The sequence below is a fragment of the Pseudoxanthomonas sp. SE1 genome (genome assembly GCF_029542205.1).
Classification (GTDB): Bacteria; Pseudomonadota; Gammaproteobacteria; order Xanthomonadales; family Xanthomonadaceae; genus Pseudoxanthomonas_A.
This window is the reverse complement of the sequence record NZ_CP113783.1, coordinates 2,356,451-2,470,815: the sequence shown is the minus strand read 5'-3', so window position 1 is coordinate 2,470,815 and position 114,365 is coordinate 2,356,451. Positions and strand designations below refer to the sequence as shown.

Genomic DNA, 114,365 nt, shown 5'->3' with positions numbered 1-114,365 from the left:
GTTGCTGGCGCTCGCCCTGCTGATCGTGGTGATGGCACTGCTGCGCATCGCCCTGTACGGGGCGCCGGGTACGGGCAGCGCGCTGTACTGGTTGTATACGCTGACCACGATCGGCTTCGGCCTGGTGCTGGCGGGTTATCGGACGGACTTCGCGGTATCGGCCTGGCAGATGCGTCGCCGGCTGGTGCGGCAGGCGCATACCGATGAACTGACCGGCCTGCTCAATCGCAACGGTTGGAACGAGCACGCCGTGTCGGCGCACGCGCGTGCGGTGGTGGCAGGTGTCCCGGTGGTGGTCGCGGTACTGGACATCGATTACTTCAAGCGCATCAACGACCACCACGGCCATGACGGCGGTGATCTGGTGCTGCAGCGGCTGGGCGACATCATGCGTGCGCGGGTTGGCGCCCACGGATGCGCGGCGCGTATCGGCGGCGAGGAGTTCGCGGTGCTGCTGGAAGGTGAAGACGCACGGGCGGCGCGCGCGTTCGCCGAGCGGGTGCGAAGCGAGTTCGGCAAGGAGCAGGGCGGCGTCGTCGCCACGCTGTCCGCCGGCATCGCTGAACACCGGCCGGGCGAGTCCTTGCGTGACCAGATGCGTCGCGCGGACCAGGCGCTGTATGACGCCAAGCGCGAAGGGCGTGACCGCGTGCATGTGGCGGATGTTTCCTGAACGTCTTGATGTGATTCCAAATGTGACATCCCTGCGATAGCATCCTTGGATACCCGCGTGGCCGCGCGAAACGCGCTGCTCCGCTGCCGTCCACAGATGCCGGGGAATCATGAACGACGACGACAGCGCCCGGCGAAGTTGGGGCACATGGCGACTGCCGCTGCTGGGGCTGGCCGTCCTGCTGATCGTGGTTGGCCCCGTGCTGCTGCTGCAGCGGCTGTCACGGGCGAATCTCGACGCCGCCGATGCCGTGGCGCACACCCACCAGGTGGAAGCGGCGGTGATGGCGATGGTCGTCGAGGTTCGCGAGATCGAATCCTCCGGCATGATGATCGCGCTCGGCGCGGACCATCCGCTGGCCCGCGATCGCCTGGCCTCCGGCAGGAAGACGCTGCCCGACCGGTTCGCGACGCTGACCGAACTCACGGCCGACAACCCCGAGCAGCTCGTGCTCATCGGCCGCCTGCGCGAACTGGTCGAGGCGCGCATGGAGGTCATCGATCAACTCATGCAGGCCCCCGAAGCGTACCGGGGCTCCGTGGTGGCGCCCTTGGCGACGCGCTTCCCCATCCGTGGCCTGTTGACGCAGATCCTGGACAACGAACGGCAGTTGCTGGCCCAGCGCAACTACGACGCGCAGCGCCAGCGCCAGCGCGCGGAATGGTTGGCCCTCGTGGCCATGGGCGCGCAGTTGCTGCTGCTCGCCCTGGTGTTGCTGTCGCTGGGTCGCCAGGTCGCGCGCCGGCTGAATGCGGAGAAGCGGATCGCACAGGCCAGCGAGCGTGCGCTGGTCATGCTGGACACGGTGCGGGAACCCATCGTGCTGCTGGACGGCGACCAGCACATCAAGATGCACAACATCGCCTTCGGCGAGCTCTACGGCATGGGCAAGGGCGCAAAGGCGGGCAGTCTGGACGAACTGGGCACCGCCTGGCAGGACAAGGTGATGCGGCAGCGCCTGGATGACGTGCTTGCACGAGGACGCGAGTTGTGGGACTACGAACTGCAGCAGGACACCGTCGATGGTGTGCGCCGTACCGTACTGCTCAATGCACGCCGCATGCCGCTGCCGGGGGAAGACGAGCATGCCGTGCTGATGACGGTCAGCGACATCTCGCTGCAGAAGACCGCACAGCAGGAGATCGCCGCGCTGAACCGCCAGCTGGAAGGCAAGGTCGAGCAGGTGTCGGAAGTGAACCGCGAGCTGGAGGCCTTCAGCTATTCGGTATCGCACGATCTGCGCGCGCCGCTGCGGCACGTGGCCGGTTTCTCGGACAAGCTGGGCCGCCACCTGGGCGAGGACATCGACGACAAGAGCCGTCATTACCTGGACGTGATCGGCAATTCCGCGCGCCGCATGTCGCAACTGATCGATGACCTGCTGGTGTACTCGCGTCTGGGCCGGAGCGCGCTGCGGCTTCAGGCGGTGGACATGCAGTCGCTGGTAGCCGAAGCGCGCGCCATGCTGGATGCCAACGAGGCCAACGAAGGCCGCGCCGACCGGGTGGAATGGCGCATCGCGCCGCAGCCCATCGTGCTGGCCGACGAGAACATGATGCGGCAGGTATGGAGCAACCTGCTGGGCAACGCGCTGAAGTACAGCAGCCAGCGCGATCGTTCCATCGTCGAGGTGGGCCACCAGTTGCAGGGTGACGGCAGCCACCTGTTCAGCGTACGTGACAACGGCGCGGGTTTCGATATGGCGTATGCCGGCAAGCTGTTCGGCGTGTTCCAGCGCCTGCACAAGGCCAGCGACTTCCCTGGCACGGGCATCGGCTTGGCCAGCGTCCGGCGCGTTCTCGGCCGGCACGGTGGGCGCATCTGGGCCGAATCCGAGCCCGGCCAGGGCGCCACCTTCTATTTCACCCTTCCCGCGGCGCTCGACGCTCCGCTTTCCAGAGAGAGAGACGCATGAGCGCCATCCGCACCATCCTGTTGGCCGAAGACAGCCTGGCCGACGCCGAAATGGCGATCGACGCGCTGCGCGAGGCCAACCTCGCCAATCCCATCGTGCATGTCGAGGACGGCGTGGAAGCGCTGGATTACCTGTTGCGCCGTGGTGCGCATGCCCAGCGCGAAGATGGACTTCCTTCGGTGCTGTTGCTGGACATCAAGATGCCGCGCATGGATGGGCTGGAGGTGCTGAAGACCATCCGTGGCGACGAGAAGCTCAGACACCTGCCGGTGGTGATCCTGTCGTCCTCGCGCGAGGAAAGCGACCTGGCGCGCAGCTGGGACCTGGGAGTGAACGCTTACGTGGTCAAGCCGGTGGATATCGATCAGTTCTTCCAGGCGGTCAAGACGCTGGGCACGTTCTGGGCGGTCATCAACGAAACCCTGCCGCGGGACTGATCCGTGCCGAAATCGGGAACACCGCTGGGACCTGTCCGCATCCTGCTGGTCGAGGATTCCGAACTCGATGCCGAACTGCTGATCGAGCAGTTGCACGAGGCCGGGCTGGATGCCGATTTCGTGCGCGTGGACGCCGCCGACGACCTGCGCACGGCGCTGGCGGGTGCGCCGTTCGACCTGGTGCTTTCGGACATGGAACTGCCCGGTTTCTCCGGTTACGAGGCCCTGGAAATCCTGCGGACGCATGATCCCCGGCTGCCGTTCGTGTTCTTCTCGGGCACCATCGGTGAAGAAACCGCAGTCAAGGCATTGCAGGAAGGCGCCAGCGACTATGTGCTGAAGCACAACCCGGTGCGCCTGCCGGCCGCGGTGGCACGTGCCATCCGCGAGGCGCGCAGCGAGCGCGAACGCGAGCATGCCGAACGCGAGCTGATGCGCTCGCAGCGGCTCGACTGCCTGGCGATGCTGGCGGCGGGCCTGAGCCACGATCTGCGCAATATCCTGCAGCCGTTGTTGATCGTGCCCGACCTGCTGGCGACCTACAGCGACGATCCGAAGATCCTACGCCTGGGTTCGGTGATCTCGGAGAGCGGCAAGCGCGGACACGAGATGGCCGATTCGATGCTGTCGTTCGTGCGCGGTTCGCGCAAGGCCAGCGAGACCATCAGCGTGGCCGCGTTGTTCAGCGCGGTGCAACTGCTGCTGCAGGGCAGCCTGTCGCGGCAGGTCCGGCTGACGGTGGAGCAACCGTCCGAAGACCTGCTGATCGAAGGCAACTACACGGAGTTCCAGCAGTGCCTGATCAACCTGTGCCTGAACGGCATCCAGGCCATGGCCGAACGCGGCGGCCAGCTGACCCTGTCGGCGGTGCAGACGGTCGCCGACGATGGGCAGGACTACGTGGTGCTGCGTGTTTCCGATGAAGGCAGCGGCATGGACGAGGCTACCCGCCAGCAGCTGTTCACGCCGTTCTTCACCACCAAGGCCAGTGGCACGGGCCTGGGCCTGATGTCCTGCAAGCGCATCGTCGAATCCGTGCGCGGTCGCATCGAAGTGAACAGCGCGCCCGGGCAGGGCAGCGCATTCGAACTGCACCTTCCGGCTCCTGCTGTGGACGACTGGGCGGGCACGGAAGACGCGGCGTTCCGTGATGGCGAGGGTCGCCGCATCCTGTTGGTCGATGGCGATGCCACGCGCCTCTCACTGCTCGGCAACGCGCTGGCCAGCCAGGGCTACGATCCGATCATGGCGCCGGACGGTGCGAATGCGTTGCAGCAGATCGCGCGGAATGGTCTGCCGGAACTGGCGATCATCGACGACGACATCCTGTTGCTGTCCGCTGCCGACGTACTTGCAGTGCTGCAGGAAGCCGGCTTCGATGGTCCGGTGATCCGTCTGCGGGAGCCGGGCAGACCGCACGACGGCCACGACTGCGCCGCGACACTGACCAAGCCGGTGCAGGTCCAGGCGCTGTTCGAGGCGATCGAGCACGCCCTGGGTCTGCGCGCGTAAGCGTCCCTGCCTCATGCAGGGACGCTGTGCAGTCAGGCGTGGCCTGCGGCCGTGGCGACGGCCGGCTTCAGCCGCTGCCATACGGCGCGCATGATGGGTTGTGCGCGGTACCAGCCGATCGGCGTATCGGGGCAGTAGCGCTGCAGCCGGTCGCGCAGCGAGGGCGCGATGTCGTCGAAGTCCTGGCGATGGTGCAGCAGATAGGCGTCGTACCCGATCTTCAGGCATTGCTCCAGGTCGCCTACCGTGGCTCCGACCACCTGGAATGTGTCTTCGTTGAGGCGTGTCTTCCAGTAGGCGAGTTCAGCGTCGATGTCGACGATCTGGGCGGTGGCATGGGCATTGCGATGATGCAGGCTGGCCATTGGTGATCCCCGGTCGCGTGGTGGTGGCGACGTGGATTTTTTGTTCCGCCCGGTGATGCTTAAGTGAAATAAAGAACGTTTTAACCGGTGTTTAACCGCGCGCGGTCTTTTGCGTTCACCTTTGCATTCGCTGTGTGACGATGCGGGTGCCCGCTTTGTTCATCGCTTCTGCCAACAGGGCGCGTTCGTCCACGATGGTGGCCCGTGGCGGGGCGAACAGCGGAGCATCCTCTTCCAGGGGCGCATTGAGCCGCTCCCATACGCGCGTGATGACCGCGTGCGCCAACGGCCAGTCCAGCCGGACACCACGCACGATGCACGCCTCGTAGCGGGAGGGCAACGAAGGCAGCAGTTCTTCGAGCGATCGTCTGTGCGACAGCAGGTAGATGTCGTAGGCGAACTTCAGCGTGGGCACGTAATGGCGGAACGGCGTGCCCGGGCGGTGGAAGCTCTGGCGCGCGTAGGTTTCTTCCCAGAAGCGCAGTTCCGAGTGGATGTCGACGACGGCACAGGGCATCGCATCGTCTATCCACGCGGGTGCGGACGGATCAGGCAGGCAAGACATGAGGTCCCCTCCATGGCGCAAGACCATGGCCGAGCGTGGACCTTGTGGATGAAACGCGGCTTACCTGTACATGACAGCCGCTTGCGCGCCTCCGTCGCGACAGTCCCTGACTGCGCACGGCCCCTGTGGCAACGTGTCACCCCTTTCTCCCCCGAAGGAGATGCATGGCTCACGCCCTGCCGGATCTTGTCGTTATTGTGCCCCTGCGTTGTTGAAGACGGTGGGTCGTGCCATGGCCGGCCTACCGTTCGTCGTCACCTGCAACAAGGGGCTGATTCAATGCATGCGGGTCGCACCCGGCCCATGTTCGTCCAGCCAGCGCCATGTCTCGCGCAGCAGCGTACGTGCGACCGGCCAGTCGGGGCCGGCATCGCCACGCAGGCGTTCCCAGTGGTCCTCGAGTTCGAGTTCCGTATCCAGGTCGAGCTGTCCGGCATGATCCGCATGCGAGGCCGCCGCGAAGGCATAGGCACGGCACGCATCTTCCCAGGCGACATCCGGATGCAGGCGGCGGCGCCGGCCGTAGTCGTAGGCCGTGAATGCGGTGAAGGCATCGTCGGTCATGGCGCTCGAATGGCGGGGTGCCTGCCGAAGCGTGTCGAGTTGTTCGCGATAGAGGTGGCGGTTCATGGGGAGCTCCTGATCACGATGACGTGGTATCGCGGGAGGCGTTACCCACGGGTGAGAAATGCCTTCAGAGTCCGATCACAAAGCTGAGGCAGGGGCTGCCTGTCAGCAGGCAGTCAGTCTCAGGGATTGAGACGCGGCACGGTTCTGATGGCGCACACGCCGCCGAGAGTCCGCCATGCCCGCCCAGACATCCCTGATCCGCCGTCACGCCACCGATGCAGCGCTGCTGCCCGTGAACGCAGCCGATGGCCGTGCCCTGGCGGAGCGGCTCGCGGGCAAGTACCACGATCGCGTGACCGGGCAGTTCGTCATTCCGGGGCGTGAAGGGCGGTACGAGCCGCTGCCGGCGGATCTGCCCGTGGAATTGGCCGAGGCGCTGCGCGCGCGCGGCATCGGCCAGCTGTATTCGCACCAGGCCGAGGCATGGCGGCATGTGCAGGCGGGTGGACATCTGGCCGTCGTGACGCCGACGGCATCGGGAAAATCGCTGTGCTACACGCTGCCGGTGGTGGCGTCGGCGCTGGCGAAGCGGGGCAAGGCGCTGTACCTGTTCCCCACCAAGGCACTGGCGCAGGACCAGGTCGCGGAGCTGCTGGACCTGAGCAGGGCCGGTGACCTCGGCCTGAAAGCCTTCACCTTCGATGGCGACACGCCCGGCGATGCGCGGCAGGCGATCCGCCTGCACGGCGACATCGTGGTCAGCAATCCGGACATGCTGCACCAGGCCATCCTGCCGCACCACACCAAGTGGGCGCAGTTCTTCGAGAACCTGCGCTACGTGGTGATCGACGAGGTGCATACATACCGCGGCGTGTTCGGCAGCCACGTGGCCAACGTGCTGCGCCGGCTGAAGCGTGTATGCGCGTTCTACGGTGCAACGCCGCAGTTCATCGTCTGCTCGGCCACCATCGGCAACCCGCAGGCGCACGCGGAGGCGTTGCTGGAGCTGCCGGTACATGCGATCACCGACTCCGGCGCGCCGACCGGCGAGAAGCACGTGCTGTTGTGGAATCCGCCGGTGGTCAATCCCGACCTGGGCCTGCGTGCGTCGGCGCGCTCGCAGAGCAACCGCATCGCGCGGCTGGCGATCAAGGCGGGGTTGAAGACGCTGGTGTTCGCGCAGTCACGCACGATGGTCGAGGTGCTGACCAAATACCTGAAGGATGTGTTCGACAGCGACCCGCGCCTGCCGGCGCGCATCCGCGCCTACCGCGGTGGCTACCTGCCGACCGAGCGGCGCGAGGCAGAGCGCGCGATGCGCGATGGACGCGTGGACGGCATTGTCTCCACCTCCGCGCTGGAACTGGGCGTGGACATCGGCAGCCTGGATGCGGTGGTGTTGAACGGCTATCCCGGTTCCATCGCCGCGACGTGGCAGCGCTTCGGGCGGGCGGGGCGTCGGCAGCAGGCATCGCTGGGCATCCTGGTGGCCAGTTCGCAGCCGCTGGACCAGTACGTGGTGCGGCATCCGGAGTTCTTCGCCGACAGCCCACCGGAACACGCGCGCATCGCACCCGACCAGCCGATGATCCTGCTGGACCACGTGCGCTGTGCTGCTTTCGAACTGCCATTCCTCGCCGGCGAGCCGTTCGGGCCGGTGGATCCGTCCCCGTTCCTGCAACTGCTTGACGAAGACAGCGTGGTGCATCGCGAAGGCGACCGTTACGAGTGGATCGCCGACAGCTATCCGGCCAATGCGGTCAGCCTGCGCTCGGTGGCGGATGGCAACTTCGTGGTCGTCGACCGTACCGACGGGCGCCAGGTGATCATCGCGGAGGTCGATTTCAGCGCCGCGCCGCTGACGTTGTACGAAGGCGCGATCCACATGATCCAGTCCACCCCGTACCAGGTGGAGCGGCTGGACTGGGAAGGGCGCAAGGCCTACGTCACCCGCACCCACGTGGACTACTACACCGATGCCATCGACTACACGAAACTGAAAGTGTTGGAACGCTTCGACGGCTGCATCGCGGGGCAGGGCACCTGCCACCACGGCGAGGTACACGTGGTGCGGCGCGTGGCCGGCTACAAGAAGATCCGCTACTACACGCACGAGAACATCGGCTACGGACCGGTGAACCTGCCGGACCAGGAGATGCACACCACCAGCCTGTGGTGGCAGCTGCCGCCGGCGCTGCTGGAATCGGCCTTCGAATCAAGGCAGGACGCGCTGGATGGCTTCCTCGGCGCAGCGTACGCGCTGCATATCGCGGCCACCGTCGCCGTAATGGCCGAAGGCCGCGACCTGCAGAAGGCGGTGGGCGACGGTGATGGTGCGTGGTTCGCATTGCCGGATACGCAGGGCCGCGGCCAGCTGCGCGGAACAGACAGCCAGGTGCTGTCGCCGGTATCGGGTGAGCGCTTCGTGCCGACCGCCTATCTCTACGACAACTATCCCGGCGGCATCGGCCTGAGCGAGCCATTGTGGCGACGCCAGCGCGAACTGGTGCAGCGCGCGGTGCAACTGGTGTCCGCGTGCGACTGCAAGGCCGGCTGTCCTGCCTGCGTCGGTCCGGTGCTGGCGAACGACGAAGACGCCGGGACCACGCCGCGCGCGCTGGCGGTACGCGTGCTGCACCTGCTGGACGCCGCATGAGCGTCAGCCTCGAAAAACTGCAGCGGCTGCGACGCCAGGCAGGGCACGGCAGCGCCATGTCGCCATCCGTGCCGCTGCCGCCGGAGCATGATCCCTTGCCAGCGCTGCGGCGCATGCTGGGGACCCGTGAACGCGCGCGTCCCGCCGTGACGACGCGTAGCTGCGATCGTGCGTTGCCGGGCGACGAGGTCGCACCTGGATTGCTGCAGTTGGAGCAGGTGCTGCCGTTCGACGAGGCGCCGTCCCATGTCGACGGCAGCTTCGCGCGGGTCGGCAACTTGCCCACGCAGGGCATGCTGTTCTTCGATACCGAGACCACCGGCCTGTCCGGTGGCACCGGCACGCGCGCCTTCATGGTGGGCGCATCGGATTTCGTGCCCGGCGGCCTGCGCGTGCGCCAGCTGCTGATCACCCACCTGTCGGCGGAGCCGGCGATGCTGCGGGCATTCGCTGGCTGGCTGTCGGAAGACATGCGGCTGATCAGCTACAACGGACGCTGCTACGACGCCCCCTTGCTGACCACGCGCTACCGCCTGGCGCGGCAGGGCACGCCGCTGGCCGGCATCGAGCACCTCGACCTGCTGTTCCCCACGCGCCGACGTTATCGCGGCGTCTGGGAGAACTGCCGGCTGGCCACCATCGAGCGCAACGCGCTGGGCATCGTGCGCGAGGACGACCTGCCGGGATCGGAAGCGCCGGGTGCATGGCTGCAGTATCTGCGTGGCGGTGACGCAGGTTTGCTCAGGCGCGTGCTGCTGCACAACTTCCAGGACGTGGTGACGCTGGCCCGGCTGCTGATGCATCTCGCGCAACCGGATGCGGGGACAGCGGCCGCGGGGCCAGCGTTCACCTGCGCCCCGTCTTGACCGCCCGCGGCGCCGGACGGATGCTGGACGGGTCGGAGCGCCGACGATGACGCACTGCCTGTCCGCCCTGCCGCAGGAGCCGTCCCATGCACCGTCCCGTCGTCCTCTGCCTGCTGCTCGCAGGCACTTCGTTCACCGTCGCTGCACAGGGCCGCTTGCCGGCCGTCGATCGCTTCTACATCGGGGCCGGTCGCTACTGGGCCGACCACGACCTGGACACGCGCTGGGATGCCAGCGATGGCTCCAGGGGCACGCACGTCAATTTCCAGCGCGACCTGGGCTTCATCGACCGCCAGGACGCGCTGGCCTGGAACATCGGCGGCAGCTTTGGCAAGGAACGGCGGCACAAACTCGATGCCTTCGGCTACGACTACGACGATGACACCAGGCGTCTGCTGGACCGCACGCTGCTGATCGGCGACAACGCGTATCCGGTGGATGCGGCCTTCGCCGGTCGCCTGGACCTGAAGGTCACCGGCCTTTCCTACACATGGTTCTTCCATGAGGACGGGATCCGCGCGGCGGGGGTGGGGTTGGGGGCCATGCGCTATGACATCGCCGCCGACCTGGATGCCGCCGCCACGGTGGCTGGCGTCCCGGTGGCGTACGCGAACGATCTGTCCGAGGACGAATGGGCGCCCATGCTGCGCGCGGCGTACGCGCATGTGCTGTCGGCGCGTTGGCGCTGGGGCGCATCGCTGGCCTATACGCGGAAGAACGGCGGCAACGTCACCGGCGAGGCGCTGGATGCGCAGGTGGAACTGGAATACTTCCCCTGGGAGCATTTCGGCTTCTCGCTGCGCTACAACTACAACGACGTGGACCTCGATTTCGGGCGCACGCGCTTCGATGGCAACATCAACCTCAACAACCGCGGGCCGCAGTTGCTGGGCACGTTCCGCTTCTGAGTCGCGGCGCTGTCGGGGATCCACCGACAGTGGAATGTGAAGGACTGCGCATTCCCCGCATCGCGATTCAAGAACTCCCGGCCGCGGCCGACATCCTTGCTAGATTTCATCCGGGCCGCGCCTCCTCAAGCAGGGGCGCGCTTTGAAGCTTGCAAGAACGATCCAAGGGGAAGTGCTTTGCGCATTCTGTATGTTGGCGACACCGCCTGCCTGCCTGACGACCTGGCCGACTACATCGGCGACATGGGGGACGAATGGACCGTGGAGGTCGTCGCCGACGGCAAGTCGGCGATGTACACCGTCGCCAATGGTCCCGTGGACGTGGTGATGGTGGGCCCGGCGCTCGCCGACCTGCCACCCGCCACGCTGCTCGGCCAGATCCGCACGCTGCGCCCGGAGACGATCCGCATCGCGTTGCTGGAAGGCGCCGCGGAGAGCCTGGCCGCGCCGATCAAGCTGATCGGCGTGGCACACCGCTTCCTGCCGCTGCCTCTGTCATCCGAGACGGTGCTGGAAGCGATCCACAGCCTGGAAGAACTGCGCGACCTGCTCGACAGTCCGCGCCTGCGTCGCGCCATCGGCCGGGTCGAACACCTGCCGTCGCCGCCGCACCTGTACTTCGCACTGACGCGTGCGCTGGAAGAGGATGAAGGCACCGCCAACGACATCGCCAAGCTGGTGGCCGGCGATCCCGCCATCGCCGCCAAGGTGCTGCAGCTGTGCAACTCGGCCTATTTCTCCAACGGCCGTTCCATCACCGACCTGCGCGCTGCCGTCACGCGACTGGGCCTGGGCACGCTGCGCGACCTGGTGCTGGCCAGTGAGGTGTTCTCGATGAAGACCGCTTCCAACGTCGACCGCAGCGTCCTGCAGCAACGCGCATTGCTGGCCTCGCGGCTGGCGGCGAAGATCCTGCCGCGTACCAGCTCCGAACTGGGCGCGACGGCGGCGTTGCTGGCCGACATCGGCCTGCTGCTGCCGGGTGTGCGTGACGAGCGCGATACGCCGGCTGCCGAGGACGACGACCGCCCCGGCCATACCGAAGCCGGCGCCTATCTGCTGGGCCTGTGGGGCCTGCCGATGCCGATCGTGGAGGCGGTGGCCTTCCATCGCCAGCCGCAGCGTTCCAGCCTGCGCAGTTTCTGGGTGCCGGGCGCCGTGCACGTGGCTGGCGCGCTGGCCAGCAACGAACCCGTGGACGAGGGCTACCTGAAGTCGCTGGGTGTACTGGATCAGTTGCCCAACTGGCGGCAGATGGCCGAGACCATGGTCGAGCGAGCCGAAGAACAGGCGGCCTGACGCTTCATCCGATGCCACGTGCGCGCCTGCGCACGACATGACCGCCTGCGATTCCATGCCTCTGTCACGTGGAACGCGGCCGCTCGGGAAGTCTTGGCGGTCATTCCAGCGCAAGCTGGAATCCATTGCCGGCCAGTGATGTCCGTTCTTCCCGTACATCAGGGAAGGCAACGGCCAGATGGGTCCCAGCCTTCGCTGGGACGACGGTGTCGAGACATGTCCGAAATCGGCGCCTCACTGCTCTGCCGTCATTCCAGCGAAGGCGGGAATCCATTGCCCGCCAGTGATGTCCGTTCTTCCCGTACATCAGGGAAGGCAACGGCAAGATGGGTCCCAGCCTTCGCTGGGACGACGGTGTCGAGACGTGTCCGAGATAGGTGCGTCACCGTTCTGCCGTCATTCCAGCGCAAGCTGGAATCCATTGCCCGCCAGTGATGTCCATTCTTCCCGCACGTCAGGGAAGGCAACGGCCAGATGGGTCCCAGCTTTCGCTGGGACGACGGTATCGAGATGTGTCCGAGATAGGTGCGTCACCGCTCTGCCGTCATTCCAGCGCAAGCTGGAATCCATTGCCGGCCAGTGATGTCCATTCTTCCCGTACGTCAGGGAAGGCAACGGCAGGATGGGTCCCAGCTTTCGCTGGGACGACGGTGAGTGCGTCGCCGTCAGCGGCCGTACGCGGGAGAGGGCTCCTGCACCTTGCCCGGAGCCTTTGCGATGATCCGTGGGCGTAGCCACGCGGCGAATTCCGCTTCGCCGAGGCTGCCTTCGGACAAGCCGAGGTACTGCGGATAGAGCTCGTGGTCTTCGGCCGACAGCGCGCCGCCATTGAGCACGATGAAGACTTCGCATGCCACGGCCGCCATGCGCTTGTTGCCGTCCACGAAAGGATGGTTGCGCGCCAGGCCGAAGGCGGTGGCGGCCGCCAGATCGGCCAGGTCCGGCGCAGGCTGCCCGTAGGCGTGCAGCTGTCTGGGACGCGCGAGCGCCGATTCCAGCAACCCCTCGTCGCGGATGCCCGTCGCGCCACCATGCTCGGCCAACTGGCGGTCATGGATGGCCAGGGCCAAGGCCCGGCTGATCCAGACGATCATGGGCGCCGCGTCACTGGGCCAGCTTGTTGAGCAGGGTGCGGCGACGACGCATGACCTGCTCGGCAACCTCCATCTGCTCGGCCAGGGTGGGGTCGTAGACGGTCAGGCGGATGCCGTCGGGCGTCTCGAGCGCGTGGAGTTCATCGCCTTTGTCCAGGCGGAGGCGCGACAGGAGCTCCTTGGGCAGGATGACACCGGCAGAGTTGCCGACTGTGGTGATCTTGAGCTTCATGGTCGCCTCCTTGGCGTTATAACCGTGGTTATATTGAAGCGTGTGGGGCTTGGAGGCAAGCCGCACGTCTTTCTCGCCATGTGAGACCTTAGGGTGTACAAATGTACACCCATGAACCCAGTCGATCTTCCTCCCCAACGTGCCGCCGTCCTGGCCTTCCTGCGCCGGGAACTGGCGGCCGGGCGCGCGCCGAGCCTGGCGGACATCGCCTCCGCGTTCGGCTTCGCCTCCCGCAATGCCGCGCAGAAGCATGTGCAGGCGCTGGTGGCCGACGGCCTGCTGGAACAGGCCCCCGGCCAGAAGCGTGGCCTGCGCCTGCCCGGCGGCATGGCCGACCTGCTGCCGCTGCCGGTGCTGGGCCGGGTGGCTGCCGGCCAGCCGATCGGGGCCGACATCGGCCTGGATGAGCAACTGTGGCTGGATCGCCGGCTGTTCTCGCCGCAGCCGGATTACCTGCTGAAGGTGCAGGGCGATTCGATGATCGACGACGGCATCGTCGACGGCGACCTGGTCGGCGTGCATCGCACGCCCGACGCGCGCGACGGGCAGACCGTCGTGGCCCGCATCGACGGCGAACTGACCATCAAGCGCCTGCAGCGCGAACGCAAGCGCATCCGCCTGCTGCCACGCAATCCCGCGCATGCGCCCATCGACGTGCAGCCCGGGCAGGACTTCGCCATCGAAGGCGTGTACTGCGGCCTGGTCCGGCGCGGCTGACATGGGCGCCGTCGTCGCCCTCGACACGCTGCTGGCCGCACGCACGCTGTGGCATGCCGGGCGCAGCGCGGCCATCGCCGCCGATGGCGAGCCCACCGGCCACGCCGCGCTCGACACGCTGCTGCCGCAGGGCGGCTGGCCGCGCCGCGCGTTGACCGAACTGCTGCTGCCCGCCGACGGCGTGGGCGAACTGGCGCTGCTGCTGCCCACGCTGGCACGGATGACGCAGGCGGGTAGCACCGTCGCGTTGATCGCACCGCCATACATCCCGTATGCCCCCGCCTGGCAGGCCGCGGGCGTGGACCTGGCGTCGCTGGAAATCATCGAAGCTGCGCCGCGCGATGCGCTGTGGGCGTTCGAACAATGCCTGCGCAGCGGCGCCTGTGCCGCCGTGCTCGGTTGGCCGGTGCATGCCGATGGACCCGCCTTGCGACGCCTGCAGGTGGCCGCCGATAGCGGTGAGTGTCTGGGCTTCGCGCTGCGCGACCGCCGCCATGCGGCCAATCCGTCGGCCGCCGCGTTGCGCGTGGAGGCCACCCGCGATGCGCAGGGCGGCACGCACTGGCAGGTGCGCAAATGCCGCGGTGGCCCGGCGCCTGCGCAGTCGTTCGCGCTGGTTGCGCATTGAGGCCTGCGCATGCTCTGGGCCTGTGTACTGCTGCCGCAGCTGGCGCTGGACGCCGTCCTCCGGCGTTTGCCTGATCCCGATGCGCCGCTCGCGCTGGTCGGTGGCGCCGCGCAACTGCGCACCCTGCATGCGGTGAATGCGTCGGCCGCGCAGGCGGGCCTGCGGGCCGGCATGCGCCTGACCGCCGCACATGCGTTGCTGCCGGATTTCGCGATGGTCGAACACGACCCGCCGGCCGAAGCGCGCTGGCAGCGCTTCCTCGCCGCCTGGGCGTACCGCCACAGTTCGCTGGTCAGCGCGCAGTGGCCGGGTTGCCTGGTGTTGGAGGTGCGTGCGAGTTTCCGCCTGCTGGGACCGTGGCCGCGCATCGAGGCGCGGTTGCGCGAGGAACTCGGCGTGCTGGGTTTCCAGCATCGCCTCGCACTGGCGCCCACGCCGCGTGCGGCGCATGTGTTCGCCGGCCTGCGCGACGGCCTGGCGGTGATGCAGCCGGCTGCGATGGCGGACATGCTGGACCGCGTGCCGGTGCGGCGCGCGCGTCTGCCGGACGAGGCCGGCGAACGCCTGCACCGCATGGGCATCCGCGACCTGCGCACGCTGCGCGGCCTGCCGCGCGACAGCGTGCGCCGCCGCTTCGGCCTGCCGGTGCTGGAGCACATGGACCGCCTGTACGGGCAGGCCGACGATCCGCTGGCGTATTACGCGCCGCCGGATCACTTCGACGCACGCATCGAGCTCGGCTACGAAGTCGAGAACCACATGGCGCTGCTGTTTCCGCTGCGCCGGCTGATCGGCGACCTGTCCACTTACCTGTCCATCCGCGACGGCGGCGTGCAGCGCTTCGTGCTGCGGCTGGAGCATGAGGAAGGCCATACCGATGTGGAAGTGGGTCTGCTGGCCGCCGAGCGCGAACCGGCGATGCTGTTCGAGCTGACCCGCAACCGGCTGGAGCGCGTGCAGATCGAACACCCGGTCGTCGGTGTACGCCTGCTGGCGCGCGAGCTGCCGCCGTTCGTGCCGGCGGCGCGTGACCTGTTCGATACGCGACCGCAGCAGCAACTGCCATGGCCGCAACTGCGCGAACGCCTGCGCGCACGCCTGGGCGACGAGGCGGTGCACCGCGTGGCACCGGCCGGCGATCCGCGCCCGGAGCGCGCGTGGCGGCGCGTGCAGGGCGATGGCGGCCGCATCGAGCAGGCGCCGGCACGTCCGCCACGGCCGACGTGGCTGCTGCCGCAGCCGGTGCCGCTGCGCGACCCGCATCCGCGCATCGTGTCCGGCCCGGAACGGCTGGAAAGCGGCTGGTGGGATGGCGAGGACGCGCGCCGCGACTACTACGTGCTGGAAACCTCGCAGGGCCAGCGCGCCTGGGCGTTCGCGCCGCCGGGCGAGCAGGGCGGCTGGATGCTGCACGGGTGGTTCGCGTGAGTCGCGATGAGGAGCGCGGCGACTACCCGGGTGCGCACGTGCCGCGCGCCTGGGAGACCGCGTATCGGCTGCGGGCGCATGCGGCCGCCAATGACGACGCGCTGGCCGACGACGGCCTGCCGGCTTACGCCGAACTGCACTGCCTGTCGGACTTCTCCTTTCTGCGTGGCGCATCCAGCGCGGAAGACCTGTTCGTCCGCGCCAAGCACTGCGGCTACGAAGCCCTGGCGATCACCGACGAATGCTCGCTGGCCGGCATCGTGCGCGGACTGGAAGCATCGCGCGCCACCGGGCTGAAGCTGATCGTCGGCAGCGAATTCACCCTGAAGTGCGGCTTGAAGTGCGTGCTGCTGGTGGAGAACCTCGTGGGCTACACGCGGCTGTGCGAACTGATCACCATCGCACGCCGCGCCGCGCCCAAGGGCACCTACACGCTGACGCGGCAGGACATGGAGCAGGTGCTGGGCGAGGGCGATCCGGAAGCCGGCGGACTGTTCGCACTGTGGCTGCCGGCGCGCGTGCCGGAGGAGGCGCAGGGGCGCTGGCTGCAGCGCGTGTTCGGCGCGCGTGCGCACCTGGCGGTGGAACTGCACCGCGAACAGGACGATGCCGCGCGCTTGCAGGCCCTGCTCGATGTCTCAGCGCGGCTGTCGATGCCGGCCGTGGCCGCCGGCGACGTGCACATGGATGTGCGCCGGCAGCGTGTGCTGCAGGACACGATGACGGCGATCCGCCATACGTTGCCGCTGGCCGAGTGCGGCGGGCACCTGTTCCGCAACGGTGAGCGTCACCTGCGCACGCGGCGGGCGCTGGGCAATATCCATCCGGGCGAACTGCTGGAGAACGCGGTTTCGCTGGCACGGCGCTGCACCTTCTCGATGGAAGAGGTGAAATACCGCTATCCGGCCGAACTGGTGCCGGACGGCCACACGCCGGCCAGCTGGCTGCGCGAGCTGACCGAGCGGGGGATGCGCGAACGCTGGAAGGGCGATGTGCCGCCGGCCATCGTCGCGCAGATCGACGACGAACTCGCCCTCATCGCCAAACTGAAGTACGAAGCGTTCTTCCTCACGGTCGAGGACATCGTTCGTTTCGCGAAATCGCAGGGCATCCTCTGCCAGGGGCGTGGTTCTTCGGCCAATTCCGCCGTGTGCTACGCCCTGGGCATCACCGTGGTGAACCCCGGGGAGAGCCGGCTGCTGATGGCGCGCTTTCTTTCCGAGGAACGCGGCGAGCCGCCGGACATCGACGTGGATTTCGAGCACGCGCGGCGCGAAGAAGTGCTGCAGTACGTCTACACCAAGTACGGCCGCCGTCGCGCGGCACTGGCGGCCACGGTCATCCGCTACCGTGGCAAGAGTGCCGTGCGCGATGTCGCCAAGGCCTTCGGCCTGCCGCCTGACCAGATCGCGCTGCTGGCCGAGTGTTTCGGCTGGGGCAATGGCGACACACCGATGGAGCAGCGCCTGCGCGAAGCCGGATTCGATCCGGACAATCCGTTGATCCGCCGCGTGCTGACGGTGACCGCGCAGTTGCGCGGCCATCCGCGCCACCTGTCGCAGCATGTCGGCGGCTTCGTCATCAACGACGGCCCGTTGTCCGAGGTGGTGCCGGTGGAGAACGCCGCGATGGACGACCGCACCATCATCCAGTGGGACAAGGATGACCTGGAAACGATGAAGCTGCTGAAGGTCGACTGCCTGGCGCTGGGCATGCTGACCTGCATCCAGAAGGCCGTGGACCTGGTGGCGAAGCATCGTGGTTACACGATCGACCTGGCGCACGAGCCGCCCGCAGGAGACGAACCCACCTACGCCATGATCCAGGCCGCCGACACCGTCGGCGTGTTCCAGATCGAATCGCGTGCGCAGATGAGCATGCTGCCGCGGCTGAAACCGAAGAACTTCTACGACCTGGTGATCGAAGTGGCCATCGTCCGTCCCGGCCCCATCCAGGGCGGCATGGTGCATCCGTATCTGCGGCGGCGGCAGGGCAAGGACCCGGTGACGTATCCGTCCGATGGCATCGAGGCCATCCTCGGCAACACGCTGGGCATCCCGCTGTTCCAGGAGCAGGTGATGGAACTGGTGATCCATGCCGGCTACACGCCGTCGGAAGCCGATGGTCTGCGCCGTTCGATGGCGGCGTGGGGCAGGGGCGGCGACATGCAGCCGCATCGCGAGAAGATCCGCCGGCTCATGGAGGATAAGAACTACTCCTCCGAGTTCATCGACCAGATTTTCGAGCAGATCAAGGGCTTCGGTTCGTACGGCTTCCCGCAGAGCCATGCGGCGTCTTTCGCCAAGCTGGTCTACATCAGCTGCTGGTTGAAGCGGCACGAGCCGGCAGCGTTCGTGTGCGCACTGCTCAACGCGCAGCCGATGGGGTTCTATTCGGCGAGCCAGATCGTGCAGGACGCGCGTCGGGGGCAGGGCGGACGCGTCGGCATCGAGGTACGGCCGGTCGATGTGACCTGCAGTGCGTGGGACAACACGCTGGAAGGCGGTCATGCGAGACGTGGTGTCGACGATGACGGGCAGGCGGCGCTGCGTCTCGGCTTCCGCCAGATCGGCGGGCTGTCGGAGGCGGTAGGCCGGGCGATCATGGTGGCGCGCGCACAGCGGCCTTTCTCGGATGTTCGCGACCTCTGCCTGCGCGCCAATCTCGACGAGAAGGCCCGGCATGCGTTGGCGGAAGCCGGCGCGCTGCAGGCACTGACCGGCCATCGCCATGCGGCGCGCTGGGCCGTCGCCGGCATCGAGCGCCAGCGTCCGCTGCTGCCGGGCAGCCCGGAGGAGGACATCATCGAACTGCCCGCACCGACACGGGTCGAGGACCTGCTGTCGGATTACCGCATGACCGGGCTGACGCTGGGCACGCATCCGATGTCGCTGCTGCGCGAACGCCTGCGCCGGCAGCGCGTGGTGGATTCACGCCAGTTGCAGGACCTGCCGCACGGGCGCGGCGTGCATGCGGCCGGCATCGTCACCCAGCGCCAGCGTCCGGGCACGGCCAGTGGCGTCATCTTCGTCACGCTGGAGGACGAGCACGGCGTGGTCAACGTGGTGGTCTGGCCGCGCATAGCCGAGCGGCGGCGCAAGGCCCTGCTCGGTGCGCGCCTGCTGGGCGTGCGCGGACGCTGGGAACACGTGGATGGCGTGCAGCACCTGATTGCCCACGACCTGCATGATTTCAGCCATCTGCTGGGCGAACTGCAGGCCAGTTCGCGTGATTTCCACTGAGCTGCTGATGCGCGCCTTGCCTGCCCTGACCGATGACCTGTTCGCACCTGCAATGGTGCAACTGGTGGACGATGCCGAAGGCGGCATCCGCTACTGGCCGGATGCCATCGACGCCGCGACGGCGCAGCACTGGTTCGGCCTGCTGCATGCGCGCGCGGCCTGGACGCACCTGCAACGCCCGATGTACGACCGCATCGTCGACGTGCCGCGGCTGCTGGCGAACTACGCCGTGGAAGCCCTGCCGGACGACCTGCCGCTGGCGGCACTGCTGGCCTGTGTGCAGGCGAGGGCGCCGGCGCCGTACTCGCGCATCGGCATGAACCTCTACCGCGACGGCCACGACAGCGTCGCCATGCATGGCGACAAGCTGCACACCGTGGCGGCCGGGTATCCGATCACGCTGGTCTCGCTGGGCGCACCGCGGCGCATGCTGATCCGCGCCCGCGAAGGTCGGCGCGAGACAGTTGCGGTGGATCTCGCACCCGGCAGCGTACTGTCGATGAGCGATGCCTCGCAGAGCACGCACGAGCATGGGATTCCGAAGACGCGGCGAGCGCAGGGGCCGCGGATCAGCGTGGTGTTCCGGGTGAGGCCGGCATGAGGGAAGCCCTGTAGGAGCGACGTGAGTCGCGACCGTGCATGGTCGTGGCCCGCAACGCATCTGGAGCGCGCTCGAACGAAGCGTAATGGCTCACCGGGCGTGCGGTCGCGACTCACGTCGCTCCTACAGAATGGCAAAAAGAACGCCGCGAGGGAGTCGCGGCGGGAGGGCAAGGACTGCTTGAAAGGGAGTGTGCGCCGTCGTCAGCCCATCAGCTTGAACAGCGACAGCGACTGCATCTGCATGAACACCGTCTGCGCGGCCTGCAGGGCGGTGCTTTCCATCTGGTAGCGGCCGATGGCTTCGGCCCAGTCCAGGTCGCGCAGGGTGGACAGCGTGCCCTGCAAGGTGACGTTGTTCGCTTCGCGCAGCGCGGCGGCGTCGTCGATGGCGGATAGTTGGGCGCCGCCGCTGGCGCGTGCGTCGATCATCCTGCTCTGCGCGGTGGCGATATCGCGCATGGCGGCCTGCAGGCTGTTCTGCATCACGGCACGCTGGGTGTCGGTGGTGGGGCTGGTCTCCAGCGTATCGATCAGTCCCTGCACGGTGGCGAAGATGTCGCGCGAGCCGGCCGGCCCCAGCGTGAAACTGTCGCCATCGGCGGGCTGGCCTTCGATCTTCATCTGCACGCCGGCAAAAGCGATGCTCTCGCCTTTTGCATACGTGCCGGTGGTGACGACGGTGCCCCCGGCATCGGTCACCTGGTAGGTATCGCCCGCGCCGAAGCTGAGCGTGTAGGTGCCGCCATCCCAGGCCGTGGAGTCGGTGACGCTGAAGCCCATCAGCAGGCCGGTGCCGGTGTTGCCGGCGGCCGGCTGGCCGTCGATGCGGCCATCGCCGGTGCGCAGGCGCAGGAACACCTCGCTGCCGGGCAGGGTGTCCGCGACGAACATGTCCGGCGCCACTTCGACCTGCCGCTGGGTCTGGTCGCCGCTGTAGATCACGTTGCCGCCGGAGATCGCAAACGGTGCACTGCCGTCGCTGGTGCCACCGAACAGGTAGCGGCCGGCGCCGTCGGTGCTGTTGGCCAGGTCCAGCAGGCCGGCGTAGATCGACTTCAGTTCGGTGCTGATCGCCTGGCGGCTGTCGTCGCCCATCGCGGCATTGTTGGCCTGGATGACGAGCTCGTTGACGCGCGCCATCGCATCGCCGACCTGGGTCAGTGCGTTCTCCTGCAGGCCCAACCGGTTCTGCACGGCGTTGGCGTTCATGCCGAAGCGCTCCAGCTCGGCGACGGCACGGTCCAGGCCCACCGCGGTGCCGGCGGCGACCGGATCGTCCTTGGCCGTCACCAGCCGCTGTCCGCTGGCGAGCTGCTGCTGCGTGTGCGCCAGCTTCGCCTGCTTGGCCAGCATCGTGGTGATCGACTGCTGGTACATCATGCCGGTGGAAATGCGATTGTTCATCGGCGGGTCGCGGCCAGGAGGGATTGGAAGAGCGTGTCGGCGGTGGCGATGATCTGCGACGCAGCCTGGTAGGCCTGCTGCAGGCGCATCAGGTCGGCGGCTTCTTCGTCCAGATTGACGCCGGAAATCGCATCGCGTGCGGCCTGCGCCTGGTCGTGGATGACCTGTTGCGCCTGCGCGGAGTAGTCCGCCTGGCGCGCCGCGGAGCCGACCTGCGTGGTCAGGCCGCCGATCGCGCCGTTGAGCGTCAGCGTGCCGCCGTTGAGCGCGCGCGCATCGTCCAGGTTCGACAGCAGCTTGGCGTTGCCGTTGTCACTGGAGTTGGCGCCCGTCGGGCCGACACTGAAGGTGTCGCCTGCCGCAGGCGCGCCATCCAGCACCAGGCTCCAGCCGTTCGACGCGATGGTCTGCCCCGGCGTGTACGCGAACGGGCCGGCGCCGTTGATGGTGTATTGCGTGGCGTCGATGAATTCGATGTCCACCGGCGCCAGCAGGCCTGCGTTGGCCGCGTCGGTCACCTTCAGTCCACTGAGCTTGCCGCTGCCGGTGTTGGCCATGTCGGTCGTGGCCTTGACCGGCGTGGCGGCGGCGATGCGGCCAGGGTCGCTGATCGCCACGCCCAGGTTGCCGGCCGCGCCCGCGGTGGGCTGCAGCAGGAAACGGTCGTTGGTGGCCGGCGTGCCCGACGCCAGCACCACCTCAATGCCGTTCACCACCAGCGGATCGGCCGCGGTGCCGGTGCCGGTGGTGGCGATGGCGGCGCCGGTGTCCGGATGTGTCGCCACCCACGCGCTGCCGTCGAAGCGCAGCAGCACGTTCTGCGCATTGAGCGCGGAGACGCTGCCGACCGACGTCTGCAGGACGGCAGTGCCGGTGTTGCCGGCGTTCGACGAGATGCGCGGCGCGGGCAGGCTGAAGAAATCGCTTCCGAGCTGGCCGTACTGGTCCATGCCGGCGCGGTGCCCTTCGTTGAAGGTCTGCGCCAGCGAGGTGGCCACGCGTCCCAGTTCGGCCACGGCCGGGTCGAGCACCGTGGTACGGAACTCGATCAGGCCGCCGATCTGGCCGCCAAGCGCGCGCTTGTCCAGGGTGATGCGCTGGCCATTGGTTTCCAGCGCCACTTGCAGGCGCTCCGGACGATACGCGTCGGGCACGGTGACCAGCGTGCTCGCGCTCGCGCCGACCACCAGCGGCTGTCCGCCGGCGCTGAACACGTTGACCAGTCCGCCGTCCTGCGTCACCGCGTTGCCGCCGGTGTAGGCGACCAGTTCGCTGATGAGCTGGTCGCGGCGGTCGAGCAGGTCGCCGGAGGGATTCGTATTGCCGCCGATCTGCCCGTTGAGCTGGGCGATCTCCTTCGCCAGCCGGTTCACTTCGCCGGTGGCGGCGGTCAGGCCCGCATTGACTTCGGTATCCAGGCCGTCGAGATGCTGGTCGATCTGGCGGAAGCGGGTGACCAGCGCATTCGCCTGCGCCAGCACGCTCTCACGGTCGGCGGAGCCGGCGGCGTTGGAGGACAGCGCGCTGACCGAGTCGAAGAAGCTGGACCACGGTGCGCTGATGCCGGTCGCCTTCTCGGAGAACAGCTGGTCGAGCCGGGTGGAGAGGACAGACAACTGCTGCAGGCGCGAGAGTTCGCCGCCACTGTCGAGCAGGCGCGAAGTGGCCAGCGAGTCCGCCATGCGGCGCACGTCGACGATCTGCACGCCATTGCCCTGGTAGCCCTGGCCGAAGTAAGTGCCGTCGCGCGCCTCGAACTCGGCGCGCTGGCGCGAATAGCCCGGCGTGTTGATGTTGGCCACGTTGTGGCTGACCGTGGACAGGGCGCGCTGGAAAGCGAGGAGGGCGCTGCTGCCGGTGGCGAGAAGGTTGGACATGCGTGCTCCCTGGATCAGCGCTGCAGTGCGTTGCCGATGGCGTTGCCGACGAAACCGCCGACCTTGCCGCCGACGGTGTCGCCGATCGCCGACAGCACCTTGCCCAGCGTGGGCCCGTTGGCGATCGAGGCGATCTTGTTGGCGTAGGTGGGGTCGGTGGCGTAGCCGGCGCGCTGCAGGCCACGGGCGAAGCCGGCGATGTCCTTGCCGGCCGCGAGCGCCTGCTGGTAGCGCGGGTTGTTCTTCAGCAGGCGAACGTAGTCGGCGAAGCTCTCGGCGGGTGAGGCATAGGCGCGGAAGTCCGCGGTCTCGCTGTGCCTCACGCCGTTGCTGTATTCGTGGGTGGCGGTGCGAGCGCGCTCGCCCTTCCAGCCGGTGGCCTTGATGCCGAACAGGTTGTGCGCGCTGTCGCCGTCGCCGGTCCGGATCTGGCGCTTGCCCCAGCCCGTTTCCAGCGCGGCCTGTGCGACCAGGGCACGCGGGTCCACGCCCAGTTCCTTCGCCGCCTGCCTGGCGTGGTCCCAGATCTCGGCGACGAAGCGCTCGGGTGTATTCCGCGCGTACTTCGACGGATCCGCCGACGCGACCTGTTCCACCTCGTCGCAGGCGGCGTCCGGACGTACGGTGATGGTGTCCAGCGTGATCGTGGACGGCATGCCGGCATCGTGGCGCGCGGCGTTGCTGCCGATGCCGCGGCCTGCGATGGCGTCGAGCATGGAATCGGCTTCGTTGCCCGGCAGCAGGCGCTTGTATGCGGACAGCGCCGTGGTGGCGGGAACGGCCGGCGTGCTGCTGTCGGTTGCACCCAACTGGCGCGCAATCATCGGCGCCAGGCCAAGACCGCGACCTTCGCTCATCGCCTTGGCGATCTGCTGGTCGTACATGTCGCGGAACACCTGGTTCTCGCCGGGGAACAGCGAATCGCCGAAGCCCGCTTCGCGCATGCACTTGATCATCATCTGCGCGAACTGGCCTTCCAGCTTCCGCGCGACATCGTGGATGCGCGCGTTGTCGGGCTTGCCACTGGCATCGGCCAGCGGCAAGGGAGAATTCAGTGCGCCGATGGGCGTGCTGGCCATATCAGATCACCTCAAGCTCTGCCCGCAAGGCGCCGGCCTGCTTCAGGGCTTCCAGGATCGCGATGAGGTCGCCGGGCGCGGCACCGACTTCGTTCACCGCACGGACGATCTCGTCCAGCGAGGTGCCGCCCTCGAACTTGAACATGCGATTGCCTTCCTGGCTGACCGATACGCTGGACTGCGGCGTCACCACGGTGGTGCCGCCGCGCGAGAATTCATTCGGCTGGCTGACGTTGGCCGATTCGGTGATCGTCACCGTCAGCGAGCCATGCGTGACCGCGGCCGGCATCACCTGCACCTGCGCGCCGATCACCACGGTGCCGGTGCGGGCATTGACGATGACCTTGGCCGGTGCGCTGCCGGGCGTCAGTTCCAGGTTCTCAAGCTGGGCGAGGAAGTTGATGCGGCGGGACATGTCGGCCGGTGCACGCACGGCGACCGTGACCGCATCCAGCGCGTAAGCATTGCCGGTACCGAAGTTCTGCTCCAGCGCCGCGACCATGCGCGAGACCGTGGTGAAATCGGCGCGGTGCAGGTTGAGGGTGATGGTGCCGTCGCCGCTGTCGAGCGCATTCGGTATTGCGCGTTCGACCGTGGCGCCATTCGGTATGCGACCCACGCTGGGCACGTTGACCGACACGCGCGAACCGTCCTTGCCCTGCGCGCCGAAGCCACCGACCACCAGGTTGCCCTGGGCGATCGCGTAGACCTCACCGTCCGCGCCCCGCAGCGGCGCCATCAGCAGGCTGCCGCCGCGCAGCGAGGTGGCGTTGCCGATGGAAGACACGGTGATGTCGATCGGCTGTCCCGGCTTGGCGAAGGCGGGCAGCTCGGCGTGGATCGCCACGGCAGCCACGTTTTTGAGCTGCGGATTGACGTTGGCTGGCACGTTGACGCCCAGTTCGCCCAGCATGTTCTTCAGGCTCTGCACAGTGAAGGGCGCCTGGCTGGTGCGGTCGCCGCTGCCGTCCAGGCCCACGACCAGGCCATAGCCGACCAGTGGATTGCTGCGCACGCCGCCGACCTGGGCCAGGTCCTTGATGCGTTCTGCGCGCGCGGCTGGTGCCAGGCAGATCAGCACCAGCCCGATCCACGTCAGCAGGCCCAGCAGCGTATAGGTGTCGATGCGGCGCGGCTTCTTCGCGGGCGTGGGGTTCGAGCGGTCGGCGTTGGGCGTATCCATGGCGCGATGCTCAGTTCGGGAAGACGGGGGAGTTGAAGAACCGGCCCAGCCAGCCCATCGAATTGGACTGCGCGATCGCGCCGCGGCCGCCGAAGGCGATGCGGGCGTCGGCGACCTTGCTGGAGGCGATGGTGTTGTCGGTGCCGATGTCGGCCGGGCGCACGATGCCCTGGATCTGCACCAGTTCGTCGCCCTGGTTCAGGCGCATGTTCTTCTGGCCCTGCACGACCAGGTTGCCGTTGGGCAGGCGCTGGATGACGGTGACGGTCACGCTGCCCTGCAGGCGGTTGCTCTGCGCGCTGTTGCCTGCACCGCTGAAGCCGCGGTCGCCATTGACCGATGCGCTGAGGATGTCGCGTCCGTTCCAGGTGACCGGGGCCCCGGCGATGTTGGGCGCGGCCATACTGATCTCGCTGCTCTTGTCCACCGAGGTGGTGGCCGAGGTCTGCGCGGCGGTGTTTTCCACCAGGTTGATCGTCAGCAGGTCGCCCACGTCGCGCGCACGGCGGTCGGCGTAGAGGTTCAGGCCCGGACCGGCGCGATAGATGGAGCCCGCGGTGGCCGGTGCCTGCGCGGCGACGATGGGCTGGATGGGCTGCATCGGCGCGTACGGGCGCACGTCGCCGTAGTAGCGCGCACAGCCCGGCAGCAGCATCAGTGCACAGGCGAGGGTGGTGGCGGACGTGGTGCGCTTCATGGCGGATCCCGGGATGGGTGGATCAGACGTTGTTGTTGAGGTAGCCCAACATCGAGTCGGTGGTGGAGATGGCCTTGGCGTTCATTTCGTAGGCGCGCTGGGTTTCGATCATGCTGACCAGCTCTTCCACCACGTTGACGTTGGAGCCTTCCAGCGAACCCTGCACCAGGCTGCCCAGGCCGTTGAGGCCGGGCGTGCCGTTCTGCGCAGGACCGGAGGCGGTGGTCTCGACGTAGAGGTTCTCGCCCTTGGCCTGCAGGCCGGACGGATTGACGAAGTCGGTGAGCGTGAGCGAGCCGATCTCCAGCGCCTGCGCCTGGCCGGCCATGGTCACGCTGACGGTGCCGTCGTTGCCGATGGTCATCGACTGCGCGCCCTCGGGCACCTGGATGCCGGGCTGCACGGGGTAGCCGCTGTTGGTGACCAGTTCGCCCTGCGCATTGATCTGGAACGAGCCGTCGCGCGTGTAGGCCGGCGAGCCGTCGGGCAGCAGCACTTCGAAGAAGCCGCGGCCGTTGACCATCACGTCCAGCGAGCGGCCGGTCTGCTGCGGGTTGCCCTGCTGGAAGTCCTTCGACGTGGAGACGACGCGCACGCCGGTGCCGAGTTGCAGGCCGGAGGGGAGCTGCGTCTGCGAGGAGGTGGAGCCGCCGGGCTGGCGGACCTGTTGGTACAGCAGGTCTTCGAAGCTGGCGCGGTCGCGCTTGAAGCCGGTGGTGTTGGTGTTGGCCAGGTTGTTGGAGACCACGGACATGCGCGTCTGCTGCGCATCCAGTCCGGTCTTGGCGACCCAGAGGGCCTGGTTCATGGCGTGGTTCCTCGCTGGTGGAAGGGGGTGGGACCGCGCGGTGCGGTTCCTCGCCTCCTCTCAGGCAAGTCCTGTGCCGGAATGGGTGTCGTGGTTCTGGCGCCTGGATTCGGGTCGAACTGGGACCGGGGTCATGGCCTTGGACCAGGCACCGGCATTTTTCCGGCGGCAGGGCCTGTTCAAGCCCCTCTCCCTGCGGCGACCGAAGGAAGTCCCTGTGGGAGAGAGGGGTTGGGGAGAGGGGCAACGAAGTCCGTGCCATCGACTTTCCTCGGCGGCTGCCACGTCCGCTTGAGCTTCTGCTTAACGGTCTGGCGGGATGAGCCTTCTTTTGTTGATGCATGGCGCCGCTCGCCGCGGGGGCCCTACTTTTCTTTGCTTGTGCAAAGAAAAGTAGGCAAAAGAAACACACCCCGGCGGTCCGCCCGCCGCAAGCGGCGGGTTCGCAGCCCCGGCGGGAATTTTCGTAAGGGCCATCCTGGCCCATACGAAAACGGCGCACGTCCTGTGCGCCGCCCTTCGGGTTTGACCCGCCGGGACTGCCGGACCTCAGGGGCCCCAAGAGCCGCACGCGAAGCATCGCGAGTGGGCTTGGTTGTTGCTCTTGCCTTCGAGCCCCCATGAGGCACGGTGAGTGGGCCGGATAAAACCCGAAGGGCGCCGCCCTGGATGGGCGGCGTTTTCGTATGGCACAAGGATGTGCCTTACGAAAATTCCCGGCCCGCTCACGAACCCGGAGCGAAGCGCAGGGCGTGCCGCCTGGGGTGTGTTTCTTTGCTTACTTTCTTTGCACAAGCAAAGAAAGTAAGGCCCCGCGGCGAGCGGCACCATGCGTGACCTCAAGCAGGCCCACACCGAAAGATGCACGGCAACAGGTTCATCGCGGATGAGCGTTTTCGATGAATCGCGGTTGTTGTGAGGCGCCACCCGTTGTCGGCCTGGGCTGACTTCGTTGCCCCTCACCCCAACCCCTCTCCCGTGGGGAGAGGGGCTCAAGAAGCATCAGCCACCGAGGCGCAGCAGCTGGTTGGACGACTGCGCCATCTCGTCGCCGGTGCGGATCACCTTCACCTGCATCTCGAACTGGCGCTGCATCTGGATCATCTGCACCAGCGCGCCCGCCGCATCCACGTTGCTGCCTTCAAGCACGCCCGTGGTGAGACTGTTGCCATTGGCGACCGGCAATGCCGGTACCTGCGGATCGGATGGCCGCATCAGGCCATCGCCACCCCGCGCCAACTGCTGCGGCGTCGCCTCGACCATGCGCATGCGGCCGACAATGGCCATCGTCTGCGGGCCTTCGCCCTGCGGAATGATCGATACCGTGCCGTCGGCGCCGATGTCGATGGACTGCGCGGGCGGTACCGCAATCGGATTGCCGTTGTCGTCCAGCACCGCCCGACCGCCAGCAGTGACCAACTGGCCGTTCGGCGTGACGCTGAGCTCGCCATTGCGCGTATAGGCCGTGCCGCCATCCGCCGCTTGCACGGCGAGCCAGCGGTTCGGCTGCAGCGAGACATCGAGGGAGCGGCCGGTGACCATCTGCGAACCGGTCCGCGAATCGAAGCCGGGATCGATCAGCATCGCGTCCACGCGCGAAGGAAACCCTTGCCCCTGGATCTTGAACGCCTCGGTGCCGGCCAGCGCCGCCTTGAAACCCTTGGTGTCCACGTTGGCCAGGTTGTGCGACACCGTGCCCTGCGCCTGCAGCGAAGCGCGGGCGCCCGTCATCGCGACATAGAGTGCCTTGTCCATGCGTCAGCCTCCGTCGGCCGTGCCGTCATCAACGGATGTTGATGACGGTCTGGGTGATCTGGTCCTGCGTGGACAGCATCTGCGAGTTGGCCTGGAAGTTGCGCTGCGCCACGATCATGTTGACCAGCTGCTCGGTCAGGTCGACCGTTGACGCTTCCAGGGCACCCGAGGCGACCAGGCCGAAGTCCGACGTACCCGGCGACCCGATGCGCGGCTCGCCCGAGGTGTAGCTGTGGGTCCAGGTGTTGTTGCCTTGCGACACCAGGCCCTGCGGGTTGCTGAAGTTCGCCAGCGCCACCTGGCCCAGTGCGCGGTCCTCGCCGTTGGAATAGCGCGCGTAGACCACGCCGGTCTCGGACACGCTGAATTCGTTGAGCTTGCCGGTGGCATAGCCGTCCTGGTTCTGGATGCGCTTGGCGAACTGCTCGCCGTACTGCGTGGTGCCGCTGATGTTCATCGTCATATTGAGCACGCCGGCGCCGGTGCTGGGCGTGAACGGCGCCAGCGTCACCAGGCCGTTGGCCGGGGCGGTCAGCGTGCCGTTGTTGTCGAACTGCACCGTGGTCGGCGCACCCATCGAAGCGCCATCCACGTACGTGTGCATCTGCCACTCGTTCGGGTTCGGCGTTTTCACGTAGTACACGGTCTGCTGGTGGGCCACGCCCAGCGAGTCGTACACGGTGACCGAAGTGGTCTCGTTGTAGCTGGCGCTGTCGGTCGGCGAGAACGGCGTGATCGTCGGTTCCGCGGCGTTGCCTGGCAGGGTGACGCCCAGTTCCACGCTGGTGGTCGGCGACGGCGGGCTGTCGGTGGTCAGCAGGCGCAGGTCCACCATGTTGCCGGTGTCGAAGCCCACCCCGTCGGCGCGCGGCGGGAATACCTGCAGGCGGTAGCCTTCCGGCGTGGTGACGTAGCCGTTCGGGTCGCGCTGGAAGTTGCCCGCACGCGTGTAAACGTTGGTGCCGTTGTTGCTGACCGTGAAGAAGCCTTCCTTGTCGATGGCCATGTCCAGGTAGCGGCCGGTCTGGTTGATGTCGCCCTGCGAGAACTGCTGGGCCACGTTGGTCAGGCGCACGCCGGCGCCGACGCCGTTGCGCAGCAGGCCATACCCGGTGGAAGAGAACACCTCGGCGAACTCCGCGCGCGACTCCTTGAAGCCGGATGTGTTGACGTTGGCGATGTTGTGCGAGGTGACGTTGAGGTCGGCGTTGGCCGCCTTCATGCCGGAGAGCGAGCTGTTGAAAGCCATGGAAGACTCCTTGCGTTATGCGGTGGGAGCGAAGGTCAGGATGTCGACTTGCCGATGCGCAGCACGTAGTCGAGCGGGGCGGTGCCCAGGCCGGGCAGGTTGAGGTACAGCCCGTCGGAGCCGATGGTCACGCTGTCCACGGTGGCGTCGACATAGGTGTTGAGTGCGGTGCCGGTGCCGTCGGTAGCGGTATGCGTGGCCTTGATGGAATACGCACCGGCGGCAGCGCGTTCGCCGTTGGCCTTCAGGCCATCCCAGGCGAAGGCGGTTTCGCCCTTGCCAGTGGATTCCACCTCTATGGTGTCGACCACGACGCCACTGGCGTCGGTGATTTCGAAAGTCACTTTGCCTGCACCGGGCGACATCACCAGGCCGCTGGCATTGCCGGTGGCCGGCAACGCGACCGAATCGGAGGGCACCACGACGGAGTGCCCCACCAGCGCGGCGCCCTTCAGCACCTGGTCGCCGGTCAGCGCCGAGGTGAAGCCGCCGACGGTGGTGTTCAGTTCGCTGATGCCCTGCACGGTGGAGAACTGCGCCAGCTGGGCGACGAACTCGCTGTTGGACAGCGGCTTGAGCGGATCCTGATGGCTCAACTGCTCGGTCATCAGGCGCATGAAGTCGGCCTGGCCCAGCGTGTCGGCCTTCTTGGTCGTGGCGGCGCCCGAGGTGGCGTTGTTGATGGCGGCGAAGGGATCGCCATTGATGGTGGTCATGTGCGTGGTCGCTCGGTGGCGGGGCGTCAGCGGCCCATGGTCAGGGTGGCCAGGGCGAGTTCCTTGGCGGTGTTCAGGACTTCCACGCCGGCCTGGTAGCCGCGCGAGGCCGAGATCAGGTTGACCATCTGCGCGACCGGATCGACATCGGGCGCGTAAACGTAACCATCGCCATCGGCCATCGGGTGGCCGGGCTCGTAGCGTTTGATCGGCGGCGCTTCGCTCTGGGTGATCTCCTTCACCTGCACCGATGTCAGCGAGCCGTCCGCATTCAGCGAGCGCGCCTGGAAGATCGGCTCGATGGGCTTGTAGACCGCCTCGGGCGAAGACGCGATGGAATCCGCGTTGGAGAGATTGCTGGCGATGGTGTTCAGGCGCACCGACTGCGCCTGCAACGCGGAACCGGCGACGTCGAAGATGGGCAGGTTGCTCATGGCGCGTCCCCTTACTGGCCGGTGATCGCGGTGAGCATGGTGCGCACCTTGGATTCGATGAAGCTGAGCGAGGCGCGGTATTCCAGCGCCGCGCGGCCGTAGGCGGCGCGTTCGGTATCGGCATCGACGGTGTTGCCGTCCAGGCTGGGCTGCACGCCTGCGCGCTCGAAGATGCGGGGGGTGGCATCCAGCAGGGTCAGGTGCTGCTCGCGGGTGGTCGCCAATGGGGAGGCCTTGGCTGCCGCGCTCTCCAGCGCGGCCTGGAAGTCCAGGTCCTTCGCCTTGTAGTTCGGCGTGTCCGCGTTGGACAGGTTGCTGGCGATCAGCTGCATGCGCTGCTCGCGCAGTGGCAGGGCCGCTCCGTGGACACCCAGGTAGTTGGAGATGGGATTGGACATGGCACCGCTCCGGCAGACCGTTGCCGGGGATGCTGCAAGGCGTGTGCCAGAACGGGAGGTCGATGCAGTGACTGCCGGCCGCATAGCCCCCTTGCCAAGGGGGCTATGCGGCCGGCAGCGGCGCGAATGGGGGCTCGGCAGTCTGCGGCGGGGCCCGGGATTCGCGCAGCGAATCCTGGGGGTCTTATCGCGTGGCGATAAGACTATGCCGCCGCCATCTGCGCCGCGACCACCTGGTTCAGGCGGAACAGCACGTGCTCGGCCAGTTCGTGCGGGCTGTACTTGGCCACGAAGGCATTCGCGCCCACGCGTTCCACCATGGCGTTGTTGAACACGCCCGACAGCGAGGTGTGCAGCAGCACGTACAGGCCGGCCAGGCCGGGGTGGCGACGGATTTCCGTCGTCAGGGTGTAGCCGTCCATGGCGGGCATCTCGATGTCCGAGATGACCATGGCGTAGCGCTCGGCCGGATTTTCGCCGGCGGCGTGCACCTGCAAGAGGTGGTCCAGCGCCTGGCGGCCGTCGGACAGCAGGGTGGTGGTGACGCCCAATTGCTCCAGCACGCTGCGGATCTGCGAGCGCGCCACGCGCGAGTCGTCCACCACCAGCACCTGCAGCGGCGGTGCGTCCGCAGGCAGGGCCATCTCCGGCGCCAGCGTGGCATCCATGCGCGACTGGCAGATGTCGGCCAGCACGCTTTCCACGTCGATCACCTGGATGAGTTCACCCTGGAAGCGCGTCACGGCCGTCAGGTAGCTGTTTTCCGCGCCGAGTTCCGGTGGCGGATGGATGTCTTCCACCGCGATGTTGACGATGCGTTCCACCCCGCTGACCAGGAAGCCCTGCACGGAGCGGTTGAACTCGGTGACTACCAGGTAGTTGGGGGTGTTCTCGGGATTCGGATCGCGTTCGGGGTGGCGGATGCTCAGGCCCAGGTCCAGCACCGGCACCGAGCGGCCGCGCACGTCGGCCACGCCGACGAATTCGGTGGGCAGCCCGGGCAACTGGAACAGATCGGGGCGGCGCAGGACTTCCTGTACCTTGAATACATTGACGCCAAAAAGCTGACGCCCGCCCAGGCGGAACAGCAGCAGGGCGAGGCGGTTGTGGCCGGCCAGGCGGGTGCGCTGGTCGATGCGGTTGAGCAGATCCTGGGTCATGTCCAGCATATCGGCCGAGGGGTAGGGCACTTGAGCCGGTGGGCTGTCGCTCCAAGCCCCTCTCCCTGCGGGAGAGGGGTTGGGGAGAGGGGCAACGAAGTCCGTGCCATCGACTTTCCTCGGCGGCTGCCACGTCCGCTTGAGCTTCTGCTTGACGGTCTGGCGGGATGAGCCTTCCTTTGTTGATGCATGGCGCCGCTCGCCGCGGGGGCCCTACTTTGACCAGCCATTTGGATGTTGAAGAGCACTTCTTTGCTTGTGCAAAGAAAAGTAGGCAAAAGAAACGGCGCACGTCCTGTGCGCCGCCCTGCGGGTTTGTCCCGCCGTGACTGCCGGACCTCAGGGGCCCCAAGAGCCGCACCTGACAGGTCGATGCGCGCCTTCGCTGTTGATGTTGCGTTCGGCCCCCCATGAGGCACGGCGAGTGGGCCGGGTAAAACCCGAAGGGCGCCGCCCTGGATGGGCGGCGTTTTCGTATGGCACAAGGATGTGCCTTACGAAAATTCCCGGACCGCTCGCGAACCCGGAGCGCGAAGCGCGGAGGGCGTGCCGCCTGGGGTGTGTTTCTTTGCTTCTTTCTTTGCACAAGCAAAGAAAGAAGGCTCCCGCGGCGAGCGGCGCCATGCTGGAGCACCCGTAACCCGGATGAGGCTCTAAGGGAGACACCCTTCTGGCACACCCCTTGCACCTCCTCCGCCGATGAACCGCTGGAGCCTGCCCATGCTGCGCCTGACCCTCGCCCTGATCGGCGGCCTGACCGCATGCACCGTGCTGGCAGCCGACTTCCAACCGGTCGACAGCATCAAGGCAGCCGCCCTGGGCGCGCTGCCAGTCGGCAGCGAGGCCGAGGCCACGCTGGATCCCGCCTTGCGCCTGCCACGCTGCGATGCATCGCTGGTGGCACGCGTGCAGGGCAGCAACAGTGTGGAAGTCAGCTGCCCGGACGGTTGGCGCCTGTTCGTGCCGGTGCGCGTGCGCCGCAGCCAGACCGTGCTGGTCCTGAGCCGCGGCATCGCACCGGGCGAAACGATCACCGCCGACGCGTTCATTCCCGAGACCCGCGACGCGTCGCGCATCGTCGGCGCCGCCGTCGCCGATCCTGCGCAGGTCCTGGGCCGCGTGGCGCGGCGCATGCTGTCGGCCGGTGCCGTGTTGTCGTCGACCGACCTGGTGGCGCAGCGGCTGGTCCATCGTGGCGACAGCGTGGCACTGGTGTCGCGTCGCGGCGGGGTGGAGGTGCGCGTGGCCGGCAAGGCGCTGGCGGATGCCGGCGAGAACGAGCGGGTCACCGTGGAGAATCTGTCCTCGCGCCGGGTGGTGCAGGGCGTGGTCGGTCCGGGCGGCGACGTCTGGGTCAACCGATGAAAAAAAGTGCAACATCGCCCTCAAGTTGTTCCGGGGGCGGCCGATACCGAACGCGGGTGGAAGCAAACCGGGCAGCATCGGGTCCTTCCTCGGAAATGCGGCATCCGTCACTAAAGTCGGATCAGTCGCGGCCGATATCTCCCATGAACCCTGTTACAGGTGAACCGACATGAGCCAGAAAATCGAAGGCACTCCCCCCGCCGCCGTACGCACCACCGGTCCCGTCAGCGGCCGTGTTGCCAACGCGGGTGCCGACCGTTCCAGGCCGGTGGAAGCCAGCACCGGTGGTGACAGCCTGCGCCTGACCGGCGAGGCCGCCAGCCTCCAGGCCATGCAGCGCGAGCTGTCCACGGCCCCCGCCATCGACAATGCCCGCGTGCAGGCCGTGCGCGAAGCGCTGCAGGCCGGCACGTACAAGGTCAATCCCGAGGCCATCGCCGACGGAATGCTGCGACTGGACGACCAGCTGGGCGGTTGATCGCGATGACACCGGCCCCCCTCCAGCGACTGTCCGCGGCACTGGGAGAGGAGCGTCGCGCCATCCTCGAACATGATGTCGAGGCACTGGTGCGCGCCACGCAGGAGAAGCTGGAGGCATTGCGTGCGCTCGAAGCCGCCGCTGCCGGCTTCGGCTTTTCCGATGAACTGCAGGGGCGGCTCGCCGAACTTGCCGAGATGAACCACGCGAACGGCATCCTGCTTGCCCGGCGCCGCCGCGAAGTGAACTGGGCCCTGCGGCACCTGGGCCGCACCGAGAGCAGTGGCGCCTACGACGCGCAGGGCCAGACCGCGACCCTGTCCGCCCCCCGTCCGCTCGCGGTTGCCTGAGCCCGGTGCCGGATCCGCAAACTGCGACGCCGCAACTTGCCGCTCCCGTGGCCGCGCCGGATACTGGCGCCCCGTTGCCGCCGCCCGATGCGTCCGTGGCCACCGCCCCTTCCTTGAACCCGCCGTCCAGCGCCTGCACTGCGGATGACGTCCCGACCTTCGCCGATCTGAAGGCGTTGGCCGAACTGATGGACGACGGTTACCTGCTGTGCCGTGGCGATGCCCGTCCGTTGCACGCCAACGCGGCGGCGCGCGCACTGGTGCAGGACGCCCCCGATGTGCTGGGCGCGCTGTCGCGACTGCTGCCGCCCGACGCCATTCCCACCGCGCGCCAGTCCGGCCGCTGGAACGGCGACCTTGCGCTCGACGACGGTCTGGTGCTGCAGGTACGCGCGTACTTCCACGACAACCCGGGCGGTGGCCACTGCCTGATCGTCTTCCACGACGTCAGCGAAGCGCATGCGCGCCAGCAGGAACTCCAGCGTCGCCACGCACAGCTGCGACAGACACTGGTGCGACTGGCCGGTACGCAGGAGCAGCTCGTGCAGTCGGAGAAGATGGCCTCCATCGGCCAGCTCGCCGCCGGCGTGGCGCACGAGATCAACAACCCGATCGGCTACGTGCACTCCAACCTCGGCTCGCTGCAGGAATACCTGCACAGCCTGTTCTCGCTGATCGAAGTCTACGAGCGCGCGCTGCGCCTGCCGGACCCGAAGGCGATGCTGCCCGAGATCGAGGAGATGCGCGCGCGCTACGACATCGACTTCATCACCGGCGACCTGCCGCAGCTGATGTCCGAGTCGCGCGAGGGGATCGAGCGGGTCACCGCGATCGTGCGCAACCTGAAGGACTTCTCCTACTCGGGCCGCGACGACAGCTGGAAGTCCGCCGACCTGCATGCCGGCCTCGATTCCACCATCAACATCATCTGGAACGAGCTGAAGTACAAGGTCACCCTGGAAAAGCATTACGGCAAGCTGCCCCTGGTGCAGTGCCGGCCGTCGGAATTGAACCAGGTGTTCATGAACATCCTGCTCAACGCCAGCCATGCCATCGACGAACGCGGGACGATCACCGTGGGTACGGGGGTGGAGGGCGATGAAGTCTGGATCGAGATCCAGGACAGCGGTCATGGGATTCCCGACGATATCCTGCAGCGCATCTTCGACCCGTTCTTCACCACCAAGCCGGTGGGGAGCGGCACGGGCCTGGGACTGTCGATCTCCTACGGCATCGTGAAGAAGCACAACGGCCGCATCGAAGTACGCAACGAACCCGGCTCCGGCGCCTGCTTCCGCATCATGCTGCCCATCCGGCAGCCGACCGCCGACGCGGCGTGAGTTTCCTTCTCCCCGGGCGACGGGGAAAAGGTGTCCAGATAGCTTGCTCCTTACCTGATACCGGGACGGATGAGGGCGTGCCGATCCGGCCCGCTCATTCTTCGTCGTCCCAGCGTACGCTGGGACCCATGTTGATCTTCTCTGCCAGGCAACAGTACGTGCAAAGTCAAAGTGGATTCCGGCGTTCGCCGGAATGACGGCGAGTTGCTGGGAGTGCGCAACGAGTTCAGCACCGATGCCTGCTTCCGCATCATCGGCTGCCGATCCGGTCGCTGGCGGTCGACGCGGCCTGGGAGAGGGGCACTGTAGGAGCGACGTAAGTCGCGACCGGAACAATGCGATGGTCGCGAGCGGGGGTTCGTGCGATGAACCACTCGCAGATTGTTTGATTTCCGCGTTCGCGACTTGCGTCGCTCCCACATTCACATCAACGGGGATCGAAAAACGCCAGCTTCTTCGCCTTGGGCAACCGTTTGAGCTGTGCTTCCGCGCGCGAAGCGGCGCTGCGATCCGGATAGGCGCGGCTTGCCACTACCCGTACCGGCGGATTCGCGCGCGTGTACCTGGCGCCGGTCCCGGCGACATGCGCGGCGTAGCGCGCGTGCAGCCGGTTGGTGATGCCCGCGTAGTACGCGCCGTTGCGGCACTCCAGCAGGTACACGCACCAGCCATCCTGCGTTGCGGTGCGGCGCTCAGGCATGCGCGCGATGGTGCGGCTGGTGCTCGTAGGTGGTGAATGCCTGGCGGATGTGTTCGCGCAGGTCGTCGTCGTTCCAGGGCTTGGTCAGGAAGCGGTAGATCTCGCCCCGGTTGATGGCCTCGGTCACCGTGGCCAGGTCGGTGTACCCCGACAGCACCAGTCGCACGGTGTCCGGATAGAGCATGCGTACGCGGCCCAGGAACTCGGTGCCGCTCATGTCCGACATGCGCTGGTCGGACAGGATCACCTGCACGTCGTTGGTCGCCAGCAGCTCGAACGCGTCGGTGACGTTGCTGGCGGCCAGGATGCGGTAGCCGTCGCGACGGAACAGGCGCACCAGCGAGCGCAGGATGTTCTCCTCGTCGTCCAGCAGCAGCAGGGTGCGGTCCGGCTTGGTGGCGGCGAAGGCATCGGCGCGCAGGTAGCGGCGGCGCAACACGGCGCCGGCGTCTTCGGCCGACATCGGTTCGCCGAACAGGTGGCCCTGGAACATGTCGCACTGGTTCCTGCGCAGGAATCCCAGCTGCACGTCGGTCTCCACGCCGTGCGCGATCACCTTCATGCCCAGCTGGTGGCCCATCGCGATGATGGCGCAGGTGATGGCCACCTCGCGGTTGCCGGACGGCACGCCCTTCACGAAGTTGCGGTCGATCTTGATCTTGTCCACCGAGAAGCGGACCAGCGAGTCCAGGTTGGAATCGCCCATGCCGAAATCGTCCAGCGTCAGCCGTACGCCTTCGTGGTGCAGTTGCGCCAGCGTGCGGTGGACCAGGTTCATGTCCTTGGCCAGCGCGTTCTGGCGTACTTCCAGCACCACCATCTGGGGCGGGATGCCGGCCTCCTGCATCGCCTCCAGCACTTCGGACACGAAGCTGGGGCGCAGGAGCTGCAGCGTCGACACGTTCACCGCGATCTCGAAATCGTCGAAGCCCCAGTCGCGCCAGACGCGCGCCTGCTTGAAGGCATTGCGCAGCACCCAGTCGCCGATCTGCACGATGACACCCAGCTTCTCTGCCACGTGCATGAAACGCTCGGGCACCAGCAGGCCGAGCGCGGGGGAGTACCAGCGCAGCAGCGTCTCCATGCCCACCACGCGGCCGTCGTGGGCGTTGATCTGCGGCTGGTAGAACAGACGCAGTTCGTTGTGATGGATGGCGTTGACGATCTGGCGGGCGATGATGCTGTCGCTGCGCGCGGTGATCGCGGCGCCGCGCCGGTACAGGCGCACGAGGTTCATGCCCTCATGCTTGGCCTGTTCCATCGCGCTTTCCGCGCACTGAAGCAGGCCGGACGCGTTGTCCGCATGCTCCGGGCACAGCGCGATGCCCAGCGTGCCGGTCAGGAACAGCGTGTACGGCAGGACCGTCATCGGCAGCTCGATCTGCTCGCGCAGGGCATCGCCGAAACGTTCCGGCGGCAGGGTGCCCGGCACGCGCGGCACCGCCACGACGAATTCGTCGCTGCCATGGCGCCAGGCGCGTGCCTCAGGCCCGAGCGAACGCTGCAGCCGGTCGCTGAGGATCGCCAGCGCTTCGTCGCCGACTTCCACGCCCATGTTCTCGTTGATCGAGCGGAAGTGGTCGATATCCAGGTACAGCAGCATCAACGGCGTGCCGTCCGCATTCGCGGTGTCGATCATCCGCTGCAGGTCGGGTTCGCCGGCGCCCAGGCGGGGCAGGCGGGGCAGATGGGCGTGCTCGGTGTTCAAGCGGTGTCGATGGGCGTCACGGGCACAGGCGCATAGGGTAGGCGAAGTTGCCATCGGCTGCCGCGCTCGCTACCGCTGGATTCCAGGCTGCCGCCCAGCGTTGCGGCCAGGGCCTGCAACAGGGGCAGCTTGTCGCCCGGCGCGTCGACATCGGCGTCCACGGTGACGGCGAGCCCGCCATCGGCTTCGGCATCGCCGGTCAATCCCAATGCCAGTGTCCCACCGGCACGCGCCACCGTGCGCATGGCGACCTGCGCGATCCGGAACGCCACCAGCGCCGTGTCGGTCGCAGGCGTGCACGGCAACGGGGCGAGCGTCACCGTGGCCCCGGGAAACACGCGTTCATGCTCGGCGCGCAACGCGGCCTCCAGCCCGATCGCTTCGAGTTGGGGCGGGTGCAGCGTGGCATGCAGGTCGCGCAGGATCGCGACGGTCTCGTCGCAGGTGCGGATGATGTCCTGCAGGTCTTCCTGCTGCTGTGCCGGATCGTCCTCGGACTGCACCAGGTGCGCGCCCATCTTGATCGCCGACAGTGCCTGTCCGACCTGGTTGTGCAGGGCGTGCCCCACCAGGAGACGCTCGGCTTCCTGCAGCCGGAACAACTGCAACAGCAGCGGGGAAGAGGGCGGGTTCGACATCGTCTGTGGCGGGGCAACCAGGCTGCAGTATGCCAGTGGCGATTCGCGGCCGGGTGTACCGCCGGCAGAAACGCGACGGGGCGACCAGATCCTGGTCGCCCCGTCGGGATTCAGCAGGGTGTGGATGCTGTCGCCGTCAGAACAGTTCCACCGTGCCGGCACCCATGTTCTGCTGCGCGACGGGCTTGTGCGGCGGGCGCTCCCACTCTGTACGCTGGTCGCGCAGGCGGTTGCCGATCAGGCGCAGCGCGCTGAGCAGTTCGTTGTCGGTCGCGCCGCCGGAGCGGTGCAGGAGTTCCTGCAGGGCGAGGGCTTCCTTGTTGATCGCGGTCAGGCGGTCCAGGTGGGTGTTCGCGCTGCCCAGCGACTGGGTGGCGATGTCCTCGAACTGCAGCGAGCGGACGGCATCGGCCACGCTGGCGTCGATGGCATGGCCGCACATCGAGACCTCGCGCATGCCGTCGCCGAGCGAGGCGTTGATCGCGGCCACCTGGTTCAGCATGCCGGCGGCTTCGCTGCGGGCTTCCCGTGAACGATCCAGGTCGCGGGACGCCATGTTCGACACGGTATCGCGGACCTTGGCGATGGATTCCTTCGAGCTGTGCGCCAGCTTGCGGATCTGTTCGTTGAAGGCGGTGGAACGCTCGGACAGGTTGCGCACCTCGTCGGCCACGACCGCGAATCCGCGACCGGCTTCACCGGCACGGGCAGCTTCGATGGCGGCGTTCAACGCCAGCAGGTTGGTCTGGTCGGCGATGGACTTCACGTCTTCCAGCAGCGAGAAGATGCCGTCCAGGTGCTGCGCCATGTCGTCGATGTGGTGCACGGTGGTGCCACTCTGGCCGGCGACCTGCTCCAGCGCCTCCACCAGTTGTTCCATGCGCTGGCTGGCGTTCTGGGCGAAGCGCGCCACGTCCACGCCGGCACGGTCGCCGTCGCCGTTGCGATCGATGATGCGGGAGATCGCCGCGCTCTGTTCGCGCGACTTGCGGTTCATCGCATCGAAGCTGCCGCCAAGGTTGCTGACCGCTTCGCGGATCAGTTCCCGGGCGCGGTCGATCTCGCTGCGCGAGCCTTCGATCTCGTTGTTGACGAAGCGGCGCAGCTCGGTCAGCAGGGCGTCCTGCTCGCGTACGACGCTGGCGTGCTCGGGCGAAATCTGGTGCGAGTTGGTGACCGTCAGCCAGGCGAAGATCAGCCAGGCCAGGGTCAGTGAGGTCAACAGGGCCCACTGCAGGGCGTTCGGCCACTCGAAAGCCACCGACAGCGGGAACAGCAGGGTGAGGATGAGGGGTGCCGCAAGACGAACCAGGATGCGCGAGTACATGGATGCTCTCTGATGAAGCTCACTGTTGAGTATCGGCCGTGGGGTTCGGCTCTTTAGGCAGGAAATCCGCGGGTTTCCTGATTGCGGATGATCTGTGACCGTCGTAGCGCCCCTGTAGGAGCGACGTGAGTCGCGACCACGCGAGGGAGGGGCCATTGGCATTGACGGAATGGGATCCTTGCCCGCCACAGCACCGTGCCTGCATCGCGAGTAAGGGCAGCGACGGCCGTGCGGTCGCGACTTACGTCGCTCCTACAAGGACGACAGCGCTTCAGGCGATCGCCGCCGCCAGGTCCAGCAGGCGCTGGGCGATGCGTTCCAGCGGCACGACATCCTTCGCTGCGCCAAGCCTCACCGCCGCGCCGGGCATGCCCCAGACCACGCTGGTGGCTTCGTCCTGCACCAGGGTCGGCGCGCCGGCCTGGCTCATTTCCAGCAGGCCGCGGGCGCCGTCGTCGCCCATCCCGGTGAGGATGGCGCCGACTGCGTTGCCGCCAGCACTTTGCGCGACCGAGCGGAACAGCACGTCGACCGCCGGCTTGTGCCGGTTCACCGCCGGACCGTCGTCGATGCGGCAGCGCCAGCGTGCGCCGTCGCGGATGACGCGCATGTGCTGACCACCGGGCGGCAGGTAGGCGTGGCCGGGCAGGATGGCTTCGCCATCCGTGGCTTCGCGCACGGCCATGGCCGAATGACGGTCCAGCCGTTCCGCGAAGGCGCGGCTGAACCCGGCCGGGATGTGCTGCGTGAGCACGATGGCCGGCGCGTCGGCAGGCATCTGTTCCAGCACCACGCGCAGCGCTTCGGTGCCGCCGGCGGAGGCGCCGATCGCGATCAGGCGGTCGGTGGTGCGGAAGCGCAGCGCGGGTGGCGCCGGCAGCGTGGCGTCCAGGGCCACGCGCGGCGCGCCCTGGCGGGCCAGCGGGCGGACACGTGCCTTGGCGGCGGCCTTGACCTTGGCGATGATCTCGTCGGCATACGCCTGCAGGCCGCTGGCGACGTCCAGCTTGGGCTTGGACACGAAATCCACCGCGCCCAGTGCCAGCGCCTGCAGCGTGGTGTCGGCGCCGCGCTCGGTCAGCGAGGAGATCATCACCACCGGCATCGGCCGCAGGCGCATGACGTTCTCCAGGAACGCCAGCCCGTCCATGCGCGGCATTTCCACGTCCAGCGTCATCACGTCGGGATTCAGGCGCTTGATCTTGTCGCGGGCGAGCAGCGGATCGGCGGCGGAACCGACGACCTCGATGCCCGGATCGCGCGAGAGGATCTCGGTCAGCATCTGCCGCACGACCGCCGAGTCGTCGACGATCAGCACCTTGCAGGGAGAAGGACTACTCATCAGAACAGCTCCACGCCTCCGGTGACCGGCGCTCTGGACAGGCGGGCGCGGGCGGCGGATTCGGCGGCCAGGACCTCGGCATCATGGGCATGCGGCAGGCGCTGCACGACCACGCGGCCGGTGTTGGGGAAATACCAGACCTTGCGCGGATGGATGCCGCGCAGGTCTTCGGCGACCACGGGAATGCGTTCGGCATCCAGGTACTTGCGCACGAACTCCGCGTTGCGCGTGCCGACGGGATTGCTGGTGAAGCCTTTCAGCACGTTGGCGCCGCCGAAGACCTTGGCCTCCAGCCGGTTGCGCGCGGCACCCCGCTTGAGCAGGTCGTTGATCAGCAGTTCCATCGCGAAGCTGCCGTAGCGCGCGGGCGCACCGTCGCCCACGTTGCCGTCCGGCAGCAGGAAGTGGTTCATGCCCCCGAGCTTCAGCAACGGGTCGCGGATGCAGGCGGCCACGCACGATCCCAGCACGGTGACCAGCGCGGTGTCGTTGTCCACCACCAGGTACTGCGTGGGCAGCAGCTTGGCCGCTTCGGTCTTGAAGCGGGCGTCGTGGTAGCGCATCACGCTGCCATCGACGAACGAGGCGGCGGCTGAACTCATGCGCCGGTCCCGGCGCGGCGGTACAGCGTGCGACCGCAGGGCTGGATGATGTCGGCGGCGTGCAGGTAGTTTTCCGAGTGCCCGGTGTACAGCATGCCGTCGTCGGCCAGGTGCGGCACCAGCCGCGTCAGGATGCCGCGCTGGGTGGGCTTGTCGAAGTAGATCATCACGTTGCGGCAGAACACCGCCGTGAACGGGCCGGCCACGTCGTAGCGTGCGGTCAGCAGGTTGAGCGGGCGGAACTCGATCAGCTGGCGCAATGCCGGATGCACGCGGCACTTGCCTTCGTTGGGGCCGCTGCCGCGCTGGAAATAGCGTCGCTTCAGCGCGTCGTCCAGCCCGGCGATACGCTCGACCGGATAGACGCCGCGTTCGCCGGTGGCCAGCACCTGCGTGTCCACGTCGGTGGCGAGGATGCGGATGGGTGGGGTCAGCGTGCCGTAGGCCTCGCAGGCGGTGATGGCGATGGAGTACGGTTCTTCGCCCGTGGACGCGGCGCACGACCAGATCTTCAATGGGCCGTCGTGCACGCGCTTCGCCAGTTCTTCCTGCAGCCGCTCGAAGTGGTGCGGCTCACGGAAGAACGAGGTGAGGTTGGTGGTCAGTGCGTTGGTGAACGCCTGCCATTCGTCGCCGCCGTCGCGTTCCAGCTGGTCCAGGTAGTCCTTGAAGCTGCGCAGTCCCAATGCGCGCAGGCGGCGGGACAGGCGGCCATAGACCATGTCGCGCTTGCCGTCGGCCAGGGCGATGCCGGCCCGTTGCCGGATCAAGTCGACCACGCGGCGGAAGTCGCGGTCGTCGAACTCGAAATCGCGTCCTGCCGATCCGGCAGCGCCATCATCGGCGGGAAGCGGCGGGGAAGTCCGTCTTGTCGTGGCAGCCGGGGCAGGGGAGCGGGTACTGACGGACATCGGATTCTCAACGGGACGGGTGAGGCTAGGGGCGTGGCGGTGCCCTTTCCCCGCCGCATGGACAGGGAAAGGGGCGTGCTGCCGGGATGCGATGCAAACCGCGTGCCTCAGAATTCCTGCCAGTCGTCACCATCGGCCAGCGCGGGCTCCAGCACCGAAGGGGCGGCGGCGCGCGGCGCGGGCTTCACAGGGGCGGCAGATGCGGCCTTGGCCGGCTTGGCGACCACGGGGGTCGGTGCCGCGTTGGCATGCAGTTTGAACACCGACACCGATTCGCTCAGTGCCTGTGCCTGCTCTTCCATCGAACGGGCAGCGGCCGAGGCTTCTTCCACCAGCGCGGCGTTCTGCTGGGTGGTCTCGTCCATCTGGGTGATGGTCTGGTTGACCTGTTCGATGCCGGCGCTCTGCTCCTGCGAGGCCGCCGAGATCTCGGCCATGATGTCGGTCACGCGCTGCACCGAGGCGACGATCTCACCCATGGTCGCGCCGGCCTGGTTCACCAGCTTGGAGCCATCGGCCACCTTGTCCACGGACGTTTCGATCAGGCCCTTGATCTCCTTGGCGGCGTTCGCGCTGCGCTGGGCAAGCGTACGCACCTCGGAGGCGACCACCGCGAAACCACGGCCTTGTTCACCGGCGCGGGCGGCTTCCACCGCGGCATTCAAGGCCAGGATGTTGGTCTGGAAGGCGATGCCGTCGATGACCGAGATGATGTCGGCGATCTTCTTCGACGACTGCTCGATGTCGCGCATCGTGGTGACGACCTTGCCGACCACTTCACCGCCCTGCGAGGCGACACCGGCGGCGCCGATCGCCAGCTGGTTGGCCTGGCGGGCCGATTCGGCGTTCTGGCGCACGGTGGAAGTCAGTTCCTCCATGGAGGCGGCGGTTTCTTCCAGGTTGGCGGCCTGCTGTTCGGTGCGGCGGGACAGGTCGCTGTTGCCGGAGGCGATTTCACCGGCGGCGGTGTTGATGCTGGTCGAGGCGTCCTGGATGCGGCCGACGATGTCGGTCAGCTGGGCCACGGTGGCATCCGCATCGTCACGCATGCTGGCGAACACGCCGTGGAAGTCGCCTTCCATGCGCGCGGTCAGGTCGCCACGCGCGATGGCCTGCAGCAGTTCGGACACCTCGGCGAGGTTGCCGTCGGTGGTTTCCATCAGCTGGTTCAGGCCGTCGATCATGTCGCGGAAGTCGTACTGGTACTTGTCCACGTCGCCGCGCTGGCTGAAATCGCCAGAGGAAGCGGCCATGGCCAGGCGCTTGATCTCGCCGTTGATCGCCGACAGGTTGGCCTTGGTGGCGTCCATCGTTTCGGTCAGGTTGGCCTTCTCGCCGGGCAGCTTGGGCATGTCCAGGCTCAGGTCGCCCACCGAGTAGCGCTGCATGATCTTCAGCGCGTCGCCGATGGCCTGCAGGTGCGAGGCCACCAGGGCGTTGGTGTCGCGCACCATGCGGCCGTATTCGCCCGGGAACGCACTGTCGTCCATGCGGTAGCTGATCTGGCCTTCATCGTGGCGCGCCGCCATTTCGCTCTGGGCGGAGATGACGGACTGCACCTGCACCTGCATGCGCTGCATGGCGGACAGCAGCTGGCCGACTTCGTCCTGGCGGCTGGTGTCGATCTTGCCATCCAGCTTGCCGGCGGAGACGTCATTGGCCACGCGCACGGCTTCGCCGACGGCACCGGCGATGGCGCGGGCGAAGAACCAGGCCAGGGCCAGGCCACCCACGATGCCCACCAGCAACATGATGACCATCAGCGTGCTGGAGGCGGCGAAGGTGCTGTCGGCGCTGGCGCTGGCGCCCTTGGCCTGCTGGTCGACCTCGTTGATGAGCGAGGTCAGGGCATTGGCGGCCTTGTTGTGCTGCTCGCGCGTGCCGCCGATGAAGGTATCCACGGCGTCATCCGGCAGGCCCAGGTCGAGCATTTCCTGCACGTCGGCGTAGGACTGCTTGGTGGCCTTCCATTCCTTGACGAAGGTGGCGTACACCGCCTTTTCCTTCGGCGTGGCGATCAGCCTGGCGTAGTCCTCCACCGCCTGGTCGATCTGCTTTTCCTGCTTGGCGGCATTGGTCTTGGCTTCCGCCTTGACCGCATCGCTCGCGCGCACGTGCTGGCGGTAGGAGGTCGTGCGCAGCTCGCCTAGCAACGCGCGCAGGTCGCCGGCCGCCTTGACGCTGGGCAGGACGTTGCCGGTCACCTCGGTAGTGGCGCCGTTCAACGAGTTCAGGCCGACGAAAGCAGCGATGCCCTGTACCAGCATCAGCGCCAGCACGGCGCCGAACGCAAGCATCATCTTCGTCGTCAGTTTGAGGTTCTTGATCCGCTGCATGGGAATCGTTTTCCTTTACCGGTGGCGTGCCGCGCCGCTCTCGGGTGCGACCAGGACAGGGCAGGGCATGGCGCCCTGCCGTTGCAACGGATCAGCGGATCGTTGCGAGCTTCAGGTTGGCCGGCGAATTGACCACGATCTCGGCGCGCGAGTTGTCGCGCTCGATGGCGCCGATCACGCACACGTCCTTGCCTTCCAGCTCTTCCGGGGCCGGCTTGAACTTGGCGCGGGCGTCGCCCGGGATGCGTGCCGTGAACGTGTGGCGCGGGAAGTTGCCGCCCATGTACAGGAAGGTCGGGGTGCCTTCGGAATTCTCGGCGAAGCGCGCCTTGCCCACTTTGCCGCAGACGGTGCCGTTCTTGCCGGCGAAGCGCGCCGCCATGTCGGCGGGGATCGCGTTGTCGACCTGGGACTGGCTGTTGGCCGGCGTTGCGGGCATCAGCAGGGCGGCGCCGACGACGGCGATGGACAGGGTCAGGGCGGATGCGATTTTCATTCCAGTAACTCCGGATGGACAGAAGAGGGGTAACGGCTCACTGCCAGAGATCGGCTCGCCGCCGCCAAACTTGAGGCGATGCCGCAACGCGGGATCGTTCGTTGTTTCGACTGGGAGGCGGGTCACACTTTCCGGGTCGCCCACGAACCGCCTGCCCCCCGGCGTTGCGGCTATGGCGTAGCGCCAGCGCCGGTCTCGGCTTCGCGGGCAGCCGTGTAGCCATGCGTGTCCAGCCACTGTTCCAGCGGCCCGGGCGGCAGCGGTGGCGAGAACAGGTAGCCCTGCAGCACGGGAAAGCGCTGTTCGGTCAGGAAGCGGTGCTGCGATTCGGTTTCCACGCCCTCGGCGACCACCTTCATGCCCAGGCTTTCGCCGATGCGCAGCACCGAGGACGTCAGCGTGCGTGCGATGGCGCTGGTGTCGATGTCGCGCACGAAACTCTGGTCCAGCTTGAGTTCGCTGATGGGCAGGCGATGCAGGTGACTGAGGCTGGAATAGCCGGTGCCGAAGTCGTCCAGCGACAGCCGCACGCCCAGCACGTAGATGGCCTCGATGTTCTCGAGCACGTCCGGGTCCGGGTCCAGCATGACGCTCTCGGTGATCTCGAGCGTCAGGTCGCCCGGCTCCAGGCCATGCTCGTCCAGCAGGTCGGAGATCTGCAGCGACAGCTGCGGGTCGCGGAAATTGATCGCCGAGACGTTCACCGACACGCGCGGGATGTCGATGCCGCGCCGGCGCCAGTCGGCCATCTGCGCGCACGCCTGGCGCAGCACCCACAGGCTGAGCTCGGCGATCAGCCCGCACTCTTCGGCCACCGGCACGAAGCGTGCGGGGGGAATGATGCCGAGCTCCGCATGGTGCCAGCGCAGCAGCGCCTCCACGCCATACAACCGTCTGCCGTCGCAGCCGCCGACCTGGGGCTGGTACTGCAGTTTCAGCTGGTCGAGCCGCAGGGCCTCGCGCAGGGCGGTTTCGAGCGAAACCCGCTCCTGTGCCAGCCGGTTCATGTCCAGGCTGAAGAAGCGGAAGCTGCCGCCGCCATCGGTTTTCGCGCGGTACATCGCCATGTCGGCGTGGCGCACGAGCAGGTCGATATCACGACCGTCGTCCGGAAACATCGCCACGCCGATGCTGGCGCTGGGATGCAGGGTCATCAGCCCTGCGGTGGTCGGCGCCGCGATGGCGCCGAGCATCCGCTCGGCCACGCTGCCGGCCTGTTCGGCGCTGCACATCGGCAGTACCGCGACGAATTCGTCGCCGGCCTGGCGGCCGACGATGTTGATGCCGCCGAGTTCCTCGCTCAGGCGTGCGGCGACATCGCGCAGCAGGCCATCGCCGGCGGCGTGTCCCTGGGCGTCGTTCACGCGCTTGAAGCGGTCCAGGTCGATGAAGAGGACGGCCGCGGTGCCGTTCACCTGGGCGACGTTGGCCAGCGCCTGTTCGGCTTTGGCACTGAACATGATGCGGTTGGGCAGGCCGGTCAGCGTGTCGTAGAACGCCAGCTGGTGCACGCGTTCGTTGGTCTGCTCGCGCTCCAGCGTCAGCGAGCACAGGTGCAGGCACGTGTCGGCCAGGCGTTCGTGCAGTTCGTCCGGGCCGCGGTTCTCGCGGTAGTAGAACGACAGCGTGCCCAGCACGCGGCCGCTGCTCGACTTGACGGGGTGCGTCCAGCACGCGCGCAGCCCGAGCGGCGTGGTGAGGTGGCGGGTGCCGGCGCACAGCGGATCGCTGGCGATGTCCTTCACCAGCACCGCGCGGCCCCGCCACGCGGCGGCGCCGCACACGCCGGCGCGTGGACCTATGGCCATGCCGTCGATCTTGCGTGCCCAGGCTTCCGGCAGGCTGGGCGACGCGAGGGCATGCATCAGCCCTTCGTTGTCCACCGTGATGATGGAGACCGTCAGTTCCGGCGCGATGTGCTCCACCTCGCGGCAGATCAGCGTCATCACGTCGCCCACGCTCCATTCGTGCACCAGCGCATCCAGCACCTTGTTGTGCAGTACCTGGTGCATCTTGGTCTGGGTGATGTCGCTGAGCACGCTGACCAGGCCGAGCAGCGTTCCATCTTCGTCGTGCACGGGGTTGATCGCGGCCGACAGCCACAGCGGGCGCCCCGACTTGGTATACAGCAGGACTTCGGTCTGCAGGCCTTCGCCGGCCTGCATCGCGCGGCTGATGCGGTCGTCCAGGTTGGCGTCGGTGTGCGCGCCGGACAGCAACTGCGAGGGCTTGATGCCGCGCAGCTCCTCGAGCCGGTAGCCCAGCATGCGGGTGAAGCCGCTGTTGACGTAGACCACCTCGCGGTCCGGTGCGCTCACGAAGATGGCGTTGTCGCTCTTGTCCACCACGATCGACAGTTGGCGCAGGCGCTCGAGCTGGCGCTTCTGGTCGCTGGTGTCGCGCACGAAGGCGGTGTGGAAGACCTGCGGGCCCACGCGCACCCTGGAAAGGGATACCGAACAGGCGACCTCGCTGCCATCGGGCCGGTGCAGCACGGCATCACGATGGCTGCCGAGCAGCTGCGCCAGTGTGGCGTCGGGGCTGCCGTCCGCCTGGGGACTGGACAGCAGGCGGGTGAACGGCATGCCATGCACGTCTTCGCGCGGGCACCCCCAGAGCGCTTCCGCTGCCGGATTGAACAGCACCACCCGGTGGCGCCCATCGACGACGAACGCAGCATCGACGGACTGCTCCAGTACGTGCCAGAGGCTCTCCGGCAGGAGATCCGTGGACGCCAGCGCGTCGCGCACCGATGTCAGCGAGGTCAGCGTGCGGCCAAGCATGCACTGTCCTCGCGGCGCTTTTTCAGGCAGCGGGTGGCGTCGTCGGTGGCGGGGGGTGCGACGGTCATCGGGTGCCAGGGGAGAGGGCCTTCTGGTGACATATCGGCCGGAGTCCGGGTTACTTGAAGGCGATCACGGAAAGGGGCGCACGCCGGGTGCGCCCGGCGGCTCAGAACTCCTGCCAGTCACCGTCGGCGAGGGCAGGTTCGGGCTTGCGCACGACCGGCTTGCGGACTGCAGCCTTCGGTGCCGCCACCTGCCGCGGCGCGCCAGCGGCCACGATGGCCTGGCGGACCGGGACGCTTGCGCTGGCCTGCAGCTTGAACACCGACACGCTCTGGGTCAGCGCCCCGGCCTGTTCTTCCATCGAGCGGGCGGCGGCGGTGGCTTCTTCGACCAGTGCGGCGTTCTGCTGCGTGGTCTCGTCCATCTGGGTGATGGTCTGGTTGACCTGTTCGATGCCGGCGCTCTGTTCCTGAGAAGCCGCCGAGATCTCGGCCATGATGTCGGTCACGCGCTGCACGCTGGCGACGATCTCGCCCATGGTCGCGCCGGCCTGGTTCACCAGCGCCGAGCCGTCGGCCACGCGATCCACCGAGTTCTCGATCAGGCCCTTGATCTCCTTCGCGGCATTGGCCGAACGCTGGGCGAGGGTGCGCACTTCGGAAGCGACCACCGCGAAGCCGCGGCCCTGTTCGCCAGCGCGTGCGGCTTCCACCGCCGCGTTCAAGGCCAGAATATTGGTCTGGAAGGCGATGCCGTCGATGACCGAGATGATCTCGGCGATCTTCTTCGACGACTGTTCGATGTCGCGCATCGTGGTGACCACCTGGCCGACCACGTCGCCGCCCAGTGAAGCCACGCCGGCGGCCCCGATGGCCAACTGATTGGCCTGGCGGGCGGACTCGGCGTTCTGGCGCACGGTGGAGGTCAGTTCCTCCATCGAAGCGGCGGTCTCTTCCAGGTTGGCCGCCTGTTGCTCGGTACGGCGCGACAGGTCGTTGTTGCCGGAGGCGATCTCGCCGGCAGCGGTGTTGATGCTGGTGGCCGCCATCTGGATGCCGCCGACGATCTCGGTCAGCTGGGCGACGGTGGCGTTGGCATCATCGCGCATGGTGGCGAACACGCCGTGGAAGTCGCCTTCCATCCGGGCCGTGAGGTCGCCATCGGCGATCGCGCGCAGCAGGGCGGACAGCTGCGCCAGGTTGCGGTCGCTGGTCGCCATCATGGCGTTGAGGCCCTGCACCATCTGGCGGAAGTCGTGCTGGAAGCGCGCTTCGTCGCCGCGGGCGCTGAAATCACCGGCCCCGGCGGCCTGTGCGAGGCGCTTGATCTCGGCGTTGATGGCCAGCAGGCTCTGCTTGGCCGCGTCCATCGCTTCATGCAGGAACGCGCGCGTGCCGGGCAGGCGACGCGCATCCTGGCTGAGGTCGCCGCTGGCGTAACGTTCCAGGATGCCGATGGCATCGCGGAAGGCATCCAGGTGCTCGAACATCATCGTGTTGATGCCGCCCGCCAGTTCGCCGTACACGCCGGGGAAATCCTCCGGCATGCGATGGCCGATGTCTTCGGCTTCGTGCAGGCGGATCATCACATGCGTTTCCTGCGAGAAACGTTCCAGCATGTGCACCATTTCGTCGGTGGCCTTGAGCATCTGGCCGACTTCGTCGCGGCCGTGGTGGCCGGTGCGCACGCTCAGGTCGCCACGCGAGACGCCCTTGATGGCGGCCAGTGCGCGCGAGACCGGTTCCAGCACCGACTGGCCGATCACCCAGCCGATCGCCATGCTCAGCAACACCAGCAGGCCGCCGGCGATGGTCATGATGAAGGTGAACTGCAGCGCCTGTGCCTGGGTGTCGTCGATATAGACGCCGGTGCCGATCACCCAGCCCCAGGGCTGGTACAGCGCCGCATACGAGGTCTTCGGCACGGGGTCTTCTTCGCCGGCCTTGGCCCAGCTGTAGTCGACATGGCCGCCGCCCGCGCGCGCCACGCGGACGAACTCGGGGAAGATGCGCTTGCCGTCCGGACTCAGCACATCATCCAGCGGCTTGCCGATCAGATCGGGACGGGTAGGGTGCATCAGCATGGTCGGTGCTTCGTCGGTGACGAAGAAGTAGTCCACGCCCTTGTTCGCCTGCATCGAGGCGAGCGTGGCCAGCGCGCTTTCCTTCGCCTGGGCTTCATCCAGGGTGCCGGCTTCCACCTGTTTCGCATATCCCTCGATGACCCCCAGCGCCATCTCCGTCTGCGCCTTCAGGCCCGCCTGCCGCGTCCCGGTGAGATCCAGGTACTGCATGCGCGCCGCGACCACCGCCAGGCCGATGGTGCCGATGGCAACCAGTGCGGTCTGGATGAGGAACTTGCGCTTCAGCGGCAGGTTGGAGAGCAGGGCGGCGATCTTGGCGTTGAACGTCATGGCGGGGTCTCTGGCGACAGGTGGGGCCTGTGCGTACGGAATGCGGGGCGGAATGCCTTCGTAGGTGATAGCGGCCGCGGATGGACGAATTTCAGTGTTTTTCGCGCCCCTACGACGAAAGGCGTGGCACGGCAGGGGCGGGGGCCGCGCAAGAAAAAGGGACCGGAGGCCTTGCGGCCTGCGGTCCCCGGGGAAATGCAGGGTGCGTACCGTGAACGCGGTGCGTCAGGCGGCGACCTGCTCCGGCACCGGTTGACCCAGGTCGGCGCTGTCGATGAGCGTCTCGATATCGAGCAGGATCAGCATGCGTTCGTCCACCGTGCCGATGCCGGAAATGAAGCGGGTATCGACGCTGGCACCGAATTCCGGCGTGGGACGGATCTGCTCGGCGTTCAGCGCGATCACGTCCGACACGCTGTCCACCACGATGCCGACCACGCGGTCTTCCACGTTCAGCACGATCATCACGGTGAAGGCGTCGTAGCGCGCTTCCTTCAGGCGCAGCTTCAGGCGCAGGTCGATCACCGGCACGATGGTGCCGCGCAGGTTGATGACGCCCTTGATGTAGTCCGGTGCGTCCGGCAGGCGGGTCACCGAGTCGTAGCCTCGGATTTCCTGGACCTTCAGGATGTCCACGCCGTAGTGCTCGTCCCCCAGGGTGAAGCTGAGGAACTCGTCCGCGCTCGCCGCGGCCTGGGTCTTCTTGTCGCTCATTCGTCGGGCTCCTGTTGCAGCCGGTGAAGGTGTCGGGGTTCCCGGGACGGAACCTGTCATGGCCTAGATCGGCCCCGGGACGGGTTTCTTTAGGGGTCAGTACGGATGCGGTTCGGTAACGCCCCGCGGCGCGGTGCCGGCCGCGATGCGGGTGACGCGCTCGTGCACCAGCCGCGCGACACGGCCGTGGCCGTCCAGCCGGAAGGTGGAGACGGCCTCGGCCAGTGCCTGTGCCTGTTCTTCCATGCTGCGCGCGGCGGCGGTGGCTTCTTCGACCAGTGCGGCGTTCTGCTGGGTGGTCTCGTCCATCTGGGTGATGGTCTGGTTGACCTGTTCGATGCCGGCCGACTGTTCCTGCGAGGCAGCGGAGATCTCGGCCATGATGTCGGTCACGCGCTGCACCGAGGCGACGATCTCGCCCATCGTCGCGCCGGCCTGGTGCACCAGGGCCGAGCCATCGGCCACCTTGTCCACCGAGTTCTCGATCAGGCCCTTGATCTCCTTGGCCGCATTCGCCGAGCGCTGGGCCAGCGTGCGGACTTCCGATGCGACCACGGCGAAGCCACGGCCCTGCTCACCGGCGCGGGCGGCTTCCACCGCGGCATTCAAGGCCAGGATGTTGGTCTGGAAGGCGATGCCGTCGATGACCGAGATGATCTCGGCGATCTTCTTCGACGACTGTTCGATGTCGGTCATGGTGCTGACGACCTTGCTGACCACCTCGCCGCCCTGCGAAGCGACGCCCGCAGCCCCGATCGCCAACTGGTTGGCCTGGCGGGCGGACTCGGCGTTCTGGCGCACGGTGGAGGTCAGTTCCTCCATCGAGGCGGCGGTTTCTTCCAGGTTGGCGGCCTGCTGTTCGGTGCGGCGCGACAGGTCGCTGTTGCCGGAGGCGATTTCGCCGGCGGCGGTGTTGATGCTGGTCGAGGCGTCCTGGATGCGGCCGACGATGTCGGTCAGCTGGGCGACGGTGGCGTTGGCGTCATCGCGCATGGTGGCGAACACGCCGTGGAAGTCGCCTTCCATGCGCGCGGTCAGGTCGCCCTTCGACAGCGAACGCAGTACGCCGGAAACCGAGTCCACGCTGCCCGCTATCGTCGCCAGCAGGCCATTCACCTGCTGCGACAGCGCCAGCAGGAAGCCCTGCTTGCCGGTTTCGGTGATGCGCCCGCTCAGGTCGCCCCGCGCCGCGTCCTGCACGATGCGGGTGACTTCCTGTTCGACCATCACCTCGTTGGTGCGGTCGGCCCATTCGACCACGTAGCCGATCCGCTGGCCTTCGCCATCGGTCACGGGGTTGATGATCAGCTGCATGATGCGGCCGCCCACGCTGATCTGCGCGCGATGGGTGCCCTGCAACTGGGCCAGCATGCGCGACTGGTGCTCGGGCTTCTTGTGGAAGATGTCGATGCTGCTGCCGATGACGGTACGCACATCGAAGGCGGGCAGGTCGCGCCGGAGGTCCTGTTCGACGTCGGCCAGCATCTTCATCAGCGGCCGGTTGGCGTAGACGATGGTGCGGTCGGCGTCGGCGATCATGACGTTGGTGGTCACGTCCTCCAGCGCGGTGCGGATGCGCAGGCTTTCCTTCGCCACCACGGCGTCCCGCTCGATGCGCTCGCGCAGGTTGCCCTGCATGCTGCGCATGGCCTTCATCAGGGTGCCGATCTCGTCGTCGCGCCCGACATCGATCTGGCTGTCCAGCTTGCCGCTGGCGATATCGTCGGCCACGCGCACGGCGCGGGCCAGCGGAACACCGACCTGGCGGCGCAGCAACCAGAACACGGCGCCGCACAGCAGCGCAGCCCCAAGCGCGCCGACCGCGACCACCGTCCAGAGCACGGCGCGCGCTTCGCGCATCAGCACCGCACGCGGCACCACCACGCCCAGCGCGAAGTGCTCGTGCGCGGCGCCGATCTGCAGCGGTACGTAGGCTTCCATCACGGTCTCGCCCGCGGCATCGATGGCCTCGCGGAACACCGGCTTGCCGGCCCCCACCTGCTTGATGACGTCGGCAGCGTGGGCGCCGGCATAGGGCTTGCCGACCGAGGCGGCATCCTTGTCCGCGATGACCACGCCGGCGGGCGTGAGCAGGCGGACGAAGCCGGCATCCATCGGGGTGAGTTTCGCGATGCGTTCCTGCAGCGACTGCAGGGCGAAGTCCACGGTCATCACGCCGAGGTAGTCGCCGTCCTGCAGGATCGGCGTCGACAGCGTGGTCATCAGCACGTCCTTGCCGGCGATCTTGTAGGTGTAGGGCTCGGCGACTACCGGACGCTTGAGCTCGCGCGGGCGCAGGTACCAGTCGCCGGCACCGGGGACTTCATAGTCGCGCAGGGCTTCCTGCAGGGGAGCGCCATCGCTCCAGGCCCAGTAGCTCATGAAGCGACCGGTGTCGTCGTGGCCTTCGGCGGCCATGTGGTCCGCGTCCTTGCCGTCGAAGGCATCCGGCTCCCACAACGTGCCGACGCCGACCCATTCCGGGTGCGCTTCCAACTGGCGCTTGAAGATGGCGCTGGCGGCGGTGCGGCTGATGCCGTCGCCTGCGCGCTGGGCGAGCAGCGCATGCGCGAGCGCGTCGTTGCCATCGAAGGCGCGGGTGAGTTCGCCCGAGATGCGTTGCGCCTCCTGGTTCGCGAGGCCCTCCATGGTGGCCCGCGCCCCGGCCAGCAACGCCTGGCTGCTGCGCAGGTAGCTTGCCGCGGCGGCAACGCCGAAGGCGAGCAGGGCCACCACGGCGGTGCCGAACATCACGCGCGTGGCGATGCTGCGGGAGGTGGATCGGGAGGGAATGGATGACATGCTGGCCTCGTGCGGACTGGACGGTACGGCTTGCGACACCTGCGGCATGGTGGCGGTGGTGCGCTGCCGCGCCCGCACCGCAGGGGTGTTACGCGGGGTATCGGCGGCGAAGGCGCAAGGTTGAGCGGATGCCGCTCACGGGCGACGGGCGGCGGCCGGAAGTTCGATGCAGGTCACGCCGCGCCGCGTTCGCGGGCACTGCGCTGGCGTTCCAGCCGGAAGATGTAGCGCTGGATCAGCGCATCGCCGCCGCGCGGCATGTCGGTGAACTGGCAGCCGGCGCGCCAGCTTTCGGTGCCGTTCTGGCTGAGCTGGCGGTGCAGGCTCTTGACCATCAGGCGCACGCACAGCGGGCCGCTGTCGGGCAGGTGGAGCAGGCTGCCGGGGAATTCCTTGTAGGGGCGAAGCGTGGGTTCTTCGGCCTGCACGGCCAGCGCGATGCCGCCGCCGCTGATGTCCAGCACGCGGTAATTGCGGTAGGTGATCTCGCCATCGGGATGACGCTCGGCGACGGCGCACTCCATGGGCTGGGTCACCGGCACCTGCAGGCGGTAGAACTCGCGTCGCTGCAGGCGCAGGATGCTTTCCGGCAGCGAGGCACGGAACGCCACCTGGCCGTCCTTCTGCACGCGTTGCAGGTCGTAGAGCTTGAACTGCACGTGGATGCGGTCGAGTCGCGACACGCAGGTGACGTGGCTCGCTTCCTCGATGCTGCGGTTGATGGTCTCGGATGCGCTGCCGTCGATCAGCACGCCGTCTTCGTCCTCCAGCACCTCGATGATGGAGGTGGGGAAGGTGTGGTTGCGCGGCATCGCGCAACCACTGACGAGCGCGCGCTTGGCGATCAGCGACTGCAGGATCTGCCGGATCTCGTATTCGCCATGCACCAGGTACTTTTCTTCTTCGTCGTACCTGACGGGATCGGCCAGAGGGGCGTCGCTGGGCTCGGTCATGCGGGCGTGAAGCATCTGGGCAGGGAAGGCGTCACAGGCTGTATCGGCGTGGGGTGCAGCATCTTTAGGGGGAGGGCTGGATGCGTGCGGCATGGAGGCCGACGGATCGGGCCCTTGGTGGCGTAGCTGCCGATCGGGAGGGATGCCTATTGTGAGAGGGTTGGTGGGACGTAAATTTACTTACCCGGCTTGTCGTCTTCCCCCTTCAGCAGTCTGAGCGGGCAGGAAGGGATTAGATGTATTAATGCGGCTAGAGTTTCTTATATCTAGAATTTCTTATATGCAGTGCATGGGCTATCAGTGAGCAAAGAATCCGATTACACAATCGCCTCCCGGAGCATTGCCTTCTCGGAGAAGAATGGGAGCCATAAGGGAGTTCTTGAAGTAGAGATCATGCAGCCGCGTCTGCTTGACGATGAGAGGTTTTCGTCAAACGGTTGGCTTGGACTGTTTGGCTGCAAAGTGGTGTTTGACGTTTTCCCGCACCTCAACTATGAAGTTAAGGGTGCGGATGCGTTGCATGCACTGCAACTTGCAGTCAGCGTTGATCAAGTTCTTCGAAGTTTGACCCAAAAGTACGACTTGTTCTTTCTGGACGGGGATCCATATTTCGAAGATTAATCTTCCTGCTTTTCGAAGTTACCAGGATTTAGCGCGTAGGATGGGTTGAGCGGAGCGATACCCATCATCGTGATGAAGGCACCACGTGCTCGATGGGTATCGCCTACGGCTCAACCCATCCTACAGGGTGAGTCTTCACGGGTTTCGTTGCTCCGCGTGCAAGCACAGGGTCCGGAATTTCCTGGCCGTGTGCTTGTTGCGGGCTGCTTCATACGAACCGCTCAGAACTCCTGCCAGCCCTCGCCATCTCCGTCGACAAGCGCGGGTTCCGGTTTGCGTGTGGGCTGTTTGCGGACTGCAACTTTGGGTGCCGCCACCTGCCGGGCTGCGCCAGCGGCCACGATGGCGTTGCGGATCGGAGCACTTGCACTGGCCTGCAGCTTGAACACCGACACGCTCTGGGTCAGCGCACCGGCCTGTTCTTCCATCGAACGGGCGGCAGCAGTCGCTTCTTCGACCAGCGCAGCGTTCTGCTGGGTGGTTTCATCCATTTGCGTAATGGTCTGATTGACCTGCTCGATGCCGGCCGACTGTTCCTGCGAGGCCGCCGAGATCTCGGCCATGATGTCGGTCACGCGCTGCACGCTGGCGACGATCTCGCCCATCGTCGTGCCGGCCTGGTTCACCAGCGCCGAACCCTCGGCGACCTTGTCCACCGAGTTCTCGATCAGACCCTTGATCTCCTTGGCCGCATTGGCCGAGCGCTGGGCCAGCGTGCGGACTTCCGATGCGACCACCGCGAAGCCGCGGCCTTGTTCGCCAGCGCGTGCGGCTTCCACCGCTGCATTGAGCGCCAGGATGTTGGTCTGGAAGGCGATGCCGTCGATGACCGAGATGATCTCGGCGATCTTCTTCGATGACTGTTCGATGTCGGTCATCGTGGTGACCACGCAACCGACCACTTCGCCACCCTGGGAGGCGACCGATGCTGCACCGATGGCCAACTGGTTGGCCTGGCGGGCCGACTCGGCGTTCTGGCGCACGGTGGAGGTCAGTTCCTCCATCGAAGCGGCGGTCTCTTCCAGGTTGGCCGCCTGCTGCTCGGTACGGCGCGACAGGTCGTTGTTGCCGGAGGCGATCTCGCCGGCAGCGGTGTTGATGCTGGTGGCCGCCATCTGGATGCCGCCGACGATCTCGGTCAGCTGAGCGACGGTGGCATTGGCGTCATCGCGCATGGTGGCGAACACGCCATGGAAGTCGCCTTCCATGCGCGCGGTCAGGTCGCCGCGTGCGATCGCCTGCAGCAGCTCGGACACCTCGACCAGGTTGCCGTCGGTGGTCTCCATCAGCTGGTTGAGTCCCGCGATCATCTCGCGGAAGTCGTACTGGTACTTGTCGACATCGCCCCGCTGGCTGAAATCGCCGGAGGACGCGGCCAGCGCCAGGCGCTTGATCTCGCCGTTGATGGCCGACAGGCTGGCCTTGGTGGCGTCCATCGTCTGTGTCAGCACCGCCTTTTCGCCGGGCAGACGGTCCATGTCCAGCGACAGGTCGCCGATGGCATAGCGCTGCATCACTTCAACAAGGCGCATCTTCACCGCGATGTGCGAGGCCACCAGCGTATTGGTGTCGCGCACCATGCGGCCGTACTCGCCCGGGAACGCGCTGTCGTCGATGCGGTGGCTGATCTGGCCATCGTCGTGTCGTCGCGTCATCTCGGTCTGTGCCTTGATCACGGAGACCACCTGGGTCTGCACATGGTGCATGGCGGACAGCAGCTGGCCGACCTCGTCGTGGCGCGAGGTGTCGATGCGGCTGTCCAGTTTGCCGGCCGCCACCGCCTCGGCGATGGCGACGGCGCCGCGCAACGGGTGCGAGACCACGCGACGCACGCCGAACCAGGCCAGCGTCGCGATGACCACCAGTGCCAGCAGCGAAAGCAGCAGGATGATGACCGTCAACGCATGGCTGGAAGCCAGCACGGTGGAACGCGGTTCGACCGCCACCAGCGCCCACTTCCACGGGGCGAACTGCTTCACCGCGACCAGCGCCGGCACGGCGTCTTCTCCGGCCTTGGGCGCGATGTCGAGCACCGCGTGCCCATGGTCCTGCGCCAGCAGGGCCTTCATCTCCGGCACGGCGTCGGCGTCCACCACCGAGGAATACAGCGCGTCCTGGCTGGCGGGATGCGCCGCCAACTTGCCGTGGTGCTCGCCTTCGGCGATATCCACCACGAAGAAATAGCCCGCTTCGCCCAGCGCCGTGTTGCGCAGCTTGTCCTTCAGCGCCGCGAGGCCGTCGCCGTAGTTCTGGCCGACGAACAGGATGCCGATGGTGTTGCCTTCCGCATCCTGCAGCGGCTCGTAGTGGGTCATGTAGTCGCGGCCGAAGAGGCGCGCGCGGCCGGTGTAGGGCTTGTCCTGGAGGATCAGGGCGTAGGCGGGATGCTTGTGGTCCAGCGCGGTGCCGATGACGCGTTCGTCTTCGGTGTTGCGCAGCGACGTGGTGGCACGGATGAAATCATCGCCCTGGCGCACGAAGAGAGTGGCGACAACGTCGGTGGCCTCGGTGAAGCGGTCGACGGTGGCGAAGTCCAGGTTGATCGCCTGCGTGCCGAAACGCAGTTCGGGAACCTCGAAGTCGCCGATCGGCGTGGTGCGTGCGGCATCGACCGAGACGTCGCCCGGAGGCAGTGCCGCGCGGAAGCTCCTGGCCATCCGCTGCGTGGCGTCGGTCAGGGTGTTGTCGTACAGGGCGATGGATTCCAGCATCACCTGCGCCGCGACGTCGAGGTCGCCCAGTGCACGCGCCTCGATGGCGCGACTGGATTGCCGCTGCACGATCACAGCGAGGAGGGTGAGGACGACGGCCACGGCGAGCGTGACCTGGAGGGAAAGCTTACTGCCGAGAGAAAGGCGCTGAAGTCGATTCATGGGGGCAGGGCATGTCGTGATGGAGGCTGAACCGATATCGGCGTTACAGCCGGGTCATTGAGCCCTTGTGGGGATTTCCCCGACGAACGGTAAATGCAGATACTTGCGCGAGTTGGGCGCTCCAGACAGGCACGGCCCGGAAAGTCCGGGCCGTGCAGGGTGCTTCTGCCGCGTGTTGCGATGCGCGATCAGAACTCCTGCCAGTCACCGTCGGCGAGGGCAGGTTCGAGCTTGCGCGCAACCGGCTTGCGGGCCACGGCCTTGGGCGTGGCTACCTGCCGCGGTGCGACCGCCGCCGCTGCAATGGCCTGGCGGACCGGGGTACTGACGGTGGCATGCAGCTTGAACACCGACACGCTCTCCGTCAGCGCACCGGCCTGCTCTTCCATCGAACGGGCGGCGGCGGTGGCTTCTTCGACCAGTGCGGCGTTCTGCTGGGTGGTCTCGTCCATCTGGGTGATGGTCTGGTTGACCTGCTCGATGCCGGCCGACTGTTCCTGCGAGGCGGCGGAGATCTCGGCCATGATGTCGGTCACGCGCTGCACGCTGGCGACGATCTCGGCCATCGTCGCGCCGGCCTGGTTCACCAGCTTGGAACCGTCGGACACCTTGTCCACCGAATTCTCGATCAGGCCCTTGATCTCCTTCGCGGCATTGGCCGAACGCTGGGCCAGCGTGCGGACTTCCGAGGCGACCACGGCGAAGCCGCGGCCCTGTTCGCCAGCGCGTGCGGCTTCCACGGCCGCGTTGAGCGCCAGGATGTTGGTCTGGAAGGCGATGCCGTCGATGACCGAGATGATCTCGGCGATCTTCTTCGACGACTGTTCGATGTCGGTCATCGTGGTGACCACGCGACCGACCACATCGCCGCCCTGCGAGGCCACGGATGCCGCACCGATGGCGAGCTGGTTGGCCTGGCGGGCCGATTCGGCGTTCTGGCGCACGGTGGAGGTCAGTTCCTCCATCGAAGCGGCGGTTTCTTCCAGGTTGGCCGCCTGCTGCTCGGTACGGCGGGACAGGTCGTTGTTGCCGGAGGCGATCTCGCCGGCAGCGGTGTTGATGCTGGTGGCCGCCATCTGGATGCCGCCGACGATGTCGGTCAGCTGGGCGACGGTGGCGTTGGCGTCATCGCGCATGGTGGCGAACACGCCATGGAAGTCGCCTTCCATCCGCGCGGTCAGGTCGCCGCGGGCGATGGCCTGCAGCAGTTCGGATACTTCTGCCAGATTGCCGTCGGTGGTTTCCATCAGGCGGTTCAGACCTTCCACCATGTCGCGGAAGTCGTACTGGTACTTGTCGACATCGCCGCGATGGGTGAAGTCACCGGAAGCGGCGGCGGTAGCCAGACGCTTGATCTCGCCATTGATCGCCGACAGATTGGCCTTGCACATGTCCATCGCTTCGGTGATGACGATCTTTTCGCCGGGCAGGCGGTCCATGTCCTCCGACAGGTCGCCGACGGCGTAGCGGCGCATCACTTCCACGGCGCGCATCTTCACGCCGATATGCTGGGCGACCAGTGCGTTGGTCTCGCGCACCATGCGGCCGTACTCGCCGGGGAAGGCGCTGTCGTCGATGCGGTAGCTGATCCGGCCTTCGTCATGGCGCGCCGCCATTTCGCTCTGGGCGGCGATGACCGCCTTCACCTGCGTCTGCATGCGCTGCATGGAGCCGAGCAGGTCGCCGAGCTCGCTGCGGTCGTCGATGATGATCTGGCGATCCAGCTGGCCGCGCGCCACGGCGTCGGCGACGCTCATGACCTCGGCCATCGGGCGCACGATCGAGCGGGTGATGAGCACTGCAGCCGCGATGGCCAGCATCAAGGCCACCGCCACCAGCAGGCCGATGGCCTTGATGTTGGTGCTGTAGCCCGTTTCCTGGGCCGCCACGGCCTGGTCCAGTTCCTTCATCTTCGCTTCCAGCATCCGCGCGACGGCGTCGGCGGTGGCCTGGCGCAGGTCGCCGGCGCCACTGGCAGGCGTCAGGTCGCCGACCTTGACCGACTCGATCAGCCGGCGGCTGTTCTCGAAGTACAGCGCGGCCCTTGCCGTCATCTCCTGGTGCAGGGCCTGCTCCTGCTTGTCGGAAAGGCCGGCCCCATACGCCTTGGCAAGCTCGTCGAAGGCCTTGCCACCCGCGATCAGCTCGCCGGTGTATTCGGCGACCTTTTCCGGATCCTCGTAGCCGGCGACCAGGCCGCGCTCGCTGACGCGGTATTCGGCCAGCATGGTCGCCATGCGGCCCAGGTCGCGGATGGCCGGTACTTCCTTCTTGGTGATGTCGAGCACCACGTCCTGGGCCACCCCCATCCGCTGCGCGGAGAACGCCCCGGTGGCGACGATGAGCAGAACGAGCACGGCGAAGCCTATGGCCAAGCGCTTGCCGATCTTGAGGTGTTTGAACATGAAGGCGGTCTCGGTAGAGTTCAGTAGGTGGGGCCAGTGCATCAGGCTGATGCTGTGGCGGTCCATGCCCTTGGTGCGGTGTCTCTCCCCGAGTAACGGCGGAATATGACCGTTCTTGATGACCGCTCGGCGGAAAGGTAAGCGCGCTTACCTGCATGTCGACGGCATGCCCGCGCAGACCGTGACCGGCTGCGCAGGCGATGCGGAAAGCAGGTTCAGAAGTGCATCTGTGCGCGCAGCTGGAACACGGACGGGTCGGCGGAGAACGCGCCGCGCGTCGCATCGCTCTTCACGTAGTTGGCCTGGAACTTGAAGTAGGGCGTCAGATACCAGTTGGCGCCCAGCGTCCAGTTGTGTTCGCGGCCGCCGGCAATGCCGTCGCTGTCCAGGTTGATGCGGCTGTAGCGGGCAAGCAGCTCCCATGCGCCGTATTTGCCCTTGGGCTTGGGGTTGCTGACGTTGCCGCCGCTGTAGCTGCGCGATTCGCCGGTCACCAGCCAACTGCCCAGCACGTAGCCGCCATCGGCCGAGTACGAGGGGAGTCCCAACTCGCGCGTGGTCTCCTGCCGCAGGTACTCGCCCTGCAGCGACCACGGGCCGTGGATCCACAACGCTTCCAGGGCGGTACGCTCGATGCGGTCCACGCGCGTGAGCGTGCCCGAGTCCACCAGGCGCACACCGGTGAGTGACGCTTCGGGCTTGGCGCGCCAGCGCACGCTGGGATACACGGTGGCGCCCAGGCCGTTGACCTCGCTGTCGGGACGTTCCTGCGAACCGGCGATTCCGAGGTGCAGCACGTCGCCGGCCGCCTTGCGCGGCGTCCACGCCAGGCGGAACGCCGCCGTGTCGCCCTTGTTGTTGCCCTGCAGGTCGGACTCGAAGAAGTAGCCGACGTTGGCGATGTAGTGCGTGCGCTCGAACGCCCAGTCGATGCCGCTGCGGCGGCCCTGGTAGAACGCCTGCGTGGGCAGCGACGGCTCCATCATCGAGACGTGGCGCGTGCCGGTGTTGCCCTCGAAGCCGAGCGGCAGCTTCATCTGGCCGATACGCAGCTTGCCGGCGTCGCGGCCGAACAGCGCCTTGGTTTCGAGGCGCAGGGCGACGTCGCTCCAGGTCTTGGCCTGAAAGTCGAAGGTCGCGCCGAAGTCGTATACCCCCTTGCGCTTGAGCGTCACGCCGAGCTCCTGGCGACGCCATGCATCGTCGTCTTCTAGCGCCGCGCCGTTGTAGCCCTCACCGGAGAAGCGGTTGATGTCGTATTGCAGGTTGCCGCCCAGGCTGAGTTCGGTGCCGTCGGCGAAGCTGATCTTCGGCGGCCATGCAGTGGCCTTGGTGCCGGCATCTTCCGCATGGGCGCTGGCATGGATGGCCATCAGGGCCAGGGCGAGGGTGGACAAGTACTTCATGGATTTACCTGCTGGGTGTGGGCAAGCGCCCGCCTGTCGCAGCCAGTCTAAGGCCGCGTGCCAAGTGAACGCAGAAGAGGAAGGGTGGAGGGGCGGCGTCAGGCCGCCTGCAGCGTCCTGCGTGCGCGTACCAGTCCGCCGACATCGACGATCAGGGCCACGCGGCCGTCACCGAGGATGGTGGCGCCGGAGATGCCATCGATGCGGCGGTAGTTGTTTTCGATGTTCTTGACCACGACCTGCTGCTGGCCGATCAGTTCGTCCACTTCCAGCGCCAGCTTCTGGCCGTCGGCTTCCACCACGACCACCAGCGGATCTTCTGCGTCGCTCTGGCCGTAGCGGTAATAGTCGTTCAGCGACACGATGGGCAGGTACTCGCCGCGCACGCGCAGTACGCGGCCGTCGCCCGCCACCGTGCGCACGTCCTCGGCCTGCGGCTGCAGGGCTTCGAGCACGTAGCCGAGCGGCAGGATCAGCGTTTCTTCGCCGACCGACACGCCCATGCCGTCCAGGATGGCCAGCGTCAGCGGCAGCCGGATGACCACGCGCGTGCCGCTGCCGGACGCGCTTTCCAACTGCACTTCGCCGCCCAGCGCCTGGATGTTGCGGCGGACCACATCCATGCCCACGCCACGGCCGGAAAGATCGGTCACGGCCTCGGCGGTGGAAAAACCGGGCTGGAAGATCAGGTCCCAGACCTGCGAGTCGCTGGGATTCTCGGGCACGGCCAGGCCGCGCTCGGCGGCCTTGGCGAGGATGCGGTCGCGATTCAGGCCGCGGCCGTCGTCGCTGACTTCGATGACGATATGACCGCCCTGGTGCGAAGCGGCCAGGGTGATCGTGCCGGTTTCGTCCTTGCCCGCCTCGCGGCGTGCATCGGGCAGTTCAAGACCATGGTCGATCGAGTTGCGGACCAGGTGCACGAGCGGATCGGCGATGCGTTCGATCAGGCCCTTGTCCAGTTCGGTGCCTTCGCCGATCGTGCGCAGGCGCACCTGCTTGCCGAGGCGGGCGGACAGGTCGCGGACCAGGCGCGGGAAGCGGCGGAATACCGCGTCCACCGGCAGCATGCGCACGCCGATGACGGCCTCCTGCAGGTCGCGCGTGTTGCGTTCCAGCAGGTCCAGGCCGGCGAACAGGCGCTCGCACTGGGCCTGGTCGAGCAGGCCGGAGACCTGCTTCAGCATGGCCTGGGTGATGACGAGTTCACCGACGAGGTTGATCAGTCCGTCGATCTTGTCGACGCTGACGCGGATGGAGGTTTCTGCGGTGTCGTTGGCGGCGGGCGCGGCGCCTGCCGGTGCCTGCGCACCGCTGGCGGTGACCGTGGCGGCCGGCTGCGCGGCAATGGCGACGGCTTCCACAGGCACCGCATTGCGCTGCATCGGCTGGATGTCGAGTTCGCAATCGTCGACGACCCAGGCGAATACATCGTCCACCGCGCTGCGCGGCACCTTGCCGATCAGGCCCAGGTCCCACGCGAGATAGGCTTCCAGCGGATCGATCTGTTCGAAGCCGGGCAGGCGCTCCATGCGGCAGGCGATTTCGAGCGGGCCGAGGTGTTCCAGTTCGCGCAGGATGCGCAGCGGATCGTTGCCGCTCATGAACAGCGACGGTGCTGGGGTGAATCCGATCTTCCAGCCTTCCGGCGTTTCGTCGGCCTTCGCTGCGGCCGCGGGCGTGGCGGCAGGTGCGTCCTGGCCGGACAACACCGCGTTGAGGCGGTCCTTCATGGCCTGCACGGCGGCAGGATCCGCCGGCGTGCCGTGTTCGGCTTCGGCCAGCAGGGCGCGCAGCACGTCGACCGAAGCGAGCATCGCATCGACCGCGGGCGGACTGACCGCACGCTGGCCGGCGCGCAGTTCGTCCAGCAGGGTTTCCAGCACGTGGGTCATGCCGGCGATGGCATCGAAGCCGAACGTCGCCGAGCCGCCCTTGATGGAATGCGCGGCGCGGAAGATGGAATTGATCAGGTCGCCGTCGCGATTGCCTTGTTCCAGCGACAACAGGCCGGCCTCCATCGCTTCCAGCCCTTCGCGGCTTTCCTCGAAGAACGTGGCGTGGAAGCGCTGCATGTCCATGTTCATTGCGACGGTGCCCTGGTGCGGTCGGAGGGGAAGCGGAGGAAAGGAGGATCAGCCCAGGACTTTCTGGACGGTGGCGACCAGTTGTTCCGGGTTGAACGGTTTGACCAGCCAGCCGGTCGCGCCGGCGGCCTTGCCTTCGGCCTTCTTGTCGGCGGCCGATTCGGTGGTCAGCATCAGCATGGGCGTGAACTTGTAGTCGGGGATGCCGCGCAGGGCGCGGATCAGCGAGATGCCATCCATGTTGGGCATGTTGACGTCGGTGACCACCGCGTTGAACTTCTGTCCCTGCGCGCGTCCCAGTGCGACCTGGCCATCTTCGGCTTCATCCACCGAAAAGCCGGCCGATGTCAGGGCGAAAGCGACCATCTGTCGCATCGAGGCCGAATCGTCCACTACCAGAATGCGTGCGCTCATGCGGCGTTCTCCACTTGTTGCATGTTGTTTTCGTTGTTGGTGGTCGCCAGGCCCAGCTGCGGCCCGAGGCCGAGCAGGCGCGCCGCGTCGCGGAAGTTCTGGCTGACGGCACCGAAGTCGGTGGCCAGCCCAGCCTGTTCGCGCTGGCGCACGAAGCTGCACAGCACCTGCAGGCTGGCGGTGTGCACGCGCTGTACCGTGCCGGCATCCAGCACCAGCGGGCCAGGCTGTGCGACATGCATGGCCAGGTGTTGCTTGAGGTCGGTGGCGGCCTCGATGCCGAGGTCATCACCCAGGGGCACTGCGCTCATCGTGTCTCCGGAAGGGCGGCTCTAGTGGGGTATCGGCGCTCACGGGCCACTCTTGAGCATCCGGTGTGGATATGTGACGCGGTTCGTGGAATGCAGGGAGTAGGCGGCGGGGATGGGAAGCCCACTTCGGCGCGTGCGTTCCCGGCTTCCAGAACACCTGGCAACACCGGCATGGAGGTGCTGGCGGAGTGCACCATCCTGTGTGCCTTGTTCCGATTTCCCCACATCACTGCAGGACTTGCGAGGCGTCCAGCAGGATCACCGCGCGTTCGTTGAGGCGGGCCACGCCGCGGAACAGGGGATTCGCAATGCGGCCGACGCGCGCGTTGTCGGGGGATTCGATCTGGTTGTCGGTCAGGTTGGCCACGTCCTCCACCGCGCTGACGCGCAGGCCGAGGATCTCGCCGTGCTCTTCGAGCACCACGATGCGCGTGGCGGCATCGGTGTCGATCGCACTGCGGCCCAGGTACAGGCCCATGTCGATGACCGGCACAACCTGGCCGCGCAGGTTCATCACGCCGAGCATGTGCGGCGCGGCGCCGCGCAGCGGCAGCAGGGTGGCGGGGCGCACGACTTCCTGCACCTTCAGCAGTTCCAGCGCGTAGTGCTGCTGGTCGCAGCGCAGGCGCAGCCAGCGCGTCTTGCGCTCGGTCGCGCGGCGGCGCTCGCCGGTGTCGGGCAGCGCTTCCTGCAGGTACGGCTTGCTGGGCAGCGGCGCCAGGGCACGCGGGGCCTGCACCGCGGGTGCGGCCGGTGCGGCGACGGGCGCGGGTCCGGCAATCCGTGCGGTGGGCGCGGCACCGCCGTGCAGGTCGTCAAGCAGGGCTTCGAACTCGTCGTCGCTGATCATGTCGCCGGCACTGCCTGCGCGCGCAGGCGCGACCGCAAGCGCAGGCGCGGGAGGCGTCGGCGCCGCGACGATCGGTTCGCTGGCGGGCGCGGCCACCGCGGCGGGGGCGCCACTGCCGTGCAGCTGGTCCAGCAGCGCTTCGAACTCATCGTCGTCGATCATGTCCGCGTCGCTGCCCGGCCGCACTGGTGCGATCGCCAGCGCGGGAGGCGCTTCGACCTTCGCGATGGGCGAAGCAGACGTGTCGGCCGCGTCGGGGGATGTGCCGGCGGTCACCGCCGTTTCCTCGACGACCAAGGCCAGGGACGGAGCGACGGTTGCCGTGCCCAGTTCGCCCAGCAGGTCGTGCAGGTAGTCGTCGAGGACGGCGGGCGTGTTCATGCGGCTTGCTCGGTGGCGCGTGCTTCCGTCAGCAGCAGCCAGTCCAGCGCGCGGCGGTAAGCCGACAGGCCGCGACCGGGATACTGTGCGGGCGGGCTGGAACGGGTCAGTGCATCGACGCTGCAGATGCGCGTGTCGTTGGGGATGGCGTCGTTCCAGACGCGTCCGCCGTACTCGTCCTGCATCGCCTTCAACGTCTCGGCACCGGTGCGGGTGCGCTTGTCGTACAGCGTGGGCAGGATCGATACCGGCAGTTCGCGGTGGCGCGAGCGCTGGATCATGTCGACGGTGCGGCACATGCCTTTCAGGCCGTGCAGCGCCAGCGGTTCGGTCTGGGTCGGAATGATGACGTGGTCGGCAGCGGCCAGCGCATTGACCATCAGCAGGCCCAGCGTGGGCGGGCAGTCGAACAGCACGTGGTCCCACGCCTGGCCGCCGCGTGCGAGCGCATTGGACAGCGCCAGGCCGAGGCCCGGCTGGGTGGCGCTGCGGCGCTCCAGCGTGGCCAGCGGCGTCTGCGCGGGTACGAAGGTGAGGTTTTCGATCTCGGTGGCGCGCGCCACGCTGGCGAGCGTGGGCGGTTGCTCATCGAACAGGTCCAGCACGCCGGAAGGCTGCGGCTCGGCGGGCACGCCGAACGCGCGCGTCAGCGATGCGTGCGGGTCCAGGTCCACGAGCAGCACGCGGCGGCCACGCATGGCCAGCGCGCGCCCGAGGGCGAGGGTGGTGGTGGTCTTGCCGACGCCGCCTTTCTGGTTGGCGATTGCCCACACGCGCATCACTGGACTCCTTCATGGACCTGGGGCGCCGGCGGCGCTCCGGGCATGGGCGACGAGGCGTGGGTCGGCAACGACGGCAGTGCGATCACTGACGGCGCTTCGACGGCCTGTTCCTGGGCATGCAAGTTCGGTGCCGGGCCGGCGGGGCTGGCCAGGATGATCAGCAGCACGCGGCGATTGGCGTTGCGGCCTTCGACGGTGGCGTTGTCGCCGATCGGCCGGAACTCTCCGTAGCCGATCATCGCCAGCCGCTCCGGCGGGATTCCGTCGCGGACGAACAGGTGCACCACGCTCGCGGCGCGCGCCGACGAGAGTTCCCAGTTGGACGGGAACTGGGCGGTGCGGATCGGGCGGTCGTCGGTGTAGCCCTCCACGCGCACCGAATTGGGCACATTGCCCAGTACTTCCGCCAGCTTGCCGACGGTCTGCTGCGCCTGCGGGTCCAGCGCCGCCGAGCCGGTGGCGAACAGGATGTCGCTGTTGATCTGCACTTCCAGCCACAGCTCGGAGCGCTTGATGACCACCAGCTTCTCGTCGATCAGCGGCGCCAGCGCGCGTTCCAGGTCATCGGCGATGCGCTTGAGCTCGCCCTGCGCGCTCTTCAGGCCCTTCTCGTCCATCGAGAGGTTCATCTGCGAGGCCATCGCCGCCAGCAGGGTGACGTTGGGCGAGGGCGACGGGGCGGACGGCCCCTGCTTGGCGCCGGACTTGATCGGCGAGGGCCGGTCGAAGTCGGCGCCCTGCAACTGGTGGTTGCCCACCTGCACCGGGTTGATCGTGCGCGGCGCGCCACCGAAGGCCGCGGTCAGCGCATCGGCCATCACGCGGTATTTGCCCTCGTTGATGGTGGAGATGGCGTACATCACCACGAAGAAGGCGAGCAGCAGCGTCATCAGGTCGGCGTAGGGAATCGCCCAGGCCTCGTGGTTCGCGTGCTCCTCGTGTTTCTTCCTGCGCGCCATCGCCGTCGTTCCGCAGGGATCAGTGCAGGAAGCCGGCCAACTTGGCCTCGATGTTGCGCGGGTTCTCGCCCTGCGCGATCGCGATCAGGCCTTCGATGATCATTTCCTGTTCGCGGCTGCGCCCACCGATCACGCTCTTGAGCTTGCTGGCGATGGGCAGGAAGAACAGGTTGGCCGACGCGATGCCGTAGATCGTCGCGGTGAACGCGGCGGCGATGCCGTGGCCCAGTTTGCTGGGGTCGGCGAGGTTCTTCATCACCGCGATCAGGCCGAACACCGCGCCGATGATGCCCAGCGTGGGCGCGTAGATGCCCATGGCTTCGAACACCTTCGCGGCGGCCAGGTCCTGGTGCTCCTGGCCGTTGAGATCGATCTCCATCATGTGGCGGATCGATTCCGGCTCCACGCCGTCCACCAGCATCTGCAGGCCCTTCTTCAGGAACGGGTCGTCCTGCTGGTTGACCAGTGGCTCCAGCCCCAGCAGGCCCTGCTTGCGGGCGATGTTGCTCCAGTCGACGATCTCGGCGATCAGCGCATCGCCATCGGTGCCCGGCGGCCGGATCACCCAGCGCACGATGGACAGCGCGCGCTTGAATACCGGCGGCGGCGTATGCACCAGGATCGCGGCCACGGTGCCCAGGATCACGATGACGAAGGCCGCCGAGGACCACAGCGAGGACAGGCCCGCGCCCTTGAGGATGCTGCCGCCTACCAGCGCAACCAGCGCCAGGATGAGTCCGATGAGGCTGAAGATGTCCATGTGCAGATCTATCGGCCCGGTTCAGGTGGACTTGAGCTGAGCTTCTTGTAGGAGCGACGTGAGTCGCGACCGCGATCACACAGACATCGAGTTGTCATGCCGCGCATGATCTGGAATCGCGAGCTGTCGCCTTGCGGTTGCAGGAGCGACGTTATTTGCGGCCGGCTCACACCGCCATCCAGGCGTCATGTTGTGCAGGGCGTGCGGTCGCGACTCACGTCGCTCCTACAGGGAGCACAACGCGTCACGCCGTCGCGCGCAGGCCGTCCACGTCCAGGATCAGGGCCATGCGGCCGTCGCCGATCAGGGTGGCGCCGGCGTAGCCGGGCAGGCCGCGCACGGCGCGCGGCAGGGGTTTGATGACGACTTCTTCGCGGCCGCGCACCTGGTCGACGATCAGGCCGAAGCGCTGTTCGCCCATCTGCAACACCACGATGGTGAGCAACGGCGTCATCACCGGATCGACCCGCAGCCAGTGGCGCAGGTCGATCAGCGGCAGGGTATGGCTCTGGCGGTCCAGCACGGCCTGGCCGTCGAACCAGCGCAGGCTCTCGGAGGGTGCGTGCAGCACTTCCATCACGCGTGCCAGCGGCAGGGCGTAGACGGGTTCGCCGGCCTGTACCAGCAGGGTGGGCAGGATGGCCAGCGTCAGCGGCACGCGGATGACGAAGCGGCTGCCACGCCCGATGTCGGAATGGATGGCGATCTGGCCGCTGAGTTCGCGGATGCGCGACTGCACCACGTCCATGCCCACGCCGCGGCCGGAGATGTCGGTGACCTCGGCCTTGGTGGAGAAGCCGGGCAGGAAGATCAGTTGCAGGCATTCATCGTGGGTGAGGCGCGCGGCGGCTTCGGGATCGATCAGGCCTTTTTCCAGCGCCTTGGCGCGCAGGCGTTCGGGGTCGATGCCGGCGCCGTCGTCGCGGATCTCGATGGTGACGAAGTCGCCTTCCTGCTGCGCCGACAGGCGCACGTGGCCGGCGCGCGGCTTGCTGCAGGCCTCACGCAGGCTGGGCACTTCGATGCCATGGTCGATCGCATTGCGCACCAGGTGCACCAGCGGGTCGGCCAGCGCTTCCACCAGGTTGCGGTCGAGTTCGGTTTCGGCGCCGACCAGTTCCAGGTCGACTTCCTTCTGCAATTGCCTGGCGACGTCGCGCGCCACCTTGGGAAAGCGCGAGAACACCTTGCCCACCGGCTGCATGCGGGTGCGCATCACCGCTGTCTGCAGGCGCGCGGTGGCGATGTCGAGGCTGCTGACGGCGCGGTCAAGTTCTTCGTCGCGGATGCGCGCGCGCAAGGTCTTCAACCGGTTGCGCGACAGCACCAGTTCGCCCACCAGGTTGACGATGGCGTCCAGCCGCTTGGTGTCCACGCGGATGGTCTGTTCGGTTTCACCGCCGGCCTTCGCGACCGGCTTCGGTGCGGCCGGTTTCGCGGGCGAGGGGGCCGGTCGCGCGACGGGCGCCGGTGCGGCCGTGCGGGTGGGTGCGCCATCGCCATGCAGCTGGTCCAGCAATGCCTCGAACTCGTCATCGCTGATCAGGTCCGCGCCGGTGGCGGCGGGCGTGGCGCTTGTGGCGGTCGTTTGCTTCGGCGTGGCAGGCGCGGCATCCCCGCGGGTATCGAACTGGTCGATCAGCATCTGCGGTGCGTGCGGCGGGTCTTCGCCGGCGCCGATCGCATCCAGCATCTGTTGCAGCCAGTCCAGCGATTGCTGGGCGGCATCGAAGTGCTGCGGTTCCAGCGTGGCCTGTCCCGCGCGTACCAGGCCGAGTGTTTCTTCGGCGGCATGGCACAGGTTGACCATCGGCTGGATGCCGAGGAAGCCGGCGCCGCCTTTCAGGGTATGGAAGCCGCGGAACACCGCGTTCAGCTGCTCGCTGTCGGAAGGATCCTGCTCCAGCGTGACCAGTTGCTCGCCCAGCCGGTCGAGGATTTCCTGCGCTTCGATCAGGAAGTCGGCGGCGATTTCAGGCGTGACGGCGGACATGGGCGGGGCAGGTACCGGTACGGGCGATCAGCGGGAGGAATGGGGCAGGTGCATCGCATGGGCGTGGCGACGCCGCAGGAAGCGGCCCACCAGGGCGTCGCAGACCAGCAGCGCCCCCACGAACAGCAGGACGAGCGGATGGCGGGAACGGCGGGCGGAAGCGTCGGGCATGGCAGGTCTCCGGTTCCGCTGCGCGTTCACGGGTGCCTACAGCCCCAGTCCGGAGAGCAGGTCGTCTGCGTCGTTCTGTGAAAACGCATTGCGGTCCAGACCAGCAACGGCCGGACCGGCCAGATCTGAAGGGTTCTTCTTCTCGGGCGGCGGCAGGCCCAGCGCACCGAAGCCCTCGTGCACGCGACGGACGATGCCCGCGACGCGACGGATGATCTGGCCGGTGAGGTCCTGGTAGCTCTGCGCCAGGGCCATTTCCGACAGCCCCTTGCCGATGCTGTCCACCAGCGCCGCCTGTTCGGGCGACAGCGCGGTGCCCTTCAGCTGGGTCGCGTAGCCGCGGCATTGTTCGGCCAGGTCCAGCGTGGTGTGGCTGGCCTGTTCGGTCATTTCCACCACGTGGTCCAGGCGTGCGCAGGCGTCGTCCAGTTCGCCGGGTCCGGTGGGCGGCAGTTCGCCCAGCGTCTGCGCCAGTTCGCGCGCGAGGCGGCCCAGGCCCTGCATCATCGGCTGCGTACGCCAGGCGGCGATGGCATCCAGTTCGCGGCGCCAGCCGGCTTCGTCGCCCTGTTCCAGGGCATCCAGCGCGTGCTGAAGTTTTTCCACCAGCGCGGCGCGGGCGCCGGCGACATCGACCACGGCGGTCATCAGGCGGCCGCTCCCAGGCGTTCGAAGATCTTGCCCAGCTTCTCTTCCAGCGTCTGGGCGGTGAACGGCTTGATGATGTAGCCATTCACGCCGTTCTGGGCGGCTTCGATGATCTGCTCGCGCTTGGCTTCGGCGGTGACCATCAATACCGGCAGGGTCTTGAAGCGGTCGTCGGCGCGGATGGCCTTCAGCAACTCGATGCCGGTCATGCCGGGCATGTTCCAGTCGGTGACCACGAACTCGAAGCTGCCCTGGGACAGTGCGGTCAACGCGCTGTTGCCGTCCTCGGCCTCGGCGGTATTGGTATAGCCCAGGTCATTGAGCAGGTTCTTGATGATGCGGCGCATGGTGGAAAAGTCGTCCACGATGAGGATGCGCATGTTCTTGTTGGTCACGGGTGCTCCGGTGTTGCGTGGACGGTGCGTCTGGTGGGGGTATCGGCCGGGGCCGGGAAATATTTAGCGGAGGCGACGCCGCTTTGTAGGAGCGCCCTTGGGCGCGATGCTCTTGTTTGGGGGTGACGGCAAAAGCATCGCGCCCCAGGGCGCTCCTACAGCGTCAACCGTCGTCCTCAAGGCCGGCGTCGGCCTTCTCGAACACCTGCAGGCGTCCACGCAGCCGCACCATGGCCTGGCCGTGGATCTGGCAGACGCGCGACTCGCTGACGCCGAGGACGGCGCCGATCTCCTTCAGGTTGAGTTCCTGCTCGTAGTACATCGAGAGGACCAGCTGCTCGCGTTCCGGCAGTTGGCCGATGGACTTGACCAGTTGCTGGCGGAATTCGCTGCGCTCCAGATGCTGCTCCGGCGAGGGACCGCCGGTGCGCGCGGTGTTCGGTTCGCCGTGGTCGTCGATGTGCGACTCCAGGCTCAGGACCTGGCCGCGCGCGGCGTCTTCCATCAGGCGCAGGTATTCGGGCAGCGGCATTTCCATCGCACTCGCCACTTCGGTGGCGATGGCGGCGCGGCCGGTGCGCTGTTCGATCTCGCGCACGGTGGCGGCCGCCTGGCGGGCGCGGCGGTGGACCGAGCGCGGCACCCAGTCGCCGCGACGGATCTCGTCGATCATCGAGCCGCGGATGCGGATGGAGGCGTAAGTCTCGAACGACGCGCCCTGCTCGGCATCGTAGCTGCGCGAGGCTTCCAGCAGGCCGATCATGCCGGCCTGCACCAGGTCGTCGACCTCCACGCTGGCCGGCAGGCGTGCGGCCAGGTGATGGGCGATGCGACGGACCAGGTCGGCGTGCTGGGTGACGAAATCGTTCGCGGTGCTGCGTTGCACCGCGCGGTATTGGGCGGCGGCGGTGTTCATGCGGCGACTCCCCGCTGGATCAGGCGTTCGACGAAGAACTCGACGTTGCCACGCGCTCCCAGCGGCGGCTGCCAGCGCGCGGTCATGCGCGCGATCTCGGCGATGGCGCGTGCCGACGGGCTGCCCGGGTAGGCTTTGACGACGGGTTGCTGGCGCTGCACGGCACGGCGCAGCCAGTCATCCTGCGGCACGGCACCCAGGTAGTGCAGGGCCACGTCGCCGAGGAAGCGCTCGCAGACGCGGGCGAGTTTTTCGTACAGCTTCCGGCCCTCGTTGGGGTCGCGGACCATGTTGGCGATGACGTGCACGCGGTCCAGGCCACGCTCGCGCGCCAGCACCTTGATCAGCGCGTAGGCGTCGGTGATGGAAGCCGGTTCGTCGCAGACCACCACCACGGTGTCCTGCGCGGCCTGGCAGAAGGTCAGCACGCTGTCGGTGATGCCGGCGGCGGTGTCCACCACCATGAAATCCAGTGCGCGCTGCAGCTCGGAGAACACGTTGACGAGGCCCACGTGCTCGGCCGGGGCCAGTTCGGCCATGTGGCGGAAACCCGACGAGGCGGGAACCACCAGCACGCCTTCGGGCCCTTCCAGCAGGACATCCTCCAGTGCGCAACGACCGGCGACCAGGTCGGCGAGGGTGAACTTCGGCGACAGCCCCAGCAGCACGTCCACGTTGGCCAGGCCGAGGTCGGCATCCATCAGCAGCGTGCGCTTGCCCATTTCGGACAGCGACACGGCCAGGTTGACCGACACGTTGGTCTTGCCCACGCCGCCCTTGCCGCCGGTGATGGCGATGACGCGCACGGGATGGAATGCGCCGGGCATCGGCGGCGTGCCGCGGGGATTGGTCTGCAACAGGTGGTCAGGCGACATGGGTGGCCTCGGTCGAGCAGGGTTCGTCGGCTTCGCGGCGCAGCTGGTCCAGCCGCAGCACGAGGTGGGCGCTGTTGGCGCGGTGGAGATCGTGGGGAACGCGCTGGCCGTCGGTCACCCAGGTCATCGGCAACTGGTGGTCCACGACCACCGACAGGGCGCTGCCCAGGCGGCCGGTCTCGTCCAGCTTGGTCAGCACCACGCCTTGCGGCTGCACGCTGCTGAAGCGACGGACCACTTCGTCCAGGTCGGAGAAGTGCGAATTGGCGGGCAGGCACAGCAGGGTCTTCACCTGGCCCGATGCGCGCAGCCAGTTGAGCTGGCCCACCAGGTTGCGGTCGCGCTGGCCGAGGCCGGCGGTATCGATCAGCACCAGCTTGTAGTCGCGCAGGCGCTCCAGCACCAGGGCGAGGGCTTGCGCGCTGTCGGCCTCGTGCACGGCGATGCCGAGCTGGCGGCCGTAGCCGTGCAATTGTTCGCGACCACCCACCCGTACCGTATCGGTGGTGATCAGCGCCACGTCGCGTGCGTTGTAGCGCTGCGCGAAGCAGGCGGCGAGCTTGGCGATGGTGGTGGTCTTGCCGGCGCCGGTGGGGCCCACCAGCGCGATGACGCCACCGGTTTCCAGCAGGTCGGTGTCGACCACCGGCAGCTTCTTGGACAGCAGGCCCAGCATCAGGCCGCGGCCGCGATGCGGTTCCGTGTCGGCGGGAATCTGCAGGGCGATGTCGCGGGTGATGCCGGCGTCGAAGCCGTAGTCTTCCATCAGCTCCATCGCCTGCATGCGCACCGGCGAACCGCGCAGGCGTTCATCGGTGAGGCGGTGCATCTCGCGCTCGATCATCTCGCGCATGGCGGACAGTTCGCCGCGCATCTGCACGAGTTGTTCGTCGCTCTCGCGCGCCTGGGCGGCGTTGTCGGCCACCACCGTCAGCGTGGGCACGGTGACCGCCGTGGGCGGCGCCGGAGGCGTGGCGGCAATGGCGCGATGGGCGTGCAGGGGCGCGATGACGGATGCAGCGGGTTCCGGCTCCGGCAGCGACATCGGCGGCGCGATGGAGGGCAGCAGCGCATCCAGGTCCAGGGTGTCGTCGGCCTCCTGGCGGATCGAGGCAGCGCGGCGCGGCGCGGCCGGCGCGTCATCCAGCGGCCGCGCCGGTTCATTGGCGGGCAGCGCCGGCAGGCACGCGGCCAGCTTGGCGGCAAAAGAAGTGGGCTCGATCAACGTGGGAGCGGCATGCCGGGTTGGCGGGCTCGCCTCGTGACGTGCGGGAGCTTCGTTGGCGGGCGCGATCGGCGCGCTGGACGCGGGTGTGCGTGGCGACGGGGTGGCTGGCGCGGCGGCCTGGGCCGGTTGCGCAGGGGCCTCGGCGCGGGCCGGCGCAGCCGGTGTCTGCCGACGTGCGAAGTAGTGCGCGGCGGCCTCCGCGGGCGAGAGGGCGGACGTCACCGCGGATGCCGCGTCCTGTCGTGCGGGCGTCGCCGGATCGAGTAGCGGATGCATCGGCGCATGGGCGGTGCCGGACGGACGCATCGCTTCCAGCGTGCGCTGCACGAGCGCTTCGTCGTAGTTGCTGGCCGCGACGATTTCGATCCCATCCTCGGTCACGCGGTTGGACAGGATCACCGCATCCGGGCCGTGCTCCTGGCGGACCATGGCGAAGGCGGTGCGCATGTCGGGGGCAACGAAGCGTTTGATTTTCATGGCGTGCTATCCGGTTCGATGTCGCGTCGGGTTCTGCTGCTCCCGGTCTCAGCTGATCGTGCCGACCAGCTTCAACCGTTTGTCCTCGGGAACCTCGCTGTAGGCCAGCACCGACAGCGAGGGGACGCTGTGGCGGACCAGGCGGGCGAGGGCGGCGCGGACCGATCCCGGTACCAGCACCACCGCAGGCTCGCTGCGGGCTTCCTGCTTGTTCACCACGTCGGCGAGGCTCTGGTGCAGGCGTTCCGCCAGTCCCGGTTCCAGCGCCGCGCCGGTTCCCTGGGTGCTGTCCTGCAAGACGCGTTCCAGATTCGGCGCCAAGGTGTAGACGGGCAGTTCCGGCGCCATGCCCGAGATCTCCTGCACGATGAAGCGGCCCAGCGAGGTCCGCACCGCCGCGGTGAGTGCGGCCGGATCGGCGTTCTGCGGGGCGAACTCGACCAGCGCTTCGACGATGCGGCGCAGCTGGCGTATCGGCACGCGCTCGATCAGCAGGTTCTGCAGCACGCGCACCACCGTGGCCAGCGGCAGCGCCTTGGGCGTGAGGTCTTCGACCAGCTTCGGCGCGCTGCGGCCCAGCTGCGACAGCAGTTGCTGCACTTCCTCGTGGCCCAGCAGTTCGGGGGCGTGTTCGCGCACCAGGTGCGAGAGGTGGGTGGCCATCACGGTAGCCGGATCGACCACGGTGTAACCCAGCGACTCGGCGGTGGCCTTCTGGTGCGACTGGATCCATACGGCATCCAGCCCGAACGCCGGGTCCTTGCCCGGAATGCCGTCGATGCTGCCGAACGCACCGCCCGGGTCCAGCGCCAGTTCGCGGTCCGGGTGGATCTCGGCTGACGCCACCGGCACGCCGTGCACCAGCAGGCGATAGCCATTCGACGGAAGTTCGAGGTTGTCGCGGATGTGCACCGGCGGCACCAGGAAGCCGAGGTCCTGGGTCAGCTTGCGGCGCACGGCCTTGATGCGGGACATCAGTTCGCCGCCCTGGTTCTTGTCGACCAGCGGGATCAGCCTGTAGCCGACTTCCAGGCCCAGCGGATCGACCGGGCGCAGTTCGTCCCAGGTCAACTCGGCGTTGCGGTCGGGCGCACCCGGAGCGGGCAAGGCCGCCAGGTCGCCAGCGGCCGCTTCGGGGCTTTCCTGGGTCCGCTTCCACATTTTCCAGGCCAGGTAGCCCAGACCGGCGGCGAGCGTCAAAAAGGCGACGTTGGGCATGCCGGGCACCAGGCCGACCAGGCCCAGCACGCCGGCCGACACGGCCAGCGCCTTGTGCTGGCCGAAGGCCTGGCCCATCACCGCCTGGCCCATGTCCTGCGAGCGCGAGGCGCGCGTCACCAGCATGGCGACCGAGGACGAGACCAGCAGGGCGGGCAGCTGCGCGACCAGGCCGTCGCCGATGGACAGCAGCGTGTACGTGGACGCGGCGTCGCTTGCCGCCATGCCGTGCTGGAACATGCCCACGGCAAAGCCGCCGACCAGGTTGATGAACAGGATCAGGATGCCGGCGATGGCGTCGCCGCGGATGAACTTGTTGGCACCGTCCATCGCGCCGTAGAAGTCGGCTTCCTCGCGCACTTCCTCGCGCCGGGCCTTGGCTTCCTCGCGGGTCAGGATGCCGGCGTTGAGGTCGGCGTCGATGGCCATCTGCTTGCCGGGCATCGCATCCAGGATGAAGCGGGCCGACACTTCCGAGATGCGCCCCGCGCCCTTGGTGATCACCACGAAGTTGATGATGGTCAGGATGGCGAACACCACGATGCCGACCGCGTAGTTGCCGCCCACCACGAATTCGCCGAACGCGGCGATGACCTTGCCTGCGGCGTCATGGCCGTTCTGTCCGTTGAGCAGGATCACCCGGGTGGAGGCCACGTTCAGCGCCAGGCGCAGCATCGTGGTCATCAGCAGGATGATGGGGAAGATGGTGAAGTCGAGTGGCCGCTTCACGTACACCACGGCCAGAAGCACCACCAGCGAGATGGCGATGTTGAAGCTGAAGAGCGCATCCAGCACCGGCGGTGCCAGCGGCACCACGATCATGGCCAGCAGCGCCAGCACGACCAGGGGGGCGCCGAGGCCGTTCTTCAGCATCTCCATCCAGCGTATGCCGCCGACGGGCTGCGCGCTCATGCCTTGCCCCCGTGCTCATCCACGTCCACCGCGGGCAGGTCGGGCAGGGGGGCCTCGCCCACGCGCCAGGCACGCAGCTGGTACACGTAGGACAGGATCTGGGCGACGGCGGCGTAGAGTCTCACGGGGATTTCCCGGCCAAGTTGGCCTTCCCGATACAAGGCGCGTGCCAGAGGGGGCGCCGAAACGATGGCGATGCGGTGCGCATCGGCCACTTCGCGGATGCGCATCGCGAGCTCGTCCACGCCCTTGGCGACCACGGTGGGCGCGCCCATCTGGCCGGTCTGGTACTTCAGCGCCACCGCGTAGTGGGTCGGATTGACCACGATCACGTCGGCCTGGGGCACGTCTTCCATCATCCGGCGCTGCGAGAGCTGGTGCTGCATCTGGCGGATGCGGCCCTTGACCTCGGGGCTGCCCTCGCTTTCCTTCATTTCCTCGCGGAGTTGCTGGCGTGTCATCTTCAGTTTCCGCAGCCAGTTCCACTTCTGGTACGGCGCGTCGATGGCGGCCAGCAGGATCAGGCCCCCGGTGGTCGCCAGCAGCAGGGTGCTGGTGAACTTAAGGCCGCTGCGCACGGCCTGTTCCAGCGGCATGGTCAGCAGTTCCCGCAACGGGTTCAGGCCCAGCTTCACGCAGATCGCCGCCGCGCCGCCGATAAGGACGACGCGCAGCAGCGATTTCAACAGTTCGGCCACGCTCTCGGCGCCATACAGCCGCTTGAGGCCGGCGGCCGGGCTGAGGCGCTTGAAGTCCGGCATCAGGGCCTTCTGCGAGAACTGGAAGCCGCTCATCGCGATCGGTGCGGCCAGGCCGGCCAGCACGCAGATGCCGGCCACCGGCGCGACCACCGCCAGCAGCTTCAGCAGCAGCAGGCCGACATGCCCGAACAGCTGGTCCGGCTGGCGCATCAGCGCGGGGTCGGGCGTCAGCGCGATCTTCATCCAGCCCAGCGTGTCGCGTGCCAGGCCCGGGCCCATCGCGATGATCGCCAGCACGCCGGCCCCGAAGACGGCCGCCGTCGCCAGCTCGCGCGAACGCGGGATGTTGCCCTGTTCACGGGCCTCGCGGCGTCGTTTTTCGGTAGGGAGTTCTGTGCGTTCGCCGCTTTCGTCCTGCTCAGACATGGCGCGTTTCCGACGGGGTCGGAGGAGGCACTGCAAGACCTGTTCCATTCCGCGGCCGCAACGCGACGTGGAATTGTCTAACGCCGTTGGCTGCCGCTAGGATGCGAACCGATGCTCCGTCTTCTCCGCCGCCACTGCCTCCGGTTGCTGCGCCTGCCCGCGCTGGCGGTGCTGTTGCTGGCCGTGCTGGCGAACCCGGTACTGGCCTCGCTGGGCGACCTGCACGAGCTGGGCAGTGGTGGCGACCATCTGCATGCGGTCAGCGAACATGCGGGTGAATCCGCAGGCGACGACCACGATCACGCGGATGGGGAGGCGGGCGAAGGCGATCTTCTGCACGCCCTGATGCACGCCAGCCACTGCTGCGGCCACCTGAACGCCATCGTGCCTGCGGCGATGCGCGTGCCTGCCATGAAACTGCTTTCCGCCGCGCCTGTCGCGGCCACGATGCCGGTGCCACGCGCACCCGTCAGCTTGTTGCTGCGTCCTCCGATCATCGCCTGATGCCCGCACCGGGCTGACGTCCTGTCGCCCGCGTTCCATCACCGACTTCCCGGAGAATTCCCATGTGGTTGCGACTGGCGGCATTGGCCGCCTTCGCGATCGCGCCGTGCGTGCATGCGCAGGTGCCATCGCCCGCTGTATCCCCCGAAACACTGACGCTGGATGACGCCATCGCGCGCGTCGCCCGCGCCCATCCCGATCTGCGCCTGTTCGGCGCCCGCACCGAGGTGCTGCTCGCCGAGCGCGACGCCGCGCTCCTGCGCCCGGCGTTGAGCGCCGGCATCCAGGTGGAGAACGCGCTGGGCACGGGCGACGCCCGCGGCTTCTCCGCGGCCGAACTCACCCTGACACTGGCCGGCGTGCTTGAACGCGGCGGCAAGCTGGATGCCCGTCGCACGCTGGCGCAGGCGCGCATCGATGCCCTGTCCGTGCAGCGCGAGGCACAGCGCCTCGACCTGCTGGCTGAAGTGGCGCGCCGCTATCTGGCCGTCACCGCCGCGCACGCGCACCACGGGATCGCCGTGCAGGACATCGCGCAACGCCGCCGCACCGTGGCGGCCGCACGGCAGCGTCTGCAGGCGGGGGCGTCGCCGGAATCGGTGGTGCTCACCGCACAGGCGGCACTGGCGCGCGCGGAAATGACGCTCGCACGCGCCGCGCAGCAGCAGGATGCCGCGCGCCAGCATCTGGCGGCCCTGTGGGGCGAGCGCGCGCCACGGTTCGCGGTGGCGTCGGGCGATCCGTTGACGCTGCCGGCCATCGACGACATGCAGGCCTTGGCCACGTTGCTGGAAGGCACGCCGGAACTTGCCCAGTTCGCCGATGAACATCGCCTGCGCGAAGCCCGCCTGCGCCTGGCGCGCAGCACCGCGACACCCGACCTCGACTGGCAGGTCGGCGTGCGCCGGCTGCAGGAAAGCGGCGACACGGCACTGGTCGGCAGTGTGTCGCTGCCATTGGGAAGCACGCACCGGGCCGGGCCGGAGATCCGAGCCGCAGAAGCCGATCTGGCCGCGCTTGCTATCGAACGCGAATCGCGCGACATCGCCCTGTACGCCACGCTCGCCGACGCCCACGGTCGCTACCGCGTTTCGCAACTCGAAGTGCAGCGCGTGCGCGACGACGTGCTGCCACGCCTGATGCGTGCCGAACAGGCGGCGGAGCGCGCTTACCGCGCCGGCGCCATCAGTTACCTGGAATGGGCGCAGCTGCAATCCGAGACCACGTCCACGCGGCGCCAGCAACTCGAGGCGGCGCTTGAAGCACACCGCGCGCTGATCGAACTCCAGCGCCTGACCGGGCAGGCCCTCGTGGCCCAGCCCGCCATCCATGAACAAGGAAGCACGCCATGATCCTGCGAACACTCACTGGCGCACTTGCGCTTTCCCTGGTGCTGGCAGGCTGCGACGGTGCCACCGACGGCACAGCCACTGACAGCGTCGCCACGGACGGGCACGGCCACGAAGAAGAGGGTGCGCACGATCAGGCCGAGGCGGCACGCGGCGAACACGGCGGCCGCCTGTTGAAGAAGGACGGCTTCACCATCGAACTGGCCATCGCGGAAACGGGCACGCCACCGACGTACCAGGCCTGGCTTTACCGCGACGGCAAGCCCCTGCCCGCAGACTCTGGCAGCGTCGAAGTCCGCCTTGTCCGCCTGGGCGGCGTGCGCGAGACGCATGTGCTGACACCACAGCCGGACGGCAGCCTGTTGGCGAAGACGGTGGTGGGCGAGCCGCATTCCTTCGATGTGGAAATCGTGGCGCAGGTCGAAGGCGAACCGTTGCGCTGGACGTACGACAGCTACGAAGGCCGCACCACTATCGCCGCGAAGATCGCCGGGGAATCCGGCATCCGCGTGGCCCCGGCGCGGGCCGGCACCATCGCCGACGAGCATGAAGTGCAGGGATTGCTCACGCCGGTGGAAGGTCGCGTGGCCAACATCGCCGCGCGCTTCCCTGGTCCCATCCGCCGGCTTGCGGCCAATGTGGGCGACCGCGTGCAGGCCGGGCAGACCGTGGCCACCGTGGAAAGCAATCTCAGCCTGACCCCTTACGCGATCACGTCGCCGATCACCGGCGTCGTGCTGGCACGCCACGCCACCGTCGGCAGCGTGGCGGGGGAAGGCGCCACGCTGTTCGAGGTGGCCGACCTGTCCACGCTGTGGGTGGACCTGCACATCTTCGGTGCCGACGCGCAGCACATCGTGCCGGGCGTACCGGTGACGGTGACGCGGTTGAGCGACGGGGCCACCCTGCAGACCACGCTGGAACGCGTGTTGCCGGGAACGGCCACGGCCAGCCAGAGCACCGTCGCCCGGGCCACCCTGGAAAACGCGGATGGCCTGTGGCGCCCGGGTTCCGCGGTCAAGGCGCGCATCACCGTGGAGCAGCAGCCGGCGGCGCTGGTGGTGCCGGTCGCCGCGCTGCAGACGTTCCGCGACTGGGAGGTGGTGTTCGTGCGCGTGGGCGACACGTACGAAGTGCGGCCGGTCGAACTCGGCAAGCGCGATGCGCAGCAGGTGGAAGTGCTGTCCGGCCTGAACGCCGGCGACCAGGTGGTCGTCGAGCAGAGTTACCTGGTGAAGGCCGACATCGAGAAATCGGGGGCATCGCATGACCATTGAACGATCCCTTCCGGCATCGCGCGGCATGCTGGAACGCATCCTGCGCTTCGCCATCGCGCACCGCTGGCTGATGATGGCGCTGACGTTGGCACTGGTGGTGGTCGGCGCCTGGAGTTTCAGCAGGCTGCCGATCGACGTCACGCCGGACATCACCAACGTGCAGGTGCAGATCAACACGCAGGTGGATGGGTATTCGCCGCTGGAAGCGGAACAGCGCGTGACGTACCCCATCGAGACGGCGCTGGCCGGACTGCCGGGGCTGGACTATACGCGTTCGATCTCGCGCTACGGCCTGTCGCAGGTGACGGTGGTGTTCAAGGACGGCACCGATCTCTACTTCGCCCGCCAGCAGGTGGGCGAACGCCTCCAGCAGGTGAAGTCGCAGCTGCCCTCGGGGCTCGAACCCGAGATGGGGCCCATCGCCACCGGCATGGGCGAGATCTTCATGTACACGGTCGACGCCAGCGCAGAGGCCCGCAAGCCGGATGGTACGCCGTACACCGCCACCGACCTGCGCACGCTGCAGGACTGGGTGGTGCGGCCACAGCTGCGCAACGTGCCGGGCGTGACCGAGGTCAACACGATCGGCGGGTTCGCGCGGCAGATCCACATCACGCCGGACCCGGCGCGCCTGGTCGCGCTCGGCTTCACGCTGCACGACGTGGTGCAGGCGGTGGCCAGCAACAACCAGAACGTGGGCGCGGGCTACATCGAACGCAACGGCCAGCAGTTCCTGGTGCGCGCGCCGGGCCAGGTGGCCGACCTGGAGGGTATCCGCGACATCGTGCTGGACCGCCGCGAAGGCGTGCCGATCCGCGTGCGCGACGTGGCGCAGGTGGGCGAGGGGCCGGAGCTGCGGACGGGCGCGGCAACGATGGACGGCAAGGAAGTCGTGCTGGGCACCACCTTCATGCTGATCGGTGCCAACAGCCGCGACGTGGCGCAGGCCGTGGCTGCACGCCTGGCCGACGCCAACCGCAGCCTGCCCGCGGGTGTGCGCGCCGAGGCGATGTACGACCGCACCTCGCTGGTGGACCGCACCATCCGCACGGTGGCGAAGAATCTGGTGGAAGGTGCGGTGCTGGTGATCGTGGTGCTGTTCCTGTTGCTGGGCAACGTACGCGCGGCGCTGATCACCGCGGCGGTGATCCCGCTCGCCATGTTGTTCACGCTGACCGGCATGGTGCGCGGTGGCGTGTCGGGCAACCTGATGAGCCTGGGAGCGCTGGATTTCGGCCTGATCGTGGATGGCGCCGTCATCATCATCGAGAACTGCCTGCGCCGCTTCGGCGACCTGCAGCATGCGCTGGGTCGCCTGCTGACGGATGAGGAGCGCCTCGACGCCACCGCGTCGGCGACGGCGGAAGTCATCCGGCCCAGCCTGTTCGGCCTGGGCATCATCACCGCCGTGTACCTGCCGATCTTCGCGCTCACCGGCGTGGAGGGAAAGATGTTCCACCCCATGGCGATCACCGTGGTGCTGGCGCTGACCGGTGCGATGGTGCTGTCGCTGACCTTCGTGCCGGCGGCCGTCGCGCTGTTCATGCGCGGCCGCGTGCAGGAGAAGGAAACCCGCGTGATGCAGGGGGCGCGACGTGCGTACGCGCCGGCGCTGGCATGGGCGCTGCGTCGGCGCCTGCCGGTCGGCGCGGGTGCCGCGTCGCTGGTCGTGGTGTGCGGGCTGCTCGCCACCCGCCTGGGCACCGAGTTCGTGCCCAGCCTGGACGAAGGCGACATCGCCATGCATGCCATGCGCATTCCCGGCACCAGCCTGGACCAGGCGGTGCGCATGCAGGCGACGCTCGAAGCGCGGATCACGCAGTTCCCGGAGGTGCACCGCGTGTTCGGCAAGCTGGGGACGGCGGAAGTGGCCACCGATCCGATGCCGCCGTCGGTGGCGGATACCTTCATCATGCTCAAGCCGCGCGACGAATGGCCTGATCCCCGCAAATCCAAGGCCGCGCTGGTGGCGGAGATCGAGCGCGCGGTGCTGCAGATTCCCGGCAACAACTACGAGTTCACCCAGCCCATCCAGATGCGCATGAACGAGCTGATATCAGGCGTTCGCGCGGACGTGGCCATCAAGGTCTACGGTGACGATCTGGATGCCCTGGTGGAACTGGGTGAGCAGATCGAACGCGTGGCGAAAGCCGTCGACGGTGCGGCCGATGTACGGTTGGAGCAGGCGACGGGACTGCCCTTGCTGACGATCACGCCGGATCGCCAGGCGCTGATCCGCTACGGGCTCAATCCCGGCGACGTGCAGCACACCGTGGCCACCGCCGTGGGCGGTGAAGTGGCAGGGCAGCTGTTCGAAGGCGACCGTCGTTTCGACATCGTCGTGCGCCTGCCCGAGGCGTTGCGCCAGGATCCGGCTGCGCTGCACGACCTGCCCATCCCGTTGGGACGCAGCGACAACCAGGACGAATCCACCCGCTCCGCGGCGTGGGGTTCCGGCACGCCGGGCACGGTGCCGCTGCGCGAAGTCGCGAAAATCGGGACCACACTGGGGCCGAACCAGATCAACCGCGAGAACGGCAAGCGCCGGGTGGTGGTGACGGCCAACGTGCGTGGCCGCGACCTGGGCGGATTCGTCGCAGGGTTGCGGGAAAGGATCGACGCGGAGGTGCAGGTGCCGGCCGGCTACTGGGTGGACTATGGCGGCACGTTCGAGCAGTTGATCTCGGCAAGCCGGCGCCTGGCGGTCGTGGTGCCGGTGACGCTGGTGGTGATCTTCGCGCTGCTGTTCTGGGCATTCGGCTCGGCGAAGGACGCCGCCATCGTGTTCACCGGTGTGCCGTTGGCGCTGACCGGTGGCGTGGTGGCACTGGCGTTGCGCGGCTTGCCGCTCTCCATTTCGGCCGGCGTAGGCTTCATCGCGCTGTCGGGCGTGGCGGTGCTGAACGGGTTGGTGATGATCGCCTTCATCCGCAAGCTGCGCGAGCAGGGAACTCCGCTCGACACGGCTGTCGTCGACGGTGCGCTCGGTCGCCTGCGCCCGGTACTGATGACCGCATTGGTGGCATCGCTGGGCTTCCTGCCGATGGCGCTCAATGTCGGCGCGGGATCGGAGGTGCAGCGGCCGCTCGCCACGGTGGTGATCGGGGGCATCGTCTCGTCCACGCTGCTGACCTTGCTGGTGTTGCCGGTGCTCTACCGGTGGTGGTGGAGCAGGAAATGAGCGGATCGATCCCGGCCGGGTGATCCAGACCCCGTCATTCCAGCGAATCGGCTGATCCCGATCCGGTCATTCCAGCGAAGGCTGGAATCCATTGCCTGTGAGTGCCGGGATTTCCAGGGCAAGAGCAGATGGGTCCCAGCGTTCGCTGGGACGACGGTAGGTGTCCGGTCGGCTGGTCCCGATCCCGTCATTCCAGCGAAGGCTGGAATCCATTGCCTGTGAGTGCCGGGATTTCCGAGGCAAGAGCAGATGGGTCCCAGCGTTCGCTGGGACGACGATAGGGGGCCGGCCGGCTGATCCCGATCCCGTCATTCCAGCGAAGGCTGGAATCCATTGCCTGTGAGTGCCGGGACTTCAAGAGCAAGAGCAGATGGGTCCCAGCGTTCGCTGGGACGACGGTGGGGAGACCGGTTGGATGATCCCGACCCCGTCATTCCAGCGAAGGCTGGAATCCATTGCCCGTGAGTGCCGGGACTTCCGTGGCAAGAGCAGATGGGTCCCAGCGTTCGCTGGGACGACGGTAGGGGTGCCGGCCGGCTGATCCCGATCCCGTCATTCCAGCGAAGGCTGGAATCCATTGCCTGTGAGTGCCGGGACTTTCGGGACAAGAGCAGATGGGTCCCAGCTTTCGCTGGGACGACGGTAGGGGTGCCGGCCGGCTGATCCTGATCCCGTCATTCCAGCGAAGGCTGGAATCCAATGCCGGTGAATGGCGGGACTTCCAGGGCAAGAGCAGATGGGTCCCAGCGTTCGCTGGGACGACGGCAGAGGAACCGGGGCGGTGAGGAGTGCGATGCCGCCGGTCGGCCACGCGATCCCACTCACGCCTAGAACAGGTCGTCGGCGATCACGTAGCTGTCGCGGCCGGCCGACTTGGCACGGTATAACGCGGCGTCCGCGCGCGAGAACCAGTCATGCCAGGTTTTCTCGTGTTCGCGCAGCAGGGCCGCGCCCAGCGAGATGGTGATGCGTCCACCCGGACCGCGCAGCGAGGCGCGCACGGCCTTGCGCAGCCGTTCGGTGGTGGTTTCGAGATCTTCGATGTTGTCCAGTTCCAGCAGGGCGACGAACTCTTCGCCACCGAAACGGAACACCTGGTCGTTGCGCCGCATTTCGAAACGCAGGATCGAGGCGAGGTCCGCAATGGCGGCATCGCCGGCCGCGTGCCCGTACTGGTCGTTGACGCCCTTGAAGTGGTCCAGGTCCAGGACGACCAGTCCGAAGCCGCATTCGCCGCGCTGGAAGCGATTGACTGCATCCGCCAGCGCGCGTTCCATGCTGCGCCGGTTGGGGACGCCGGTCAGTGCATCGATCGCGGCCAGTTTCTCCAGTCGTGCCCGGTCTCCCTGCGTGCGCTTGGCGAAGATGTACGAGAATCCGGTGATCAGCAGCACGCTGACCGCCACCGACGTGGCATGGAACCCGTCATGGAAGAAACCGGGAAGTAACTGCACGCCGACCAGGATGGCAAGGTTCGCGGACACCGCCAGCCAGCGGTTGGCGATGAAGAAGTTCGTCAGCAGGACCAGATAGATCCACGTCAGCGCCGTATGTCCCGCCAGCAGGCATGCCGCGAGCGTGCCTGCCGAGTTCAGCACGCACAGCACCACGCCGGCGCGCGTGCTGTCTCCGGTCCGCCATGCATAGAGCACCGGCAGCATGACGCCGGCGACGATCAGGAAGTCCAGCCAGGCAATGGCATGCTGCCCGCTGAGCCAGCGATAGACGCCGAAGACAGCGATGGTGACGCCCGTGATCGAGCCCAGCAGGACGATGATGTCGAGGCGGAAGTCGCGGCGGGTCGGCTTCATGACAAGGGCCGGATGCGCCCGGGGGCGGGATGCTTCTTCGTCGTTCAAACGTTCACGCGATCGCAGGAGGTTCGGCGGAGATGGGCCACCGCGCAGTGTAGGCGCTTGCCTGTGGGTGGGCGTGACCCATGTCACGCTTGGGTGCAACAGGTGGCCACGATCGGACGCAGTGAGCCGCCCCGATTCGCATCACGTTTCGCGCGGTGCGTCATTGCGTATTCAGTGCATCGCGCCAAGACTCCGTGCACCGCAACGGAGGAGCAGAGCATGAACATGTTGGCGCGCTGGGTAGTGGTGATGGCGGTTGCCGGAGCTGCGGTGGGAGGCGTCCAGCCCCTGCATGCGCAGACCGTGGGCTACAACATCCGGACGGGCGATGTGTGGGTCGATACCCGGCTGGGTGAGATCAACGACTATGGCCGCCGGTATCGTGACCCCTTCGTTTCCGAGATGGCCGGGTACTATGGCGCGCCCCGCTCGCTGGTTCTGGACCTGCTCGATCGTCGCGGTTGGGCGCCGGCCGATGTGTATTTCGCTTGCGCCATCGCGCGGGCGCTCGGCATTCCCTGCCTGGATGTGGTGCAACGCTATGAGCGCAATCCGGGCCAGGGCTGGGGCAACCTCGCCAAGCAGATGGGCATCAAGCCCGGCTCCCCGGCTTTCCACGCCCTGAAGAACGGCGCGGTGGGCACCTACGACCGCTGGGGCTATCCCATCCGCATCGACCAGCGCACCAGCGTGGACTGGTCCAAGCATGGTCCCGGCCAGGGCAAGCGTGCAGGCGCCGCGAAGCCTGCGCAGTCCAGCCAGGGCGGCAAGCCCGCCCATGCCGACCATCCCGGCAAGGGCAACAGCGGGAAGGGCAACGGAAACAAGGGTAACGGCCGCGACAAGTAGCCTTGCGCGCGTTGCCCGATCCCACGACAACGGCCGCCGATGCGGCCGTTGTCGTGTCTGTCATGCGATGGCACCCGTGGGCATCACGCAGCCTTGCAGCGCTTCACCCAGACCACGCCCAGCCCGAGGTTCAGCAGCATGCCGGCGATGGTCAATGCATAAGCCACCGTCGGTGTGCCGGCAAGGGAAAACAGGGTCAGCAGCGACCATGGCAGGGCGAGCAGCCAGGCGAATGAGTGCGCCAGTGGGTCGGGCTGCAGTCCCAGCAGTCGATGGTCGGAGACGTGGATGAGTCCCAGCGCGCCAAGGCAGCACAGCAGATAGAAAACGAGCAGAACCCAGGAGGTGGCGCGCATGGGGATTCCTTGCGCAACAGCGGGCGCGATCGGCATGACACCTGGAATCACGCCGTGGCGGCCAGGTCCCGGACATGCCGCGTCCGGCGTCCGACATGCGGCGCCCAGGGGCGCCGCGAATCAGGCCGTCAGTGCTTCCAGCGTCTTGAACACCTGCGGCACGGCCATGGCCGGGGTGCCGCCGTTGACGGAGACGGCACGCAGGCCGTGCTGGTAGCTCTGCCAGATCATCTCGTCCGCATGCTGGATGTCCACGCCGCGGAATTCGCCCGCGGCCATGCCGCGGCTGAGCTCCTGGCGCACCGGCTCGCGCATCCGGCGCAGTGCGGTGTTCATTTCCGCCTCCACGCTGGGCGACCAGCGCGCCGACACGCTCCACAAGGCAGGGAACGCGATGAAATTGGCGGCGTCCTCGCGTGCCATCCAGAAATAGAAATCGAGGATGCGCTGGGCATGCGTCGACCCCTGCGGGCGTTCCACCATGGGCGCCTTGCGCGCGGTGTAGTCGCGGATCAGCAGGGTGGCGATGATGTCTGCCTTGGTCTCGAAGTGCAGGATCACGCCGCGGGCACTGAGGCCGGTTTCTTCGCCCAGGTCCATCAGGGTGGTCTGGTCGAAGCCCTTGGTGAAAAACAGCCTGCGCGCCGCGATGAGCACGGCTTCCCGCGTCTCCTGGCTGGTACGGCGCTTGTGGGTGGGGTTTGGACTCACAGGCATTCTCCGGTTCGCGGGGGGAGCTCTCCTGCGTCGGCCTGGACCTGGGTCCGGACCGTGCGCTGGCGTATGTGGCGCCTCCCTCAGTCCCATTCTGCACAGATTCATGCATTTAGTGGAACAGGGGGCGCACACATCGTGTGAAACCCGCACGCAGAGGCCTGAACAGCAGGCGCCGGGGTGCTCCCGCGGAGGATAACCGCAGTTTCGTTAAGCGCTGATTTGCCGCGCTGCATCAAACGAAAGGTCGAAGATGCGCTGTACCGGCGGCCCCAGCTCGCCTGCCAGCAGCGCGAGCAGGAACAACCCCAGCAGCAGGGCCGTGGGCAGGCCCAGCTGGATGGGATTGAGGGCCGGCGCGGCGCGGCCCAGCACGCCAAAGGCCAGGTTCACCGCCAGCATCGCGACCATCACCGGCAGGGCCAGCCCCACGGCCGCACGCAGCATGTGGCTGAACAGCATCGGCGCGACTTCGAGCATCTGCTGCACGTCCGGCAGCGAGGTGCCGATCGGCAGCGAGCGATAGCTGTCCACGAGCAGCGACACCAGGGCCAGGTGGCCATTGGCGGTGAAGAACAGCAGGCCGAATGCCAGGTAGAACCATTGGCCGACGACACCGGAGTTCACCCCGCGCAACGGATCCGACATCTGGGCGAAGGCCAGGCCCGTGCCCTGCGAGATCAGTTCGCCCGCCATCGCGCCGGCTTCGAACGCCAGCCGCAGCATGAAGCCCATGCTCGCGCCGACGGCAAGTTCGCGCGCCACGTTGAGCACGGTGCTGGCGTCGAAGGCGATCCGGTCCGGCGTGCCCGGAAGCAACGGTGCGAGCGCCATCGCCAGCGCGCCGGCGATGATGACCCGCACCCGCACCGAGACGGCGCGCGTGCCGATCAACGGCGCCGCCATCAGCAGCGCGCCGGTGCGCAGCATCGTCCACAGGATGGCGTTGACCATGCCGAAGGCCTGCTGGCCGTCGATGACCATCTGGGTCGCGGGATCCATCGCGTCGCGTCCGCGTCGTCAGCCGATCAGGTGAGGCAGCCGCTGGAACAGGTTGGTCGTGTATTCGACCAGCACGCCGAGCAGATAGCTGCCGGTGGCGAACAGCGCCGCGGTCAGCGCGATCGCCTTGGCGACGAACGCGATGGTGGGCTCGTTGAGCTGTGTCGCCGCCTGGATCACGCCGACCACCACGCCGACGATCAGCACCACGAGCAACAGCGGGCCACCGACCCACAGGGCGATTTCGAGGCCGTCACGCAGTTCGGTAAGGGCAAGTTCGGGACTCATCGCGTGCTCCTCAGACGCCGTTGAAACTGGCGGCCAGCGAGCCGACGATCAGCACCCAGCCGTCCACCAGCACGAACAGCAGGATCTTGAACGGCGCGGACACCAGCATCGGCGACAGCATCATCATGCCCATCGACATCAGCACGCTGGCGACCACCAGGTCGATGATCACGAAGGGAATGAAGATCAGGAAGCCGATCTCGAACGCGGTCTTCAGTTCGCTGGTGATGAACGAGGCCACCACGATGGGGAACGGCACGTCCGCCGGGCTGGCATAGCTGCCGTGGCCGGCAAGGCCGGCGAAGGTCATCAGGTCGGTTTCGCGTACCTGCGCCAGCATGAAGTCGCGCAGCGGCCCGGTGGTCATCGTCCACGCGGTGGAGAAATCGATCTGGCCATTGAGGTAGGGCGCCATGCCCTGTGCCCATGCCTTTTCGCCGACGGGCATCATCACCAGCATGGTCAGGAACAGCGCCAGGCCCACCAGTACCTGGTTGGACGGTGTCTGGCCCGTGCCGAGCGCCTGCCGCAGCAGTCCGAGCACGATGATGATGCGGGTGAAGGCCGTCATCGCCAGCAGCGCCGACGGGATCAGCGTGATCGCCGTCATCAGCAGCAGCGTCTGCAGTGGCAGGCTGACGGTGTTGTCGCCCACCTGGCCCACGTTGACCTTCGGCAGCGTGGGCAGGGTCGGTGCGGTGGGCGCGGCCGGCGCAGCGGCGGCAGGCGTTGTGGCGGGTGCGGGTGCAGTCGTGGCCTGCGCGAACGCCAGCGTAGGCGCGGCCAACCACAGCAGGCAGATCAGGGAAAGGACGAAACGACGCATCTCAGGACTCTTTGCGCAGGCGCTTGGCCAGCAGTTCGGCGAAGTTGGGCAGGGCCGGCGCGGGTGCGACAACCAGCGGTTCGGGCAGGGTGTGCAGTGCGGTGATGCCGCCGGCGGTCACGCCGATCAGCACCTGTTCCTTGCCGACTTCGATCACCATCACGCGCTCCTTGGCACCGACCGACAGCATCGACACCACGCGCAGTTGTTCGCTGGGCCGGATGCCGGCGCCCATGCCGGGCATGCGCTTGAGCAGCCAGGCCATGCCCAGGATCAGGCCGAGTACCAGGATCAGGCCAACGAGCGCGCCGCCGATGCCGGGCGTGGACGGCGCGTGCTGGCCGATCTTCTGTACGGGTGCCGCCGCGGTGGCGAGCAGGGCGAAGGCGTGCATGGACATCGGCTCAGCGCAGGCGGCGGATGCGTTCGCTGGGACTGACCACGTCGGTCAGGCGCACGCCGAAACGGTCGTTGACCACCACGACTTCGCCATGCGCGATCAGCGTGCCGTTGACGAACACGTCCAGCGGTTCGCCGGCGCCGCGCTCCAGTTCCACCACCGAGCCCTGGTTGAGCTGCAGCAGGTTGCGGATCGGCATGCGGGTGCGGCCGACTTCCAGCGACAGCGTGACCGGCACGTCCAGGATCACGTCCAGGCTCATGTCGTTGTCGCTGTCGCTGTCCTGCGCGGGGGCATCCGCGCTGGTGTCGCCGAAGGCGGCGAGCATCTCTTCGTTCTCGGGAATCATGGTGTGGCGTCCTGGAAGGCGACGGGTGTCAGGGCATGGCGGGGCGGCGCCGCGTGCTTGTGGTGGCTGCCGGGAGGATGCTTGGCGGTGATCTTCACCGCGTTGTTGCCGTTGGAGATGCCGAACTCGCCGGTGAACACCGGCACCTGTTCGACACACACCGGCACCGACTTGGGCAGGTCGATGGGCAGGATGTCGCCGATCTTCAGCCGGGTCAGCTGGCGCAGGTTGATGCGTTTCTCCGCCAGCACGCTGGAGACGGTGACTTCGGCGCCGCGCAACTGCTCGTGGAGGGTGACGCGGAAGCTGTCGTCGTCGTGCACGCGGTCGGACTGGATGCCGGCGTCGAGCAGTTCGCGGATCGGTTCCAGCATCGAATACGGCAGCGTCACGTGCAGGTCGCCGCCGCCGCCATCGAGTTCCACATGGAAGCGGCTCACGACCACGTACTCGCGGGGACTGACGATATTGGCGAAGTGCGGATTGACCTCACTGGTGATGTATTCGAAGTCCACCGGCATCACCGGCGCCCAGGCATCGACCAGATCGGTGAAGGTCTGCTTCAACAGCAGCTGGATCACCCGCATCTCGGTGGCGGTGAACTCACGGCCTTCGATCTTGGCCGGGTAGCGACCGTCGCCGCCGAAGAAGTTGTCCACCATGGTGAACACCAGCTTGGGTTCGAACACGATCAGGCCCACGCCGCGCAGCGGCTTGAACTTGATCAGGTTGAGGTTGGTGGGCACGTACAGGGAGTGCAGGTAGTCGCCGAACTTGATCGTCTCGATGCCGCGCACCGACAGTTCGGCCGAGCGCCGCAGCAGATTGAACAGGCCGATCCGCCAGGTGCGCACGAAGCGTTCGTTGATCATCTCCAGCGTCGGCAGCCGGCCGCGCACGATGCGGTCCTGGCTGGCGAAGTCGTAGGTGCGCGCGATGGTGGGATCGACCGGCGGTTCTTCGGTCTCGATCGCGCCGGTATCGACGCCGTTGAGCAGCGCGTCGATCTCGTCTTGCGACAGCAGGTCACTGTTCATGGCGGCACGGTTCCGTCACTGCATCACGAAGCTGGTAAACAGCAGGGAGTCGGCGGAGGGCTTGCCGGTTTCGGCCACCAGCAGCGCTTTCACTTCCGAGAGCGCGCTGTTCTGCAGTCGTTCCTTGCCTTCCCGGCTCATCAGGCCGGCGGCATCCTGCTGCGCGAACAGCATCAGCAGGCGCGCGCGGATGGCGGGGGCATGCAGTTCGATGGCCTTGAGCGATTCGGGATCGCGGGTCATCAGCTGCACCTCCACCTGCAGGTAGCGAGCGCCGCCCGTTTCGCCGACAAGGTTGACCACGAAAGGCGGCTCCAGCGCGAAGTACTGGGCGGGGGCGGGAACTTCGCCGGGACTCTTGGCCTTGGGGGCATCGGCCTTCACTTCCGCGCCGGCATGGCTGGCGAAGTACCACGCACCACCGCCGGCGGCCCCGGCCGCGACCAGTGCCACCAGCCCGATGGTCAGCAGCGACTTGCCGCCCTTGGGCTTGTCGCCCTTGTCGGCCTTGGATTTGCTTGCGTTCTTGTCGGCGGCTGCCACGGCGGTGGATCTCCTGAGGGGTCAGTCCAGGTGATGCAAGCGGCGTGCCGTGGTGGTGCGGGCGACCCGACGGGGATTTGACGGGGATGCCTTCTGTAGGAGCGACGTGAGTCGCGACCGCACGCCATGGCGGTCCGGAAACGGTGTGCGCGCAAGGATGGCCGCGTGGGGCCGGCGCCCATGGCGCGGAATGTCTGCGGTCGCGACTCACGTCGCTCCTACAGGACAAGCGGATCCGTCAGGCGTACGCGTCCACCAGTCCCCGCGCCGTCATGCGGACGGTACGCGGTGTCTCGGCTGCGGCGTCGCTGGTGTCTGCGGCGCTTTCACCGTGCTGCGCCGTGCCGCCCTGCGACGGCGGTGCATGCTGCTGGCCGACATCGGCATGGGCCAGTTGGAAGCCGTGCTGGCCCAGCATGTCGCGCAACCGCGGCAGGCTGCTTTCCAGTGCCTGGCGAACCTCGGCCTGGGCACTGGAGAAGTCGGCGTGCACGCGGTCGCCCTCCAGTCGCAGGCGGATCTCCACGGTGCCGAGGTCGTTCGGGGTCACCTTGATGTGTGCATGGCCGATCTTCTGGTCGGCCATCCAGCGCACTGCATCGGCGACGTCTCCGTCGAAGTGGCCGCCATGCAGGTCGGCGCTCGGTGCTTCCATCGCATTGACGGTCTCCGTACGCGAGAGGCCGAGCGGGGCATTCGACGCGCCGACGCCGGCGAGCAGCGTGCCGGTGGGCGACGTGGTGGTTTCCGCGTCGTCGCTGCGCAGGGCATCAATGATGTCGCGGCCGAGGTTGATCACCTCCGGTATCGCGGCGGCGGCCTGGCCGGTGGCCAGGTGGGCGGTGAAGGAGAGCAGGTTCTGCAGCGGCGCCCTGGCCACGTTGTCGGTCGTGGCGGTGGTTGTCGGCAAGGCTGTCGCGGTCGCATCGGCGCCGGTTGTGGTGGCGGCGTCCTGCAGGTCGCCGACACCCGGGTTGTCCGGTCCTGCGATGGCCGCGGCCGGCAAGGCACCTGCCGGCGCGGCGGGCACAAGGGCGCGACTGCCTGCCAACAGGGCATCGGGGGAGCAGGGCGCCTCCGCAGGCAGGGCGCCGCAGAGCAGCGGGTTGCCGAGCAGCGGATTGCCCGGCGGATCGGTCGGCACCGCAGCGACGCCAGGATCGGACGGCGGCACGACGCTTGCCGGTACCGGAAGATCCGGCAGCACGAGCGTGGCGACGCGAGTCTCCCGGGTGTCCTGATCGTCCGTTGCCTGCGCCGCATTGCCCGGGCTGCGCTTGGCGGTGTGCGCGGGTGGCAGGGTGGTCTCCTGTCCCTCGTCGCGCCGGGGCGCGGGCTTTCGCGCCGGGGCATCTTCACGCATTGCCGGGCGGCGCACCATCTCGTCGAAGCTGGGCTTCGCCGGTTCCGATGCGGCTTCACGCGTCTGCGCACCGCCCCCCACCGTGGCGGGGGACATCGTCTTGCCAGCGGAAGGCAGCGACGCCACCGGGGATGGCATCAGGCTTCCTCGCTTTCCTGTGCGGTGGCGGCCAGTCGTGCACGGCGCGCCCCCAGGTCATCCATGTCGCGCTGGTCGCGCCGTTCCACCACCTGCCGTTCCTGGGCCCGGTAGCTGGCGGCGAGTTGCTCCAGCACCTGCTTGTCGCGGCTGGCCAGCAGCAGGCGGTCGCGTTCGATGTCCACGCTGCTGCGGCTGCGGTCGACGTTCTGCAACTGCTGCGCCAGTGCCTGGTCGATGCGTTCCAGGAAGGCGCGGCGATTGGCCAGCTGCGCCGGACTGGTGGCGGCCATCTGGCTGTTGGCGTAGTCCTCGGCGTACTGCCGCAGTTCCTCCAGGCGCGACTCGTGCTGCGCCAGCGTGTTCTGGCGCTCGGCCAGGTCGCGGGCGACGGAATCCTCGTGTTCCTGCGCGCGGCGCAACAGCGGATCGATTCGGCGGGACTGCATCATGGCGGGGATTCCTTGGCGTTACTGCGGGCTGCGTGGCGTGGGGACGCCGGCAGCGATGTTGCGTTGGACCAGCGATTCGAGGGCGGCACGGCTGCTGGGCAGGTCGGCGGCGCGCGCCACGTCCTGGCCCAGGAATTCGACGATCTCCGGCCAGCGTTCAAGCGCTTCGTCCACGGTGGGATCGTTGCCGCGCTGGTAGGCGCCGATGGCGATCAGGTCGCGGTTGCTGTTGTAGGCCGACAGCAGGCGCTTGAGCTTGCGGATGCGGTCGCGCCAGGTTTCGTCGGCGATCTCGGTGACCACGCGGCTGACCGAGGACTCCACATCGATGGCCGGATACAGGCCGCTGTCGGCCACGCGACGCGAGAGCAGGATGTGGCCGTCGAGGATGGCGCGCGCGGCATCGGCGATGGGATCCTGCGGATCGTCGCCTTCGGTCAGCACGGTGTAGAACGCGGTGATGGAACCGCGTCCTTTCGCGCCGTTGCCGGCACGCTCCACCAGTGCGGGCAGGCGCGCGAACACGGACGGCGGATAGCCGCGCGTGGTCGGCGGCTCGCCGACCGAGAGGCCGATCTCGCGCTGGGCCTGGGCGAAGCGGGTCAGCGAGTCCATCAGCAGCAGCACGTTGAGGCCCTGGTCGCGGAACCACTCGGCGATGGCGGTGGCGCGATACGCACCTTGCAGGCGGGCCAGCGGCGGACGGTCCGCGGGGCTTGCGACGACCACGGCGCGCGCCAGGCCTACCGGGCCGAGCGTGCTTTCGACGAAGTCGCGCACTTCACGGCCGCGTTCGCCGATCAGGCCGACGACGATCACGTCCGCGGCGGTATAGCGGGTCATCATGCCCAGCAGCGTGGATTTGCCCACGCCGGAGCCGGCGAACAGGCCCACGCGCTGGCCACGGCCGATGGGCAGCAGCGCATTGATCGCGCGCACGCCGACATCGAGGGGTTGGGTAATCGGTTCGCGCGACAGCGGGTTGATCGTCATGCCCGCCAGGCTGACGCTGCCCTCCGCGCGGATCGGGCCACGGCCGTCCAGTGGGACGCCGTCGCTGTCGATCACGCGTCCCAGCAGGCCTTCGCCGACCTCCACGCCGCCGCGGCGCCGCGAAGGCACCACGCGCGCATTCGGCAGCAGGCCGTGCAGTTCGGCGCTGGGCATCAGGTAGGTGCGTTCGCCCGAGAAGCCGACGACTTCCGCATCCACCCAGCCGCCGTCGACGACTTCCACCTTGCAGGTCGCGCCCATCGGAGCTTCGCAACCGATGGCTTCCAGCGTGAGGCCGACGGCGCGGCGCAGGATGCCTTCGCGGATCAGGCCGCGGCCGCCGAGTTCGGGATTGATCTGCGACAGGCGCGCGGACAGGCGCAGGTCGCGTGCGGTCAGCCATTCCAGCGGTTGGGCGCTCATGCGCGCGTGCTCCGGTTGAGCACGGTTTCCAGCGCGCCGCGTAGGCGGGCCTCAAGGGTGCCGTCGATGCGGACGCTTTCGGCGTGCACGCGCAGATCGCCGCGGCTGAGCGAGGTGTCCGCGGTCAGTCGCGTACCCGGGGCCATGGCCAGCACGGGAGTGAGGGCCGCGATGTCGTCGGGATGCAGGCGCAGTTCGACTTCGCGCTGCGCGCCGCCGACAGCATCCAGTGCACTGGTCGCCAGTTCCTGCAGCAGGACGGGGTCGGTCTGGTAGGCACGGCCCACCAGCGCACCGGCGATGCGCACGGCGAGTTCGGACAGGGCGCCGACGACTTCGTTTTCGAGTCGATCCAGCGGACGCGAGAAGTTGTCGAGGATGCCTTCCATCTGCGCGGCCAGCCGGCGGACTTCGGTCTGGCCGGTGGCGAACCCTTCGGCGTGGCCTTCGGCCAGCCCGCGTTCGAGGCCTTCGCGGTACGCGGCATCCTGGATGGCCTGGATCTCTTCGATCGTCGGCGGCACCAGCGGCGGCGCTTCCGGCTCGGCGGCGGGCGCTGCGACGACGACGTCGAGCGGCGCCGGCATCCAGCGCAGCGGCGACGGCGCGCTCATACCATTTCCTCGGCGCCGGCCATCAGCGAGATCACGCCCTGGTCAGCCAGGCGGCGCACGATGGCGAGGATTTCCTTCTGCGCGCCTTCCACATCGGACAGGCGCACCGGGCCACGGGCCTCCATGTCTTCTACCAGGATCTGCGCCGCGCGCTGGGACATGTTGCGGGTGATCTTTTCCCTCACCTTGGCATCGGCGCCGCGCAGCGCCAGGCCCAGGCGGTCGTTCGGGACTTCGCGCAGCAGTGCCTGCAGTTCGCGGTCGCCCAGGTCGGCCAGGTTGTCGAACACGAACATCAGGTCCTGGATGCGCGCGCCCAGGTCGGCGTCGACCTGGGTGATGTTGCCGAGGATGGCCTGGTCCTGGCCGGAGTCCATGAAGTTGAGGATGTTCGCCGCGACCTTGACGCCACCGATGCTGGAGGCCTTGAGGTTCTGGTTGCCGGCGAACTGGCGCTCCATGATCTCGTTGAGTTCGTTCAGCGCGTTCGGCGGAATGCCGTCCAGCGTGGCGATGCGCAGCAGCACGTCGGTGCGGGTGCGCTCGGGCAGCAGCTTGAGGGTGTCGGCGGCCTGGTCGCTGTCCAGGTGGGCCAGCACGATGGCGATGATCTGCGGGTGTTCGTTGCGCACCAGGTCGGAGATCGCGCGTGGATCCATCCACTTCAGCGTGTCCAGGCCGGTGGTGTTGCGGCCCAGCAGGATGCGGTCGATCAGGCTGCCGGCCTTGTCTTCGCCCAGGGCCTGCACCAGCACCTTGCGCACGTAGTCGTCGGCGCCCATGCCCAGCGAGGTCTGCTTGTCCAGCGATTCGCCGAACGTGGCCATGACCTGCATCACCTGCTCGCGGCTGACGCCGGAGATGGTGGCCATGGCGATGCCGAGCTTCTGCACCTCCTTGGCGTTCATGTGCTTCAGCACTTCGGCCGCGTCCTCCTCGCCCAGCGAGAGCAGCAGCACGGCGGCCTTCTGCACGCCGTTGAGGTTGTGTTCGGCGTTATTCATCGCTGGCCACCCAGTCCTTCACGACCTGCGCCACCTGCTTGGAATCGGTCTTCACCGCTTCGCGCGCCTGGCGCAGACGGTCTTCGTAGGCATCGGAGGGCAGGGCGCGCATCGGCGGCAGTGCGTCGTGCGACAGCGTGGCCAGGGCGCCGGCCTCCATGTCGTCCTCGTCCATCACGGTGACGTCGATGCCGTCGTCCTCGTCCTGCGTCCTCCGCCGGGTGGCCGGATGGATGATCTGGCGCATGGCCGGGCGCAGCACGCCGAACAGCAGCGCGATGACGACCAGCGCACCGAGGCCGTAGCGGGCGATATCGCGCAGCATCGGGTTGTGCAGCCACGGGCTTTCCCAGAAAGGCACGTCCACCGGGGCTTCGGTTTCGCGCACGAACGGCGCGTTCATCACCGAGACCGAGTCGCCGCGCGCGGCGTCGAAGCCCACGGCTTCCTTCACCAGCGCTTCGATGCGGGCCAGGGTGGCGGCGTCCAGCGCGGTCATGACGACCTTGCCGTTCTCGCCGGTGCGCGGCACGTGGTCGACCAGCACGGCGGCGGTGACGCGGCGCACGCGGCCGGCCGGCTGGCGGGTGTGCTGCAGCGTGCGGTCCATCTCGAAGTTGCGGGTGGCGCTGCTGGAGGTTTCCGTCGGCGCGGCGGGGTTGGGCGCAGCGGCGGCATTCGGACCGGGCGGGGTGTTGCTGGTCGCGCCGGGCACGCCTTCGGGACCAGTGCCGGCGACGGTGTTCTGGCTGACCTGCTCGCTGCGGATCTTGGCCGGATCGTTTGCGAAGGTTTCGCGTGCTTCTTCGGTGACCGAGAAGTCCATGTCCACGGCGACTTCGGCATTCACGCGGCCGGGACCGGTGAGCGGTTCCAGCAGTTCGCGGATGCGGTCGTTGAACGAGGTTTCCAGCTTGCGTACGCGTTCGAACTGGGCGGCGTTGAGCGCCGCTTCGCTGTTCGGATCGCTGATGGTCAGCATGCGGCCGCTCTGGTCGACCACGGTGACGCGCTCGGGTGCCAGGTCGGGAATGCTGGACGACACCAGGTGCACGATGGCATCCACCTGGTTGCGTTCCAGCAATGCACCGGAACGCAGGTCCAGCACGACCGACGCGCTGGCGACCTCGCGCTGGCGGGTGAAGGCGCTGGGCTTGGGAATGGCCAGGTGCACGCGCGCGTCGCGGACCGGGCGCAGGGTGGTGATGGTGCGGACCAGCTCGGTTTCCAGCGCGTGCTGGTAGCGTGCGTTCTCGACGAACTGGCTGACGCCGAAGCCCGGATCGCGCTCCATCATCTCGAAGCCGAGGCGGCCGCTTTCGGCCAGGCCGGCACCGGCCAGCTTCAGGCGGGCGTCGTGCAGGTTTTCTTCCGGTACCGAAATCGCGCCGCTGGCCTGGTCCAGCTGGAACGGGATCTGCGCCGCGCGCAGCATGTCGGTGGCTTCGGCGGTGGCCTTCGCGTCCAGGCCGGTATACAGCGGTGTGTATGCGGGCTTCTGCGACCAGAAGAACACCATCATGCCCACGGCGACCGCACCGGCGATCAGCAGCAGCGTGCCCATCTGCTTGAACACGCGGGCGTCCTGGATCTTGGTCAGCGCCGCACCGGCCTTGTCGGCGGTCAGCGATTCCTTCAGGGCTTCCTTCGACAGCGTGAGGGCCATGGTGTTGCGGTTCCCGGTTCAAACGGCGTGTGGGTTCTTGTGGAGCCGGGCTTGCCCGGCTGCTGTTCAATCCAGCCGAGCAAGCTCGGCGCTACAGCGGCATGTTCATCACGTCCTGGTACGCCTGCACCAGGCGGTTGCGGACTTCCACCGTGGCGCGGAAGGCGACCTGCGATTGCTGTGCGGCCACCATCACCCGCGCCAGGTCAGCGCGCGGATCCCCCAGTTCGAAGGCCTGCGCCAGGGCGCCGGAGGTCTTCTGCGCGTTGTTCACGCCTTCCAGCGCGTTCTGCAGCGTGTCGCCGAAACTCGGCGCCTTGACGCCCGGCTGCTCGAACCCCACCCGGTTCGGGGTGAACGCACCCGGGTTCGGCATCGGCTCGAGGGCGCGCGTACCGACCTGGTGCTGGTAACTGCGGATCTGCGAGAGGATGGAGGAGACGTCGGACATGGGCGGGTGCTTCGGTCGTCGGGGTTTCTTGCCGGATCAGTTGCAAGACCCGTGCCGCAAACGCCGTCCGTCGCCAGTCAGTTTTCCGTCGCCAGCGCGACCTCTTCGCGCTCGATGCCGTACTTGCGCAGCTTCTCCACCAGCGTGGTGCGGCGCAGGCCCAGCAATTGCGCGGCGTGCGCGACCACGCCACCGGCGCGGTCCAGCGCATCGCGGATCAGGTTCAGCTCGATCTGCGCGATGTGTTCGCGCAGGTCGATGCCGGATTCGGGCAGGCGGTCGGCCGGCGACACCGCGGCGGCCACGACGGCGGTCGGCAGCGGGGCCGGTGCAGCGGCCACCGGTGCAGGCGCGGGCGCATGGGCGACCAGCGCCTCCATGCCTTCCGGCTGGTAGCGCTTGGGCAGGTCGGCCACGCGCACCAGCCCGCCCGGATGCAGCACGGCCAGCCGTTCGACCAGGTTGGTCAGCTCGCGTACGTTGCCCGGCCATGCGTACAGGCGCAGTGCCTGCAGCGTTTCGTTGGCGAAGCGCACTTCACCGCGGCCGGTGCGTGCCAGTTGCGCGGCGATGGTGGTGACCAGGTCGGGCAGGTCGTCGGCGCGCTCGCGCAGCGCCGGCATCTCGATGGGGAACACGTTGAGGCGGTAGAACAGGTCTTCGCGGAAGTGGCCGTCGGCGATGCGCGCTTCCAGGTTGCGATGGGTGGCGGCGATCACGCGCACATTGCAGCGGATGGTCTGGTTGCCGCCCACGCGTTCGAAGCTGCGCTCCTGCAGTACGCGCAGCAGCTTGACCTGCATCGGCAGGCTCATGTCGCCGATCTCGTCCAGCAGCAGCGTGCCGCCCTCGGCCATCTCGAAACGGCCCTTGCGGGCGCTGAGTGCACCGGTGAAGGCGCCTTTCTCGTGGCCGAACAGTTCGCTTTCCAGCAGGTCCGGCGGAATGGCGCCGCAGTTGATGGCAACGAACGGCCCGTCGCGGCGCGGCGACTGGTCGTGGATGGCGCGCGCCACCACTTCCTTGCCGGTGCCGGATTCGCCCAGCACCAGCACCGTGGTGTCGAAGCTGGCGACCTGTTCGATCATGCGGCGCAGGCGGGTGACGGCCGGGCTGTTGCCGGTCGGGCCGCTGGTGGTGACCTGCTGGGCCTGGTGTTCGGTATCCAGCCGCTTCAGGCTGGCGCGGCGCAGGCAGGCTTCCAGCTGCACGTGGCGGATGGGGCTTTCCAGCGTCCATACGCCGACGTGGTGCAGGCCGTGCGCGGTGGCGAAGGCGGCGGTGTCGCCTTCCATCAGCAGCACCGGCGGCGGCAGCTGCGCCTTGCCCAGCCAGGCGAAGAACGCGTCGGCGGCCTTGCCGTCGTCGAGGGTGCCGACGACGATCGCGAGCCAGTCGTGCGGGCGCTGGCGGCGCACATCCACGTCACCGGCGCTGGCGACCCAGCGGGGTGTCAGGTCCATGAATTCGAGCAGGCCGGCCAGGCGTTCGGCACGCGTGGCGTCGGCGTCGATGACGAGGATGCGGGATTCACTCATGGCGGCTGTCTTTGAACCTTTCGAGGATGGGCAAGACTTCCTGGATGTAGGAAAGCTTGCTGACGAATTCGTCGGCACCGGCGCGCATCGCGTGTTCGCGGTGCTCGGCGTCGTCGAAATGGCTGGCGATCACGATGAAGGGCGGTGCGTCCTGCGTCTTGATGAGGCGGGTAGCCTGCAGCCCCCCCATCTCCGGCATGGCAAGGTCCATCAGCACCACGTCCGGACGCAGGGTCTCCGAGCGTTCGATGGCTTCCAGGCCGTTGCTGGCGCGGCCCACGATGTCCAGCCACTCCACCTTGCGCAGGTGGCGCAGGGCGGCGTTGATGAAACCTTCGTGGTCGTCCACCAGCAGTACGGTGATCTTGCTCATTGCGGTCGTGCTCCGTTCTTATCCGGCCTTGGCCAAGACCGGTACGGTAGCGCGTCGGCGTTCCCGGGCGGGAGCGATATCGAGCTGTTCCCGGTACTTCGCCACAGTTCTGCGGGCAATGTGGATGCCCTGGCGGGCCAGCAGGCCGGCGATGGCTTCGTCGGCCAGCGGCTTGCCGGCCGGTTCGGAGTCGATCAGGCGGCGCACCATGGCGCGCACGGCCGGTCCGGACACGTTGGCGCCTTCCAGTCGTACCGCGAAGAAATGCTTGAGCTCGAACGTGCCGCGCGGCGTCTGCATGTACTTGCCTGTGGTGATGCGCGAAACGGTGGATTCGTGCATGCCGATGGCGTCGGCGATCTCCTTGAGCGTCAGCGGGGCCATCGCTTCATCGCCCTGGGCCAGGAAACCGGCCTGGCGCTCGACGATGGCGCGTGCCGTCCGCAGCAGCGTGTCGTAACGGATCGAAAGGCCGCGGGTCAGCCAGCGCGCTTCCTGCAGCAGCTCGCGCAGCTTGCCGGCGCCTTCGGAGGCTTCGGCCTGGTCCAGCGCGCGTTCCTGCATCGGATTGACGCGCACGCGCGGTGTGGTCGCCGGGTTCAGGGCCACGCGCCAGGCGCAGTCGGCATGCCAGGCGACCACGTCCGGGACGATGTAGCCGGTGGGTGCCGGCGCCAGCGACGCGCCGGGGCGCGCATCCAGCGACAGCACCAGTCGCACGCCTTCCATGACCTGGTCGAGTTCCAGGTCCAGCAGGCGGGCGAGGGCGTCGTATTCGTGTGCGGCCAGCAGCGCCAGGCCTTCGGCGACGATGCGGCGGGCGACATGGCGGCCAGGCACGCGGCCTTGCAGGCAGTCCAGTTGCACCTGCAGGCACTCGCGCACGTCGGCGGCGGCCAGGCCGGGGAATTCGCCCCGCAGCAGGCGCTCGCGCAGCTGCAGCGCGGCGTCGGTGGTCAGGTCGAAGCGGGCCGAGGCCAGCAGCGCCAGGGTGTCGGGCGCCTGTTCCAGGTAGCCGGCGTCGTTGGTGTGTTCGAGCCAGAAGGCGACCACGTCAAGCGCCCGGCCATCCAGTTCCAGCGCCAGTCGGTCGAGCACGCGCACATGCGGATCGCTGGATTCGCCGGCTTCCACGCGCTGCATGCGGTCGTCGTCGCCGTCCTGCCAGTTGGCGCCGGCCACGTCCCACAGGCTGGATTCGGGCAGTTCGTCGAACGCGGCGGCATCGAGGGCGGCGGCGTCCTGCGCCGGCAACAGTTCGATCTCGGCGGCCGTCTCGGCATCCTGTGCTTCTTCGACTTCCAGCAGCGGATTGAGGTCCAGTGCGCGGCGCACTTCCATCTCCAACTGCAGGCCATCCAGCTGCAGCAGCCGGATCGACTGCAGCAGTTGTGGCGTCAGATGGAGTTGCTGCCCCAGTTGGGTGGAAAGTCCCGTCTTCATTCCCGTTGTCCCCGATTCGATGGCGTGCCGAGGTCGGCTTCACATCGTGTGAACACTTTGGGCGCCCGGTGACGGAAAAAAAATCAGGGCGTTTCTGGTTGTGCTGCGGGCACACCCCACTGGCCGTCAGGGTTTCCCCTACAGCGTCGGGTTATCGTCGATGGGAAGTGCCCGTCAGGGCGGTGCGGCAACGGGAATCCGTCGCCGGCGGGGGACATCCACGCCGTTCCTGCAAGGCTCAGGCCAGTTCGTTCTGGTGGCGTGCGGCCAGCAACAGCAGATCGTTGGCGCGACGGCAGCCCAGCGATTCCATCATCCGCGCGCGGTGGGTTTCCACCGTCTTCACGCTGATGCCGAGTTGGGCTGCGATTTCCTTGCTGCTCATGCCGCTGCCCAGCTGGCGCAGGATCTCGCGTTGCCGCGGCGACAGCGCGGCGATGCCGGTGGGACGCTGCGGATTGAGCATCGGCGCCAGCATCTTCGATGACACCTGCGGACTCAGGAACACCTGACCACTGGCCGCGGCGCGCAGGGCGAGTTCGAGTTCCATCGGCGCGGCTTCCTTGACCACGAAGCCGGCGCAGCCGCGGTCCAGCGCCACGCGCACCTGGGTGGGATCGTTGTGCATGGACATGATCACCACGCGGGTCTGCGGCAGCGATTCGCGCAGCAGCGGCAGCAGGTCCAGCCCGCTGCGGTCGGGCAGGGAGAGGTCGAGCAGGATCAGGTCCGGGCGGTGGATCGCCGCCATGTCCAGCGCCTGTTGCGCGTTGCAGGCTTCGGCCACGACATCCACGTCGGGCAGCGACTGCAGCAGCCGGCCGATGCCGGCGCGGACCAGAGTGTGGTCGTCGACGATGAGTACACGCACAGGGAAGAACCAGTCGATATCGCGTTGCTTGGTGATGTCACGATAGCCGCGCTGTCCCCGTGCGCCAATTCAGAATCGCGATGGAAAAGTGAAACCACGACATCAGTCACACTTGTGGTGACCGCGTTCGCGTGAAAAGGGCGAATACCGCAATCGCGGCATGTGATGCGTGCACGTCGCGGATGCCGCAGTGGGCGTGGATGCGCGGAAAGCTGGCTACGGACGTGCCGCGTGCTGGGATTGGCGGGCTTCGGCGATCTGGCGGCGATGCAGGCGGAACAGGTGGCGGTCCATGGCTTCGGCAAGGCCGGCGCCCAGGGTGTCGAACTGCAGCCAGAGATGTTGCATGCCTTGCGAGCCTTCGGCCTGCGCCAGCAGTGTGGCGGGCAGTTCGATGTGGTCGCTCAACCAGGTGGCGGGCTGCACGGTCACCACGCCGGCGACGCCGACGGCCAGGTCCTGCGGCGACACGACGTCCAGGCGCAGGCCACGGTGCGACCAGCGCAACGGGGTGGCGGGCAGGGTTTCATGCTGGCTGCGCGCCAGCCGGCCGAGCAGCGACAGCACCAGGTCCAGCTTGGCTTCGATGCGCTGCTGCGTGGGGGTGGCTTCCTTGCGGTCGTCGGGGTCTTCGCCACGCACGTCCTCGGCGACAGCCAACCCTTTCAGCAAGGCCTCCGACGGGGCCTGCATCAGGACCCGTGCACCCGCGTCAAAGCGCGCGGGCAGCACCACCTCGCAGGTGAGCGCGCCATCGAACAGCGCATGCTCGGCAGGGTGCTCCACGAGGATGATCGAAGCGGTCATGGCTCACCCCTCGACAACGGAAAGGTAGGCGCGCGCGGCGCGGTCGGCGCTCTGGTTGACGTGCATGCGGATCCGCACCTGTTCGCGCGCGTCCTGCATCGACTTCTGCAGTTCCAGTTGCGCACGCAGCAACACGGCCAGCGCGTCGTAACCGGCGGAGCGGCCGCCGTCGGCGTGCAGGAAAGCGCGCACGTCGTGGTCGTGCCGGTTGAGCAGGCGCTCGACGTCCTCCAGTTCGCCCGCGTGCAGGGCGTGGCGCATGCCGTCGAGCTGGGCGAAGAGGTCGTCGAGGGCCGGTGTGGCGTTCATCGCGCGGCGGCCATGGCCGGCGGCTGGCGCTGCTCGGAGGGAATGGCGTTCCAGGCGGATTCGATCTCGCCCAGCAGGTCGAGCGACTCGCGCAGTGCGGCGGTGTCGTTGTGCAGGTTGGCGTCGATCAGGCGCGTCTGCACGTAGTCGTACAGCGCGGAGAGACTGCCGGCGATCTCGCCGCCCGCTTCGTGGTCCAGCGAGCCATTGAGGTGCCCGATGATGGCGCACGCTTCGCCGATCGCCTTGCCCTTGCGTGCCAGGTCGCCACGTTCCATGCACGCATCGGCCAGCCGCAGGCGTTCGCAGGCGCCCGACAGCAGCAGGGCCACCAGGCGGTGCGGATCGGCGTCCATGACGGCGCTGCTGAGGCCGGTGTTGCGGTACTGGGCGGCGTACGAATGCGATGACATTCCATTTTCTCCTGCGATCCCCGCGCGTCACCCGACGGCGGTTCGGATCGGCGGTTATCCGGTCTGGTTGGCGAGCGAGGCGAGTTGCTGGGCCAGGTAGCTGCTGGTGCTGCTCATCTGGGCGACCATCGAATCCATCGCCACGAACTGGGCCTTGTAGCGGTTGCCCACGGCTTCCATGCGCGCGTCCAGCGCCAGGCGCTGTGCGGCGACATCCTTGATCTGGGCGTTCAGGCCGCTGGTGCGCTGGGTGAAGGCGCCATTGGTGCCGATATAGCTGCCCACGGCCGTCTGCAACTTGCCCGCGAAACCGCTGTCGCCGGTGAAGGCGGTGCGGATCTTCTCGGGATCGCTGACCAGCGCGGCGGTGAACTTGCTGCTGTCGAACACCAGCGTGCCGTCGGACGACGGATAGCCCTTGGTCTGCAGGCCCAGCGTCTTGGCGTCCAGGCCCTGTGCCGCCAGGTCGCCGAGTACGCCGCTGAGCACGTTCCTCAACTGGCCCGAAGCGCTGCGCATCTGCGCATCGCCGGTCAGGGCGGAAGGCTCGTCGCTTTCGGCGTTGTACTTGGTCGAGGTGTTGATGGCGCCGATGGCCGCGTTGTATGCGGTCACGAAATCCTGGATCAGCTTGCTGGCGGCTGCGGTGTCGGTGGACACGGTGACGGTGCTGGTGCCCAGGGTTTTCAGGTCCAGGGTCAGTCCCGGCACGGCATCGGTGATCTTGTTGCCGCTGGCGGTCACGGTCAGGCCGTCGATCTTCACTTCGGCATCGGCGGCGGGGACGCGTTCCTGCAGGCTGGCAGCGAGGGTCTGCAGGTCGCTGCCGCCGGAGGTGAAGGCCAGCGAGATGCCGTTGGCGGCGCCGGTCTTGTCGGACGACACGGACAGGTAGAGCCCGTCATTGGACGTCAGCACGCTGGCCTGCACGCCCTTGCTGCGGGCGGCGTCGTTGATCGCGCTGCGGACATCCTGCAGCGTGCTGTCGGCGGCGATGTCGATGGCCAGCGCTTCGCCGCCGACCGTCAGCGTCAATTGACCGGCGCCGAAGGTCGTGTCCGCTGCCACCGGCTGGTTGGTGATCCACTTGTTGGCGGTGGCCAGTCCGACCACTTCGATCGCATAGGTGCCGTTGGGCGTCCCGCTGCCCACCGTGGCGCCGACTACCGTATCGGTGGCGGACTTGACGGTGCGGGTATCGAAGGCGGTAGCGGCCTTCAGCGCGGTCAGCGCCTTGTCCAGATTGCTGAAAGCGGAACTGACGGTGCCCAGCGCGGACAACTTGAATTTGGCCTGGCTTTCGATGCGGGTCAGGCGGTTCTCCGCGGGCGCGCGATCGGCCGCCACCAGCTGGGACACCATGCCATTGATGTCCATCCCGGTGCCGATGCCGCCATAACCCAGCGAATAGTCTGCCATTGCCGTCTCCTGTCAGTGCCCTTCCGGAAAAGGGTGGCCGGGCGGGCCTGGCATCCGGTACCGGATGGGGCCCGCCCGTGCAGTTTCAGTAGCGGCCTGCCGCGGCCGTTCTTTAGCCCGCATCTCTCCGTCTCCCACCGCCGCCGTGGGTCCGGCGACTGGTGAGAAATGCGGGCGCAGGAACTGATGCAGGGTTTGTGCCAGAAAGCGGTGGTTCGTGATGGGGCAACTCCCGGAAACCGGCATTCCCGATCACCCATCACCCAAAAAAAGACCCCCTCCGTCGCCGGAGGGGGTTGGGGTACTGCCAAACGGAGGGAGACGAATCCGTCCGTGACGACAGGGAACTAGGAGGAACTGCGGATAAAGCGTGCCGCGTATCAGCGCAGCAGGGACAGCACGTTCTGCGGCACCTGGTTGGCCTGGGCCAGCATGGCCGTACCGGCCTGCTGCAGGATCTGGGTGCGGGTCAGTTCGGCGGTTTCCTTGGCGAAATCGGTGTCGCGGATGCGGCTGCGCGAAGCGGCCAGGTTTTCCGAGCTGGTCTGCAGGTTGGCGACCACGGAGGTGAAGCGGTTCTGCACCGCACCCAGGTCGGCGCGGGCGCTGTTGACGGCCGTCAGTGCCTTGTCGACGATTTCCAGCGCCTGCTGCGCACCCTTGAACGTGGAAATGTCGAGGTTGCTGGCGTACTGCTTGGTCGTCGCGACGGTGCTGGCGGCGACGTCGGCCGGGGCGGTACCGCCGGTCCAGGTGCCGGTTTCCACGGCGATGCCGAGGAAGTCGCCATCCGAATCCACGCTGTCCTTGACCGAGGTCAGGTTGACCGCGCCGTTGGCGCCCAGTTCGGCCAGTACGCCGGTCTCGCCGATCTTGGCGTTGATCGCGCCGACCAGCGCGGTGGCGGCGGCGTCGCGCGTGGCGGCTGCCGTACCCTGCGCAGCCACTTCGACGGTGTCGATGGTGACGGCGCTGCCGTCGGCATTGGTCAGCTGCAGGCCTTCGATCTTCAGATCGGTGGTGCCGTCGGCCGGCGTGGCCGTGGTGAACGTGGCGGTGGCGAACATCGCGCCGCCCAGTGCTTCAGCCTGTGCATCGACGACCTTGTCGATGGCGATGGCCTGCGAGGCATTGGCACCGACCTGGAACAGCTGGCTGGTGAACGAACCATCCAGCAGCTTGGTGCCGTTGAAGTCGGCCTGCTTGGCCACGCGGTCGATTTCGGAGGTCAGCTGCTTGACTTCGGCGTTCAGTGCGGCGCGGTCGGACGAGGAGTTGGTCGCGTTGGCCGACTGCACCGACAGCTCACGGATGCGCTGCAGGTTGTTGCCGATTTCGGTCAGCGAGCCTTCGGCGACCTGGGCCAGCGAGATGCCGTCGTTGGCGTTGCGGACCGCGACGTCCAGGCCGCGGATCTGGGTGCTGAAGCGTTCGGAGATGGCCAGACCTGCGGCGTCGTCCTTGGCGCTGTTGATGCGCAGGCCGGACGACAGCCGCTGGATGGTGGTGGCCAGTGAAGCACCGCTGCTGCTCAGATTGCGCTGCGCATTCAGCGAGATGGTGTTGGTGTTGATGACCTGTGCCATGGAAGTTTCCTCTAGGCGGGATTACGAAGGGGAGAAGCCCGGGCCGGAAGGGGTGGCGATGGCCACCCGTTCCGGCGCATCACCGCGTTAGCGGAGCAGGCTGAGCACGTTCTGCGGCACCTGGTTGGCCTGGGCCAGCATGGCCGTACCGGCCTGCTGCAGGATCTGGGTGCGGGTCAGTTCGGCGGTTTCCTTGGCGAAGTCGGTGTCGCGGATGCGGCTGCGCGAAGCGGCCAGGTTTTCCGAGCTGGTCTGCAGGTTGGCGACCACCGAGGTGAAGCGGTTCTGCACCGCACCCAGGTCGGCGCGCGCGCTGTTGACCGAGGTCAGGGCAGCGTCGACGATTTCCAGGGCCTTCTGCGCGCCTTCGAACGTGGTGATGTCCAGGTCCTTGGCGAACTGCGCGGTACCCGCCGTGGCTGCAGTGGTCGCGGCCGTGAGGCCCGAGCCGGCGACCGTGCCGCCCACGACCAGGTCGGTGTCGGCCTTGACCGAGGTCAGGGTGACCTGGTCGGCGTCGACCGAGGCGTACACGCCGGTCTCGCCCAGCTTGGCGTTGATGGCGGCGGCCAGGCCCTTGGCGATGTCCTCACCACTGGTGCCGTTCGTGTACTCGACATCCGCGATGGTCACACCGTTGATGGTCAGGTCGGCGATGCTGCCGTCGGCGGCGGCATCGGCGATGGCCGTGCCGGTGACGTCGGCGGCGAACTTCACGTTGCCCAGTGCATCGGACTGCGCATCGACGACCTTGTCGATGGCGATGGCCTGCGAGGCATTGGCACCGACCTGGAACAGCTGGCTGGTGAACGAACCATCCAGCAGCTTGGTGCCGTTGAAGTCGGCCTGCTTGGCGACACGATCGATTTCGGAGGTCAGCTGCTTGACTTCGGCGTTCAGCGCGGCGCGGTCGGACGAGGAGTTGGTCGCGTTGGCCGACTGCACCGACAGCTCACGGATGCGCTGCAGGTTGTTGCCGATTTCGGTCAGCGAACCTTCGGCGACCTGGGCCAGCGAGATGCCGTCGTTGGCGTTGCGGACCGCGACGTCCAGGCCGCGGATCTGGGTGCTGAAGCGTTCGGAGATGGCCAGACCTGCGGCGTCGTCCTTGGCGCTGTTGATGCGCAGGCCGGACGACAGCCGCTGGATGGTGGTGGCCAGTGAAGCACCGCTGCTGCTCAGATTGCGCTGCGCATTCAGCGAGATGGTGTTGGTATTGATGACCTGTGCCATGAGTTCTACTCCTGAGGCGTTTTCTGCACGGGGGAAAAGTTTTCCAACGATCCCCGCCGTGCCGCCGGGGATACCTGGTTCAGCGTTGCAACAAGCTCATTACGTTCTGCGGCACCTGGTTGGCCTGGGCCAGCATGGCCGTACCGGCCTGCTGCAGGATCTGGGTGCGGGTCAGTTCGGCGGTTTCCTTGGCGAAATCGGTGTCGCGGATGCGGCTGCGCGAGGCGGCCAGGTTTTCCGAACTGGTCTGCAGGTTGGCGACCACCGAAGTGAAGCGGTTCTGGATGGCACCGAGGTCGGCGCGCGAACCGTTCACGGCCGTCAGTGCCTTGTCGACGATTTCCAGCGCCTGCTGGGCACCGGCGAAATCCGAGATGTCCACGTCGGACACGAACTTCGGCACTTCGCTGGTGGCGACGGCCGTGGCGGTGTACGTGCCGCCGGTGATGGCGACGCCGAAGGCCGCGAAGTCGCCGTTGGCGTCCACGCTGGTCTTGACCGAGGTCAGTTCCAGGCCGGTGCCGGCGGCATCGACGTTGGCGTAGATGCCGGTTTCGCCGAGCTTGCCGTTGATGTGGGCGGCCAGCGCCTTGGCGGCGGCTTCGTTGGTGGCGGCGACCGAACCGGCGCTCTTGACGGTCAGGTCGTCGAAGGCGACGGCATTGCCGGCGCTGTCGGTGAGGGTCAGACCGGTGATGGTGATGTCGGCGGTGGCGGAAGCCGCGGCCGTGATGGCCAGCGTGCCGCTGTCGAACTGCGAACCGCCCAGGGTCATGGCGCGGGCGTCGACCACCTTGTCGATGGCGATCGCCTGGCCGGCGTTGGCGCCCACCTGGAACAGCTGGCTGGTGAACGAACCGTCCAGCAGCTTGGTGCCGTTGAAGTCGGCCTGCTTGGCGACGCGGTCGATTTCGGAGGTCAGCTGCTTGACTTCGGCATTCAGCGCCGCGCGGTCGGAGCTGGAGTTGCTGGCGTTGGCCGACTGCACGGCCAGTTCGCGGATGCGCTGCAGGTTGTTGCCGATTTCGGTCAGCGAGCCCTCGGCGACCTGGGCCAGCGAGATGCCGTCGTTGGCATTGCGCACGGCGACGTCGAGGCCGCGGATCTGGGTGCTGAAGCGTTCGGAGATGGCCAGGCCGGCGGCGTCGTCCTTGGCGCTGTTGATGCGCAGGCCGGACGAAAGACGCTGGATGGTGGTGGCCAATGAAGCGCCGCTGGTGCTCAGGTTGCGCTGAGCGTTGAGCGACATCGTGTTCGTGTTGATTACCTGTGCCATGTTCGTCTCCTCTTATTTGGATTCACGGCGTTGAAGGGAAAAGACGCTGCCGGTTTGTTTTGTGGTGGCTAGTCGTCTTCGTGTTGCGAAATGAATAACGGCGCTGCCGAAAAAACCTTTAGGGCAGGCGGAAAAAAATGTGTTAGGGCACGGAACCGCAGGCGAAAGCAGGCGGTGTCCGGGGCGCGCGGAGCGGCCTAAAGAAGGGGCGCGCGCTGCCGTTAAGCGGCGGCGCGGCCATGGGCGATGCGATCAGGGTTCGCCGCTGCGCGAGGCGGCAGCGCCAGCCTCAGGGCTGCGGGATGCGCCAGGCGTCGGCGGGATCGGCCAGCAGCGACACGCCGGGCATGCGGTACTCGCAACCGATCAGCGTGCGTTGCCGGAGTCCGGCATGCTCGCCGGGATAGACCACCAGGGCATGGAAATCGTCGAGCGCGCCGGACAGGGGCGCATCGCGGCTGTCTTCCAGTGCGCGTTCGAGCTGCGCCGCCGCCTGCTCGATGGAGTCGTCCACCAGCAGCAGGACGCGGTTGTCGGTGATGACGACGGCATCGCTGTGATGCCCCCACGCCAGCACGGGTTCGGCCAGGCGATAAAGATCCATCATGGGCGCGCTGTACTGGCGTTCGGTCTGGGTGAATTCCGTCGGGCGCTCGCGACGGAGTCGCTGCAACAGGGTGATGAGATCGCCACTTGCCGTGCGGCAGGTGAGTGCATCGAGCAAGGTGTCGGACGGCGTAGCGGTCACCGCCGGCGAGGGAGGTGGCGCATCGGCATCCGACTGGGCGGACACCGGCGCCGCGCCAGCCAGCCACAGGGAAGCCAGCGCAATGGAAACCCTGTTACTCGATCTGCGCATTCGCGTGGGCAGCATCCAGTGCTTCCATGGCATCGCGTGGCTTCAGCTTGCCGGCCTTCTCGAACGATGCCGCGGCGGCGTCTTCCTTCTTCTCGCCGTGGAGCAGCAGCAACACGTTCGCGTATTCCACGTGCGCGATGGGTGAATCGGGGGTCAGCTTCAGCGCGGTCCTGATGTGCGACTCGGCTTCGCCAGCTTTGGCGCCGTAGGTCAGGCCGCCGATCATCGCGCCGATCTTGTTGATGATCTCGGCGTGGTACAGCGCCAGCGCGGTATGCGCCTCGGCGTGCTTGGGGGCCCGTTCCAGCGTGGCGTCGAGCGCGGCGCGGACCTTGCCGGCGATGCCCTGCTTGAGCGCCTTGGCGATGCTCAGGCCCTGGCTGTAGCGGCCCAGCGCGAAGGCGTGACGGTAATGACTGTTGGCTTCGTCGGGCAGGGCCTTGATGGCGGCTTCGGCCAGTTTCGCCGCCTGTTCGAAGCGCTTGAGTTGCTCGGATTCGTCTTCCACCAGATAGGTGGCATGGATGCCCAGCGCCTTGACCGCGACCGAAGCGCCCAGCGGGCCGAGGGCTTCACCGGCCTCATACGCGGCCTGGAAGTCACCGCGATGGAACGCGCGCCACGCATCCTGCAGGCGTTGCGCGAGGTCGGCGGGCTCGATGCCTTTGGCTGCCTTGCCTGCGGCGGCGATCAACGCCTTGGCGCGCTTTTCGTCGGGGTAGGGCTCCTGGTCGCCGGCATGCAGCGCCGGCCACGCCTTCTTCAATGCATCGCCCGCGTAGGCATAGCCCTTCGCGTCATGCGGAAACGAAGCCCACTTCGAAGATTTTCCTGCCATTGGTCGTCCCTCCCAGGATGCTGCGAGCATCGCCGCGAACGCGGTCATCAGGCAACCCCTACGCATTCCGTGACACGAGCGGCCAATAGTGTGATTGCTCGACGCGGGCAGGACAGCATCGCTTCATGGAAGCCGGCCGTCGTGGTCGGCATATGGACTGCCCCATGGCCGCCAAGAAGACCACCCGCAAGACGCCCGAACCCACCCTCCGCCACGTCT

General features: G+C 67.5%; 99 protein-coding genes and 5 pseudogenes (2 of these 104 running past the window's edge). 24 read left to right on the top strand and 80 right to left on the bottom strand.

Going from position 1 to position 114,365, the window contains the following annotated elements; translation table 11 throughout:
* The 4 genes from OY559_RS11670 to OY559_RS11655 all read left to right on the top strand — a co-directional run.
* Positions 1-673, top strand: partial view of a GGDEF domain-containing protein gene (locus OY559_RS11670; RefSeq protein WP_277726424.1) — the 3' portion only. Its footprint begins 467 nt before the window's first position; 673 of the gene's 1,140 nt are visible here — the last part of the coding sequence; its start codon lies off the left edge, out of view; the stop codon is at positions 671-673.
* Positions 674-782: 109 nt separating this feature from the next.
* Positions 783-2,588 carry a sensor histidine kinase gene (locus tag OY559_RS11665; RefSeq protein ID WP_277726423.1) on the top strand — a complete coding sequence of 602 codons (1,806 nt, stop codon included), beginning with the start codon at positions 783-785 and terminating at the stop codon, positions 2,586-2,588.
* Positions 2,585-3,025, top strand: a complete 441-nt coding sequence (locus tag OY559_RS11660) for a response regulator (protein ID WP_277726422.1) — start codon at positions 2,585-2,587, stop codon at positions 3,023-3,025. The genes OY559_RS11665 and OY559_RS11660 overlap by 4 nt, the downstream gene beginning before the upstream one ends.
* A 3-nt stretch (positions 3,026-3,028) precedes the next feature.
* A complete protein-coding gene (locus OY559_RS11655) occupies positions 3,029-4,537 on the top strand; it encodes a hybrid sensor histidine kinase/response regulator (protein WP_277726421.1) in 1,509 nt (502 codons plus the stop codon).
* A gap of 32 nt (positions 4,538-4,569) precedes the next feature.
* On the opposite strand, the gene OY559_RS11650 is transcribed toward OY559_RS11655, so the two are convergent.
* From OY559_RS11650 to OY559_RS11640, 3 genes are all read right to left on the bottom strand, one after another.
* Positions 4,570-4,902, bottom strand: coding sequence for a hypothetical protein (locus OY559_RS11650; RefSeq protein WP_277726420.1), 333 nt, complete (start codon positions 4,900-4,902; stop codon positions 4,570-4,572).
* 115 nt (positions 4,903-5,017) lie between these two features.
* Positions 5,018-5,467, bottom strand: a complete 450-nt coding sequence (locus tag OY559_RS11645) for a hypothetical protein (RefSeq protein WP_277726419.1) — start codon at positions 5,465-5,467, stop codon at positions 5,018-5,020.
* Between the two features lie 276 nt (positions 5,468-5,743).
* A complete protein-coding gene (locus OY559_RS11640; protein ID WP_277726418.1) occupies positions 5,744-6,097 on the bottom strand; it encodes a hypothetical protein in 354 nt (117 codons plus the stop codon).
* Between the two features lie 175 nt (positions 6,098-6,272).
* Between OY559_RS11640 and OY559_RS11635 the strand changes: the two genes are divergently transcribed.
* The 4 genes from OY559_RS11635 to OY559_RS11620 all read left to right on the top strand — a co-directional run bounded on the left by OY559_RS11635 (position 6,273) and on the right by OY559_RS11620 (position 11,766).
* Positions 6,273-8,693, top strand: coding sequence for a DEAD/DEAH box helicase (locus tag OY559_RS11635; protein ID WP_277726417.1), 2,421 nt, complete (start codon positions 6,273-6,275; stop codon positions 8,691-8,693).
* The gene (locus OY559_RS11630; RefSeq protein WP_277726416.1) at positions 8,690-9,559 is read left to right on the top strand and encodes a ribonuclease H-like domain-containing protein; all 870 of its coding nucleotides are present in this window, start codon (positions 8,690-8,692) and stop codon (positions 9,557-9,559) included. Before OY559_RS11635 ends, OY559_RS11630 begins: the two co-directional genes overlap by 4 nt.
* Positions 9,560-9,645: 86 nt before the next feature.
* Positions 9,646-10,467: a hypothetical protein gene (locus OY559_RS11625; protein WP_277726415.1), complete on the top strand. Its 822-nt coding sequence runs from the start codon at positions 9,646-9,648 to the stop codon at positions 10,465-10,467.
* Between the two features lie 177 nt (positions 10,468-10,644).
* Positions 10,645-11,766 (top strand): HDOD domain-containing protein, encoded by a 1,122-nt coding sequence (locus OY559_RS11620; RefSeq protein ID WP_277726414.1) that lies wholly within the window; start codon positions 10,645-10,647, stop codon positions 11,764-11,766.
* A 665-nt stretch (positions 11,767-12,431) separates the two neighbouring features.
* On the opposite strand, the gene OY559_RS11615 is transcribed toward OY559_RS11620, so the two are convergent.
* Both OY559_RS11615 and OY559_RS11610 read right to left on the bottom strand, forming a co-directional pair.
* Positions 12,432-12,860 carry a type II toxin-antitoxin system death-on-curing family toxin gene (locus OY559_RS11615; RefSeq protein WP_277726413.1) on the bottom strand — a complete coding sequence of 143 codons (429 nt, stop codon included), beginning with the start codon at positions 12,858-12,860 and terminating at the stop codon, positions 12,432-12,434.
* Positions 12,861-12,870: 10 nt separating this feature from the next.
* Complete coding sequence (locus OY559_RS11610) at positions 12,871-13,092, bottom strand: AbrB/MazE/SpoVT family DNA-binding domain-containing protein (RefSeq protein WP_277726412.1); 222 nt, start codon at positions 13,090-13,092, stop codon at positions 12,871-12,873.
* Positions 13,093-13,203: 111 nt separating this feature from the next.
* Here OY559_RS11610 and lexA point away from each other — a divergent pair, with 111 nt between their 5' ends.
* Genes lexA through OY559_RS11585 form a run of 5 tightly spaced genes read left to right on the top strand, consistent with a single transcriptional unit; the run spans position 13,204 to position 19,708 of the window.
* Entirely contained in the window at positions 13,204-13,809 is a 606-nt protein-coding gene (gene lexA / locus OY559_RS11605) for a transcriptional repressor LexA (RefSeq protein WP_277726411.1), read from the top strand.
* Position 13,810: 1 nt separating this feature from the next.
* Positions 13,811-14,437, top strand: coding sequence for a translesion DNA synthesis-associated protein ImuA (imuA, locus tag OY559_RS11600; RefSeq protein WP_277726410.1), 627 nt, complete (start codon positions 13,811-13,813; stop codon positions 14,435-14,437).
* A 9-nt stretch (positions 14,438-14,446) separates the two neighbouring features.
* A complete protein-coding gene (locus OY559_RS11595; protein ID WP_277726409.1) occupies positions 14,447-15,865 on the top strand; it encodes a Y-family DNA polymerase in 1,419 nt (472 codons plus the stop codon).
* Positions 15,862-19,107, top strand: coding sequence for an error-prone DNA polymerase (locus tag OY559_RS11590; protein WP_277726408.1), 3,246 nt, complete (start codon positions 15,862-15,864; stop codon positions 19,105-19,107). Before OY559_RS11595 ends, OY559_RS11590 begins: the two co-directional genes overlap by 4 nt.
* Positions 19,108-19,114: 7 nt before the next feature.
* The gene (locus OY559_RS11585; RefSeq protein WP_277729992.1) at positions 19,115-19,708 is read left to right on the top strand and encodes an alpha-ketoglutarate-dependent dioxygenase AlkB; all 594 of its coding nucleotides are present in this window, start codon (positions 19,115-19,117) and stop codon (positions 19,706-19,708) included.
* A gap of 203 nt (positions 19,709-19,911) precedes the next feature.
* Here the strand turns inward: OY559_RS11585 and flgL are convergent, their stop codons facing one another.
* The 12 genes from flgL to OY559_RS11525 form a co-directional block, all read right to left on the bottom strand.
* The gene (flgL, locus tag OY559_RS11580; RefSeq protein WP_277726407.1) at positions 19,912-21,114 is read right to left on the bottom strand and encodes a flagellar hook-associated protein FlgL; all 1,203 of its coding nucleotides are present in this window, start codon (positions 21,112-21,114) and stop codon (positions 19,912-19,914) included.
* Positions 21,111-22,991, bottom strand: a complete 1,881-nt coding sequence (gene flgK, locus OY559_RS11575) for a flagellar hook-associated protein FlgK (RefSeq protein WP_277726405.1) — start codon at positions 22,989-22,991, stop codon at positions 21,111-21,113. Before flgK ends, flgL begins: the two co-directional genes overlap by 4 nt.
* Positions 22,992-23,005: 14 nt before the next feature.
* Positions 23,006-24,070: a flagellar assembly peptidoglycan hydrolase FlgJ gene (flgJ, locus tag OY559_RS11570; protein WP_277726404.1), complete on the bottom strand. Its 1,065-nt coding sequence runs from the start codon at positions 24,068-24,070 to the stop codon at positions 23,006-23,008.
* A 1-nt stretch (position 24,071) separates the two neighbouring features.
* Entirely contained in the window at positions 24,072-25,253 is a 1,182-nt protein-coding gene (locus OY559_RS11565; RefSeq protein WP_277726403.1) for a flagellar basal body P-ring protein FlgI, read from the bottom strand.
* Positions 25,254-25,263: 10 nt separating this feature from the next.
* The gene (gene flgH / locus OY559_RS11560; protein WP_277726402.1) at positions 25,264-25,950 is read right to left on the bottom strand and encodes a flagellar basal body L-ring protein FlgH; all 687 of its coding nucleotides are present in this window, start codon (positions 25,948-25,950) and stop codon (positions 25,264-25,266) included.
* 22 nt (positions 25,951-25,972) lie between these two features.
* The gene (gene flgG, locus OY559_RS11555; RefSeq protein WP_185896369.1) at positions 25,973-26,758 is read right to left on the bottom strand and encodes a flagellar basal-body rod protein FlgG; all 786 of its coding nucleotides are present in this window, start codon (positions 26,756-26,758) and stop codon (positions 25,973-25,975) included.
* Between the two features lie 1,002 nt (positions 26,759-27,760).
* Entirely contained in the window at positions 27,761-28,513 is a 753-nt protein-coding gene (locus tag OY559_RS11550) for a flagellar basal-body rod protein FlgF (RefSeq protein ID WP_277726401.1), read from the bottom strand.
* 28 nt (positions 28,514-28,541) lie between these two features.
* On the bottom strand, positions 28,542-29,762 hold the full coding sequence (flgE, locus tag OY559_RS11545; RefSeq protein ID WP_277726400.1) for a flagellar hook protein FlgE: 1,221 nt from the start codon (positions 29,760-29,762) through the stop codon (positions 28,542-28,544).
* 35 nt (positions 29,763-29,797) lie between these two features.
* Complete coding sequence (locus OY559_RS11540; protein WP_277726399.1) at positions 29,798-30,478, bottom strand: flagellar hook capping FlgD N-terminal domain-containing protein; 681 nt, start codon at positions 30,476-30,478, stop codon at positions 29,798-29,800.
* Between the two features lie 26 nt (positions 30,479-30,504).
* Entirely contained in the window at positions 30,505-30,912 is a 408-nt protein-coding gene (gene flgC / locus OY559_RS11535; RefSeq protein ID WP_277726398.1) for a flagellar basal body rod protein FlgC, read from the bottom strand.
* An 11-nt stretch (positions 30,913-30,923) separates the two neighbouring features.
* A complete protein-coding gene (flgB, locus tag OY559_RS11530) occupies positions 30,924-31,310 on the bottom strand; it encodes a flagellar basal body rod protein FlgB (protein ID WP_277726397.1) in 387 nt (128 codons plus the stop codon).
* A 203-nt stretch (positions 31,311-31,513) separates the two neighbouring features.
* Positions 31,514-32,470 carry a chemotaxis protein gene (locus tag OY559_RS11525; protein WP_277726396.1) on the bottom strand — a complete coding sequence of 319 codons (957 nt, stop codon included), beginning with the start codon at positions 32,468-32,470 and terminating at the stop codon, positions 31,514-31,516.
* Positions 32,471-33,190: 720 nt separating this feature from the next.
* On the opposite strand from OY559_RS11525, the gene flgA reads away from it, so the two are divergent.
* The 4 genes from flgA to OY559_RS11505 all read left to right on the top strand — a co-directional run bounded on the left by flgA (position 33,191) and on the right by OY559_RS11505 (position 36,003).
* Complete coding sequence (gene flgA / locus OY559_RS11520) at positions 33,191-33,835, top strand: flagellar basal body P-ring formation chaperone FlgA (protein WP_277729991.1); 645 nt, start codon at positions 33,191-33,193, stop codon at positions 33,833-33,835.
* A gap of 169 nt (positions 33,836-34,004) precedes the next feature.
* Positions 34,005-34,313: a flagellar biosynthesis anti-sigma factor FlgM gene (flgM, locus tag OY559_RS11515; RefSeq protein ID WP_277726395.1), complete on the top strand. Its 309-nt coding sequence runs from the start codon at positions 34,005-34,007 to the stop codon at positions 34,311-34,313.
* Between the two features lie 5 nt (positions 34,314-34,318).
* Positions 34,319-34,663 carry a flagellar protein FlgN gene (locus OY559_RS11510; RefSeq protein ID WP_277726394.1) on the top strand — a complete coding sequence of 115 codons (345 nt, stop codon included), beginning with the start codon at positions 34,319-34,321 and terminating at the stop codon, positions 34,661-34,663.
* 188 nt (positions 34,664-34,851) lie between these two features.
* Positions 34,852-36,003, top strand: coding sequence for an ATP-binding protein (locus OY559_RS11505; protein ID WP_277729990.1), 1,152 nt, complete (start codon positions 34,852-34,854; stop codon positions 36,001-36,003).
* A 427-nt stretch (positions 36,004-36,430) separates the two neighbouring features.
* On the opposite strand, the gene OY559_RS11500 is transcribed toward OY559_RS11505, so the two are convergent.
* From OY559_RS11500 to OY559_RS11435, 14 genes and pseudogenes are all read right to left on the bottom strand, one after another.
* On the bottom strand, positions 36,431-36,703 hold the full coding sequence (locus tag OY559_RS11500) for a GIY-YIG nuclease family protein (RefSeq protein WP_277726393.1): 273 nt from the start codon (positions 36,701-36,703) through the stop codon (positions 36,431-36,433).
* Positions 36,696-38,342 (bottom strand): EAL domain-containing protein, encoded by a 1,647-nt coding sequence (locus OY559_RS11495; protein WP_277729989.1) that lies wholly within the window; start codon positions 38,340-38,342, stop codon positions 36,696-36,698. Before OY559_RS11495 ends, OY559_RS11500 begins: the two co-directional genes overlap by 8 nt.
* Positions 38,343-38,407: 65 nt before the next feature.
* Positions 38,408-39,049, bottom strand: coding sequence for a sensor histidine kinase (locus OY559_RS11490; RefSeq protein WP_277726392.1), 642 nt, complete (start codon positions 39,047-39,049; stop codon positions 38,408-38,410).
* Between the two features lie 136 nt (positions 39,050-39,185).
* On the bottom strand, positions 39,186-40,376 hold the full coding sequence (locus OY559_RS11485) for a methyl-accepting chemotaxis protein (RefSeq protein ID WP_277726391.1): 1,191 nt from the start codon (positions 40,374-40,376) through the stop codon (positions 39,186-39,188).
* Positions 40,377-40,647: 271 nt separating this feature from the next.
* The gene (locus OY559_RS11480; RefSeq protein ID WP_277726390.1) at positions 40,648-41,718 is read right to left on the bottom strand and encodes a protein-glutamate methylesterase/protein-glutamine glutaminase; all 1,071 of its coding nucleotides are present in this window, start codon (positions 41,716-41,718) and stop codon (positions 40,648-40,650) included.
* Positions 41,718-42,320: a chemoreceptor glutamine deamidase CheD gene (gene cheD, locus OY559_RS11475; protein ID WP_277726389.1), complete on the bottom strand. Its 603-nt coding sequence runs from the start codon at positions 42,318-42,320 to the stop codon at positions 41,718-41,720. The genes OY559_RS11480 and cheD overlap by 1 nt, the downstream gene beginning before the upstream one ends.
* Entirely contained in the window at positions 42,317-43,231 is a 915-nt protein-coding gene (locus OY559_RS11470) for a CheR family methyltransferase (RefSeq protein WP_277726388.1), read from the bottom strand. Before OY559_RS11470 ends, cheD begins: the two co-directional genes overlap by 4 nt.
* 107 nt (positions 43,232-43,338) lie before the next feature.
* A complete protein-coding gene (locus OY559_RS11465) occupies positions 43,339-45,567 on the bottom strand; it encodes a methyl-accepting chemotaxis protein (protein WP_277726387.1) in 2,229 nt (742 codons plus the stop codon).
* 91 nt (positions 45,568-45,658) lie between these two features.
* Entirely contained in the window at positions 45,659-46,063 is a 405-nt protein-coding gene (locus OY559_RS11460) for a hypothetical protein (protein ID WP_277726386.1), read from the bottom strand.
* A 170-nt stretch (positions 46,064-46,233) separates the two neighbouring features.
* Positions 46,234-48,846: an EAL domain-containing protein gene (locus tag OY559_RS11455; RefSeq protein ID WP_277726385.1), complete on the bottom strand. Its 2,613-nt coding sequence runs from the start codon at positions 48,844-48,846 to the stop codon at positions 46,234-46,236.
* 223 nt (positions 48,847-49,069) lie between these two features.
* Positions 49,070-51,265: pseudogene (locus tag OY559_RS11450) on the bottom strand (methyl-accepting chemotaxis protein); the annotation flags it as partial.
* 225 nt (positions 51,266-51,490) lie between these two features.
* A complete protein-coding gene (locus OY559_RS11445; protein WP_277726383.1) occupies positions 51,491-51,979 on the bottom strand; it encodes a chemotaxis protein CheW in 489 nt (162 codons plus the stop codon).
* Between the two features lie 96 nt (positions 51,980-52,075).
* Positions 52,076-54,781, bottom strand: coding sequence for a methyl-accepting chemotaxis protein (locus OY559_RS11440; protein ID WP_277726382.1), 2,706 nt, complete (start codon positions 54,779-54,781; stop codon positions 52,076-52,078).
* 173 nt (positions 54,782-54,954) lie between these two features.
* On the bottom strand, positions 54,955-55,734 hold the full coding sequence (locus OY559_RS11435; protein WP_277726381.1) for a flagellar brake protein: 780 nt from the start codon (positions 55,732-55,734) through the stop codon (positions 54,955-54,957).
* Between the two features lie 300 nt (positions 55,735-56,034).
* Between OY559_RS11435 and OY559_RS11430 the strand changes: the two genes are divergently transcribed.
* Entirely contained in the window at positions 56,035-56,355 is a 321-nt protein-coding gene (locus tag OY559_RS11430) for a hypothetical protein (RefSeq protein WP_277726380.1), read from the top strand.
* Positions 56,356-56,576: 221 nt separating this feature from the next.
* Here the strand turns inward: OY559_RS11430 and OY559_RS11425 are convergent, their stop codons facing one another.
* The 19 genes and pseudogenes from OY559_RS11425 to flhB form a co-directional block, all read right to left on the bottom strand.
* Positions 56,577-59,168: a Cache 3/Cache 2 fusion domain-containing protein gene (locus OY559_RS11425; protein ID WP_277726379.1), complete on the bottom strand. Its 2,592-nt coding sequence runs from the start codon at positions 59,166-59,168 to the stop codon at positions 56,577-56,579.
* Between the two features lie 248 nt (positions 59,169-59,416).
* The gene (locus tag OY559_RS11420) at positions 59,417-61,633 is read right to left on the bottom strand and encodes a methyl-accepting chemotaxis protein (RefSeq protein WP_277726378.1); all 2,217 of its coding nucleotides are present in this window, start codon (positions 61,631-61,633) and stop codon (positions 59,417-59,419) included.
* A gap of 215 nt (positions 61,634-61,848) precedes the next feature.
* Positions 61,849-63,039 carry an OprO/OprP family phosphate-selective porin gene (locus tag OY559_RS11415; protein WP_277726377.1) on the bottom strand — a complete coding sequence of 397 codons (1,191 nt, stop codon included), beginning with the start codon at positions 63,037-63,039 and terminating at the stop codon, positions 61,849-61,851.
* A 98-nt stretch (positions 63,040-63,137) separates the two neighbouring features.
* Complete coding sequence (locus tag OY559_RS11410) at positions 63,138-65,126, bottom strand: chemotaxis protein CheA (RefSeq protein ID WP_277726376.1); 1,989 nt, start codon at positions 65,124-65,126, stop codon at positions 63,138-63,140.
* Between the two features lie 48 nt (positions 65,127-65,174).
* Positions 65,175-65,540, bottom strand: coding sequence for a response regulator (locus tag OY559_RS11405; protein ID WP_142124929.1), 366 nt, complete (start codon positions 65,538-65,540; stop codon positions 65,175-65,177).
* Positions 65,537-65,851: an STAS domain-containing protein gene (locus tag OY559_RS11400; protein ID WP_277726375.1), complete on the bottom strand. Its 315-nt coding sequence runs from the start codon at positions 65,849-65,851 to the stop codon at positions 65,537-65,539. Before OY559_RS11400 ends, OY559_RS11405 begins: the two co-directional genes overlap by 4 nt.
* 226 nt (positions 65,852-66,077) lie before the next feature.
* On the bottom strand, positions 66,078-67,082 hold the full coding sequence (locus OY559_RS11395; protein WP_277726374.1) for a chemotaxis protein CheW: 1,005 nt from the start codon (positions 67,080-67,082) through the stop codon (positions 66,078-66,080).
* Entirely contained in the window at positions 67,079-67,861 is a 783-nt protein-coding gene (locus OY559_RS11390; RefSeq protein ID WP_277726373.1) for a ParA family protein, read from the bottom strand. The genes OY559_RS11395 and OY559_RS11390 overlap by 4 nt, the downstream gene beginning before the upstream one ends.
* Before the next feature lie 113 nt (positions 67,862-67,974).
* Positions 67,975-68,823: pseudogene (motD, locus tag OY559_RS11385) on the bottom strand (flagellar motor protein MotD); the annotation flags it as partial.
* A 19-nt stretch (positions 68,824-68,842) separates the two neighbouring features.
* Positions 68,843-69,583, bottom strand: coding sequence for a flagellar motor protein (locus tag OY559_RS11380; protein WP_277726372.1), 741 nt, complete (start codon positions 69,581-69,583; stop codon positions 68,843-68,845).
* Positions 69,584-69,827: 244 nt separating this feature from the next.
* Positions 69,828-71,576 (bottom strand): chemotaxis protein CheA, encoded by a 1,749-nt coding sequence (locus OY559_RS11375; RefSeq protein WP_277726371.1) that lies wholly within the window; start codon positions 71,574-71,576, stop codon positions 69,828-69,830.
* A gap of 27 nt (positions 71,577-71,603) precedes the next feature.
* Positions 71,604-71,747, bottom strand: coding sequence for a hypothetical protein (locus tag OY559_RS11370; RefSeq protein WP_185742088.1), 144 nt, complete (start codon positions 71,745-71,747; stop codon positions 71,604-71,606).
* Between the two features lie 36 nt (positions 71,748-71,783).
* Positions 71,784-72,395, bottom strand: coding sequence for a protein phosphatase CheZ (locus tag OY559_RS11365; protein WP_277726370.1), 612 nt, complete (start codon positions 72,393-72,395; stop codon positions 71,784-71,786).
* Entirely contained in the window at positions 72,395-72,775 is a 381-nt protein-coding gene (gene cheY, locus OY559_RS11360) for a chemotaxis response regulator CheY (RefSeq protein ID WP_056879027.1), read from the bottom strand. The genes OY559_RS11365 and cheY overlap by 1 nt, the downstream gene beginning before the upstream one ends.
* 178 nt (positions 72,776-72,953) lie before the next feature.
* Positions 72,954-73,706: an RNA polymerase sigma factor FliA gene (locus OY559_RS11355; RefSeq protein ID WP_277726369.1), complete on the bottom strand. Its 753-nt coding sequence runs from the start codon at positions 73,704-73,706 to the stop codon at positions 72,954-72,956.
* Positions 73,703-74,515 (bottom strand): annotated as a pseudogene (locus OY559_RS11350) (MinD/ParA family protein); the annotation flags it as partial. The pseudogene OY559_RS11350 and the gene OY559_RS11355, both read right to left, overlap by 4 nt.
* Before the next feature lie 55 nt (positions 74,516-74,570).
* Complete coding sequence (gene flhF / locus OY559_RS11345) at positions 74,571-76,286, bottom strand: flagellar biosynthesis GTPase FlhF (RefSeq protein WP_277726368.1); 1,716 nt, start codon at positions 76,284-76,286, stop codon at positions 74,571-74,573.
* Between the two features lie 48 nt (positions 76,287-76,334).
* On the bottom strand, positions 76,335-78,416 hold the full coding sequence (flhA, locus tag OY559_RS11340; RefSeq protein ID WP_277726367.1) for a flagellar biosynthesis protein FlhA: 2,082 nt from the start codon (positions 78,414-78,416) through the stop codon (positions 76,335-76,337).
* A complete protein-coding gene (gene flhB, locus OY559_RS11335; protein WP_277726366.1) occupies positions 78,413-79,543 on the bottom strand; it encodes a flagellar biosynthesis protein FlhB in 1,131 nt (376 codons plus the stop codon). The genes flhA and flhB overlap by 4 nt, the downstream gene beginning before the upstream one ends.
* Positions 79,544-79,654: 111 nt before the next feature.
* On the opposite strand from flhB, the gene OY559_RS11330 reads away from it, so the two are divergent.
* The 4 genes from OY559_RS11330 (at position 79,655) to OY559_RS11315 (ending at position 85,854) form a co-directional block, all read left to right on the top strand.
* Positions 79,655-80,047, top strand: a complete 393-nt coding sequence (locus tag OY559_RS11330) for a hypothetical protein (protein WP_277726365.1) — start codon at positions 79,655-79,657, stop codon at positions 80,045-80,047.
* A 62-nt stretch (positions 80,048-80,109) separates the two neighbouring features.
* Positions 80,110-81,399 carry a TolC family protein gene (locus OY559_RS11325; protein ID WP_277726364.1) on the top strand — a complete coding sequence of 430 codons (1,290 nt, stop codon included), beginning with the start codon at positions 80,110-80,112 and terminating at the stop codon, positions 81,397-81,399.
* Entirely contained in the window at positions 81,396-82,673 is a 1,278-nt protein-coding gene (locus OY559_RS11320) for an efflux RND transporter periplasmic adaptor subunit (protein ID WP_277726363.1), read from the top strand. Before OY559_RS11325 ends, OY559_RS11320 begins: the two co-directional genes overlap by 4 nt.
* Before the next feature lie 25 nt (positions 82,674-82,698).
* Positions 82,699-85,854 carry an efflux RND transporter permease subunit gene (locus OY559_RS11315; protein ID WP_277729988.1) on the top strand — a complete coding sequence of 1,052 codons (3,156 nt, stop codon included), beginning with the start codon at positions 82,699-82,701 and terminating at the stop codon, positions 85,852-85,854.
* A gap of 827 nt (positions 85,855-86,681) precedes the next feature.
* On the opposite strand, the gene OY559_RS11310 is transcribed toward OY559_RS11315, so the two are convergent.
* Entirely contained in the window at positions 86,682-87,665 is a 984-nt protein-coding gene (locus OY559_RS11310; RefSeq protein WP_277726362.1) for a GGDEF domain-containing protein, read from the bottom strand.
* A 267-nt stretch (positions 87,666-87,932) separates the two neighbouring features.
* On the opposite strand from OY559_RS11310, the gene OY559_RS11305 reads away from it, so the two are divergent.
* Positions 87,933-88,562: a hypothetical protein gene (locus tag OY559_RS11305; RefSeq protein WP_277726361.1), complete on the top strand. Its 630-nt coding sequence runs from the start codon at positions 87,933-87,935 to the stop codon at positions 88,560-88,562.
* An 83-nt stretch (positions 88,563-88,645) separates the two neighbouring features.
* On the opposite strand, the gene OY559_RS11300 is transcribed toward OY559_RS11305, so the two are convergent.
* From OY559_RS11300 to OY559_RS11160, 29 genes and pseudogenes are all read right to left on the bottom strand, one after another.
* A complete protein-coding gene (locus OY559_RS11300) occupies positions 88,646-88,918 on the bottom strand; it encodes a hypothetical protein (RefSeq protein WP_277726360.1) in 273 nt (90 codons plus the stop codon).
* Positions 88,919-89,038: 120 nt separating this feature from the next.
* A complete protein-coding gene (locus tag OY559_RS11295; protein WP_277726359.1) occupies positions 89,039-89,629 on the bottom strand; it encodes a TetR/AcrR family transcriptional regulator in 591 nt (196 codons plus the stop codon).
* A gap of 213 nt (positions 89,630-89,842) precedes the next feature.
* Positions 89,843-90,634: a flagellar biosynthetic protein FliR gene (fliR, locus tag OY559_RS11290; protein WP_277726358.1), complete on the bottom strand. Its 792-nt coding sequence runs from the start codon at positions 90,632-90,634 to the stop codon at positions 89,843-89,845.
* Positions 90,635-90,652: 18 nt separating this feature from the next.
* Positions 90,653-90,922 (bottom strand): flagellar biosynthetic protein FliQ, encoded by a 270-nt coding sequence (locus tag OY559_RS11285; RefSeq protein WP_192202651.1) that lies wholly within the window; start codon positions 90,920-90,922, stop codon positions 90,653-90,655.
* 10 nt (positions 90,923-90,932) lie between these two features.
* Positions 90,933-91,748, bottom strand: coding sequence for a flagellar type III secretion system pore protein FliP (gene fliP / locus OY559_RS11280; RefSeq protein WP_277726357.1), 816 nt, complete (start codon positions 91,746-91,748; stop codon positions 90,933-90,935).
* Between the two features lies 1 nt (position 91,749).
* On the bottom strand, positions 91,750-92,142 hold the full coding sequence (gene fliO, locus OY559_RS11275; RefSeq protein WP_277729987.1) for a flagellar biosynthetic protein FliO: 393 nt from the start codon (positions 92,140-92,142) through the stop codon (positions 91,750-91,752).
* A gap of 10 nt (positions 92,143-92,152) precedes the next feature.
* Positions 92,153-92,413, bottom strand: a pseudogene (fliN, locus tag OY559_RS11270) (flagellar motor switch protein FliN); the annotation flags it as partial.
* Positions 92,414-92,493: 80 nt separating this feature from the next.
* On the bottom strand, positions 92,494-93,534 hold the full coding sequence (gene fliM / locus OY559_RS11265) for a flagellar motor switch protein FliM (protein ID WP_277726355.1): 1,041 nt from the start codon (positions 93,532-93,534) through the stop codon (positions 92,494-92,496).
* A gap of 15 nt (positions 93,535-93,549) precedes the next feature.
* Positions 93,550-94,077, bottom strand: a complete 528-nt coding sequence (locus OY559_RS11260) for a flagellar basal body-associated FliL family protein (protein ID WP_142124904.1) — start codon at positions 94,075-94,077, stop codon at positions 93,550-93,552.
* A gap of 238 nt (positions 94,078-94,315) precedes the next feature.
* Entirely contained in the window at positions 94,316-95,578 is a 1,263-nt protein-coding gene (locus tag OY559_RS11255; protein WP_277726354.1) for a flagellar hook-length control protein FliK, read from the bottom strand.
* Positions 95,578-96,030: a flagellar export protein FliJ gene (gene fliJ, locus OY559_RS11250; protein WP_277726353.1), complete on the bottom strand. Its 453-nt coding sequence runs from the start codon at positions 96,028-96,030 to the stop codon at positions 95,578-95,580. Before fliJ ends, OY559_RS11255 begins: the two co-directional genes overlap by 1 nt.
* 18 nt (positions 96,031-96,048) lie before the next feature.
* Positions 96,049-97,446, bottom strand: a complete 1,398-nt coding sequence (fliI, locus tag OY559_RS11245) for a flagellar protein export ATPase FliI (RefSeq protein WP_277726352.1) — start codon at positions 97,444-97,446, stop codon at positions 96,049-96,051.
* Positions 97,443-97,967: pseudogene (locus OY559_RS11240) on the bottom strand (FliH/SctL family protein); the annotation flags it as partial. The gene fliI and the pseudogene OY559_RS11240, both read right to left, overlap by 4 nt.
* Before the next feature lie 89 nt (positions 97,968-98,056).
* On the bottom strand, positions 98,057-99,064 hold the full coding sequence (fliG, locus tag OY559_RS11235) for a flagellar motor switch protein FliG (RefSeq protein WP_277726351.1): 1,008 nt from the start codon (positions 99,062-99,064) through the stop codon (positions 98,057-98,059).
* Positions 99,057-100,730 (bottom strand): flagellar basal-body MS-ring/collar protein FliF, encoded by a 1,674-nt coding sequence (gene fliF / locus OY559_RS11230; RefSeq protein ID WP_277726350.1) that lies wholly within the window; start codon positions 100,728-100,730, stop codon positions 99,057-99,059. The genes fliG and fliF overlap by 8 nt, the downstream gene beginning before the upstream one ends.
* Before the next feature lie 91 nt (positions 100,731-100,821).
* A complete protein-coding gene (gene fliE, locus OY559_RS11225; protein WP_277726349.1) occupies positions 100,822-101,181 on the bottom strand; it encodes a flagellar hook-basal body complex protein FliE in 360 nt (119 codons plus the stop codon).
* A gap of 77 nt (positions 101,182-101,258) precedes the next feature.
* On the bottom strand, positions 101,259-102,719 hold the full coding sequence (locus OY559_RS11220; protein ID WP_277726348.1) for a sigma-54 dependent transcriptional regulator: 1,461 nt from the start codon (positions 102,717-102,719) through the stop codon (positions 101,259-101,261).
* Positions 102,712-103,092 (bottom strand): response regulator, encoded by a 381-nt coding sequence (locus tag OY559_RS11215; RefSeq protein WP_142124895.1) that lies wholly within the window; start codon positions 103,090-103,092, stop codon positions 102,712-102,714. Before OY559_RS11215 ends, OY559_RS11220 begins: the two co-directional genes overlap by 8 nt.
* An 18-nt stretch (positions 103,093-103,110) precedes the next feature.
* Positions 103,111-104,535: an RNA polymerase factor sigma-54 gene (rpoN, locus tag OY559_RS11210; protein ID WP_277726347.1), complete on the bottom strand. Its 1,425-nt coding sequence runs from the start codon at positions 104,533-104,535 to the stop codon at positions 103,111-103,113.
* Positions 104,536-104,773: 238 nt separating this feature from the next.
* Positions 104,774-105,406, bottom strand: coding sequence for a response regulator (locus OY559_RS11205; protein WP_142124893.1), 633 nt, complete (start codon positions 105,404-105,406; stop codon positions 104,774-104,776).
* Between the two features lie 216 nt (positions 105,407-105,622).
* On the bottom strand, positions 105,623-106,213 hold the full coding sequence (locus OY559_RS11200; RefSeq protein ID WP_277726346.1) for a PilZ domain-containing protein: 591 nt from the start codon (positions 106,211-106,213) through the stop codon (positions 105,623-105,625).
* Positions 106,214-106,216: 3 nt separating this feature from the next.
* Complete coding sequence (locus tag OY559_RS11195) at positions 106,217-106,522, bottom strand: hypothetical protein (RefSeq protein WP_142124891.1); 306 nt, start codon at positions 106,520-106,522, stop codon at positions 106,217-106,219.
* A complete protein-coding gene (fliS, locus tag OY559_RS11190) occupies positions 106,519-106,935 on the bottom strand; it encodes a flagellar export chaperone FliS (protein ID WP_277726345.1) in 417 nt (138 codons plus the stop codon). Before fliS ends, OY559_RS11195 begins: the two co-directional genes overlap by 4 nt.
* Before the next feature lie 54 nt (positions 106,936-106,989).
* A complete protein-coding gene (fliD, locus tag OY559_RS11185; protein WP_277726344.1) occupies positions 106,990-108,354 on the bottom strand; it encodes a flagellar filament capping protein FliD in 1,365 nt (454 codons plus the stop codon).
* Positions 108,355-108,734: 380 nt separating this feature from the next.
* Entirely contained in the window at positions 108,735-109,940 is a 1,206-nt protein-coding gene (locus OY559_RS11180) for a flagellin (protein ID WP_277726343.1), read from the bottom strand.
* Between the two features lie 87 nt (positions 109,941-110,027).
* Positions 110,028-111,173, bottom strand: a complete 1,146-nt coding sequence (locus OY559_RS11175; RefSeq protein ID WP_277726342.1) for a flagellin — start codon at positions 111,171-111,173, stop codon at positions 110,028-110,030.
* A 79-nt stretch (positions 111,174-111,252) separates the two neighbouring features.
* Entirely contained in the window at positions 111,253-112,449 is a 1,197-nt protein-coding gene (locus OY559_RS11170) for a flagellin (RefSeq protein WP_277726341.1), read from the bottom strand.
* A 289-nt stretch (positions 112,450-112,738) separates the two neighbouring features.
* Entirely contained in the window at positions 112,739-113,308 is a 570-nt protein-coding gene (locus OY559_RS11165; protein WP_277726340.1) for a hypothetical protein, read from the bottom strand.
* Positions 113,292-114,146, bottom strand: a complete 855-nt coding sequence (locus tag OY559_RS11160; RefSeq protein ID WP_277726339.1) for a tetratricopeptide repeat protein — start codon at positions 114,144-114,146, stop codon at positions 113,292-113,294. Before OY559_RS11160 ends, OY559_RS11165 begins: the two co-directional genes overlap by 17 nt.
* A 164-nt stretch (positions 114,147-114,310) precedes the next feature.
* On the opposite strand from OY559_RS11160, the gene OY559_RS11155 reads away from it, so the two are divergent.
* Positions 114,311-114,365, top strand: the 5' portion of a protein-coding gene (locus OY559_RS11155; RefSeq protein WP_277726338.1) for a hypothetical protein. Its footprint extends 356 nt past the window's final position; the window shows 55 of its 411 coding nt (coding positions 1-55); it begins with the start codon at positions 114,311-114,313; the stop codon falls past the right edge of the window.

Coding starts and splice junctions, on each gene's coding strand:
- OY559_RS11645 (WP_277726419.1), bottom strand. CDS start 5,467: ATGTCTTGCCTGCCTGATCCGTCCGCACCCGCGTGGATAGACGATGCG.
- OY559_RS11490 (WP_277726392.1), bottom strand. CDS start 39,049: ATGTCGAACCCGCCCTCTTCCCCGCTGCTGTTGCAGTTGTTCCGGCTG.
- OY559_RS11315 (WP_277729988.1), top strand. CDS start 82,699: ATGCTGGAACGCATCCTGCGCTTCGCCATCGCGCACCGCTGGCTGATG.
- OY559_RS11415 (WP_277726377.1), bottom strand. CDS start 63,039: ATGAAGTACTTGTCCACCCTCGCCCTGGCCCTGATGGCCATCCATGCC.
- OY559_RS11365 (WP_277726370.1), bottom strand. CDS start 72,395: ATGACCGCCGTGGTCGATGTCGCCGGCGCCCGCGCCGCGCTGGTGGAA.
- OY559_RS11170 (WP_277726341.1), bottom strand. CDS start 112,449: ATGGCACAGGTAATCAACACGAACACGATGTCGCTCAACGCTCAGCGC.
- OY559_RS11285 (WP_192202651.1), bottom strand. CDS start 90,922: ATGAGTCCCGAACTTGCCCTTACCGAACTGCGTGACGGCCTCGAAATC.
- lexA (WP_277726411.1), top strand. CDS start 13,204: ATGAACCCAGTCGATCTTCCTCCCCAACGTGCCGCCGTCCTGGCCTTC.
- flgH (WP_277726402.1), bottom strand. CDS start 25,950: ATGAAGCGCACCACGTCCGCCACCACCCTCGCCTGTGCACTGATGCTG.
- OY559_RS11610 (WP_277726412.1), bottom strand. CDS start 13,092: ATGAAGCTCAAGATCACCACAGTCGGCAACTCTGCCGGTGTCATCCTG.
- OY559_RS11525 (WP_277726396.1), bottom strand. CDS start 32,470: ATGACCCAGGATCTGCTCAACCGCATCGACCAGCGCACCCGCCTGGCC.
- OY559_RS11495 (WP_277729989.1), bottom strand. CDS start 38,342: ATGATCGACACCGCGAATGCGGACGGCACGCCGTTGATGCTGCTGTAC.
- OY559_RS11635 (WP_277726417.1), top strand. CDS start 6,273: ATGCCCGCCCAGACATCCCTGATCCGCCGTCACGCCACCGATGCAGCG.
- OY559_RS11485 (WP_277726391.1), bottom strand. CDS start 40,376: ATGTACTCGCGCATCCTGGTTCGTCTTGCGGCACCCCTCATCCTCACC.
- OY559_RS11375 (WP_277726371.1), bottom strand. CDS start 71,576: ATGTCCGCCGTCACGCCTGAAATCGCCGCCGACTTCCTGATCGAAGCG.
- flgL (WP_277726407.1), bottom strand. CDS start 21,114: ATGAACAATCGCATTTCCACCGGCATGATGTACCAGCAGTCGATCACC.
- OY559_RS11440 (WP_277726382.1), bottom strand. CDS start 54,781: ATGTCATCCATTCCCTCCCGATCCACCTCCCGCAGCATCGCCACGCGC.
- OY559_RS11325 (WP_277726364.1), top strand. CDS start 80,110: ATGTGGTTGCGACTGGCGGCATTGGCCGCCTTCGCGATCGCGCCGTGC.
- fliI (WP_277726352.1), bottom strand. CDS start 97,446: ATGAGCGCCCAACCGCTGGAATGGCTGACCGCACGCGACCTGCGCCTG.
- OY559_RS11410 (WP_277726376.1), bottom strand. CDS start 65,126: ATGAACATGGACATGCAGCGCTTCCACGCCACGTTCTTCGAGGAAAGC.
- OY559_RS11165 (WP_277726340.1), bottom strand. CDS start 113,308: ATGCGCAGATCGAGTAACAGGGTTTCCATTGCGCTGGCTTCCCTGTGG.
- OY559_RS11310 (WP_277726362.1), bottom strand. CDS start 87,665: ATGAAGCCGACCCGCCGCGACTTCCGCCTCGACATCATCGTCCTGCTG.
- OY559_RS11305 (WP_277726361.1), top strand. CDS start 87,933: ATGAACATGTTGGCGCGCTGGGTAGTGGTGATGGCGGTTGCCGGAGCT.
- OY559_RS11175 (WP_277726342.1), bottom strand. CDS start 111,173: ATGGCACAGGTCATCAATACCAACACCATCTCGCTGAATGCGCAGCGC.
- fliR (WP_277726358.1), bottom strand. CDS start 90,634: ATGGATCCCGCGACCCAGATGGTCATCGACGGCCAGCAGGCCTTCGGC.
- OY559_RS11640 (WP_277726418.1), bottom strand. CDS start 6,097: ATGAACCGCCACCTCTATCGCGAACAACTCGACACGCTTCGGCAGGCA.
- flgJ (WP_277726404.1), bottom strand. CDS start 24,070: ATGGCCAGCACGCCCATCGGCGCACTGAATTCTCCCTTGCCGCTGGCC.
- flhF (WP_277726368.1), bottom strand. CDS start 76,286: ATGAAAATCAAACGCTTCGTTGCCCCCGACATGCGCACCGCCTTCGCC.
- flhA (WP_277726367.1), bottom strand. CDS start 78,416: ATGAGCGCGCAGCCCGTCGGCGGCATACGCTGGATGGAGATGCTGAAG.
- OY559_RS11540 (WP_277726399.1), bottom strand. CDS start 30,478: ATGACCACCATCAATGGCGATCCCTTCGCCGCCATCAACAACGCCACC.
- OY559_RS11480 (WP_277726390.1), bottom strand. CDS start 41,718: ATGAGTAGTCCTTCTCCCTGCAAGGTGCTGATCGTCGACGACTCGGCG.
- flgB (WP_277726397.1), bottom strand. CDS start 31,310: ATGTCCAATCCCATCTCCAACTACCTGGGTGTCCACGGAGCGGCCCTG.
- OY559_RS11390 (WP_277726373.1), bottom strand. CDS start 67,861: ATGCGCGTGTGGGCAATCGCCAACCAGAAAGGCGGCGTCGGCAAGACC.
- flgM (WP_277726395.1), top strand. CDS start 34,005: ATGAGCCAGAAAATCGAAGGCACTCCCCCCGCCGCCGTACGCACCACC.
- OY559_RS11180 (WP_277726343.1), bottom strand. CDS start 109,940: ATGGCACAGGTCATCAACACCAACACCATCTCGCTGAATGCGCAGCGC.
- OY559_RS11550 (WP_277726401.1), bottom strand. CDS start 28,513: ATGGACAAGGCACTCTATGTCGCGATGACGGGCGCCCGCGCTTCGCTG.
- fliM (WP_277726355.1), bottom strand. CDS start 93,534: ATGAACAGTGACCTGCTGTCGCAAGACGAGATCGACGCGCTGCTCAAC.
- OY559_RS11650 (WP_277726420.1), bottom strand. CDS start 4,902: ATGGCCAGCCTGCATCATCGCAATGCCCATGCCACCGCCCAGATCGTC.
- fliD (WP_277726344.1), bottom strand. CDS start 108,354: ATGGCAGACTATTCGCTGGGTTATGGCGGCATCGGCACCGGGATGGAC.
- OY559_RS11445 (WP_277726383.1), bottom strand. CDS start 51,979: ATGAGCGACAAGAAGACCCAGGCCGCGGCGAGCGCGGACGAGTTCCTC.
- OY559_RS11510 (WP_277726394.1), top strand. CDS start 34,319: ATGACACCGGCCCCCCTCCAGCGACTGTCCGCGGCACTGGGAGAGGAG.
- OY559_RS11565 (WP_277726403.1), bottom strand. CDS start 25,253: ATGGATACGCCCAACGCCGACCGCTCGAACCCCACGCCCGCGAAGAAG.
- OY559_RS11405 (WP_142124929.1), bottom strand. CDS start 65,540: ATGAGCGCACGCATTCTGGTAGTGGACGATTCGGCCTCGATGCGACAG.
- OY559_RS11660 (WP_277726422.1), top strand. CDS start 2,585: ATGAGCGCCATCCGCACCATCCTGTTGGCCGAAGACAGCCTGGCCGAC.
- OY559_RS11330 (WP_277726365.1), top strand. CDS start 79,655: ATGCTCCGTCTTCTCCGCCGCCACTGCCTCCGGTTGCTGCGCCTGCCC.
- OY559_RS11255 (WP_277726354.1), bottom strand. CDS start 95,578: ATGCCATCCCCGGTGGCGTCGCTGCCTTCCGCTGGCAAGACGATGTCC.
- flgG (WP_185896369.1), bottom strand. CDS start 26,758: ATGAACCAGGCCCTCTGGGTCGCCAAGACCGGACTGGATGCGCAGCAG.
- fliG (WP_277726351.1), bottom strand. CDS start 99,064: ATGAATAACGCCGAACACAACCTCAACGGCGTGCAGAAGGCCGCCGTG.
- OY559_RS11195 (WP_142124891.1), bottom strand. CDS start 106,522: ATGAACGCCACACCGGCCCTCGACGACCTCTTCGCCCAGCTCGACGGC.
- OY559_RS11380 (WP_277726372.1), bottom strand. CDS start 69,583: ATGGACATCTTCAGCCTCATCGGACTCATCCTGGCGCTGGTTGCGCTG.
- OY559_RS11200 (WP_277726346.1), bottom strand. CDS start 106,213: ATGACCGCTTCGATCATCCTCGTGGAGCACCCTGCCGAGCATGCGCTG.
- OY559_RS11460 (WP_277726386.1), bottom strand. CDS start 46,063: ATGAAAATCGCATCCGCCCTGACCCTGTCCATCGCCGTCGTCGGCGCC.
- fliE (WP_277726349.1), bottom strand. CDS start 101,181: ATGTCCGACGTCTCCTCCATCCTCTCGCAGATCCGCAGTTACCAGCAC.
- OY559_RS11465 (WP_277726387.1), bottom strand. CDS start 45,567: ATGCAGCGGATCAAGAACCTCAAACTGACGACGAAGATGATGCTTGCG.
- OY559_RS11595 (WP_277726409.1), top strand. CDS start 14,447: ATGCTCTGGGCCTGTGTACTGCTGCCGCAGCTGGCGCTGGACGCCGTC.
- flhB (WP_277726366.1), bottom strand. CDS start 79,543: ATGTCTGAGCAGGACGAAAGCGGCGAACGCACAGAACTCCCTACCGAA.
- fliP (WP_277726357.1), bottom strand. CDS start 91,748: ATGCGTCGTTTCGTCCTTTCCCTGATCTGCCTGCTGTGGTTGGCCGCG.
- flgE (WP_277726400.1), bottom strand. CDS start 29,762: ATGGCTTTCAACAGCTCGCTCTCCGGCATGAAGGCGGCCAACGCCGAC.
- OY559_RS11585 (WP_277729992.1), top strand. CDS start 19,115: ATGCGCGCCTTGCCTGCCCTGACCGATGACCTGTTCGCACCTGCAATG.
- OY559_RS11370 (WP_185742088.1), bottom strand. CDS start 71,747: ATGCCCGACGCTTCCGCCCGCCGTTCCCGCCATCCGCTCGTCCTGCTG.
- OY559_RS11625 (WP_277726415.1), top strand. CDS start 9,646: ATGCACCGTCCCGTCGTCCTCTGCCTGCTGCTCGCAGGCACTTCGTTC.
- OY559_RS11395 (WP_277726374.1), bottom strand. CDS start 67,082: ATGAACACGCCCGCCGTCCTCGACGACTACCTGCACGACCTGCTGGGC.
- OY559_RS11220 (WP_277726348.1), bottom strand. CDS start 102,719: ATGAGTGAATCCCGCATCCTCGTCATCGACGCCGACGCCACGCGTGCC.
- OY559_RS11455 (WP_277726385.1), bottom strand. CDS start 48,846: ATGCTTGGCCGCACGCTGACCTCGCTGACATCGGTGCGCGACGCGCTG.
- flgK (WP_277726405.1), bottom strand. CDS start 22,991: ATGTCCAACCTTCTCGCCACCGGCAGCAGCGCCCTCCTCGCTTTCCAG.
- OY559_RS11300 (WP_277726360.1), bottom strand. CDS start 88,918: ATGCGCGCCACCTCCTGGGTTCTGCTCGTTTTCTATCTGCTGTGCTGC.
- OY559_RS11420 (WP_277726378.1), bottom strand. CDS start 61,633: ATGTTCAAACACCTCAAGATCGGCAAGCGCTTGGCCATAGGCTTCGCC.
- fliO (WP_277729987.1), bottom strand. CDS start 92,142: ATGCACGCCTTCGCCCTGCTCGCCACCGCGGCGGCACCCGTACAGAAG.
- OY559_RS11215 (WP_142124895.1), bottom strand. CDS start 103,092: ATGAGCAAGATCACCGTACTGCTGGTGGACGACCACGAAGGTTTCATC.
- OY559_RS11400 (WP_277726375.1), bottom strand. CDS start 65,851: ATGAGCGCAGTGCCCCTGGGTGATGACCTCGGCATCGAGGCCGCCACC.
- flgA (WP_277729991.1), top strand. CDS start 33,191: ATGCTGCGCCTGACCCTCGCCCTGATCGGCGGCCTGACCGCATGCACC.
- flgC (WP_277726398.1), bottom strand. CDS start 30,912: ATGAGCAACCTGCCCATCTTCGACGTCGCCGGTTCCGCGTTGCAGGCG.
- imuA (WP_277726410.1), top strand. CDS start 13,811: ATGGGCGCCGTCGTCGCCCTCGACACGCTGCTGGCCGCACGCACGCTG.
- OY559_RS11630 (WP_277726416.1), top strand. CDS start 8,690: ATGAGCGTCAGCCTCGAAAAACTGCAGCGGCTGCGACGCCAGGCAGGG.
- OY559_RS11160 (WP_277726339.1), bottom strand. CDS start 114,146: ATGGCAGGAAAATCTTCGAAGTGGGCTTCGTTTCCGCATGACGCGAAG.
- OY559_RS11665 (WP_277726423.1), top strand. CDS start 783: ATGAACGACGACGACAGCGCCCGGCGAAGTTGGGGCACATGGCGACTG.
- OY559_RS11470 (WP_277726388.1), bottom strand. CDS start 43,231: ATGTCCGTCAGTACCCGCTCCCCTGCCCCGGCTGCCACGACAAGACGG.
- OY559_RS11355 (WP_277726369.1), bottom strand. CDS start 73,706: ATGAACACCGCCGCCGCCCAATACCGCGCGGTGCAACGCAGCACCGCG.
- OY559_RS11505 (WP_277729990.1), top strand. CDS start 34,852: ATGGACGACGGTTACCTGCTGTGCCGTGGCGATGCCCGTCCGTTGCAC.
- fliJ (WP_277726353.1), bottom strand. CDS start 96,030: ATGATGCAGTCCCGCCGAATCGATCCGCTGTTGCGCCGCGCGCAGGAA.
- cheD (WP_277726389.1), bottom strand. CDS start 42,320: ATGAGTTCAGCCGCCGCCTCGTTCGTCGATGGCAGCGTGATGCGCTAC.
- OY559_RS11435 (WP_277726381.1), bottom strand. CDS start 55,734: ATGACCGAGCCCAGCGACGCCCCTCTGGCCGATCCCGTCAGGTACGAC.
- fliF (WP_277726350.1), bottom strand. CDS start 100,730: ATGGCCCTCACGCTGTCGAAGGAAGCCCTGAAGGAATCGCTGACCGCC.
- cheY (WP_056879027.1), bottom strand. CDS start 72,775: ATGCGCATCCTCATCGTGGACGACTTTTCCACCATGCGCCGCATCATC.
- OY559_RS11500 (WP_277726393.1), bottom strand. CDS start 36,703: ATGCCTGAGCGCCGCACCGCAACGCAGGATGGCTGGTGCGTGTACCTG.
- OY559_RS11320 (WP_277726363.1), top strand. CDS start 81,396: ATGATCCTGCGAACACTCACTGGCGCACTTGCGCTTTCCCTGGTGCTG.
- rpoN (WP_277726347.1), bottom strand. CDS start 104,535: ATGAAGACGGGACTTTCCACCCAACTGGGGCAGCAACTCCATCTGACG.
- fliS (WP_277726345.1), bottom strand. CDS start 106,935: ATGTCATCGCATTCGTACGCCGCCCAGTACCGCAACACCGGCCTCAGC.
- OY559_RS11615 (WP_277726413.1), bottom strand. CDS start 12,860: ATGATCGTCTGGATCAGCCGGGCCTTGGCCCTGGCCATCCATGACCGC.